At 45.9% G+C, this 115,343-nt stretch carries 93 protein-coding genes, 1 tRNA gene and 1 pseudogene (1 of these 95 only partly in view); 51 read left to right on the forward strand and 44 right to left on the reverse strand.

Going from position 1 to position 115,343, the window contains the following annotated elements; genetic code table 11:
• The 3 genes and pseudogenes from QUA01_RS17980 to QUA01_RS17990 all read right to left on the reverse strand — a co-directional run.
• A pseudogene (locus QUA01_RS17980) lies at window positions 1–196 on the reverse strand (hypothetical protein); the annotation flags it as partial.
• Window positions 197–368: 172 nt separating this feature from the next.
• Window positions 369–962, reverse strand: coding sequence for a signal peptidase I (gene lepB, locus QUA01_RS17985; RefSeq protein ID WP_333091404.1), 594 nt, complete (start codon window positions 960–962; stop codon window positions 369–371).
• A 477-nt stretch (window positions 963–1,439) separates the two neighbouring features.
• The gene (locus tag QUA01_RS17990) at window positions 1,440–3,917 is read right to left on the reverse strand and encodes an ATP-dependent Clp protease ATP-binding subunit (RefSeq protein WP_194069564.1); all 2,478 of its coding nucleotides are present in this window, start codon (window positions 3,915–3,917) and stop codon (window positions 1,440–1,442) included.
• Window positions 3,918–4,624: 707 nt separating this feature from the next.
• Here QUA01_RS17990 and QUA01_RS17995 point away from each other — a divergent pair.
• The 6 genes from QUA01_RS17995 to QUA01_RS18020 all read left to right on the forward strand — a co-directional run bounded on the left by QUA01_RS17995 (window position 4,625) and on the right by QUA01_RS18020 (window position 11,494).
• Window positions 4,625–6,715 (forward strand): histidine phosphatase family protein, encoded by a 2,091-nt coding sequence (locus QUA01_RS17995; protein ID WP_333091407.1) that lies wholly within the window; start codon window positions 4,625–4,627, stop codon window positions 6,713–6,715.
• Window positions 6,716–6,925: 210 nt separating this feature from the next.
• On the forward strand, window positions 6,926–7,210 hold the full coding sequence (locus QUA01_RS18000; RefSeq protein ID WP_333091408.1) for a mechanosensitive ion channel family protein: 285 nt from the start codon (window positions 6,926–6,928) through the stop codon (window positions 7,208–7,210).
• Between the two features lie 628 nt (window positions 7,211–7,838).
• Window positions 7,839–7,970 (forward strand): hypothetical protein, encoded by a 132-nt coding sequence (locus QUA01_RS18005; RefSeq protein WP_333091409.1) that lies wholly within the window; start codon window positions 7,839–7,841, stop codon window positions 7,968–7,970.
• Window positions 7,971–8,153: 183 nt separating this feature from the next.
• Complete coding sequence (locus QUA01_RS18010) at window positions 8,154–8,723, forward strand: hypothetical protein (protein ID WP_333091411.1); 570 nt, start codon at window positions 8,154–8,156, stop codon at window positions 8,721–8,723.
• A gap of 554 nt (window positions 8,724–9,277) precedes the next feature.
• A complete protein-coding gene (locus tag QUA01_RS18015) occupies window positions 9,278–9,439 on the forward strand; it encodes a hypothetical protein (protein ID WP_333091412.1) in 162 nt (53 codons plus the stop codon).
• Window positions 9,440–9,574: 135 nt separating this feature from the next.
• A complete protein-coding gene (locus QUA01_RS18020; protein ID WP_333091414.1) occupies window positions 9,575–11,494 on the forward strand; it encodes a globin domain-containing protein in 1,920 nt (639 codons plus the stop codon).
• A 460-nt stretch (window positions 11,495–11,954) separates the two neighbouring features.
• Here QUA01_RS18020 and QUA01_RS18025 read toward each other — a convergent pair whose 3' ends face one another.
• Window positions 11,955–12,794, reverse strand: a complete 840-nt coding sequence (locus QUA01_RS18025; protein ID WP_333091415.1) for a metal ABC transporter permease — start codon at window positions 12,792–12,794, stop codon at window positions 11,955–11,957.
• 134 nt (window positions 12,795–12,928) lie between these two features.
• Entirely contained in the window at window positions 12,929–13,648 is a 720-nt protein-coding gene (locus QUA01_RS18030) for a metal ABC transporter ATP-binding protein (protein WP_333091418.1), read from the reverse strand.
• 89 nt (window positions 13,649–13,737) lie between these two features.
• Here QUA01_RS18030 and QUA01_RS18035 point away from each other — a divergent pair, with 89 nt between their 5' ends.
• On the forward strand, window positions 13,738–14,760 hold the full coding sequence (locus QUA01_RS18035) for a metal ABC transporter solute-binding protein, Zn/Mn family (RefSeq protein ID WP_333091420.1): 1,023 nt from the start codon (window positions 13,738–13,740) through the stop codon (window positions 14,758–14,760).
• A gap of 326 nt (window positions 14,761–15,086) precedes the next feature.
• On the opposite strand, the gene QUA01_RS18040 is transcribed toward QUA01_RS18035, so the two are convergent.
• Both QUA01_RS18040 and QUA01_RS18045 read right to left on the reverse strand, forming a co-directional pair.
• On the reverse strand, window positions 15,087–15,350 hold the full coding sequence (locus QUA01_RS18040; protein ID WP_333091422.1) for a DUF7219 family protein: 264 nt from the start codon (window positions 15,348–15,350) through the stop codon (window positions 15,087–15,089).
• 272 nt (window positions 15,351–15,622) lie between these two features.
• Complete coding sequence (locus tag QUA01_RS18045) at window positions 15,623–15,790, reverse strand: metallothionein (protein WP_333091423.1); 168 nt, start codon at window positions 15,788–15,790, stop codon at window positions 15,623–15,625.
• 151 nt (window positions 15,791–15,941) lie between these two features.
• Here QUA01_RS18045 and QUA01_RS18050 point away from each other — a divergent pair, with 151 nt between their 5' ends.
• On the forward strand, window positions 15,942–16,352 hold the full coding sequence (locus tag QUA01_RS18050) for an ArsR/SmtB family transcription factor (RefSeq protein WP_333091424.1): 411 nt from the start codon (window positions 15,942–15,944) through the stop codon (window positions 16,350–16,352).
• A gap of 204 nt (window positions 16,353–16,556) precedes the next feature.
• On the opposite strand, the gene QUA01_RS18055 is transcribed toward QUA01_RS18050, so the two are convergent.
• Both QUA01_RS18055 and QUA01_RS18060 read right to left on the reverse strand, forming a co-directional pair.
• The gene (locus QUA01_RS18055; RefSeq protein WP_194011982.1) at window positions 16,557–16,757 is read right to left on the reverse strand and encodes a heavy-metal-associated domain-containing protein; all 201 of its coding nucleotides are present in this window, start codon (window positions 16,755–16,757) and stop codon (window positions 16,557–16,559) included.
• 190 nt (window positions 16,758–16,947) lie between these two features.
• A complete protein-coding gene (locus tag QUA01_RS18060) occupies window positions 16,948–17,712 on the reverse strand; it encodes a sulfotransferase domain-containing protein (protein WP_333091425.1) in 765 nt (254 codons plus the stop codon).
• A gap of 643 nt (window positions 17,713–18,355) precedes the next feature.
• Here QUA01_RS18060 and hpsA point away from each other — a divergent pair.
• The 5 genes from hpsA (at window position 18,356) to QUA01_RS18085 (ending at window position 27,211) form a co-directional block, all read left to right on the forward strand.
• A complete protein-coding gene (gene hpsA / locus QUA01_RS18065; protein WP_333091426.1) occupies window positions 18,356–23,395 on the forward strand; it encodes a hormogonium polysaccharide biosynthesis protein HpsA in 5,040 nt (1,679 codons plus the stop codon).
• Window positions 23,396–23,435: 40 nt separating this feature from the next.
• Window positions 23,436–24,047, forward strand: coding sequence for a prepilin-type N-terminal cleavage/methylation domain-containing protein (locus tag QUA01_RS18070; RefSeq protein WP_333091428.1), 612 nt, complete (start codon window positions 23,436–23,438; stop codon window positions 24,045–24,047).
• Window positions 24,048–24,110: 63 nt separating this feature from the next.
• Entirely contained in the window at window positions 24,111–25,202 is a 1,092-nt protein-coding gene (hpsC, locus tag QUA01_RS18075) for a hormogonium polysaccharide secretion pseudopilin HpsC (protein ID WP_333091430.1), read from the forward strand.
• Window positions 25,203–25,262: 60 nt separating this feature from the next.
• Window positions 25,263–25,898, forward strand: a complete 636-nt coding sequence (locus tag QUA01_RS18080) for a type II secretion system protein (RefSeq protein ID WP_333091431.1) — start codon at window positions 25,263–25,265, stop codon at window positions 25,896–25,898.
• A gap of 683 nt (window positions 25,899–26,581) precedes the next feature.
• Complete coding sequence (locus QUA01_RS18085; RefSeq protein ID WP_333091433.1) at window positions 26,582–27,211, forward strand: pilus assembly FimT family protein; 630 nt, start codon at window positions 26,582–26,584, stop codon at window positions 27,209–27,211.
• A gap of 535 nt (window positions 27,212–27,746) precedes the next feature.
• Here QUA01_RS18085 and QUA01_RS18090 read toward each other — a convergent pair.
• Window positions 27,747–29,627, reverse strand: coding sequence for a peptidoglycan D,D-transpeptidase FtsI family protein (locus QUA01_RS18090; RefSeq protein WP_333091434.1), 1,881 nt, complete (start codon window positions 29,625–29,627; stop codon window positions 27,747–27,749).
• A 336-nt stretch (window positions 29,628–29,963) separates the two neighbouring features.
• Window positions 29,964–30,545, reverse strand: a complete 582-nt coding sequence (locus tag QUA01_RS18095) for a hypothetical protein (protein WP_333091436.1) — start codon at window positions 30,543–30,545, stop codon at window positions 29,964–29,966.
• Window positions 30,546–30,918: 373 nt separating this feature from the next.
• Here QUA01_RS18095 and QUA01_RS18100 point away from each other — a divergent pair, with 373 nt between their 5' ends.
• The 5 genes from QUA01_RS18100 (at window position 30,919) to glgB (ending at window position 36,489) form a co-directional block, all read left to right on the forward strand.
• Window positions 30,919–32,244, forward strand: a complete 1,326-nt coding sequence (locus QUA01_RS18100) for an RNA-guided endonuclease InsQ/TnpB family protein (RefSeq protein ID WP_333091540.1) — start codon at window positions 30,919–30,921, stop codon at window positions 32,242–32,244.
• Window positions 32,245–32,819: 575 nt separating this feature from the next.
• Window positions 32,820–33,026 (forward strand): serine protease, encoded by a 207-nt coding sequence (locus tag QUA01_RS18105; protein ID WP_333091437.1) that lies wholly within the window; start codon window positions 32,820–32,822, stop codon window positions 33,024–33,026.
• A 279-nt stretch (window positions 33,027–33,305) separates the two neighbouring features.
• Window positions 33,306–33,578, forward strand: a complete 273-nt coding sequence (locus tag QUA01_RS18110; protein WP_333091438.1) for a hypothetical protein — start codon at window positions 33,306–33,308, stop codon at window positions 33,576–33,578.
• 102 nt (window positions 33,579–33,680) lie between these two features.
• Window positions 33,681–33,818, forward strand: a complete 138-nt coding sequence (locus QUA01_RS18115) for a hypothetical protein (protein ID WP_333091440.1) — start codon at window positions 33,681–33,683, stop codon at window positions 33,816–33,818.
• Between the two features lie 379 nt (window positions 33,819–34,197).
• Window positions 34,198–36,489 (forward strand): 1,4-alpha-glucan branching enzyme, encoded by a 2,292-nt coding sequence (gene glgB / locus QUA01_RS18120; RefSeq protein WP_194069451.1) that lies wholly within the window; start codon window positions 34,198–34,200, stop codon window positions 36,487–36,489.
• A gap of 550 nt (window positions 36,490–37,039) precedes the next feature.
• On the opposite strand, the gene QUA01_RS18125 is transcribed toward glgB, so the two are convergent.
• From QUA01_RS18125 to QUA01_RS18135, 3 genes are all read right to left on the reverse strand, one after another.
• On the reverse strand, window positions 37,040–37,936 hold the full coding sequence (locus QUA01_RS18125) for a glycosyltransferase family 2 protein (protein WP_194069449.1): 897 nt from the start codon (window positions 37,934–37,936) through the stop codon (window positions 37,040–37,042).
• Between the two features lie 421 nt (window positions 37,937–38,357).
• Window positions 38,358–39,188: a hormogonium polysaccharide biosynthesis protein HpsJ gene (hpsJ-B, locus tag QUA01_RS18130; protein ID WP_194011747.1), complete on the reverse strand. Its 831-nt coding sequence runs from the start codon at window positions 39,186–39,188 to the stop codon at window positions 38,358–38,360.
• 313 nt (window positions 39,189–39,501) lie between these two features.
• On the reverse strand, window positions 39,502–39,654 hold the full coding sequence (locus tag QUA01_RS18135) for a hypothetical protein (RefSeq protein WP_333091444.1): 153 nt from the start codon (window positions 39,652–39,654) through the stop codon (window positions 39,502–39,504).
• Between the two features lie 31 nt (window positions 39,655–39,685).
• Between QUA01_RS18135 and QUA01_RS18140 the strand changes: the two genes are divergently transcribed.
• The 9 genes from QUA01_RS18140 (at window position 39,686) to QUA01_RS18180 (ending at window position 47,745) form a co-directional block, all read left to right on the forward strand.
• Window positions 39,686–39,862, forward strand: a complete 177-nt coding sequence (locus tag QUA01_RS18140; RefSeq protein WP_333091446.1) for a hypothetical protein — start codon at window positions 39,686–39,688, stop codon at window positions 39,860–39,862.
• Window positions 39,863–40,171: 309 nt separating this feature from the next.
• Complete coding sequence (gene rfaE2 / locus QUA01_RS18145; protein WP_194011752.1) at window positions 40,172–40,666, forward strand: D-glycero-beta-D-manno-heptose 1-phosphate adenylyltransferase; 495 nt, start codon at window positions 40,172–40,174, stop codon at window positions 40,664–40,666.
• Between the two features lie 115 nt (window positions 40,667–40,781).
• Window positions 40,782–41,651, forward strand: coding sequence for an STAS domain-containing protein (locus QUA01_RS18150; RefSeq protein WP_194011745.1), 870 nt, complete (start codon window positions 40,782–40,784; stop codon window positions 41,649–41,651).
• Window positions 41,652–41,821: 170 nt separating this feature from the next.
• Window positions 41,822–42,217, forward strand: coding sequence for an STAS domain-containing protein (locus tag QUA01_RS18155; protein WP_333091447.1), 396 nt, complete (start codon window positions 41,822–41,824; stop codon window positions 42,215–42,217).
• 145 nt (window positions 42,218–42,362) lie between these two features.
• Window positions 42,363–42,761 (forward strand): anti-sigma regulatory factor, encoded by a 399-nt coding sequence (locus tag QUA01_RS18160; RefSeq protein ID WP_194011744.1) that lies wholly within the window; start codon window positions 42,363–42,365, stop codon window positions 42,759–42,761.
• Window positions 42,762–42,785: 24 nt separating this feature from the next.
• Window positions 42,786–43,109 (forward strand): hypothetical protein, encoded by a 324-nt coding sequence (locus QUA01_RS18165; protein WP_333091449.1) that lies wholly within the window; start codon window positions 42,786–42,788, stop codon window positions 43,107–43,109.
• 27 nt (window positions 43,110–43,136) lie between these two features.
• A complete protein-coding gene (locus tag QUA01_RS18170) occupies window positions 43,137–44,156 on the forward strand; it encodes an ATP-binding SpoIIE family protein phosphatase (protein WP_333091450.1) in 1,020 nt (339 codons plus the stop codon).
• 48 nt (window positions 44,157–44,204) lie between these two features.
• Window positions 44,205–45,797, forward strand: coding sequence for an ATP-binding protein (locus QUA01_RS18175; protein WP_333091452.1), 1,593 nt, complete (start codon window positions 44,205–44,207; stop codon window positions 45,795–45,797).
• A gap of 475 nt (window positions 45,798–46,272) precedes the next feature.
• Window positions 46,273–47,745, forward strand: a complete 1,473-nt coding sequence (locus QUA01_RS18180; protein ID WP_333091453.1) for an MBOAT family O-acyltransferase — start codon at window positions 46,273–46,275, stop codon at window positions 47,743–47,745.
• A gap of 183 nt (window positions 47,746–47,928) precedes the next feature.
• Here the strand turns inward: QUA01_RS18180 and QUA01_RS18185 are convergent, their stop codons facing one another.
• Together QUA01_RS18185 and QUA01_RS18190 are read right to left on the reverse strand one after the other, a co-directional pair.
• Window positions 47,929–48,753 (reverse strand): sulfurtransferase, encoded by an 825-nt coding sequence (locus tag QUA01_RS18185; protein WP_333091455.1) that lies wholly within the window; start codon window positions 48,751–48,753, stop codon window positions 47,929–47,931.
• Window positions 48,754–48,853: 100 nt separating this feature from the next.
• Window positions 48,854–49,861: a hypothetical protein gene (locus QUA01_RS18190; protein WP_333091457.1), complete on the reverse strand. Its 1,008-nt coding sequence runs from the start codon at window positions 49,859–49,861 to the stop codon at window positions 48,854–48,856.
• Window positions 49,862–50,548: 687 nt separating this feature from the next.
• Between QUA01_RS18190 and glmU the strand changes: the two genes are divergently transcribed.
• From glmU to QUA01_RS18205, 3 genes are all read left to right on the forward strand, one after another.
• Window positions 50,549–51,934 (forward strand): bifunctional UDP-N-acetylglucosamine diphosphorylase/glucosamine-1-phosphate N-acetyltransferase GlmU, encoded by a 1,386-nt coding sequence (gene glmU, locus QUA01_RS18195; RefSeq protein WP_333091458.1) that lies wholly within the window; start codon window positions 50,549–50,551, stop codon window positions 51,932–51,934.
• Window positions 51,935–52,681: 747 nt separating this feature from the next.
• Complete coding sequence (locus QUA01_RS18200; protein WP_333091460.1) at window positions 52,682–54,940, forward strand: ribonucleoside-diphosphate reductase subunit alpha; 2,259 nt, start codon at window positions 52,682–52,684, stop codon at window positions 54,938–54,940.
• Window positions 54,941–55,018: 78 nt separating this feature from the next.
• On the forward strand, window positions 55,019–56,101 hold the full coding sequence (locus QUA01_RS18205; RefSeq protein WP_333117487.1) for a ribonucleotide-diphosphate reductase subunit beta: 1,083 nt from the start codon (window positions 55,019–55,021) through the stop codon (window positions 56,099–56,101).
• An 860-nt stretch (window positions 56,102–56,961) separates the two neighbouring features.
• Here QUA01_RS18205 and QUA01_RS18210 read toward each other — a convergent pair.
• From QUA01_RS18210 to QUA01_RS18220, 3 genes are all read right to left on the reverse strand, one after another.
• Window positions 56,962–57,453, reverse strand: coding sequence for a hypothetical protein (locus QUA01_RS18210; protein ID WP_333091462.1), 492 nt, complete (start codon window positions 57,451–57,453; stop codon window positions 56,962–56,964).
• Between the two features lie 446 nt (window positions 57,454–57,899).
• On the reverse strand, window positions 57,900–58,661 hold the full coding sequence (locus tag QUA01_RS18215) for a tetratricopeptide repeat protein (RefSeq protein ID WP_333091463.1): 762 nt from the start codon (window positions 58,659–58,661) through the stop codon (window positions 57,900–57,902).
• A gap of 17 nt (window positions 58,662–58,678) precedes the next feature.
• The gene (locus QUA01_RS18220) at window positions 58,679–59,293 is read right to left on the reverse strand and encodes a hypothetical protein (protein ID WP_333091465.1); all 615 of its coding nucleotides are present in this window, start codon (window positions 59,291–59,293) and stop codon (window positions 58,679–58,681) included.
• Between the two features lie 195 nt (window positions 59,294–59,488).
• On the opposite strand from QUA01_RS18220, the gene QUA01_RS18225 reads away from it, so the two are divergent.
• The 3 genes from QUA01_RS18225 (at window position 59,489) to QUA01_RS18235 (ending at window position 61,491) form a co-directional block, all read left to right on the forward strand.
• Window positions 59,489–60,736, forward strand: a complete 1,248-nt coding sequence (locus QUA01_RS18225) for a WD40 repeat domain-containing protein (protein ID WP_333091467.1) — start codon at window positions 59,489–59,491, stop codon at window positions 60,734–60,736.
• Window positions 60,737–60,805: 69 nt separating this feature from the next.
• Window positions 60,806–61,129 (forward strand): hypothetical protein, encoded by a 324-nt coding sequence (locus QUA01_RS18230; protein WP_333091468.1) that lies wholly within the window; start codon window positions 60,806–60,808, stop codon window positions 61,127–61,129.
• Complete coding sequence (locus QUA01_RS18235; protein WP_333091469.1) at window positions 61,126–61,491, forward strand: aspartyl protease; 366 nt, start codon at window positions 61,126–61,128, stop codon at window positions 61,489–61,491. Before QUA01_RS18230 ends, QUA01_RS18235 begins: the two co-directional genes overlap by 4 nt.
• A 237-nt stretch (window positions 61,492–61,728) precedes the next feature.
• Here QUA01_RS18235 and QUA01_RS18240 read toward each other — a convergent pair whose 3' ends face one another.
• Window positions 61,729–62,664, reverse strand: a complete 936-nt coding sequence (locus QUA01_RS18240) for an isoaspartyl peptidase/L-asparaginase (protein ID WP_333091543.1) — start codon at window positions 62,662–62,664, stop codon at window positions 61,729–61,731.
• A gap of 64 nt (window positions 62,665–62,728) precedes the next feature.
• Window positions 62,729–62,884, reverse strand: a complete 156-nt coding sequence (locus tag QUA01_RS18245) for a DUF2256 domain-containing protein (protein WP_333091470.1) — start codon at window positions 62,882–62,884, stop codon at window positions 62,729–62,731.
• Window positions 62,885–63,012: 128 nt separating this feature from the next.
• Here QUA01_RS18245 and QUA01_RS18250 point away from each other — a divergent pair, with 128 nt between their 5' ends.
• From QUA01_RS18250 to QUA01_RS18260, 3 genes are all read left to right on the forward strand, one after another.
• Entirely contained in the window at window positions 63,013–63,978 is a 966-nt protein-coding gene (locus QUA01_RS18250; protein ID WP_333091471.1) for an RNA methyltransferase, read from the forward strand.
• A gap of 290 nt (window positions 63,979–64,268) precedes the next feature.
• Window positions 64,269–65,840, forward strand: a complete 1,572-nt coding sequence (locus QUA01_RS18255) for a serine hydrolase (RefSeq protein ID WP_333091473.1) — start codon at window positions 64,269–64,271, stop codon at window positions 65,838–65,840.
• A 173-nt stretch (window positions 65,841–66,013) separates the two neighbouring features.
• The gene (locus QUA01_RS18260; protein ID WP_228050322.1) at window positions 66,014–66,421 is read left to right on the forward strand and encodes a hypothetical protein; all 408 of its coding nucleotides are present in this window, start codon (window positions 66,014–66,016) and stop codon (window positions 66,419–66,421) included.
• 220 nt (window positions 66,422–66,641) lie between these two features.
• Here the strand turns inward: QUA01_RS18260 and obgE are convergent, their stop codons facing one another.
• The 5 genes from obgE to QUA01_RS18285 all read right to left on the reverse strand — a co-directional run bounded on the left by obgE (window position 66,642) and on the right by QUA01_RS18285 (window position 71,626).
• Window positions 66,642–67,682 (reverse strand): GTPase ObgE, encoded by a 1,041-nt coding sequence (obgE, locus tag QUA01_RS18265; protein WP_333091475.1) that lies wholly within the window; start codon window positions 67,680–67,682, stop codon window positions 66,642–66,644.
• Between the two features lie 38 nt (window positions 67,683–67,720).
• The gene (locus QUA01_RS18270; protein WP_333091477.1) at window positions 67,721–67,888 is read right to left on the reverse strand and encodes a hypothetical protein; all 168 of its coding nucleotides are present in this window, start codon (window positions 67,886–67,888) and stop codon (window positions 67,721–67,723) included.
• Between the two features lie 420 nt (window positions 67,889–68,308).
• Window positions 68,309–69,196 carry a Mo-dependent nitrogenase C-terminal domain-containing protein gene (locus tag QUA01_RS18275; protein WP_333091479.1) on the reverse strand — a complete coding sequence of 296 codons (888 nt, stop codon included), beginning with the start codon at window positions 69,194–69,196 and terminating at the stop codon, window positions 68,309–68,311.
• A gap of 613 nt (window positions 69,197–69,809) precedes the next feature.
• On the reverse strand, window positions 69,810–70,883 hold the full coding sequence (locus QUA01_RS18280) for a class I SAM-dependent methyltransferase (RefSeq protein ID WP_333091481.1): 1,074 nt from the start codon (window positions 70,881–70,883) through the stop codon (window positions 69,810–69,812).
• Between the two features lie 431 nt (window positions 70,884–71,314).
• On the reverse strand, window positions 71,315–71,626 hold the full coding sequence (locus QUA01_RS18285; protein WP_228042653.1) for a 30S ribosomal protein PSRP-3: 312 nt from the start codon (window positions 71,624–71,626) through the stop codon (window positions 71,315–71,317).
• 176 nt (window positions 71,627–71,802) lie between these two features.
• On the opposite strand from QUA01_RS18285, the gene QUA01_RS18290 reads away from it, so the two are divergent.
• Complete coding sequence (locus tag QUA01_RS18290; RefSeq protein ID WP_333091484.1) at window positions 71,803–72,591, forward strand: TIGR01548 family HAD-type hydrolase; 789 nt, start codon at window positions 71,803–71,805, stop codon at window positions 72,589–72,591.
• A 335-nt stretch (window positions 72,592–72,926) separates the two neighbouring features.
• Here the strand turns inward: QUA01_RS18290 and QUA01_RS18295 are convergent, their stop codons facing one another.
• Window positions 72,927–73,745, reverse strand: a complete 819-nt coding sequence (locus QUA01_RS18295) for a tetratricopeptide repeat protein (protein ID WP_333091485.1) — start codon at window positions 73,743–73,745, stop codon at window positions 72,927–72,929.
• Window positions 73,746–74,048: 303 nt separating this feature from the next.
• Between QUA01_RS18295 and QUA01_RS18300 the strand changes: the two genes are divergently transcribed.
• Window positions 74,049–74,810, forward strand: coding sequence for a cobalt-precorrin-6A reductase (locus QUA01_RS18300; protein WP_333091486.1), 762 nt, complete (start codon window positions 74,049–74,051; stop codon window positions 74,808–74,810).
• Between the two features lie 272 nt (window positions 74,811–75,082).
• Entirely contained in the window at window positions 75,083–76,618 is a 1,536-nt protein-coding gene (locus tag QUA01_RS18305; RefSeq protein WP_333091488.1) for a flavin-containing monooxygenase, read from the forward strand.
• Window positions 76,619–76,735: 117 nt separating this feature from the next.
• Here the strand turns inward: QUA01_RS18305 and QUA01_RS18310 are convergent, their stop codons facing one another.
• The 3 genes from QUA01_RS18310 to QUA01_RS18320 form a co-directional block, all read right to left on the reverse strand.
• Window positions 76,736–77,953, reverse strand: coding sequence for a CapA family protein (locus QUA01_RS18310; RefSeq protein ID WP_333091489.1), 1,218 nt, complete (start codon window positions 77,951–77,953; stop codon window positions 76,736–76,738).
• Between the two features lie 596 nt (window positions 77,954–78,549).
• Window positions 78,550–78,945, reverse strand: coding sequence for an SH3 domain-containing protein (locus QUA01_RS18315; protein WP_333091490.1), 396 nt, complete (start codon window positions 78,943–78,945; stop codon window positions 78,550–78,552).
• 49 nt (window positions 78,946–78,994) lie between these two features.
• A complete protein-coding gene (locus tag QUA01_RS18320) occupies window positions 78,995–80,821 on the reverse strand; it encodes an N-acetylmuramoyl-L-alanine amidase (RefSeq protein WP_333091492.1) in 1,827 nt (608 codons plus the stop codon).
• Between the two features lie 1,128 nt (window positions 80,822–81,949).
• Between QUA01_RS18320 and QUA01_RS18325 the strand changes: the two genes are divergently transcribed.
• The 3 genes from QUA01_RS18325 to QUA01_RS18335 all read left to right on the forward strand — a co-directional run bounded on the left by QUA01_RS18325 (window position 81,950) and on the right by QUA01_RS18335 (window position 86,391).
• Window positions 81,950–82,873 (forward strand): FkbM family methyltransferase, encoded by a 924-nt coding sequence (locus tag QUA01_RS18325; RefSeq protein ID WP_333091493.1) that lies wholly within the window; start codon window positions 81,950–81,952, stop codon window positions 82,871–82,873.
• 347 nt (window positions 82,874–83,220) lie between these two features.
• Window positions 83,221–85,050 carry a precorrin-3B C(17)-methyltransferase gene (gene cobJ, locus QUA01_RS18330; protein WP_333091495.1) on the forward strand — a complete coding sequence of 610 codons (1,830 nt, stop codon included), beginning with the start codon at window positions 83,221–83,223 and terminating at the stop codon, window positions 85,048–85,050.
• Window positions 85,051–85,698: 648 nt separating this feature from the next.
• Window positions 85,699–86,391: a hypothetical protein gene (locus QUA01_RS18335; protein ID WP_333091497.1), complete on the forward strand. Its 693-nt coding sequence runs from the start codon at window positions 85,699–85,701 to the stop codon at window positions 86,389–86,391.
• Between the two features lie 152 nt (window positions 86,392–86,543).
• Here the strand turns inward: QUA01_RS18335 and QUA01_RS18340 are convergent, their stop codons facing one another.
• The 9 genes from QUA01_RS18340 to QUA01_RS18380 form a co-directional block, all read right to left on the reverse strand.
• Window positions 86,544–87,305, reverse strand: coding sequence for a nucleotidyltransferase domain-containing protein (locus QUA01_RS18340; protein ID WP_333091499.1), 762 nt, complete (start codon window positions 87,303–87,305; stop codon window positions 86,544–86,546).
• A 119-nt stretch (window positions 87,306–87,424) separates the two neighbouring features.
• Entirely contained in the window at window positions 87,425–88,366 is a 942-nt protein-coding gene (locus tag QUA01_RS18345) for a nucleotidyltransferase domain-containing protein (protein WP_333091501.1), read from the reverse strand.
• Between the two features lie 194 nt (window positions 88,367–88,560).
• Window positions 88,561–89,556, reverse strand: coding sequence for a site-specific integrase (locus tag QUA01_RS18350; protein WP_333091504.1), 996 nt, complete (start codon window positions 89,554–89,556; stop codon window positions 88,561–88,563).
• Window positions 89,557–89,675: 119 nt separating this feature from the next.
• Window positions 89,676–89,747: transfer RNA gene (locus QUA01_RS18355), tRNA-Val, on the reverse strand.
• A gap of 125 nt (window positions 89,748–89,872) precedes the next feature.
• Window positions 89,873–90,085, reverse strand: a complete 213-nt coding sequence (locus QUA01_RS18360; protein WP_333091506.1) for a DUF2839 domain-containing protein — start codon at window positions 90,083–90,085, stop codon at window positions 89,873–89,875.
• A 65-nt stretch (window positions 90,086–90,150) separates the two neighbouring features.
• Window positions 90,151–91,659, reverse strand: coding sequence for a helicase C-terminal domain-containing protein (locus tag QUA01_RS18365; protein ID WP_333091507.1), 1,509 nt, complete (start codon window positions 91,657–91,659; stop codon window positions 90,151–90,153).
• A gap of 22 nt (window positions 91,660–91,681) precedes the next feature.
• Window positions 91,682–93,211, reverse strand: coding sequence for a pentapeptide repeat-containing protein (locus QUA01_RS18370; RefSeq protein WP_333091508.1), 1,530 nt, complete (start codon window positions 93,209–93,211; stop codon window positions 91,682–91,684).
• A 255-nt stretch (window positions 93,212–93,466) separates the two neighbouring features.
• Window positions 93,467–95,029, reverse strand: coding sequence for a pentapeptide repeat-containing protein (locus QUA01_RS18375; RefSeq protein ID WP_333091511.1), 1,563 nt, complete (start codon window positions 95,027–95,029; stop codon window positions 93,467–93,469).
• 95 nt (window positions 95,030–95,124) lie between these two features.
• A complete protein-coding gene (locus QUA01_RS18380; RefSeq protein ID WP_333091512.1) occupies window positions 95,125–96,690 on the reverse strand; it encodes a pentapeptide repeat-containing protein in 1,566 nt (521 codons plus the stop codon).
• Between the two features lie 14 nt (window positions 96,691–96,704).
• On the opposite strand from QUA01_RS18380, the gene QUA01_RS18385 reads away from it, so the two are divergent.
• From QUA01_RS18385 to ccmS, 6 genes are all read left to right on the forward strand, one after another.
• Window positions 96,705–97,568, forward strand: coding sequence for a prephenate/arogenate dehydrogenase (locus QUA01_RS18385; protein ID WP_333091546.1), 864 nt, complete (start codon window positions 96,705–96,707; stop codon window positions 97,566–97,568).
• A 67-nt stretch (window positions 97,569–97,635) separates the two neighbouring features.
• A complete protein-coding gene (locus QUA01_RS18390; protein WP_333091514.1) occupies window positions 97,636–99,471 on the forward strand; it encodes an APC family permease in 1,836 nt (611 codons plus the stop codon).
• 653 nt (window positions 99,472–100,124) lie between these two features.
• Window positions 100,125–101,030: a hypothetical protein gene (locus QUA01_RS18395; protein ID WP_333091515.1), complete on the forward strand. Its 906-nt coding sequence runs from the start codon at window positions 100,125–100,127 to the stop codon at window positions 101,028–101,030.
• 300 nt (window positions 101,031–101,330) lie between these two features.
• A complete protein-coding gene (locus QUA01_RS18400) occupies window positions 101,331–102,794 on the forward strand; it encodes an RtcB family protein (protein WP_333091517.1) in 1,464 nt (487 codons plus the stop codon).
• Window positions 102,795–103,002: 208 nt separating this feature from the next.
• The gene (locus QUA01_RS18405) at window positions 103,003–104,802 is read left to right on the forward strand and encodes an ABC transporter ATP-binding protein (protein ID WP_442921560.1); all 1,800 of its coding nucleotides are present in this window, start codon (window positions 103,003–103,005) and stop codon (window positions 104,800–104,802) included.
• Between the two features lie 165 nt (window positions 104,803–104,967).
• Window positions 104,968–105,399 carry a beta-carboxysome assembly chaperone CcmS gene (gene ccmS / locus QUA01_RS18410; RefSeq protein ID WP_193970889.1) on the forward strand — a complete coding sequence of 144 codons (432 nt, stop codon included), beginning with the start codon at window positions 104,968–104,970 and terminating at the stop codon, window positions 105,397–105,399.
• Between the two features lie 308 nt (window positions 105,400–105,707).
• Here the strand turns inward: ccmS and QUA01_RS18415 are convergent, their stop codons facing one another.
• From QUA01_RS18415 to QUA01_RS18425, 3 genes are all read right to left on the reverse strand, one after another.
• Entirely contained in the window at window positions 105,708–106,643 is a 936-nt protein-coding gene (locus tag QUA01_RS18415) for a spermidine synthase (RefSeq protein ID WP_333091521.1), read from the reverse strand.
• 239 nt (window positions 106,644–106,882) lie between these two features.
• A complete protein-coding gene (locus tag QUA01_RS18420; RefSeq protein WP_333091522.1) occupies window positions 106,883–107,485 on the reverse strand; it encodes an adenylate/guanylate cyclase domain-containing protein in 603 nt (200 codons plus the stop codon).
• A gap of 11 nt (window positions 107,486–107,496) precedes the next feature.
• On the reverse strand, window positions 107,497–108,225 hold the full coding sequence (locus tag QUA01_RS18425) for a response regulator (protein ID WP_333091523.1): 729 nt from the start codon (window positions 108,223–108,225) through the stop codon (window positions 107,497–107,499).
• Between the two features lie 294 nt (window positions 108,226–108,519).
• Between QUA01_RS18425 and QUA01_RS18430 the strand changes: the two genes are divergently transcribed.
• Genes QUA01_RS18430 through QUA01_RS18440 form a run of 3 tightly spaced genes read left to right on the forward strand, consistent with a single transcriptional unit; the run spans window position 108,520 to window position 110,902 of the window.
• Complete coding sequence (locus QUA01_RS18430) at window positions 108,520–108,966, forward strand: SufE family protein (protein ID WP_333091524.1); 447 nt, start codon at window positions 108,520–108,522, stop codon at window positions 108,964–108,966.
• Window positions 108,967–108,980: 14 nt separating this feature from the next.
• On the forward strand, window positions 108,981–109,886 hold the full coding sequence (locus tag QUA01_RS18435) for an alpha/beta fold hydrolase (protein ID WP_333091525.1): 906 nt from the start codon (window positions 108,981–108,983) through the stop codon (window positions 109,884–109,886).
• A 59-nt stretch (window positions 109,887–109,945) separates the two neighbouring features.
• On the forward strand, window positions 109,946–110,902 hold the full coding sequence (locus QUA01_RS18440) for a DUF6282 family protein (RefSeq protein ID WP_333091528.1): 957 nt from the start codon (window positions 109,946–109,948) through the stop codon (window positions 110,900–110,902).
• Window positions 110,903–111,029: 127 nt separating this feature from the next.
• Here the strand turns inward: QUA01_RS18440 and QUA01_RS18445 are convergent, their stop codons facing one another.
• Together QUA01_RS18445 and QUA01_RS18450 are read right to left on the reverse strand one after the other, a co-directional pair.
• Window positions 111,030–114,035 carry a right-handed parallel beta-helix repeat-containing protein gene (locus tag QUA01_RS18445; RefSeq protein WP_333091529.1) on the reverse strand — a complete coding sequence of 1,002 codons (3,006 nt, stop codon included), beginning with the start codon at window positions 114,033–114,035 and terminating at the stop codon, window positions 111,030–111,032.
• 418 nt (window positions 114,036–114,453) lie between these two features.
• On the reverse strand, window positions 114,454–115,343 hold the 3' portion of the coding sequence (locus tag QUA01_RS18450) for a D-alanine--D-alanine ligase family protein (protein ID WP_333091531.1). The gene runs 286 nt beyond the window's last position; only the last 890 of its 1,176 coding nucleotides appear in the window; its start codon lies beyond the right edge, outside the window; it ends in the stop codon at window positions 114,454–114,456.

The raw sequence follows: 115,343 nt of genomic DNA on the forward strand, positions 1-115,343 counted from the left end.
GGAGACTGGGAGACTGGGAGACTGGGAGACTGGGAGACTGGGAGACTGGGAGACTGGGAGACTGGGAGACTGGGAGACTGGGAGAGGGGGAGACTGGGAGAGGGGGAGAATTACCAATTACCGATTCCCAATTCCCAATTCCCAATTCCCAATTCCCAATTCCCAATTCCCAATTCCCAATTCCCCCAACATTCATCCGTTAAATCCCGTACCTTGTTCGTTGGCCGAGCTTCCATCTTCCATCTTCCATCTTCCTCATGACCAATGACTAATGACTAATGACTAATGACCAATGACTAATGACCAATGACTAATGACTAATGACTAATGACTAATGACTAATGACTAATGACTAATGACTGATGACTTCAAACTTGTCCGATACGTTCTAGCGGCCAAAACCGCACTACAGCGCGGCCGATGATATTCTGCTGAGGTAAAAATCCCCATCGGCTAGAGTCGTTGCTGTTGTTGCGGTTATCTCCCATCACAAAGTATTGATTTTCAGGGACGCGATAAGGCCCCCACTGGTATTTAGGAGGTTCGGCAATATATTTTTCGACGAGGGGTTTGTCGTTGAGGTAAACTAAACCTTTTTTAACAGCGACGGTTTGACCCGGTAAACCAATTACCCGCTTGATAAATGCTTGGTCTTCGGTAAAGCCTTGTTCTTGCAACTTTTGGGGCGGGGCAAATACTACGATGTCGCCAGTTTTTGGAGGTTCGAGGTAGTAGGAGATTTTTTCGACCACGACGCGATCGCCCACGTGCAGAGTTGGTATCATAGAATCTGACGGTATGAAGCGCGGTTCCGCCACCAGCGCTCGAATCAATATTGCTAAACCCAAAGCAATAATTACGATTTGTAGATTTTCTCGCTGCGACTTCCAGGCTTTTTGCCACCAGGTTTCAGCCTGCACTTCTGCTACTTCTGTAGCTAAATTCTTTTTTTCCGATGTCATTGAGTCCTCGCTATATAATTGCCACAAATTATCTAATAAGTTGTAGAGACCTTCAAATTGTATTTCCAGAAACAATCACCTCGAATATTCAATTTAAATGCTCTACAGCTTACCTTTGAAATATATCGCTGTTAATTATTAGACTGGAATTGCAACAAATGCAAACTATCTTACAATTATCTGCGTTTATTTGCGTTTGTCTGTGGTTTCCTTATTCATCAAATATTGACGTAATATCATGTCCTGTCGATTAGCACAACAACAACGGATCGCGCGTGTGGAATTTAGTCTGCACTACGAACCAATTTTATAGTTGTCAATCGACCGTACCCGATATAATAAGTATCCTCTTGATATTAACTCATAAAAAAGGTAGAGAATTAAAATTCTCTACCTTTTTTTACGTGAAGATTTGGAGTTATTTGCAACTGCGAGATTGGTTATTTCACAACTTTACTCGCCGCACTCCACTCAATCTTACTCAGCGCCTTGGGGTAGCAATTCCCGCTTTTGACCTTGCAGCACCTTGACAATCCCGTCATCGCCCACATCCACAAGGGCGATGTCGCCGTCTTTGATGCGACCGGAAAGAATTTCCTCGGCCAAGCTGTCTTCCAACAACCGCATGATGGCGCGGCGCAGGGGTCGGGCTCCGTAGCTGGGGTTGTAGCCTTCTTCTATCAGCCGTTCTTTGAATTTCTCGGTCACTTCCATCGTGATTCCTTGTTCTGTCAAGCGGCCGAACACTTCTTTAAGCATGATGACGGCGATTTCCTTGACTTCTTCCCTGTTCAACTGACGGAAGACGATAATTTCGTCAAGTCTGTTGAGGAATTCTGGGCGGAAGTAGTTCTTGAGTTCTTCGTTAACCAAGGAGCGAATGCGGTTGTAATTAGCATCGGCTTGGTTGTCGCTGAACTCGAAACCGAGGCCGCCGCCGCCTTTTTCGATGACCTTAGAACCGATGTTAGAAGTCATGATCAGCAGCGTGTTTTTGAAGTCCACGGTGCGACCTTTGGCATCGGTTAAGCGGCCGTCTTCCAATATTTGCAGGAGCATATTGAAGACATCGGGGTGGGCTTTTTCGATTTCGTCGAACAGCACGACGGTGTAAGGACGGCGGCGGACTGCTTCTGTGAGTTGGCCGCCTTCGTTGTAGCCGACGTACCCGGGTGGAGAACCGATGAGTTTGGAGACGGTGTGACGTTCCATGTATTCGGACATATCCAGCCGGATCATGGCTTCTTCGGAACCGAAGAAATAGGAAGCAAGGGCTTTGGTGAGTTCGGTTTTACCGACGCCTGTGGGCCCGGAGAAGATGAAACTGGCGATCGGGCGATTGGGATTTTTCAAGCCAACGCGAGCGCGACGGATGGCGCGGGAAACGGCTTTCACTGCTTCTTCCTGGCCGATCAAGCGCTGGTGCAAGGTATCTTCCATGTGCAGCAGCTTTTCGGATTCGGATTCGGTCAGTTTGTTGACCGGGACGCCCGTCCAGCTTGCGACGATTTGAGCGATATCTTCTTCGGTAACTACTGGCGATGGGTCGGTGTCGCCACGGGCCGCCGAGTCGGTTTTTTTGGCTTGGGAAATAGCGCGAATTTCGGCTTTGATGGTCATTTCTCGATCGCGCAATTCCCCAGCTTTGTCAAAGTCTTGAGAACGCACCGCTTCGTCTTTATCTTTCAGGACTTGGCGGAGTTCCTTGTCAAGTTCTTTAGCTGCGGGGGGAAGTTGAGAATTGATCAGGCGTACTCTCGAACCTGCTTCGTCTACCAAGTCAATTGCTTTGTCTGGGAGGAAGCGGTCGGAGATGTAACGGTGAGAGAGTTTGGCTGCTGCTTCTAAGGCGGTGTCCAAGATTTTCAGCTTGTGGTGCTGTTCGTAGCGTTCCCGCAAACCGAAGAGAATCTCGATCGTCTCGTCAACAGTAGGTTCGCCGACCATCACCGGTTGGAAGCGCCGCTCTAGGGCTGCATCGCGCTCGATGTGCTTGCGGTACTCATCGAGGGTTGTAGCGCCGATACACTGGAGTTCGCCTCTAGCCAAAGCTGGCTTGAGAATGTTCGCTGCGTCGATCGCCCCTTCTGCCGCACCTGCACCGATCAAAGTGTGCACTTCGTCAATCACCAAAATCACGTTACCGGCTGTGCGGATTTCATCCATGATTTTTTTGAGACGTTCCTCGAATTCACCCCGGTATTTGGTACCGGCGACCAGCAGGCCGATGTCGAGAGTTACAACCCGCTTTTCTTCGAGGATGTCTGGGATATCGTTGTTAGCGATGCGCTGGGCCAGACCTTCGGCGATCGCAGTTTTACCGACTCCGGGTTCCCCGATGAGCACCGGGTTATTTTTGGTGCGGCGACCGAGGATTTGAATTACCCGTTCGATTTCTTTTTGCCGACCGACTACCGGGTCAAGCTTACCATCGACGGCCATTTGAGTCAGGTTCGAGCCAAATTCGTCGAGGGTTGGCGTTTTGGTGCGAGCGCCCCCACCAGTGGCTGCGACTTCTGCGGTTTCTCCCAGCATCCTAATCACTTGGGTGCGGACTTTCGACAAGTCTACTCCCAGATTTTCCAGGACTCTGGCCGCGACTCCTTCACCTTCGCGAATCAAGCCTAGCAGCAGGTGTTCGGTGCCGATGTAGTTGTGTCCGAGTTGGCGGGCTTCTTCGAGGGACAGTTCTAGAACCCGCTTGGCGCGAGGGGTGAACGGAATTTCGACTGCTACGAAGCCCGAACCGCGCCCGATGATTTTTTCGACCTCAATCCGAGCATCTTTGAGATTAACTCCCATTGATTTGAGGACTTTTGCCGCCACTCCGGTTCCTTCTCCGATCAGACCCAGAAGGATCTGTTCTGTCCCTACGAAGTTGTGACCCAGGCGGCGAGCTTCTTCCTGGGCCAACATGATTACTTTTATTGCTTTTTCTGTGAAGCGTTCAAACATGGTTTATTCCCACCTGCTATGTGCCCGTTTTGAGGTCACGCTCGCACAACGAGCGTTTTTGTTCGAGTGTTAACTCGTAATGCCAATTCTAGCGCGACACTCGCACCGCTGGGCCGCACTCGGCGGCTGCGGTTGCAGATTCTAGGCTCATGTTGCAGGGTGGCTTTCAACTGGGAAGACCCAAATGGTGGCTGACCTACAACCTCCCCTAGACTGCAAGAAGATTGCTCTCCTCGGCCCGCGCCCAACCTACGACTGACTATGTATTGAGGATTCTAGCACAATCTTTTTTGGTCTCGCGCAGGTGCAAAATTGATATTTCTCAAAGTGTCGGGCCGTTTTTTTTACAAAAGTTATTAGTTAGATGGGCGATCGATCCCCTAAACACATCCTTAAGTAACAGCCTATCTCAAGAATTTGTTGGTTGGGAGGGCGAGGGCGAGCTGGGCTTTCTTTATCTAAAATTTTGCCCCAGATCCGTTGGGAATTAGGCTAGTCTTGATGTTGTGTGTTGTGCGATCGCTCCTGCATCAATTAGTGAGTGTTGCTACACTCCCAAAGGTTTAGCTCAGACTATACTCAGCACGGTCAAAGACCTTGCTTTCGTAGCAGAGTGCTTTTTGTCGTTAGCATATCTGACTTGAAAGTCGGAAACTTCAACTTTACAAAACAATCTAAATCCTGTTTAAGGGGTAGTAAAGTAAATTGTGAATACTAGAAAGTTAGATGACCAGGTACAAAGTACCGAAAATGGATCGATCAAAGTTCCAGGTACATCCCAGAATGTAACCGCCACTACTTCCGCCGCTTCAAAAACAGAATTCAATACAGAATTCAATGCAGAAGAGCTAGGACGTGTCTACTTTATTCGGCACGGTGAAAGTACCAGTAACGAACGCAACATTTTTGCAGGAGTTTTGGATGTTGATCTGACAGGATTTGGTAGATTGCAAGCGCGTCAAGCAGGTGTTGACCTCAAGAAAAAAGGTACAAAGTTTGACGCAGTATATGTCTCTCACATGAGACGGGCGCGGCAAACCTGTGAAATCGCCCTTGCTGAAAGTCAGGCACTAAAGTCGCCCGATATCCCCGTTCAGATAGACCACCGCATTAGCGAAAAATCCTTTGGCATTTTTGCGGGTCGCAACCTAAATTTGCTGCGTCTAGCCCTGGGCTACGAAGGCTTCGAGGAAATGTTGCACTCGCACAACGAAGCACCTCCGGCTGGCGAAAAGATTGCCCAAGTTTACTTTCGCGCTGCCCGTTTCTACGAGGACAAAGTTGTACCGCACTTGGAACGGGGAGAAACAGTTCTAGTAGTGTGCCACCAATATGTACTGGAGCCTCTAGCACTTTATTTAAGCGGCTTACCCCCTACAGCTTACAAACACCTGAAACTCCCCAACGGTAAAGCTCTCAGCGGTGTCGATCTCGTCAAGTTTCGCGATAAGGAATCCGGCAGTGCTGCTTCCCTGCGGAAAGAGATCAACGATCTTTCAATTATGTGGGCGATTTTGATCTATGCCACCGCCTTCTTACTGGGAAGTTTGGTAGGGGCAATCAGTGGCGGAGCTGGAGGGATTCCGTCAGCGCTATTTCGATCGATAATTGTTGCGTGTCTTGCCGCTTCAACATTTTATACCTACCTGGACATTGACTTTGCCGCCAGTAAACGCAAAGTAACTTCAACTGTGAAGTATCTAGTTTACGGGTGGATGGCAGTGAGATGGGCAGTTGGTCTATTTTTAATATTTTCTGGATTTTTATATCAGAGCGAAGCCGATTTGTACAAAGTTTTGTGGGTGCTGTTTTGGATGGTTCCGCCAGCCCTGACTTCCCCAGTTTTATCGGTGCTTTGGGGCGGTAATCTTTATCCGTCGGCTCTCTTGTCAAGAACGCTATCAATCGTTGCTCCACTGGCGCTTCTGGCTACATTGAAGGTTGCCAATTTACCCATTAACGTTGACAGCCTGATCTTTTTCGGCATCATTTTAATTTTAGGTCTGGCAATACCGGGAGCGATCGCCCAGTTTTGGCGCGACAAATCTCCTGTAGAATCAAACCACCACAGTAAAAACTGGAAATTTATCGGTGTGCTGGCTGTTGCATTAATGGCTTTGGCAACCGGGTTTCAGTTTACTCCGGCAACATTCCTCAGCGATATATTTTCCTCAACGGATACAGCGCGATCGCTAGCTTGTCTGCAACAACTGGCAATTGCAACTTTGGTCTTTGTCTCGATGCGGGTAGTAGCTACATTAACCTCAGTGTTTACAAAGGGCAAGCTAAGTAAGGCAGAAGCTCGCGATGCTTATATCTTGCTTGTGAACCCAAACTTTTTCCTTTGGGCAGCTCTTTTTATCGGTGTTAGTGCAACTACTTCGGAGGTGAAGTATGCAGTTTTTTGGGCCTCGCTGGGCTTTTTCTGCATCCCACTCATCGAACAGATATTGTTCATGAATTCATTTGGCAATGACATACTGAGAGAAACACTGCGTTCTTCGAGAGTGGCAACAGAAGATATCAAAAAGCTGTTCCTGCAATTAGATACGGATGGAAGTAAGTCGCTCGATCGATCCGAAATTACGGAGTTGTTAGGGCTAATAGAAGATATGACAACAGGCGAACGTAGCTCTGAAGAAGTCAGAAGCTACGTCACTGATTATCTGTTCAACATTCTTGACAGCGATGGCAATGGCACTGTCGATTTAGCAGAATTAGAAGAGTACGTATCAACCTATGGGTTGGTTGCTAACCTGAACGTCGTCTCTGCTACTGCATCCCCAGTTGGAGCATAAGTGGCGATCGCCCGGAATTGATACTAATGGAGCTGACATAATTTTTGTAAATTCTGTCAGCTCCAAGTTCAATAGAGGAGCAATTTATAGATTCATTTGAGCCACTTTTCGTCAATTTCGATATTGACTTTGAAGAAAACCTCGCGAAGGTGGAGCAATTGCTCGTAGAAATTCTGAAATCGCACCCCAAAGTTTTGGCGTTTTGGCGTTTTGGCAGAGCCGGCCCCCAGCACCCAACTGTGGAGCATTGAAGACTATTACATCAGTTTGAAGGCAGATGGGTGGGTGAAAAAAGAAGATTTTTGGACAGTTCACTCAGACGTTATCCGCATGATTCAGGGACGGTTCGACTCTGAAGGCATCAAACTTGCTGCTATTCCCAAAGGTATTGAAATCGGACGAGAAGATGATAGTAATGGCAAAATTTCCCATCTCGTTTCGGAAACGTCCGTGTATCGGAAAGCAGGAGCGGTTTCGGAAAGCCTTAGAGATTGACATCTGGTAGGTTGGTCTCTCAAATTAAATGCGATAGTTGAAAGATCGGACAGCGATCGCTTGCAGCAAAAGGGACTACTTCCAGTTTATGCCATAACCCCCAAGGCGGTTGCTATATTTGTCAATATCCCTGCTATGATTATCTGCAAGCATACCGAGCTTATTAACTTTGTCTCTTGTCGATAGGAGTCGGGGTGACTAAGAATCATGTAAATTTTCCAGCGTTATTCACAAATCCAGGATTAAATGATGTTACCGACCGATGAGCAACCGTTTAAGTAAGAACTGAATCAGGCTGCATTTATTCAGAATATGTTGTATCGCGATCCTGCATTTTATGAACAAGTGTATAAAGATTGCAACGCTGAGGTATCTAAACGTATGTCCGATCGCTACCTCCAACGCTCGCCGACATCAATTTTAGATATTGGGTGCGGTCCAGGACGAGATTTGTAGGATCTGTCAACAATTTTTTCTGATAAAGATCCGCACACACAAAGCAGAGTTTGTACCGCAATGGGAATATCTGCCTTGGTGGGAAGAGTTCAAGACCATTTTAGCGCAAGCCTTAGACCTGGCTAATCTTGGAGCGCTCAATTTATTTAGTCGTCAAGAAATTTTTGAGTTGATGGGACGGGTAGCTTTAGCCGATCGGCAACTTAAACCCGAAGAAATCAAAGCAATGGAAACAGTTGCAGAAACTTTGCAGCTTGGCTTGACAACTGATGCCCTTCACGAGTGGCTGAAGTCACTCAGTTAAGGCAATGTCACGCCTAGCGATCAACTAAGCTTATGCTTAACTCAAATTACTAATAGGCTGTTTTTCACTACAAGTACGGAATAACCATTATAACCATTTGAGACGCTCTCTAATTTCACTTGAATATTACCTTCGGCAACATCTTAAATCTTTACTTACAAAGGAGCAATCATGGAACCTAATATGCAACCTCAAAAACCCGTTCAAGCCGCCGTTGAAGACTTGCAAAAAAAGCATTCTCGTCGTTCCGGCAGGCGACAGAAGTTTTTCGGCGCCCTCAAGGAAAAATATCCCAATTTTCACATTTTCTACGTTTTTTTCAACATCATTGCTATCTGGACTGGCTCTTTCACTATAGTTGACTCATGGGCTGGTGGAGAAAATTTGTTAGAAACACGCGCCCCTGAATTTTCTCCTGAAGTTATTCTGCACTATCTTAGTTTGTTAGCGCTTGGCCTGATAATGCTTCTCTTAGACGACCTATCCTTGAAGGAGTTGCTATTTGGGAGAAAAACTCCTTCAGAAAAACCTTTCGAGGCTATGAATTTTAGGGAGAAAGTATTTCATAACTTCAAAAATAAGTATCCCAGCTTGTCTACTATTTATACTCTCATTGCCATCATCTTATGTTGGTGCGGTGTCTGGGGTTTCTTTTACAAAATTCCGATGCAACCATTTTTGCGTGCTGTACTATCAGTGTTTGGCGGTTTCTTCTTGCTTTATATTGACGATCTGAAGCTGGACGAACTTTAGGGTTCTAGACCCTTTTTTTCTCACAAAGCTTGAGAAAAGAAGGGTCAAAAACTGCCAAAATGTATATTGCAAATACGAGGTGGATCGCATCGGTTTCATTACTGAAGCCGACTCTCAAAAAATAGGTTGGTTCCCGGCAGAAGTTATGGGCGATCGACCAGGTTCGTTACAGTACAACATCATTCGTTACGTTTGCGATCGCTGCCCTGTCCTATGCTATGGTTTCTATGGCGTTATCTGTAATTTGAGTGGAATTTGGCAAATCTGAAAATTACGCCTTAAACCGCTGCATTTAGGCGGAAAACCCCGTTAATTTATTTGCTCAAAACCGAAACTACGAGAGAACCCAAAAAATACTTACGTGAGTACCTTAAAACTAGAAAAAGGAAAATATCCCAATGAAGTTAGACAAGTTTGTACTAGCACAAAATATGGCATTTCTAATATCCATGCCACCCGAAAGTAATTTGGCGAAGTTACTCTCCTTTTGCTTGGCGACAAAGGTTAGAAAAAATACAACCGGAACAGAAATCTTAAGGATCACCTGTGAGCTAATGGAAAACCCATCTAATTTGCCTTATTGGACGCAAGACGTGATGGGACTCGATTTAGATTACAGTACCGAGGAGTGGAAAGCTTTAGGGGAGATGGGCATCAAGGATGCAGAAGACTTTATGGCTGCCCTGTCGCAAGAGTTGGAAAATTTGAGTTTGTAATATCTGGCCCTGGCGTCCGCAAAGAAACTCTCAGGTTCCAAACACTCTATCAAAAGCATTCATTCAGAGCCGGATAGTTAAAAAACCCTGTCTTTAGACAAGGAAGCGTCAACTTTCAAGAGAAAAACAAGCATTATGTCTTTAAATGTTGAACTGTTAGAGCAAAGTTTCGAGAAAATCAAACCTCACGCTGATGAATTTGCCGCTAGCTTCTACGAAAAATTGTTTACAACTCACCCTGAATTTAAACCGCTGTTTGCCAATATAGATATGGCAAAGCAACAGAAGAAGCTGATTAATGCTCTGGTTTTAGTAGTAGAAAATCTCCGTTCTCCAGAAGCTTTAGGGCCAGTTCTCAACGCCTTGGGAGGCAGACACATCGGTTATGGGGTAATTCCCAAATATTACAGTCCAGTTGGAGAAGCACTACTGAGTGCTTTTGAGCAGTCTCTCCAGCAAAATTGGACTCCCGAAGTAAAGCTGGCGTGGACAGATGCCTACAGAGCAATTACTGATTTGATGTTAAAAGGCGCAGGTGTAGTTTCTTCACCTGAAAAAGTTAAATTAGAAACAGAGGTAATTCCAGAAAAATCGGTGACTGTACCAGCTAATCACCAACTAGAATTAATTCCAGAAAAAGAGCCAAAATTTGCCGTAGATATACTGGAAAGCAGTTTCGAGAAAATCAAACCTCGTGCTGATGAATTTGCCGCTAACTTCTACGAAAACCTCTTCATCGCTCACCCAGAATTTAAACCGCTGTTTGCCAATATCGCTATTGAAAAACAACAGAAGAAGCTCATAAATGCTTTGGTATTGGTAGTAGAAAATCTCCGCTCTCCCGAGGCTTTAGGCCCAGTTCTGAACGCCTTGGGAGGCAGACACATCGGCTATGGGGTAATTCCTAAATATTATGGTCCAGTTGGAGAAGCACTGCTGATGGCTTTTGAGCAGTCTCTCCAGCAAGATTGGACTCCCGAAGTAAAGCTGGCGTGGACAGATGCCTACAGAGCAATTACTGATTTGATGTTAAAAGGCGCAGGTGCAGTTTCTACACCAAAGGTTGTCCCACATGAAAAAGATGTCACCCACAATCAGCCAAAAGAATCAAAGACACAATTACTGAACGAATCTAAGCCGATCGCGCCGCCAACCGAGGAACAGAAAAAGCCTTTAGTACCAATTCAGTTGGATGGTGAAATTATCCAAAAAATACTCTTGAAAATAACTGATAGTTATCAGCAATTTCAGGGTCAATCATTGGTTCAGCGATTGGGTGAAGTTCTTAAAGGAATTTTAGGAAAATTCATTGATAATTTTTGGACACAACCCGCCTGGTTAGTGGCTAGCGTTTCAGCCGTTTTGTTCATCATAATTTATGTAAACGCGGCGGAAAATTCTCTGCTGGCAGAGATTTTGGAGAGTGCTGATGCTCTCAGTCTTGTCGTTGCTTTAGTTTTATTCATTAAGGAAGCTCCCGATCGCCGGAAGCAATTTCACTACCAAGCTTGGAGTACAGTTGATGCAGCACACAGCGTAAAAGTTAGCTATGCAAGAATTCTGGCACTCCAAGATTTGAACTCAGATGGTGTTTCTCTGAGAGGTTTGGATTCTCCTGATGCAGAGTTAATAGCTATTAATCTCTCTCAGGCCAATCTGAGTGCAGCCAATTTGAGTAAGACGGATCTCAGTAATGCAAATTTGAGCCATGCCAACCTCGATAATGCTAACCTCAGTCAAGCTAAACTTGCGGGTGCTAATCTCAGTGATGCCAACCTGAGTTTTGCTCGCTTGAGTCAGGTTAATCTCAGTAATGCCAACCTCAGTGGCGCTAATTTAATTTGTGCGGACTTGAGTAACGCAAATATGAGCGGTGTCAATTTGAGAAATGCGAGTTTGAGTGGTGCTAATCTGAATAGTACCTACCTAAGTGGTGCAAATCTAAAAGGTGCTAAAGTTAGTATTTCTGACCTGAGTGGTGCTTTGCTCATAGGTGCTATTATGCCTGATGGATCGAAGTATAAGTCTCTGGAAGATGGGGTCACAAATGAATAAATTGATGCCAACTTTTTTATGACTTTGAGGTCTGCTTTTCTGGTAAAATGGTGACGACCCCTGGGAGCATCTCATATTTGTAAAAATACTTCTTTTGACTCCTTCTTTCTTCCTCTTTCCTCCTGTCTCCTGTCTCCTACCTCCAATTGTTAGCTGGGCCGCAAAAGTGAGATGCTCCCATTCAGAAGTTTTGTGGATTCTGGTTTCTATAACTTGCATATTTAGCCTTTCATACCGTAAATCAGCAACGCCTAAATTCACTGTTGACTGTTAACATCATGTATGAGTGCAACCGGAATTGGTATTATAGCGGTTATCAAGCGTCGTGAGGTATGCCCTATGCCCTATGCCACATAGTACCTCATCTTTCTGAAAAAGGCTATACATCTACGGTTAACCTATCAATCCAAGATTTATACAAGAGTTTTAGTCATAATTAATTCTAAAATCTAAAATCGGACTATGATCCTTTCTTTCTCGTCAAAATTCCTTGACTGGGACTGAACACCAAAGCAACCAAAAATAATCCAAACACAACTAATACAATTGCCGCACCAGACGGCATATTCAAATAATAGCTAAAATACATCCCAGCCACGCTAGCTACAATTCCAATAAGCGCTCCCAATCCCATCATTAAATGTAACTCTTTTACCAACAAATACGCAGTAATTCCCGGCCCGATTAATAGCGAAATTACTAACAGCGCCCCCACAGTTTGCAAACTCGCCACAATTGTCAGGGTAATTGCCGAAATCATTCCCAGGTAAATCCAGTTTACCGGCAAACCTGACGCTTGCGCTCCCAAAGGGTCAAAGGTATAGAATAGAAGTTCTTTGTAAAAGATTTTAACCGCCGCCAAAATTATCACAGTTATGATAAAAGTCTGCTGCACGTCAGCGGGTGCAACTGATAAGATATTCCCGAACAAAAATCCGTCTAAGTCTAGTTTTGTTGTTCGTAGTATGCTAATTAAGGTGACGCTAATTGCTAGAAATGTAGACAAAATTAATGCCATGATAGCATCAATTTTTATGCGCGATTGCGATTGAATCCACGCCATGATTACGGCGCTGATAATTCCCGATATAAAAGCGCCGATGGAAATATTGAATCCTAAAGAAAAAGCAACGGGCAATCCTGCTAATACTGAATGGGCGATCATGTCTACCATCATTCCCATTTGTTGTACAATTAAGTAGGAGCCGACTACGGCGCAGAGTATTCCTAGCAAAATGCCGACGGCGATCGCGTTTCGCATGAACTCGAATTTTAATGGCTCAATCAGCAAATTTAACATTTATAGAAGAAGGAAGTTCGGCAACGGATTTAACGGATGATGGAAGATGATTGAACCGCGAAGACGCTTTAGGCGAAGCCGCGCGTCAGCGCTAGGACACGAAGGAAGAAGGAAGAAGGGACTTCCCCTTTGTCTCACGCTGCAACTAAGCTGAAATCGTATCCATAGGCTTTTTGAATATTGGTTGCGGTGAGGACTTCCCGGCTGGAACCAGCGGCAATTAATCGTTTGTTGAGTAACAATAAATTATCGTATTGTTTTAAGGTTTCGCCTAAATCGTGACTGATTACTAGCAATGTTTTATTTTCGGCTTTGAGTTCGGCAAAAATATCGAAAATAATTTCTTCTGTTGCTTTGTCGATCGCATTAAATGGTTCGTCGAAGAAGAATAAATCGGCTTGTTGGGCGATCGCCCTTGCTAAGAAAATCCGCTGCTGCTGTCCCCCGGAGAGTTCGCCAATTTGCCGATCGCGCAAATCCCACATTCCCACCCGCAGCAAAGCAGTTTTCACCAATTCCTGCGACTGCTTCGAGAAACTGCGAAACCAACCAGTCTGGACAGTCCGCGCCATCATCACCGCATTTTGCACAGTAATCGGATAATCCCAGTCAATTTGCGATCGCTGCGGCACATAAGCCACCCGCGACAACTGTTCCTTCAACAACCGCCCCTGATATTTTACCAAACCCCGACAGGTAGGGATCAATCCCAGCATCGCTTTCACCATCGTGCTTTTCCCCGCGCCGTTGGGGCCGAACACCCCCGTTAACTGTCCGGGTTCTAACTGAAAATTCACGCTGTTGAGGGCCGAAATTCCTCGATAATTCACAGCCAAATCTTGCACTTCTAACATAATTCCAGATTTTGAGAACGATTCTTGTTCGTAGCTACTAGAATAGGATAACTCTAAAAGTAATAACGATTATCATTCCAGAGGTAAAAATGTTACAAAAATTGACCGGAAAAACCCGCAGATTGTGCAGTGTGGCGGTTTTGGCAATGGGTTTCGGGCTGGTTGGGTGCAGTTTGGGCCCGCAAGCCAGCAATTCCACGCCCCAAAGTAAGGGCGCCAACTTGCCGAAAGTCGTCGCCACCACTGGCGTTATCTGCGATATAACGAAGGAAATAGCCCAAAGTTCGATCGACACCACCTGTCTAATTAAGCCCGGAGAAGACCCCCACGCCTACCAAACCAAGCCAGAAGACCGCAAAGCCATTGAAACGGGCAATTTGATTTTATACGGCGGCTACAACCACGAACCAAGCATCATTAAATTAATTAAATCCAGCAGCAATCTCGCACCCAAAATCGCCGTACACGAGCTCGCCGTTCCCAAACCGCTAATGGGCGAACACGAACACGAACCGGGGGAAGAAAAAGCAGAACAAAAATCCTCAGCCACCGACGAAAAAGTCCCCGACCCTCATGTTTGGCACAATCCTCAAAATGGCATCCGCATGGTAGAAATAATTCGCGACCAATTGAGCAAAGTTTCTCCAAAAAATGCTCAACTTTACACCACAAATGCCGCCAAACTAACAAATGATTTAACAAAAATAGATACTTGGATTAAATCACAAATTGCGACAATTCCGGCCAACCAACGCAAATTAGTCACAACTCACGATGCACTGAGTTACTATGCCAATGCTTACGGCTTAGAAATTGCTGGAGCTTTGCAAGGAGTGACCACAGAAGAACAGCCCGCTGCAGCAAGAATCGCGGAATTATCATCAGAAATTAAGACTGCAGGAGTGCCAACAATTTTTGTAGAAACCACAACTAATCCCAAGTTAATGGAGACTGTAGCGAGGGAAGCCCATGTCAAAATTTCTGACAAAGAACTTTATAGCGACGAGTTAGGAGGCCCCGGCACCGGTGCTGATACCTATGAAGGAATGCTGAAAACTAATACTTGTGCAATTACTTCTGGACTCGGCGGCAATTGTACTTTGCTCCCCTAGGGCGTGCATCGCGCACGACAAACTTGTTGAGCAAGCAATTACATTTACTGTCATTGCGAGGTTGGTGAAACACAGGGAAGCAATCGCAGAATTTATCGAGATATAGCCTTTCAAGCTTTGATATGAGGTACTATGCGGCATAGGGAATAGGGCATACCTCACAATGCTTGATAACCGCTATAGCTTAAAATTGTTGGTGTGCAGTGCAAGCCCTACGGTTAAGCTACGTGCGCCCGAAAGCTCCCTACATTTGCTGAGTGCACAGCAAAACGCAGCTATCGCAATCGCAGGGGTTTTCGATTGCAGTTGCTGCATCTGCGATGAATTTAAGGCAAATTTTCCTCATCATCGCTAGTGGGGGGTTTTTGGCCAATTCCCAATTGCTTCTTAGAGGATTTTAAGTTTTTCCAAAGAGCCTTAATATCTTTATAGGCTTTTTCCGCGCTAATCTTCCCTCCTGTTTCCAGCGAGCAAATATAAGTTATTTTCTGAGCAAATTCCTGCAAGTTGGCATTAAACGCCAAGTTTTCTGGCGTAAAATCACCGTAGTAGCGATTGCGAGGATGTAAAAAATCTTCCCGCTCTTTCATAGGCCCCTCCTAATTCAAATTTTGGTTCTCTCTCTGCTATTAATAGCAGTCTTTGCACTTAGTATCGCGACGCTAACTTACTTTTATTGTATTCCGCTGGCAACAATTTTGCTTTTTCGCTTTGTACTTAGCCTGTCAAGGGAATTTTAACCTTTAATTACCCGTATTTTAACCTTAAGTTAACCTAAAAGCACAAAAATTGGGAAATGCGCTGTTCGCATCTCCCTTGAGATATATTTTACGGTTAGTGAACCTATTCTGAACCGAAATATTTATTTGTGGCACTCGCAGCCGGCGTGGCCGCAGCCTTTGCCGTTGGGATGTCCGTCAGCGCAAGCTGTGGAACAGTATGTTTTGCCGTCTTTTTCAATGGCATCGCTGGGGCTGACAGCGCACACGCACGAAGGACAAGCACATTTTGTTTGGGTGGCTGTAGTCATTTGAGATTCTCCTGGTGGATTTGTTTGCCTATACCAATATATGAACACATATTCAGAGATAAGTCAAGGAAGTAAGTGTAAAAGTTTTGTTACAAAAGATTGACCGATCGCACTAAAATGAAAATGAGAATTAAAACAAGCCGGGATCGAGATGCCACCGAAGTCTGCTGTTAACGGAGCGATAGGTCAGCCCGACCAACAAAACGATACACCAATGTGCGATCGCCCGCATATAGTTGACAACGTGCGGGCTGGGGAAATGCAAACACAGGTGCTCAACACGGCAAAAGCTCAGCGCATGGCAGAGTTTTTCAGTCTTTTGGGAGATGCGAACCGGCTGCGGCTGGTGTCGGTGTTGGCAAATCAAGAATTGTGCGTGTGCGACTTGGCGGCGGCTTTGAGTATGAGCGAATCGGCGGTATCGCACCAGTTGCGGGCGTTGCGGGCGCTGCGGTTGGTAAGTTATCGCAAAGTTGGCAGACAAGTTTTTTATAGTTTACTCGATCGCCACGTTTTAGAACTGTACCGAGCAGTCGCCGAACACTTGGACGAACAATCTTAAATTAGTTAGTAGTTAGTAGTTAGTAGTCATTAGTCAGTAGTCAGTAGTCAGTAGTCATTAGGAATTCTTGTCGGGTCGGATTTTTTAGGGACGAGTTCACAGATAATCTTTGATACACATCGAAAATATTTATAAACTCGCCCTCTCCAACCAAAGATTTATCTTTAAAACTGCCCCGACTAGAAACCAAGGCTGAGCCTGATATTATGCTTCGACAACAGTGTGACCGCAAGCAACTACAGCTTGTTTAATAGACTCTTCCGAGGCTTTGGCATCCACGGTGACAGTCTTGGCTGCTATATCTACATCGACTTTAGCATCGGATTCAACTGTTTTGATGGCTTCGGTAATAGTGGTTCCGCAGCCGGCACAGACGATCGAGGGAACATGAAGTTTGAGTGGCATAATTAAACCAGATATTGTAGATTGCAGAATTTATTCTGCTTTTATTTTAACCTGATTTCGGTTGGCTTTCATAATATTTGTTGAAAGTTTAGCTGCGGGTAGAGAGTCAGGCATGGCTTTTTGCTGTCTCAGCAGTGGGCTTTCTGTGCAATTCCGGCAGGGGTTGAAAACCCCGGTCGGATTGATTATTTTAGTCCCAGCCGAAGTCTCGATCGCACAATTGAGCTAATCTCTGATTGTGCGATCGATAATACGCCTTCAACTGCTCGTATACTTTCTCGTCTACGGGCGAATATTGGGTAGCGTTGTGTTTTTGGTAGGCTTTGAGTTGGTGCGGCGGCAAGCCTAGAAATTCTAACACGCTGTTGTACGTGACTGCCGGATTGGTATATAAATCTTCACTTTTGAGGATTAAAAGTTGTTCTTTAGGAAATAGTTTCATCCAAGCTGGGAGTTGGTCGGCGTAGATGCCGCGGCTTAAATAAGAGTGGTGTTGGTGTTCGTAACTAAAGTAAGTTGGGTCGGCTAGGAGTTTTTCTAGTTCGCCTTTTAGTCTTTCGGGTTCTAGGGCGATCGCCTCTTCAAAAGATAATGATTCGTATTTAATCTTAATATAGTAATAGTAGTGGGAAATCGCGCGGTCTACAGGGTTTCTCAGCAAAACTATTAATTTGACTTCTGGACACAAATCGTAAATTCGCTGCGGAACTTGGGGGTGAAAAATGTAATAGGGGCTGGCTTCTCCGGTAATTTTGTGTCCGCGTTCTGCTGCTGTGGGAAATTGGGAGTAATACCATTCTGGGCCTTTGTCAAATTGGAGGTCAAAATAATGTATTTCTTTGACGGCGGCGGGGGCGATTTGGGGATGTTGGGTGAGACCGGTGTAGAGGGATGTTGTGCCGCCTTTTTGAGCGCCAATGATGATGAAATGTGGGGGATTTGGGGTTGGTTTCACAGTTGTTGAATTTTTGTAGCTCTTAATAATCGATCGCCATTTTAATACCCAGCCTGAAAAATTGTTGCCGCCCTAGGGTCGATCGACCTCCTAGGGATTGGCCGCCGCGCCCGAATCCTGTCAATTTATACCAATTTTACTCGTTACCTGGCTCTGCCTGGTAACGCAGATCCCGAGGCTCTGCCTCGCTATTGAAAATCGAGGCAGAGCCTCTAGATACGGGTTCCCAGGCAGAGCCAGGGAACCAGTTAATAGCCTCGTTGATAGGGGTTTATAGGCAGAGCATAGGAACCCGTTATTTTATCAAATGCGCCCCGGCGATGAATTGGAAACGATCGCGATCGCACTTCAATAGCGATCGAAATCACTTTAGGGCTGAACGCTGACAATAGGATAGAACTAGACTAGAGTGGAGTTACCCAGCCCAAATCCTTGCGGAGCAAATCTTTGGGAAAAAAATATATTGCCTGCGAGTTCGATCGCCCGTTTGTCGGTTTTATTTTTTCGCTAAAGTGCACATTTTGTAAATTTCTGCAAGGGTTGATATGGATGTTGTGGAAATTGGGAACAATAAAGGTGGGATCGTACTGTTGAGCAGTATCTACCTGCAATACCATCTCTGAAATTATTCAGGAAGGCGTCAATGTTTAAAAGCAAATTATCCAAAGTTATCGTATTGCTGTTGCGGCGGATTGCTGGTGTTACCAGATCTGGGGCGAAACGGCTGATGAGAGCAATGCTGCAAGCCCTCATGGCTATGAGCCGCCGGGCACAACTGCCAGTGGCGGGCTTTGTGCTGCCGACGGTGACGATGGTGTTGCTGGTAGTAATCTTGTTGACGGTGGCGATTACTCTGCGATCGTTCGATCGGGCAAATACGGCCCGTAACGTGCGCGTGAACCAGCAGGTGCTGGCGGCCGCCACTCCCGCGCTCGATCGGGCAAAGGCAAAAATTCAGTTTATGCTTTGGGAAGACCCGCAAAGACCGACAGGCACTCCATCCGATCGAGAATTGTACTTGAGAATGGCAAATGCTGACGGAGCTGCGACGGATCTTTATAGGTTTGGGGACGAGGAGCGACTGGTACTTAAAGCAGACCTCGACGGCAACGGCAGTGCCGTGGGTGACGCTAACCAACCTCCTATTCTTGCTGACGACAAAGAAAATGAGTCGATCAATACTGCGTGGAGATATCCCGTAGATACTAACGGTGATGGCACATATGACACTTTTACTATTTACGGCATATTCTTCCGCAGTCCGAAGCGCAGTGACGCAGGCCCAACTTTAGGCAACTTCACAAGGGCCAGAAGGTCGTTGGAGGCAAGAACGCCACCCACATCGGCCAAAAGTCTCAACCCTGAATGCGTGCAAGGTGGAGGTACTGTCGCTACTTTGGTAGGCGACTCGGGCTGGTACAGAATAGACGGGCCACTTAAAAAAAGTTTTTTTGTTGAAACAGTTAATGTACCGATTACACAGAAAGATATAGCTAACGGCTTGGTATTGGACAAGCCTTCTGAAGCTTTCAAAGGATCTGCCAGCACAGCCGCTTTGGAATACCAGCAAGACCAACTCCGCATTCCCCTCGCAAACAATGCCGTTGTATATGAAGACGACTTGGATATATCGCCAGGGCCTCTGTTCAATCTAAACGGGCGGATATTCACCAATAGTAATTTGTTAGTGACCAACTTAAATGGGGGAGATAGGACACGACTGTATCAAGTTAGCAGCCCGGATTCTTGTTTTTACGAACAAGAAAATAGCAAAATTGTTGTGGGAGGTAATGTAGTTAATGGCTGGGCGGGCAATACCGCCGGAATTAATCCAGTCAGCGTGCATCTTTTCCAAAAAGCCTCATCACTACCTACAGGTAATGGCAGAAACGCCGCTATGCTGACGGCGGCAAAAACTATTAGCAACGACGATTCTGAATCCACTATTGCCCAGACCAGCTTGGAGGTACTTTACAACAATAGAGCCTATTCCGATCGCCTCTCTTCGCTAGTGAATGCACAGATGGGGCCAGTCTTACCCCCCACCGGCAAGCCAGAGCAGACTCCCCAACCTGGGGACCCGTTTTCGGTGCAAAATAAACCCAGCACCCAAACCAGGAACCAAGCGCTGGAAGAATATTTTAAACAGATGCTCCGCAAAGTTCCCTTTGCGGAAACAGACTTGACGAAACCAAGCACACTGATTGCAGGAGCGCAAGACCAACTGCGACCTGCTTTGCAGACATGGAGCGAGCCGGATGATGGTAAAACCGGTATCAAAGTCTTGTCCCAACTAGAAAAGGGTAAGTTAGAAACAACAACACCAACAAAAGATGGCTCACCGCTACCTGAAGAACTATTGCTGGGCGATCGGGTGATTGCGGGTAACAACTTACCAGCAAAGAGATGGGACGACACCAAAAATGAATTTACCAGTGCGCCAGAAGAAGTAGTTCCAGGCAAGTGGAATGCTACTGACACCAGTGGCATTCTCCGCACGAGAACGCCCCAGGTGACAAAGCTGGCCGACGTAGGAGCGACAGACCGTGGTGGTTTCTGGGAAGGAGCAGCAGCGGAAACACCTAAAAATCCCCTGGATGGGGTTGGCGGTCTGCGGGTGATCACCAGTGCAGGAGTTTACGAGCGCACCAATTCTTTTCTGCCGCCTCCCACTTGGATAAATTCAAGTGGTAATTTATTGGGAAATCTCGCAACTGATGCTTACGACGACCCAACTACCACCGCTACTACTGAGAAATACCCCGTTGTGTGGCCGGATACAATGCCGATGTCGCCTCTGGGGAAGGGGTCTAAAGTATTTAACAACAATTCTAATAGCGGTGCGTTGGATTGGGTTGATTATCCAGCAGCACCAGCGCTGTCATTAGCAGCGGGTTCGGCGATCGATCCCAGAACTCCCCAGTATGCCAAGGGCGATTTACGGATGCGGGCGACAGCGGTTTATCACTACAAAAAAGACGGCGGCTATGTTCCACCTTTAGCACCAAACAAGCCCGATCTCACTGCCGTTCGGCCATTTGCCTGTGTCAGCAGCTATTACGACCCCAGCAACGCTTCCACAGCCAAAAATTTAGTTGGACTTCCCGATAATAAAAGCGGCGAGCCTGCATTAGGGACGAGGGGAACTCAAATTGGCTCAAATAATGGGATAGTCTACAGTCCACCGACAGATCGAACACAAGATGCCAAATCAACTCCAAGTGCAGTTCCGGCTACATTGGGCTTGTTAGGCGGGGCCGCGCCAAGTGATTTAGAAAGGCAAGCTAATTACGTGTTTCCTGACGGTAGGTTTGCTAACGAGCCTTTGAGAAACGCGCTACTAAAAGAACCAGGCGATCGCACTCTGGCCGACAAAGCAGCGATCGACTCTACTATGTGCGCCCTAGAAATTATAGCCACCGCTCCCAAGACAGTGAGTTCTGATATTCCTCACGGGGCTATCCAAGAAGTAGCATTTTTGAACGGTAGAGAAATCAAGGCGATCGATCGCGATGACCCCAATACCATCGTTAACGAAGCCTTTACGCTCAGCAGTCCACTGGGTACAGGCGCAGCAAAACTAACAGGCAATTACAACCAGCCCCTAGAAGAACGGCAACCTTTAGAAATTCGTGCCACTCAGATAGACCTCGATGTATTGCGAAACAACTCAATTGCCGGAGAGCCTTTACTGCCATACAGCGGAATTATCTATGCCAGCCGAGATGACGCGCTGCCCGATCGGAGCGATCGCACCCCCACCGGAGGAGGCACCGGCATAGATGAAGAACAGAGTAAAACAAAAAGCCCTACTGACTTCCTACTAGACCCCACTCGCAAGCCTAGCGCAATTCTGCTGGTTAACGGTGAAAAACTCGCCAGAGTTCCCAGCCTCCCTCCCACTGTGGCCAATGTAGTTCTGGAAAAAGGGCTGACTTTGGCATCGAATTTGCCAGTTTATGTCAAAGGCAATTTCAACCTTCACACCCAACAAGAATTTAAAGCTCCCTCCCAAACAGAGTTTAAAAGTTCTGCTGATTGGGAGAAGTTTTACAATCGCGTACAAGGCGACCTCAATAAAAACTTTGCGTGTCGCCCAAACGACCCCAGACTGAGTGGTCAATGTACGACCGGCGACGAATGGCGTCCTGCAAACGTACTGGCAGATGCAATCACCCTGCTGTCGGCAAATTACCGTTTTGGCTTCCGCAACGAGGGAGACTTTGACCTCAGAAACAATGCGGGCGCTGCTGCTGTACTGCCCCGCAGACAACAAGGATTTTTCAACAACAACTTTGTTACTAACGGACTTTCCAGCGGAGCCTTTTCAGACAACCTCAATTTACTAGGTACCGCAGGTGCTAGCACTACACGGGTGACAGACGCTACCTACGTGGCTGCATCTCCCCTTCCCCGGCTATGGAGTTCCTACTTCAACAACTTTGTCACGCCGGTGCAGCGCCGCGGGAACTTCCCAGAGTACGTAATGGAAGTTTGTACAAAACTGCCAGTTTCTGCCTGTAAGGATGATGATTGGTACGTCGATCCACAAGCGCCAACGAGGGCTCCCAGTACAGGCACATATGTGTCACCCGTTACTGACCCTAATACTACTTTTAAAGCTGGTTCCACTGTCGATCCCCCTGTGCCAGCATTGCAGCGCTTCCCCCGCCGTGTAGCTTTTAAGAGAAACGGCACTGCACCTTTCGATCTGACAAACCTGACTGCTCCAGAGCCTTTGGGGATTACTACAGGAAATATCGCAGCAGGTGTGGGCGGTTTAAGAACTAACGCTCTGTGGTTTGCAGCCAAGAGTGGGACTAATGTCGCTTACGATTCTACCAATATTCCCTATCCAATCAACACCCGCAATACCGCTCCTGGCACTACAGACGGCAGCAAAGTACCTGTCCCAATCCTCGCAGCAACAAGCGGCGCAAGTCCATTAAATGGGTCACAGCCGCTATTGATGCCAGTCCCGCAGTTCATGAGTGCAACAACAGCCACCCCAGGTACCCCGCGAGGTAATGCTGCAGCAGACACAACAGGATGGATACCCAAGGCTGTAGAGACTACATTCAATATGGTGGTGGGAGCGGGCGACACTCCCTCAAGGAGGCTAGGTACTACGTCCTCGGGTGACTTTAACGGCGGCTTGCAAAACTTGCCCCGATTCTTGGAACTCTGGAACATAGGAACTCCTCCTACTTCTACTAACATCCAAGGGTCTTTCATCCAGCTAAACCGTAGCGCCTTTAATACTGCACCTTATATACCAACTCTGCAGGCGGCGGACTATCCATCAGCAGCAGCCGATCGCCTAACAACTTTGTTCGCCCAATCGTCTAATCCTACTGCACAGGCTACTGCTATTCCTGGTGTTTACGATCCAACAACAATAATTAAATACAACATATCAGGTGGTCAGATTCCATACTTCACTCCGCCCACCCGGAACTGGGGCTATGACGTGGGCCTGCTATCTCAGCCACCGGATTTGTTTACCCAAAAGTTCACAACTCCTCCATCACAACGAACCCCGGACGAGTATTTCCGGGAAGTACCTCGGGATGACGAGTGGATCAAAACTTTGATGTGTTCTAAGGTTGCAGGCGGCACTAACGCCGACAAAAACGCCACCGAAAGCCTCACAACTACCGATCGAGCTAAATGCTCCACTTAACCCTCTAACTTTCCGTCGCGCAACTACTGGAGTCCTACTTATGACTAAGCAAAAACAACACCAAAATTTATCCCAGTCACGAGATGGTGGCTACACGATTATTGAGTCATTGGTAGCCATGATTGTAGTTTCGGTGCTGATGATCGCGATCGCCCCGGTGATGGCCTTCTCGGTAGCAACTCGCGTACAAGCGCGGCGGGTGGAACTGGCTACGCAGGCGGCGAGAACTTACATCGACACTCTCAGATCGGGGGCGATCGCGAGTCCAACTCAGACATATGACCCTTCCAATTCCATAATTCCTCCTGCTCCCGCAGACAAAACTAATTTGTACTGTTTTAAGTCAGAGCAAACGAGCGAGGTCTGTGGTAGCAACAAAGACTTTTACGTTCAGGGTATTCGTTCTCTAGGGGCCAAGCCGACAGACACAGGTTATTCATTAAAAGTCCGGGTTTACAGAGCCGATGCCCCCTTCGGCTCTTTGATAACCCAAGAACAAGGAAAACAACAATCAGTTGCTAATTCAGGACTAGGCAACCCTAAATTGCCTTTGGTGGTAATGCAGACAGAAATTCCACCTACTACAACAGGAAATTCGTCTGCATATCGATCGTTGTGCGATCGACTCCAAAGCACCACCGGCTGTAAGTAATCAACAAAGTCCCCGCGATCGAATTTAAAATCGCTCCCCCATTTGACAAAGGAAACAGTCAAAATGAAAACTTTACTCAGGTTGCTTTTCAAAAGTCAGCACCAACAAAACCGCTCTCGCCCAACTAAAACAGAAAAGGGCATGACTCTTGTCGAGCTATTGGTGGGATCGATTATGGCGTTTTTAATCATCACCCCGATGCTCGCCTTTGTAGTCGATATGCTGAATACCGATAGGAAGGAACAACTCAAAGCCAACACCGAGCAAGACATTCAGGCGGCCGTTGATTTCATCGCCCAAGATTTGAGTCAAGCCATTTATATTTACGACGGGAAAGAAGTCAACGCTATCAAAAGTCAACTTCCTGCTAACGATGTAAATAAAATCCCTATTCTCGTATTCTGGAAGCGACAGCTAATGAAACAATCGATTCCTGTTGATTCTTCTGCTGGTTCTTCTATGGTGAAAAAACCCAAAGATTGCGCCCCAACAAATGACCCGGCTCAGAAAAAATGCAACGACACCTATGTACTATCATTAGTTGCTTACTATCAGATTAAAGAAACCGATCTTCAATCTATTTGGTGTCAGCCTTCAGGAGGCACTTGTCCTACGCGCATTACTCGCTACGAAATTAAGGATGGAATAAGAAAACCTGACCCGATGGGGACAGATACCAATCTTCCTTACTACAACGTTGCTGATACAGAGGCATCTCAACAACCAGATCCAGCTTTTAATAAAGCTTTTGAGTTTAGTAAACCCACAGACAATGTGACACTTACGGCGGAACTGACAAATACTAAATCGGGGGCAACGAAGCCAGAGGTACTGGTTAATTACATCGATCACACTGGTAATGACGATACGAAATTATCACTGACTGAATGCCAAACGGCTCTTGGTACTCCTAAAATCAAAATTGGAAATACACCAGAAGACATCCCAGAAGGCGATCTAAAAATAACCGATCCAGACGGTAAAATAAATAGCTTTTATGCTTGCGTAGATACAGCTAAAAACGTAGCCAGAGTTACGATTAGAGGAAACAGCCTGCGCCGCCTTCAAGCCGATGCTGAATTCAAAACAACTAAATCGGCATTTTTCCCAAGATCGAGCGTGCAAGTAAAAGGTCTAAGTGGGCTAGGAAAGTAACTGATAGCTGAAACAGATTTCCCGATCGCCCGCTGCCGATCGCCCAAACAGGAGAAAACTATGAAAACCCCACCAATATTATTAAAACTTTTGCATAACTCTACCGCCAAATCCCGCCCAAATTTTCACAATACTGCATCCAAAAAGAACGATGCAGGGTTCACTCTGATAGAAGTGCTGATCGTAGTCCTGATTTTAGGCATATTTGCTTCCATCGCCGCTCCGAGTTGGCTGGGATTCATCAACAGACAAAGAGTCCGCACAGTGAACGATCGAGTCCTCCAAACCCTGCGAAGCGCACAAAGCGAAGCCAAGCGAAATAAGCGGGATGTCACAGTTACATTCAATTACGATCCTAATGCTAATCCGCCAGTTAAGCCAACATTTACGATCGATACTAATACTCCACAAAATTTGGATGCAGGAGGCGAAATAAAGCCCGGACAGGTCAAACTTTTTGCTCAAGCTAATGGAGATCCCACAATCAAATCAATTACTTTTAATTACCAAGGCTCGATCACAGCCCCATCAATACAGAGCAAAACGACACCAGACATAACAGACGGTTTTACAGTGACAATTTATCCACCCAATTCTCTACCTAATACCGCTGGTAAGCAGTGTGTAATTGTGCAAACTATCATAGGAGGAATGAGAACTGCTGAAGGAATTAATTGCCCACCACCACCATCCTAGTTTTCAATAAATTTAATTTTAATCTCTAACAGCGATTCCGCGCAAGTTCTGAATTGCTCAAATATATTAATACCAATTTAATAAAAAAGTCTTGCTAAAATCCTCAATCTTATAGTAACTATCAAAATCTCGCCGCCCCAAACTTAGGCAAAGCCTTTTTGAAAGAGTCAACTCAACCTCAAACGTACTTAGGATCGAAAACTTAATCACCTAAACATCTGCCACACTCCACTCTCCTGCAAGTTGCCAGCTAAAAGGAGGCACAGCCTCCGCAACTGCATTACCAGGCAGAGCCTGACAACCAGCAAAACGTCGCTATGCAAGCCTTTCGAGCTTTAGTGCGATCGCAAATTTAGCAGCCCCGCAGACTCTCATCCACAGCAGATGCCATCCCAATAGGGTTTACTAAGACGATCCCCCCTAACCCCCCTTAAAAAAGGGGGGGACAAGAATCGGATCAAAGTCAACCCCTACTCCCCTTCTTAAGGGGGATGCGAGGGGGATCTCCGGGGCATAAATATGTTAAGCGAACCGTATAGAATGCCATCCCGCTGCAACCTCCCAATATGTATGTAAATTTTATTTAAGCGCCCTATACATTAACCAAACTCAAGAACTAAAATAAATAAAAGATAGCGCCTCCTAGCTATTTTTTTGAGCTAAATATCAAGGAGTGCATTTACGTGTCAATACATAAAACGCTCAAAGGCAGAGCCGCTGGATCGGCCGCCGGTTTTACAATGATTGAAATGTTGATAATTATGGCAATAGTGGGGATATTTTGTGCGATCGTCAGCCCTTCTTGGCTAATGTTCATCAACAACCACCGTTTGAATGTATCAGTCGATCGGGCTTATTGGGCAATGGAATTAGCCCTAAGCAACGCCAAACGCGACAAAATAGCATGGCAAACCAGCTTCAAAGAAGTAGTCGGAAAAAACGTACAAGTAGCAATCCACCCAGCCGATATTACCCCAGCCCAATTACTACCCAGTCAATGGAAAGACCTAGAACCGCAAATTCAAATAAATGCAGGTGAAACAACACTGCTCAAAGTTAATGAACACAACAAAGCCACAGGAGAAAAAACAATTCGGCGGGTAATGTTCAACTTCCGAGGTTGCGTCGTTTATAACAGTACCGACGAGTGCGGCCAAACAAGCCTGCAAGCAAAAGGAACGCTGACACTATCTCATCCCGATTTAAAAAATAGCGATCGGTGCGTCATCGTCTCCACTCTCTTAGGACACAAGCGCACCTCCCGCAGACAATCACAAGCCAATCCAAACAACAAAGAAAGATATTGTTACTAACATCAAGTAGCGATCGCACAAAGCCAGTTTCTGCCGATATTTCTGGTGACTCAACACAAATTTTCGCAGCAACGGGCTTTCTCAGCACCCATGCGCGCTCTAATGTGCGATCGATTACCACAAAAAAAAACCGTTCGTAGTACGGACTTTAGTCCGATCCAATTTGCGGACTAAAGTCCTTACTACGAACCAAATACGGTTCACTTAAGACGATCCCCCCTAACCCCCCTTAAAAAGGGGAGTAGGGGGTGGGACAAGAAACCTCTCAAAGTCCCCCTTCTTAAGGGGGATTTAGGGAGAGCTCCGGCGGGCTAAAGTCCGTACTACGAACCAAATACGGTTAACTTAAGACAGATCCCCCCTAACCCCCCTTAAAAAAGGGGGGACAAGAAACCTCTCAAAGTCCCCCTTCTTAAGGGGGATGCGAGGGGGAGCTCCGGGGCATAGATAGTGTTAAGTGAACCCTATTGGGATATCAGCCTTCAAATTGTGCGATCGCTCCTTCATCCCCGAAACCCGGTTCACGCCCGACTTCCTACTTCTTCGTCGGCGCAATCTTCTCAATATTAATCAGCGCCTCCATCACCGACTCCACAATCGGCGCCGCCACCACACCCCCCGAACCGCCCTTCGGCTCATCAATCACCGCCAGCACCACATACTTAGGAGCTTCCACAGGCATTATCCCCACAAAGCTAGTAATAATCGCCTTGTGAGAATAACCCCCCCCAGCATTAGCTTTTTGAGCCGTGCCCGTTTTCCCAGCAATCCGATAGCCGGGAATTTGTGCAGCTTTCCCCGTACCGCCATCCACCACAGTTTCCATCATTTCCAAAACCTGCTTAGTAGTTTCCGGCGAAAACACTTGCTTCGGAACAGCCCTCGGAAGCTTCCAAAAAGCTTGACCCTCGCGATCGAAAAGTCCCCGCACAACATGAGGAGTTACCAACTTACCACCGTTGGCCAAAGCTCCGTTAAGCTGCACCAACTGTATCGGAGTAATCGAAAAACCTTGACCAAAAGCAGTAGTAGCAACTTCCACCGGAGAATTAATAAATTGCTCTCGATTTTTAAGCTGACTCGTTACTTCAAAAGGCAAATCACTTCCTGCAGTTTGTCCCAGTCCGAGTTTTTCTAAAGCTTGATAGTAAAGAGAAGGTTTCATACTTCTCATTACGTGCACCATCCCCACATTACTCGAATGTTTCAAAATATCTGTCACCGTAGAACGCCCGCGAGCGCCTGCTTGTTGGTAATCGGAATTTTGGATAGTCCAGCCATCGATATAAATCCGACCTTCGTCATTAAATACAGTGTTAGGTTTGACCGCACCAGCTTCTAGGGCGATCGCCACATTAATCGCTTTAAAAGTCGAACCAGGCTCGTAAACATCAGTTACAGCCCAATTTTTATAGCGCGACAAATCGAAATTAAAATATTGATTTGGGTCATAGGTAGGTTCCGCTACCATTGACAACAATTCCCCGTTGCGGGCATCCATCACAATCACCGCGCCCCGCTTCGCCCCGTATTCCTTCATTTTGTCCTTGAGAGCAATCCGCGCCGCCCGCTGCAAGCGACTGTCGATCGTCAGTTGCAACTTCAAATCATCTAGCTGCACAAAACCAGCCGTCAGTCGATCGGGCACCCAATGTCCGTCGATCGACTTGCTAAATTGAATCGACGGCATCGATCGTTCCAGCAAATTCTGCTGACTGTACTCTACCCCAGCTTGTCCCTTCCGTTCCCCATCCACATAACCCAAAACATCCGCCGCCAACTCCTGCTGCGGGTAAAAACGCTGCTGCTGTCGCACCAACTCCAGCCCATCCACCGGAGTATGTTTAATTTGCATCCGCCCCACGCGATCGGCCACCTCTTGAGCCAGAGAATCGGCAATAGTAATACCCGTTTCGCCCAGATTAAACCGGCGCAGCAGTTCAGTTTCCGGCGTATTGCCCGGATTTCGTTCGATCGGCAGCATCGGAGCCAAGGTAGCCGCCACTTCAGCCTTTGTATGGTTGAACAGCTTCGGGTGAGCGTAGAGCGTGTACACTTGTCTGTCGATCGCCAAAACATTGCCCGCGCCGTCAACAATCGGGCGTCTCGGCACAAACGGCTTAGACTTGAGAGTTTGCTGCTGCTCGGCCTGTTTCCGCAGCGCCGGAGCCCGCGTCACCTGCAAATAAAACAAATTCACAGCCAACCCCAGCCCCCCCAACATCAACACCGCCCACACAGCCCACAAGCGAAACTTGCTGCGTTTTAAACGCTCTAGGGGTGGCCGAGGCTGCCTGCTAGCAGTAGCAGAAACTCTAGGTTTGCTTTGTTGGCCCCACCAAGTGCCATCCCTCGACGCTTTTGGACGTTTAAAGTTCGGCGATCTGTAGCGGTCAAAACGGGGATCGTAGCTCATATAGCCTTTCTCAAAAAGGTGAGGAGTTGAGATTTTAGATTTTAGATTTTAGATTTTATATTCTTCGACTTCACGAGCGAACAAGTTTGAGTAAAAAGCATTTTTTTATTATAGTGCGAGCTTCCCCGCTCGCGTATTGTACTCGATCGGGGGAAGACGCTCATAGGAGAGTTCGAACTAGAAACCTGTTTTCTAGAAACTTAGCTATTGCGCTGTTTCAGGAGTGCTTCGGCTAACCCCCACTGTTTCTAGATGGGGGAGTGCGCCTGACAATTTGTTCAAGCCTCCAGATTCCTCTGTGTAGCACATCTCAAATCTTCAATGCCAAGATCCACCTTAATAGCCCAGTGGCGTTTCCTCGCCCGATCGATTCTTGATAGCGGGTTCTTCAGAATTTGGTGCCACCACACCGGGCGATCGGCGATCGGGAAGCGGTTGCAAGAAAATCGTATCCGCCGGCTTCTGCGGCATCAAACCAGTTTCTGGGTTTTGGGCTTCCTTAGCAAGTTGGTGTTTCAACACTTCGCTAGCAGCAGTCAACTGCTGTTCGCGGAGTCGCAAAGTTTCCAGCTTTTGATACTCTTGACTCCACTGCTGCTCGCTGTAGACAGTCAAACCGTAGAGACTCAGAGCACCGCCTAAAAGCAGAAGCGCCACCGCTGACGAGGCGCGTTCCACCCGCAAAAGAGACCGAAGCCACATGGGCTGCCGCTGACGGTCGGGCATCACTTTCAGCACCGATGCTTCGGCGCGAGGCCGTGGCTGTGCCTCGGCGACCTCGTAGTTGGGCAATTGCGGCCCTGTCTTTGCCCGTCTAGCTCTAGCAATAGAAGTAACTTTGCTGTTGGGTTTTTCTGGGGCGGGCTTGTTGGTCGATCGAGAGCGGCGAGAATCCACGGATCTAATAGCAGCGGTCATACAGTTCACCAATACGTAAAATAGGTCAGTTTCAGCTTTATTAAGGCTAGGAGTTTTTTTTGTTGTCGATCGTGGGCGAGTGCCAATTGGCACAATCTCGAATCGATCTGTTATCGAAAAATTTGGTTTAAAACCTCCCCCTTATTAGGGGAACTTTTAATTTATAACTTATTCAGTTTACCGCTGTCTCTTGCCGGAGGCAACAGCAAAAGCCTGTGGATCTTCAACTAGACAGCAGGAGTCGGGCCCTCTAACTGTACTCCGTTGAGTGCCGGGAGGAATGCGCGCGAGGCCTGACTGCCGAGCAAATCTTTGATTCCTGTTGCAATATTAGTTTTCACGAGATACAATAATACCAGAGTTTGTGAAAACAATGTCCCAAGTCATCACCGCCAAGCTAAAACTAAACCTGACTGCCGAGCAAAAAGCTTTGGTATCTCAGACTACTTTAGCCTACCGAGATGCCTTGAATTACACTTCACAAGTTGCTTTTGACGCAGGCAAAACCAGCAATGGGTCTAAGTTGCAAAAAGCCGTCTACAACGAATTGCGGGTGAGATTTGGACTTGGAGCCCAAATGGCTTGCAACGTACCCAGACAAGTTTCTGGAACCTACAAAACTCTGTGGACTAAGGTAAAACAATCTAACGATGCTATTGCTTCATGCTACACTAAGAGACGGTATAAAGGGTTAGACAAAGCCCCCAAATATATATCTCGAACTTGTACCCTAAATTATCAGCGCGACTACTCTTTTAAAACCGAAAGGCGAGTTAGTATTATTACTCTCCAGGGCCGAATAGTAGTTTTGTATGATGGCTACAACAAGCATTTAGACTTAATTGCCAATGGCGCAAGGATTGGAGCAGCTAAAATTGTCTATCAGCGTTCCTCCAAAATATATTACCTGATGGTAAGTATTGAAGTAGAAACACCTGAAATTAGCCCACTAAAAATAACGAGAGTCTCTGGTGTTGACGTGGGTATGCGCTACTTAGCGGTGGAAACAGACTTGCAAAATAAGTCTAAATTCTACTCAGGGAAGGAAGTTAGACACAAAGCTAACCGCTACCACAAAGCACGGATGACTCTTCAGCGTAAAGACACTCGTTCAGCGAAGCGAAGATTAATCGCTTTGTCTGGGAGAGAGAGACGGTTTATCGCTGATGTGAACCACCAAGTCAGCAAGGATATTGCCAAACCTAACACCCTGATTGGACTAGAAAACCTCACCGGAATCCGGGAGAGGACCAGGACAAAATCGGGTAATAAGGCAAGCAAGAAGAGACGAGTAGCTAATCGAAACAAAGCTAAATGGTCTTATGCCGAATTGCACGGTTATATCGACTACAAAGCCCATCTAAATGGTTCGTTAGCAACGAAAGTTCCGGCTCATTACACGTCGAAAAGTTGTTCTAAATGCGGACATACTTCGGATGGCAATAGGCCGAAAAAAGGACTATTGTTCCGTTGCGAATGTTGTAGTCATGAGTTACACGCTGATTTGATTGGTGCGCGAAATATTGCAATGAGAGCGTTGCTTGTCCGGCAAGACTGGACGAGTACGGGGAGCTTGTCAGCATCCCCTGATGTATCGAGCGGTGAAACCAAAGCTGAGATTCTCTCTAGATTCTCGGAATTGCGGTGGAGTTCAGATACAAGCCTGCATTATAGCGGTACTCCGCTTGGTGATGGGTAGTTGACCTATCTGGAACTATAACAATCTGTCGATCGATTTAAATAACTGGTTCCCAGGCTTTTTTGGAAAACAGATATCACTCTTGAAGAGCCTCGCTTGGTACAAGGTAAGCTCTTCCTCGCCTGTGGGCCATGCTTGCCCTCGAACTGGTAACGAGTCAATAATTTAGGATTGCCATAGCATTTCGTACCGTGGGGCAGGCGGGAACGTTAAAATCCTCTGGAGACATCTACACTCTCCATTGACTCAGGAAATTCCTCGCCGGCATCGCCGAGTCGCCGAAAGAGCAAACCCAGAGAGCGATCTTGCGAATCTCCGCGCCTTTAGCAGTCGTGATGATGTCAATAAACATACCTGATAAACCAACTAACCCAGCCTGCGATCGGTCACTTTGACTTGAGAATTTCAAAAAAAAAAAATAAATCTTTGCCGGTTCTCCAGAATCTATGTGAAATTAATTAACAAATGCAGTATTGTAATCAACGAGCGAATCGTTGATCTATTCGTGCCAGCATTGTTTCTCAAGTACACTATTCCCTTCCTTGCGATGGGTTTTCAATGTTTAAGGAGTGTTTATGAACAAGGGATTAATTCGTTTGACTTTGGTAGTGGGCTTGGCAGCAGCCCTCGGAGCCTGTGGCGGTGAAAGCACCACTACTCCTACTCCCAGCGGTACTGACACCACTACTACTCCTCCTCCTGTTACTTCTCCAGTACCGAAGGAATCTCCAAAAGCTACTCCAGGCGCTGGTGCAACAGTTGCCCCTAAAAAGTCTCCCTAACTATAGCTCTATCGGAGTCTAGGCCCAACCAGCCTAGCCTGCGGGTGAAAAAGGTTTGCTCCTCGCATTTTTTCATCTCTTCAGTCTAGGCCTCAAGTTGGGTGTTAATTTTTGTGTGATGCTTTGACTACAGTTCAGTACCTGCCCTTACTGTCGGAAAGTCCGCTTAGCGCTCGGTGACAAGGGCATTCCCTTTTAAGTCAAAAATTTGACTCCAGGCCTGCAGGTTTTGAAACTTAAGCCTCTGACGGGGGGTTTGAGGACTGTGCGCCGGTACTGTTGCCTCAACTCGAAGGTCAACCTTCGGCGATCGCCGACTCTACACAAATTTTGCACTCGATCGAGTCTCGCTTTCCATCGCCGCCGCTGTTACCCGCAGACGAGAGTTTGCAACTAGAGGCTTGGACGATCGAAGACTGGCTCGATGAAAGCATCGGCATCGCTACTCGATTTGTTTACTACGAGTTTCGCGCTGGTGCGGGCAAACAAATTGACCCCCTCTGTTTTAAGCCAATTAGTAATTCAATTAGCGCGCCGCCAGTTCGGTATTAACCCAGCCTCAGCAAAACTTGCCCAATTGCGGCTGAGTGCTGCTTTAGATTTTTTGCACCTGCGCTGGCAGGATGGTACTTATTTGGTGGCGATTCCTTGAGCGTGGCAGATATTACTGCTGCCGCCCTGCTGAGTCCCTTAGCTTTGATTCCTAAATACCGCACTGACTATCCTTGGCTGTTCGATCGCATTGCCCAAATCCACGAACTTTGCGGCGAAACCCTGCCTCCGGAATTTTAAAATCTACCTGTCGGGCGATCGCCCGTGCCTAAAAATTTCACTTATTCATCATCAAGTGTCCAGCGTCCTGAAACTAGAAACACGATATATCACATAACGCAGAAAAAGTCAATACTTTTTTGACAAACCTCTAAAATTTTCAATTTGTTTTAAGATTCATATACTTAAGAGACGAGCAGTAAGATGAAAGCTCGATCGCCAGCGAAACAATCCGATTGCCTGCTGTGCGGGCAAAGGGGCGCGCGCGGCAGCCGCAGCACCGGCAAAATTATGCTAATCAGTGGTAGGATGAGCAATCAAAAATGTATCTAAATGTAAAGTGCTGCGGCGCTCTAGGTTTTGAAAGCCATTTAGTTAAAAGATTCAGGTAGGTAGTTTTATGCCCGCGACCGTACCCTTTGAACAAATTGACCGTATTGTTGGGAATCAGCACCACGATCCATTTGAAGTCCTAGGCCCCCACACGATCGAAAATAATGGCAAAAAAGTCTGGGCCGTCCGAGCTTATCTGCCCAATGCGGATGCGGTATCGGTAGTATTGCCGGAGTCGAGGGCTGAATACCCAATGAAATCCGAGCATCACCCTCACTTTTTTGAATGTACGATCGAAACTCCAGAACTAGCAAACTATCAACTGCGGGTCAAAGAAGGAGAACACGAACGTTTTATCTACGACCCCTACGCCTTTCGATCGCCCAAACTCACAGAATTTGACCTTCACCTATTCTCAGAAGGCAACCACCACCGGATTTACGAAAAACTTGGCGCGCACTTCACCGAAGTAGACGGAATCACAGGAGTATATTTTGCCGTTTGGGCTCCGAATGCCCGCAACGTATCAGTTTTAGGCGATTTCAACTCTTGGGACGGCCGCAAACATCAAATGCGGAAATCTCAAAACGGCATCTGGGAATTATTCATTCCGGGACTAACCGTGGGAACTCACTACAAATACGAAGTGAAAAACCAAGACGGACATCCCTATGAAAAGTCCGACCCTTACGGTTTCCAGCAAGAAGTGCGGCCGAAAACAGCATCAATTGTCACCGACTTAGATAACTACACTTGGCACGACAGCGCTTGGATCGAACAGCGGCGGCAGACAGACCAACTGACTCAGCCAGTTTCGGTTTACGAATGCCACATCGGTTCTTGGCTGCACGCCGGTACAGACGAACCCGCGATGCTGCCAAATGGTGAAATAGAGCCAGCAGTTGCGGTTTCAGAACTCAAACCAGGGGCGCGGTTTCTGACTTATCGAGAATTGGCCGATCGGCTGATTCCCTACGTCAAAGATTTGGGATTCACTCACATTGAAATGCTGCCCATCGCCGAACATCCCTTCGACGGTTCCTGGGGCTATCAAGTAACCGGCTATTTCGCCCCAACTTCCCGGTACGGCACACCCGAAGATTTCATGTATTTTGTTGACCAGTGCCACGCCAGCGGCCTTGGCGTACTCGTGGACTGGGTACCGGGGCATTTCCCCAAAGACGGCCACGGTTTAGCATTCTTTGACGGAACTCACTTGTACGAACACGCCGACCCCCGCAAGGGCGAGCACAAAGAGTGGGGAACGCTAGTCTTTAACTACGGCCGCAACGAAGTGCGGAATTTCCTAGTATCAAACGCTCTGTTCTGGTTTGACAAGTACCACATCGACGGAGTTCGGGTAGATGCAGTAGCTTCCATGCTGTATTTGGATTACTGCCGGGAACCAGGAGAATGGCTGACCAACCAGTACGGCGGCCGCGAAAATATCGAAGCGGCAGATTTTCTGCGACAGGTGAATCACGTCATTTTTAGCTATTTCCCAGGCTCGCTGTCGATCGCCGAAGAATCAACCTCTTGGCCGATGGTATCTTGGCCGACCTATGTAGGGGGCTTAGGCTTCAACCTGAAGTGGAACATGGGTTGGATGCACGATATGCTCGACTACTACCATATGGACCCGTGGTTCCGCCAGTTTCACCAGAACAACATAACTTTCAGTATGTGGTACAACCACAGCGAGAATTTTATGCTGGCTTTGTCCCACGACGAAGTAGTCCACGGCAAGGCCCACATCATCGGCAAAATGCCTGGAGACGAATGGCAAAAGTTTGCAAACGTGCGGTGTTTGTTTACTTTTATGTTTGCTCACCCCGGAAAGAAAACTATGTTTATGGGGATGGAGTTCGGCCAGTGGCATGAGTGGAACGTTTGGGGGGATTTGCAGTGGGATTTGCTGCAATTTGAACCGCACCAAAAGTTGAAGCTGTTTTTTAAGGATTTGAACCATTTGTATCGCAGCGAAACTGCACTTTACAGTCAAGATTTTGCTGAGGATGGGTTTGAGTGGATTGATTGCAGCGACAACCGGCACAGCGTGGTAGCCTTTGTGCGCCGCGAGAAGGATGGCGATGAGTTTGTGGTAACGGTGTGCAATTTTACGCCCCAGCCGCACTCTCACTATCGCGTAGGAGTGCCGGAACCGGGTTTCTATACGGAGTTGTTTAACAGCGACGCGCGGGAGTACGGGGGCAGCAATATGGGGAATTTGGGAGGTAAGTGGACTGATGAGTGGTGGTTCCACAACAGCCCTTATTCGATCGACTTGTGTTTGCCGCCTTTAGGGGTGTTGATCTTAAAGATCGATCGAGAAAAAACAGGATTGCGTAGTGCTCAATAGTTTTGAGTAGCGGCGTAGATACTGTTGACCCAAATTTACGCCAAATTTTCTCAATCTACTCATCTCTGTATGAGTAATACCATTTTTCTAAAGATGTGGTATGGATGAAGTTTTAGCCCCCCCCGCGAGTTCGGGGGGGGGTTTGGGGGGTAATATCTAGCGCTACTTTATGAAATTGGTATAATACCATTTTGCAAAAATAATGCAACAGTATTTGTAGGGTGCGTCGCTGTCTTTCAATCCCTCAATTTAATCGACAATTTTGCGACGCACCTTACACATATTGTAGAACAACCCTCTGTAACACTCTTGCCCAACAATTGTTATGTTGCACGATTTGTGAAAAATGGTATTAGTGCGGCTAATCGACCGGAGATGATATCACAAATTATCTACAATTATCTAATATAAAATATATTTATATATTTTTCATTTGCCGTTTATGTATTGAGCAAAGACTTATACAAAAAATCTAAAAATAATTTATATTAGATAGAAAATGGAAGCCATACTTGTTCAAATAGCTATTACTTTCGCGATATTTACTAGCTTAAATATTCGATGAAACTTGAGGGGATTCAACTTTCACAACTTCGGAAATAGGCTGTTCTTCCCCAGCACTTAAATTCGGCAGCGGCATATGCTTCATTTCCCAAACCTTTAGCAAAATTAGATATTCATAAAAAGCTTGCAGCGTGCACCAAGCTAATCCCGCTTGACCGTCAAGAAATCCGCCGAGTAAAATATACATATAAAAAAAGCGCACCACAGGCCGCAAAGGCAAGCGCAAAGAAAAATCTTTCAAAGCGCGCCGCCTTTCTACCTCCGATGCGCCAAACAATAAATCCCACCAATTTACTTGACCTGCTGCTAATTGGCGAAGAGTTTCAGCAGCTTCGTCAGTCGAGTAGCGGTTGTGCTTTTCTATCCAGCGAGAAAGACCTTTGCTGCAAGTATAATGAGGGTAGGTTTCCTTTAAAAAGTGAGTGGGCCCGTTGCAGACTTCCCGTTCGGTGTGACCGTAGTCAGAAAACCACACTCGGTCTTTGCGAAACAGGCGCATTTGATAGCGGGGATATTGAGTGCTGCGGCGAATCCAGCACTCCATAAAGATTACTTTTTCTGCTACGTAATACCCGATATATTCTTGACTTTCCATCGCCTTTAAGCATTCAGCAAACAGTGCAGGTGTCATCCGCTCGTCAGCTTCGAGGATGTAAACCCATTCGTACTTGCATTCTACTTCTTGGAGCATCCAAGTCCGCTGGCGTCCGTGACTTTCAAAGCGGTGCTGCACTGTTTGCACGGGATAGTTCTGAACAATCTCAAGGGTGCGATCGCTGCTGAAAGAATCAACTACAATGATATCGTCACAAAGCATTGCCGATTCTATGCAAGCGGCGATATCAATCTCTTCGTTGTAAGTCAAAATATAAATTGAGAACATTCCCAGCTTTCAGTAAGGGCAAACTATAGAAGAAGTCAGTAGTCATTAGTCAGTAGTCAGTAGTCATTAGTCATTAGTCATGTTTTGCTGTCCCCCCCGAGCTTTCCGTTATTAGTGCTGTCTCCCCCCCACCGAACGTCCAACGTCATCAGTCAGGTAGAAGGTAGAAGATAGAAGGCTCTTCGACACTTCGTCGAAGGGTTCAGTGCAACGCTTCGTGGTTCCTGATTCCTTCGACTGCGCGAGCGGATAAACACAGTCGTTGGGGAGGAACCGAGAAGAAGTCGATGTGAAAATGCAAGAAAATTAATGGCTTCAGTCATTAATAAGGTCGTAGCTGCCAGGAGCGGTTGCTATGTTCAGCAGATTAAGTATTTCTTGCAAGATATCTTGACTTACGGGTTCTAGGGGCTGGCGCAGGTCAACTTTTGCGGCGACCGAAGCCCAAAATTCCCATACTTCTCAATCCTGTCCAACCAACAGTAATGTAGCCGATCGCCAACAACAAACTGCTGATTCCCGTCTGCAAACTCGAATTTCTCGATCGAGTTCTCAACTCTTTCTCTTTTTGTTGCTTGCGGGTGCGAATCTCGTTACGAGCTTGAACGGGCAGTTCTTGGGCTTGCTGTTCCAAAAACTTGTCAAGGGCTTTCGGGTCCTTTTTCGAGTCCTGAAGCACAGCTTTCAATTCCTTGGGAACATCTGGACTCTTGAGTGCCTCTTGCAGCTTCCCCTCATCTTGCAACAGCGCGCCTATCTGGCTGCGGCGCTGGCTTTTGAGTTGTTCTACCTGAGCTTTAAACTGGTCGCTTTTAATTTGCGCCTCTAGTTGATTTTCGGCTTGTCCCGCTTCCTTATCGACTTGAGCCAGAGCATCCTTGAGTTCCAAGCGAGTATTGTTGAGGTGAACTGGAACCAGCAACAAGTAAATTAGCCCTAACAAGCTGGAAATCAATAGCGCCCAGAATCGCAAGTCAACCCAAATATTGCGCCGCTCAATAGAGACTCCGCTGCTGCTGTCCACCCAAAAGCCTGTCATCAGCAGGGCGATACCCATCAAAGGAATAATGCCCCGGTCAACTATCTGAGTTGCTGCGGCCAACTGCCAGCCTCGATTCATAATGTCGGAGGCTTCTCCCGGCAGTGATAGAACAATGCAGTCAAGCAAAGCAGACAGAATCAAGATAATCCCGACTACTTTTAGAGTTCGAGCTGCTACTGAAGAAAATTGACGGTTGTTAGTTGCTTTCATAATTCCTGTTAGATGATTCTACACCGTTAGATTCAACGAAATTTTGTTTAATGGGTTAAGTGGTAAGAGGGATCATACCCCTTTTTGATTGGTGCCTTGGGGATCTTCGATGGGGGAATCAATGATGAGCTAAGGGTTTGGAGCTAGCCAGCAGTTGCGTTGTTTTTGGGGAACAGGTATTAGTTTCTCATACTCGCTTGTTGATTCGCCTGCGGGGTTCACGGGTGGCAGCCCGCGTCACACGATCGATCGCGCGAGGTTCAGTTTCTTGCTCTCTCTGTGGAAACAGAAATCCTGAAGGTGAAAACCGCCTTTAAGACGGGAAACTCCGCAGACGAATCAAACTCTCCCCCATTTTATGAGTTGGGAAGCTCCAATCAGAAGCAAGGCCGATCGGGTACTTCACGTTATTTTCCACCAAAATAGCTCGATCGGGTACTCGCCTCCACTTTACCCCGGTTTTCACAGGCTCTCGCCGGGCCGCCATTAAGCGCGAGTTGCTGCACGCTCTTTTGGCCAGTTGGGCCACCGGAGGCAGTGCGCTGTGTCCGGCGGCTGTGGAACTTGTGGATATTCCCCATGCCGTTGGTGCTGCAAGGATTCTGCAAGAGTCTCAAGTCGGATGTTCCCTCGTGGCGATCGAACTGCCGTTACTGAATTCCACTGAGGATTGATTCTGAGGGCTTGAACACCAGTCGAATAGTTAGGGTACATCGCGATTTAACTGAGTGGCACGGTATTCATCTATTTGGCAAATTGCAGATACACGAATAGAATTTTTTATCCTGTATCTAAATCAGCAAAATAGAAAATAATTTTTATTTATGACTTATTTAAAAGAAATCAATAATTGCTAATCATTCATTTTAAAATAATAAAAATTAGCGAATATAGTGCTTGATTGTTTGAGGAAAAAGGTACAATCGATCGCGTTTTTTGGTAGGATGATTCATCGCTGTTCAAATTTCCTAGTGGTGGATGTAATGATTTCTGGTGTTTACACGTTGAGAGAACTCGCAGCAGCGATCGCATCCGCTCCCGATAACTGGCGTCCGATCGTGTTTACTAACGGGTGCTTCGATATCCTGCACGCTGGCCACGTCCGCTATTTGCAGGCGGCAAAAAATTTGGGACGGACGCTAGTTGTGGGCTTGAATAGCGACAAAAGCGTGCAAGCTATCAAACCGCAACAGCCAGGATTGCCGCCGCGCCCGATAGTACCGGAAAATCAGCGAGCCGAAGTATTGGCAGCCCTCAAACCCGTAGACGCGGTAGTGATTTTTTCCGAAATTACAGCAACTAAACTGATAAATATCCTGAAGCCAGATATATACGTTAAAGGAGGCGACTATCAACTCGAAACTCTGCCGGAAGCACCCGCTGTTATCGCCGGAGGCGGCAAGATTTCCTTGATCGAAATAGAAGTTCCTAGTTCTACGAGTGCGATCGTCCAACGTATTTTGCAGTTAGGTACTTAACCCTCGCTTGCAAACAGCAAATAGTGAGTTAAACTCATAAACTGCCCCATCAAAAACACTCAAGTGTGGCTTCTCGTACAACTTCATCCCAATGGCTAAGCAGGAGATAATTTCAATGGAACTCACCAGCAATAACACGATCGTGGAAATTCTCGAAAGACACAAAGCAGAGTTACTAGCAGACTGGCTCAAAGAACTGCAAAATACCGGGCTGCGGCGAGACGACTTGATGAGAGCCAAAGAATTGCGATCCGAGTGTCAAGAGTTCCTGCAATTGCTCCAAATAGCATTGCAGCAGGGTAACTTTAGCGACATCCAGACACCAGAGTGGGAAAATATGCGGCTGATGCTGGCAGAAGTTTCGCGATCGCGCGTTCAGAGAGGCTTTACCCCGTCAGAGATCGCGAGTTTCATTTTATGCTTCAAAAAGCCATTGTTCGATCGGCTTTGTCACGAATTGACACAAAACCGCGACGCACTTGTCGAAAAACTTTGGCTTTCCACCAGCTTATTAGACCAACTAGGCCTTTGGGTGACAGAAATCTTTCTCAAAGCTCGCGAAGAAGTAATCGAACGCCAGCAGCAAGAAATGCTCGAATTGTCAACACCAGTAGTCAAACTTTGGGAAGGAATTCTTGCTTTACCCATGATCGGGACTCTCGACAGCGCCCGCACTCAAATAGTCATGGAAACTCTGTTGCAGGAAATCATGGAAACTGGCTCAGAATTTGCAATTTTAGACATTACAGGCGTGCCGACTGTTGACACTTTAGTCGCTCAACATTTATTAAAAACCGTCGCGGCGGCTCGTCTCATGGGTACTGAGTGCATCATCAGCGGCATTCGCCCGCAAATAGCTCAAACCATTGTTCATTTGGGAGTTGACTTGCAAGATATTTTGACAAAAGCAACTTTAGCAGATGCTTTTAAAGTCGCCTTGCAGCGCCAAGGTTTAATTATAAGAAATCTGAAAGAGGAAAAATAACAAATATTATAGTCTGGTGTAACGTCGGCGGTGCGCTTGGTTAATTGGTAATGGGGAACGGATAATCGGAAAAAAGCTCGCCCGCCGCCTATTTCACACCAATTGAGAACCGCTATATTGTCTCCAGTCTCAAGTTTTATTCAATTCAAAGCTCAAAGCAAGGTGAATTTATGATGATGGAACGGATTCCGATCCTGCAAATGGGAGAATTTTTGTTAGTCACAATTCAAGTAGATATGCACGATCGCTTGGCAATGATGCTGCAAGACGACTTGACGAACCGGATAGTCAAAACCGGAGCAAAAGGTGTTTTGATAGAAATTTCTTCTCTGGAAATTGTAGATTCTTTTATCGGCAGAATTCTCAACAATATCGCTACTATGTCGCGTATATTGGATGCAGAAACTGTTGTGGTTGGGATGCAGCCCGCGGTGGCAATTACGCTGGTTGAATTGGGGCTTTCTTTGACAGGAATTCGCACAGCTTTAAGTGTTGAAAAAGGGATGAATTTGTTGCATAAGTCCTTGGGTTTTCCTACGGATTCAGGATTGCGATCGGTTGATTGATTGTGCCGAGTTTAGGGGTAATAGGTAAATAACTCTGGTTTGTAGATAGCTTGTTGACTAATTCAAGATTGATTGTGGGAAACTTGGTCGATCGGGGTAGGTCTTATGTTTTGTGGAGAAATTCTATTTTGGTACAGCAGCCGCCATGTCAAAACGTGAGACATTAGAAATTCGATCGTCCTCCGATATAGTCAACGTCCGACAGCAAGTGCGAACTTTGGCTGTAGCAATGGGATTCGGCTTGGTAGACCAAACAAAAATTGTTACTGCAGCTAGCGAACTCGCCCGCAATACTGTAGACTACGGCAAAGGGGGAACGGTAACTTTAGAAATGCTCCAATCAGGTAAGCGCACAGGGCTGCGGCTGATTTTTGAAGACAAAGGCCCGGGAATTCCAGACATTGAATTGGCTATGACTGACGGTTATACTTCCAATCGCGGTTTGGGTTTGGGGCTTAGCGGTTCTAAGCGGTTGATGCACGAGTTTGAGATTGTTTCTAAAGTGGGTAAGGGGACTAAAATTGCGATCGTCCGCTGGCGGTGAAAGGGTAGATGGGGGGTGCGAAGATTGGGCGCAATTGGGCGAGAAACCGGGTTTCTTCGATTTTGGCGTTTGGTGACGAAAAATATTCCAATAAACCCAGTTTCTGAGATGATGAGTAATGCGGAGGGGCGAGAAACCGGGTTTCTTCGATTTTGGCGTTTGGTGACGAAAAATATTCCAATAAACCCGGTTTCTGAGATGATGAGTGATGCGGAGGGGCGAGAAACCGGGTTTCTTCGATTTTGGCGTTTGGTGACGAAAAATATTCCAATAAACCCGGTTTCTGAGATGATGAGTGATGACTACCCTTCTACTTCGCGAGCGGGCAAGATGACTAATGGCTACTGACTAGCTTAAGATTAAAACTACAAAATAATGATAAATGCCTTAGCCCTGCCAGTAACAGAAGAAAGTCAAGTCGGAGAAGCGCGGCGAATTGCAGTCGCCCTCGCGGCCGAAGTCGGATTTGATGAGACCGATCGCGGTAAAGTAGCAATTGTCACCGCCGAAGCTGCAAAAAACGCGGTAAAACACGCCAGCGAAGGAGAGATTTTGCTGCAAACTGTAAAAACAGACGCAGGATATAGCATTGAAATAGTATCGTTAGACCGGGGGCCGGGAATGGCAAATGTCGGCCAGTGTCTGCGAGACGGTTTTTCGACTGCGGGAACTCTGGGAACCGGACTCGGCGCGATTAAACGCCTTTCTAGTTTTTTTGATATTCATTCTGTACCGAAACTGGGGACAGCTTTATTAATGCGCTTGGAACCGACTCAGAATCGCCTGGAAACTTCCCAAAACAGCAATTACTTGGAATTTGGGGTCGTCAGCTTGCCGAAAGCAGGAGAGCAAATTTGCGGGGATTCCTGGGCGACAGAAAACGATCGGGACAAAAATCTAATTTTAGTTGCTGACGGGCTCGGCTACGGGGTTTTGGCGGAGGAAGCTTCGCAAGAAGCTGTCCGGGTATTTGGGGAAAGTGCTAAACTCGGGCCGAAAGCTATTTTAGAGAAGGCGCACGCTGCTTTAAAAAATACCAGAGGAGCGGCTGCTGCGATCGCCCTGATCGATCGTACCCAACAAACAGTCTGTTTTGCCGGAATTGGCAATATCTCTGGTGTAGTCGTGACAGATAACCGCAGCCGCAGCATGGTTTCTTACAACGGTACTGTTGGACATCGGATGCTCAAAGTAGCAGAATTTGTCTATCCTTGGTCGCCGCATTCCTTGCTAGTCATGCACTCCGACGGTTTGGCGACGCAGTGGGATTTCAACCGCTATCCGGGTTTGGCCGCGAGACATCCGGCTTTAATCGCGGCGGTGCTCTACCGGGACTTCAAACGGACTCGCGATGATATGACAGTTGTCGTGGCTAAGGTAAGACAACCAGCTTAATACATACCACTTTCAAAAAAAAATGAAACTGTAGGCGAGAACTCAAACATGATAGTCATCAGTGATTCCACAATCGAAAATCGAAAGTCGAAAATCGAAAATGGCATTAGTTACCCAATCCTGACGACGGAAGTCCGCTTTGAGCAAGATATCGTACAAGTACGCCAAAGAGCGCGCCAAATTGCTAAGGGGCTAGGATTCGATTCCCAAGCACAAACTCGCATCGCTACAGCAGTTTCCGAAATTGCCCGCAATGCTTTTAAATATGCAGGCGGCGGTAAAGTAGAATTTATTGTGGAAGGGGAATCGCGCCAATTTTTTCGGACTCGGATTTCTGACAGCGGGCCGGGAATTGCTGATTTATCGGCGGTTTTGAGCCCCGATTTTCGATCGCAAACCGGTGCGGGACTCGGTTTGGCGGCGGCGAAACGGTTGATGGATGACGTGCAAATCGATTCTTCGCCCGATCGCGGAACTGCTGTACAGTTAATTAAGCAGTTTTCTAAACAAATGCCTGCTCTAAGCGCGATCGAACTAAATCAATTAGTTGACAAACTAGCGCGCCAAATTCCCGAAGATCCCTACGCCGAAATTCAGCAACAAAATCAAGAATTGCTGCGTACTTTAGACGAACTCCGCCAGCGTCAAGAAGAACTCGTACAGTTAAATCAACAACTAAAAGATACCAATCGCGGAGTTGTGGCACTTTACGCCGAATTGAACGAAAAAGCAGAATTTCTCCAGCGCGCCAGCGAACTCAAAACCAGCTTTCTCTCCAATATGAGCCACGAGTTTCGCACTCCCCTAACGGCAATTTTAAGTCTTTCCGAGATTTTGTTAGAGCGCCTCGACGGAGAACTTTCACCAGAACAAGAAAAGCAAGTAAATTCTATTCACAAATCTGCCCTTTCTCTGGCAGAACTTGTTAACGACTCGTTAGATTTAGCCAAAGTAGAAGCTGGAAAAGTCACTGTTCGCGTTGCTGATTTTGAAGTCGAAGATTTGTTCAGCGTGCTACGGGGAATGATGCGCCCCCTGCTACCCCAAAACTCTGCCGTTACTCTGATTTTTGAAGCGCCTCGGGAACTTCCAACCCTCACAACGGACGAGGGAAAACTTTCTCAGATTTTGCGAAATCTGATTTCAAATGCTCTTAAGTTTACTGAAGCTGGCGAAGTGCGAGTTGCAGCAGAAATGGAAGAGGAGGGAACTGTTACTTTTTCCGTGGCAGATACGGGCGTTGGTATTCCGCCAGCAGACCAAACGCGGATTTTTGAAGAATTTGTCCAAATAGAAAATCACTTGCAGAAGGGCGTGAAAGGCACGGGATTGGGATTGTCTTTGTGTAAGAAAATGACTGAATTTCTGGGGGGAAGTATTGAAATTGAAAGTTCGCCCGGAGCGGGATCGACTTTTTTGGTCAATTTGCCGATCGTCTATGATGGAGATTTAGAAAAACCTTTGGAAATGTCTGCTGCTAAGGGGGTGAAAACACCGCTTTTTCTAGCAAATTCTCGATCGCCTGTGCGGGATTCTGCAGCAAAAATTTTGGTGGTGGAGAATGAAGAGTGTCTTTCATTTTCCCAAGGACTTGCTGGCAGAAATTCATTGTATCGCGATCGGGGCTGCCAGCGCTGCTGAATGTTTGGGATCGTCGGTTAGTTTTTAGACTGGTTGCATCAATCTTCGATCGGGAAACCGCAGATTTAAGGTAGATCGACGCAGATATAGCCTTTCTGCGATCTCATAGGAGGTACTATCTGGGATAGGCCAAACCGGGCATAGGGCATACCGGGCATAGGGCATACCTCACTTTTTTGAGAAAGGCTATAGGTTGACAAAAAGAAAGTTTATTTAATTTGTAACAGCATTTAACACTTGTACTGTAAAATGTATCAGTTCTAAGTTGCCGACTGTACAGTAGGGACTTAGGCTGTGTTTTTGTTTGTGTTAGCGCGATCGGCTAAAATGCACGATCGATATCATTTTTAGCAAAGGTTCGATCGCAAAATAATGCAACCTTAGCTAAGATCCAAAGCTAAGATCCAAACCCTTACCAAAATAAGCTCTTCTAAAATCTTCAATCTAAAATCGCCAAGCCAAAATCTAAAATCGCATGACTTTCATTTCCCTTCAATATGTCCTATTTTTGTTAGTTTTGTTAGCTGCTTACTGGTCAGTTCCGCTGCAGTGGTGGCGGCTGTTTATCATGCTGGTAGGTAGTCTGATTTTTTACGCTTCGCTGCAAATTTGGTACATTCCTCTGTTGTTAGTCAGTATTGTGTTTAATTACTGCTTGGCGATGGCGATTGGAGAACCTCTAGATTGGCGGATTGCTAATGCTTCTTGGAACCGCCGCCGTTTGTGGTTGCTGTGGATCGGAATTGCGCTGAATGTGTTGCTGTTGCTGGGTTTTAAGTATGTGCCTTTTGTATTGAGTTCGATCGGCACTTTGTTGAATTGGCCAGTTGCTCTCGACAGCGCTAACTGGGTAAAAACTCACGTCATCGCACCCTTGGGATTGAGTTTCTTTTGCTTTGAGTGCATTTCTTATTTGATTGACGTGTACCGAGGCGCACCGGCGGCTACTTCGCTGCTGCACTTTGCTGCTTACAAGTTGTTTTTTGCGAAACTGATTTCTGGGCCGATTACTCGCTATCACAACTTGATCTATCAACTGAAATCCCAGAGTTTTCCGACGCCCGATCGCATTTCTGAAGCACTTTGGACGATCGCCTTCGGTGCAGTTAAAAAAGGTCTTTTTGCTGACAACTTGGGAATTTATGTCGATTTAAGCTTTACCAACTTACAACGGGCGGGAAGCGAGGATTTGTGGCTGGCAATTTTTGCTTACGGGCTGCAACTTTATCTTGATTTTAGCGGCTATGTTGACATGGCGCGCGGTACTGCTTTGCTGCTTGGTTGGTATTTGCCACCAAATTTTGACTTCCCTTATTTTACTACCAGCATCGGTGATTTTTGGCGGCGCTGGCACATGACTTTGGGCGATTGGCTGCGAAATTATTTATATTTTCCGTTGGGTGGTTCCCGCGTCGGTTTGTGGCGCACTTGTCTCAATTTGTTCACCGTCATGTTAATTGCGGGAGTTTGGCACGGGGCGGCTTGGGGATTTATTGTGTGGGGGGCTTTGCACGGTTTGGCTTTGGCGCTGCACCGATTAACAGATGTGACTTTTAAGCGGTTGCGAATCGAGTTTTTGTGGGAAAATCCGATCGGGATGGCGATCGCTTGGCTGCTGACTCAGGCGATGGTTTTTAGTAGTTGGATATTCTTCCGCCTTCCCGATTTAAAAGATTCGGGATGGGCAATTTCCCATTTGTGGGGACACCCTGCTGACGTACAGTTTGCTAATAAAGTTTATGTGGAAGCTTTGGGTTTGGACAGAGTGCAGTTGGCTTGGATATTGGCGGCTGTGGCGGCAGCAATGCTGCTTAATTATGGCTTCAATCGCATTTTGAAAGTCGAGTTAAATTGGCCGATGAAATTGGTATTAGTGCCACTTTGTTTCTACGCAGTTTGGCTGTTAGCTCCCGAAGGCGGTTTGCCTTATATTTACTTCGATTTTTAGGGCATTATCTTAATATAGGTTGGTAATAAGGACTTTAGTCCGCTTTGTAACTGGTTCCCAGGCTCTGCCTGGGAACCGATGTCCAGAGGCTCTGCCTCGCTTGGCTTTCATCGAGGCAGAGCCTCTGGATCTGCATTACCAGGCAGAGCCTGGTAACGAATAATTAATGCTTTGGTAAGTACCCTACAATTGATAGGAACACCAATCACTCCAGCTACCGACATAAAGTTTTGCATCGGGAATTCCAGCGATTTCTAAAGACAGTAAATTAACGCAAGCTGTCACCCCAGAACCGCAATAAACAATGATTTCTTCCGCTTTTCCTAATTCCGTCCACCGCTGTTTTTGTTCCGAGGTCGATCGCACTTTTCCCGTTTCATCCGTCACCCCTTGCCAAGGGTAGTTGACAGCACCCGGAATGTGACCTGCAATCGGGTCGATTGGCTCCCGCAAGCCCGCATATCTCTCGCTCTCTCGTGAATCAACCAAAACCCTGTCCGGCAAGTCTTTTCGCTCTTTTACCGCCTGAATGTCAACGATCGCATCCCGCTGCAATTCCGGTACAAATTTACCCTCCCGAGATTTGGGCAAAATATTTGTTACCGGATATCCCGCCGCCTTCCAAGCGCCAAAACCGCCATCTAACAAAGCAACTTTGCTGTGTCCCATGTATCGCAGCAGCCACCACAAACGAGCCGCAAAAGCCAGCCGCGAATCGTCATAAGCCACAACTAAAGTTTCTCCTAAATTAATGCCAGCCGCACTCAATTTTGCCGCTAATTCTTCAATATTTGGCAGCGGATGTCTGCCGCCATGTTTACCAACTGCACTCGCGAGATCTCGATTTAAATCTAAATAAAAAGCTCCGGGAATGTGACTTTCTTGATATTGTTTTTGTCCCAATTCGACATCGGCGAGGGAAAACCTACAGTCAATAATTACAACTTGCGGATTTTCGGTATTGGCGGCCAACCATTCAGAAGAAACAATTAAATCGTTGTCATTCATAAGTGTTTAAATCGGTGTTTTATATCTACATTTGGGGACAAAAAATCTTCCTAATTAGGGCGGAATGCGGCGCACTTACCGCTTCTCGGATTCGGCTTTTTTAATTAGATTTCTTAGGAGTTTCTGGCTCCGGTTCTGGCTGTTCTGAATTAGATTTTTTGGGAGTTTCTTTTTCCGAAGTTGCTTTTTTGGAATTAGATTTTTTAGGAGTTTCTTTCTCGGAAGTTGCTTTTGGGGAATTAGATTTCTTAGGAGTTTTTTTATCCGGTTCGGCTTTTTTGGCTGGTGCGGGAGTTGGCTCTGGCTGGGGTGGATTTACTGCGGCTTCTTGAGCGTAAAGCAGGTATTTCTGATACTCGATTACTTTTGTCTGAGCTAGTTGATGGTTGGAGCTAGACACCGGTACTCTTCTCATCAACGATACTGCTTCTTGCCAGCGATCGCCAACTATCGTCCAATCTTCCTTGGTTTTTGCGACTCGCCCTAATTCTGCTGCTTTAACTGCGCTGTTAACTGCGTCTCGAAAAGTATCCGGTACAGTTGGTAAATTCGCTATTTCATCGGGTTTATTCCCCGCAGTTGCTGGCTGCTCGTTCAAAATTTTACCGACAAATGCTACTACCGCGATCGCCAACATACCAGTAACCAGCGCGACGACAATAAAAGTCGATCGCAACCGCTTCTCAAATACCGCTAATTCCGCCGATTGCTCCTCCTCAATATCACTCTGTGTCTCTTCTGTGCGATCTTCCACCTTCGCAACAGCAGCATCTGGCACAGATTCTTCTACAAAGCTCTGTTGTTCCAAAGTGCTGTTTTCTAAACTAAACTCCTGAATCCAAGCAGGCACAATCTGACCGATTTCTCGCCCCTCAACCTTCACTTTGCTAATCGAATCCGGCTGCAAATCTGTCAGTTGGCTGCGGACAAAATCAACTAATATATGTTCGAGCGGTACTTGCTCGGCTTCAAGAATTATATCCAAACAGTCGTCGTCGAGGTGCGCGGAGGCTGCGATCCCTTCAGATTGTAACTGGCTGTTTAGCCAAGATGCGATCGCCTGCGGATCTCCCTCCTTGGCAAGTTCCTGAAAATTAAGCTCTGTCATAGCTGGACACCTGATAATGCAGAAAGTTCGGCAACGGATTATGTAACGGATGGAAGTCCGAAGAAGGAAGAAGGAAGAAGGAAGGAGGAAGAAGGAGCAACTAATAGTTTTTTTGAGTTTAAAACACCATAACACCAATTTTTTATGAGGCTGCTCCCGAATCCGATCCCCCCTTAGCTTGCCCCCTACTCCCCCTTAATAAGGGGGGGGACAAGATTCCGATCAAAGTCAACCCCTACTCCCCTTCTTAAGGGGGATTTAGGGGGATCGAGATATTTGCAACTTGACATTAAATTGACATAAGTGAAATCCAACAAATAGTATAATCTATCGCGGCAAATCGCAGATCGCAGATATAAACGATCGCTCTCGATCGCCCCCGCGGCATCCCTTCGGGAAAAACTGCACTCCTCACGAAAAACCTGAGTCCGTTTTGTAGTAAGGACTTCAGTCGTCGGAAATTTGATACCGTGCCCGGAGCTCTATCTACCCCAGGGCGATCGAGTCAAACCGCAAGCCTCGCGCCTCAAACCGACATCCGGCGGGAAAAAGACAGGGCACGCCCGGATTGGAGATTGGAGATTTAAGATTAAAAAATTGTGCGATCGCAGTGGCATCGACGGACTGTGAGTGATATCATCAGTTAGTCAATATTCAAGTTTTTATAGCAAAAAACTCGATCGCACAATGATAGCAATAGCAATTTTAGCGGCTGGACGCGGCACGCGCATGAAATCTGACTTGCCCAAAGTTCTCCACGAATTGGGCGGGCGAACCCTCGTTGAGCGAGTCCTTCAAAGTTGTCAAGAAATTGAAATTTCCCGGCGACTTGTCATAGTCGGTTATCGCAGCGAACTCGTTAAAGAATCTCTGATTGAAGGTAAAGAAATAGCGGACAATCCTCAATCTCCTCCCCTAGAATTTGTCGAACAAACCGAACAATTGGGAACCGGTCACGCCATCCAACAATTGCTGCCTCACTTAGAGGGATTTCAAGGAGATTTGCTGGTCTTAAATGGCGATGTACCTTTGCTGAGGGCAGAAACAATCAAACAATTGATGGCCGTTCACAAACAGCACCAAAACTCGGCTACTATATTGACAGCTAATTTGCCCGATCCTCAAGGATATGGGCGAGTATTTACCGACAGTCAAAACTTAGTTCAGCAAATTATAGAAGACCGAGATTGCACCCAAGCTCAAAAGCAAAACCACCGAATTAATGCAGGTGTTTACTGCTTTCACTGGCCGGATTTAGAGAAAATTTTGCCAGATTTGAAGGCAGATAACGACCAAAAAGAATATTACCTAACTGATACGGTAAGCAGCCTTTCTCCGGTGATGGCGGTGGATGTCGAAGATTATCAAGAAATATTGGGCATTAACGATCGCAAACATTTAGCCACAACTTCCGATATTTTGCAAACGCGGATCAAGGATAAGTGGCTGAGGGCGGGAGTGACACTTATCGATCCCCACAGCATTACGATCGATGATACCGTAGAGTTGCAAGCGGATGTGGTAATTGAACCGCAAACTCATTTGCGGGGAAAAACTTCGATCGCCTCCAGGAGTCGCATCGGGCCCGGATCTTTGATTGAAAACAGTCAAATTGGCGAAAATGTGACTGTGCTTTATTCGGTAATTTCTGACAGCATTGTCGCCGAAAATTCGCGAATCGGCCCCTACGCGCACTTGCGGGGACACGCCCAAATAGGTGCAAACTGTCGCGTCGGCAATTTTGTAGAATTGAAAAATGCTCAAATTGGCGATCGAACTAATATCGCTCACTTGTCTTATTTAGGCGACGCGAGTTTGGGAGAAAAAGTCAACATCGGTGCTGGGACAATTACCGCCAATTACGACGGAAAGAATAAGCACAAAACTCAAATAGGATCGGGAACTAAAATCGGTTCCAACAGCGTGCTGGTTGCACCGATAACTTTGGGAGAAAATGTTACAGTAGCAGCAGGTTCTGTCGTAACTGAAGAAGTGCCGAATGACTGTTTAGTAATTGCCCGATCGCGGCAAGTTGTCAAACCAGGTTGGAAACTCAAAGAACCGGAAAAATAACATTATTATGTACGCACATTCTGCTGTTGGGTGCGCCGATCGCACCGGCTAGTTTTGTAGTTAATCTCTGTCGGTGGGGCGCAAAAGTCAACTAATCAAGCCACGAAAACTGAAACCAGCGTAATCGTGTTGTATGTAGCCTTTCTGTGTTCTCATAGGAGGTACTATCCGACATAGGGCATAGGACATAGGACATAGGGCATATCTCACCACGCTTGAGAACCGCTATAGCACTTCTCCTGACAGTTGCGGGACAGCGGCAGATTTGCATTGCTTTTTCCTCTTTCCGTCTGATGGCTGCTTTTCACCAAAACCGAATAGTCGCGGATTATAGCACAATTGAACGCGATCGAACTGCTTTGTTTAATCGCTGCCAGATTGATTGTAGAGCGAGGAAATGCTGCCTCTAATCCTACAAACCTAGTCATATAGCAATATGTAGCGTCTAGTCCCGATCTCAACGCTAGCAATAGCGTAAATTAATGTGCGAAGTGACAATAATTGATCTATACTGAGCGCAAATCACCGATCGAACTAGGCATCATCCTGGGGCGGATTTTCCCCGATCGGGTTTTTGAAAATATTTGCTTTGAAAGTCGATCGGTTCTGGTTGAAGCATTGCTTTTAACCTAGTCATTACGACTTTTCAATTGCCCATTTTTTATGTCTCAAGGGGTGGCACTTTATAATCCATTCCTGGATTCGTTTGCCTTCCTATCCACTGCGCCTTAATCGTTATTAATTGCCATGCAAGTTACATCTGTTGCCGAGTTTTCTACAAGCAATATTCAGGTGATTCGCCGAGATGGTTCTACGACGGAACTCGATATTACAAAAATTCGCGCAGTCGTCAACTGGGCTTGTCGAGAACTATCGGCAAACCCGATCGCCCTAGAAGCCAGCCTGACCACTAAGCTGCGTCCCGGCATTACAACCAGAGAAATTCAAGACAATCTGATCCGCTGTGCGTTGGAGTTGTGCAGTCCTGAAGAACCCGATTGGCGCTATGCCGCAGGGAGGCTGCACATTTGGAGTTTGTGGAAAGACATTCAGGTGAGTCGGGGCTATCAATATGGTGACTATGCCCGGACTGTGCAAGCTAAAGTCCTCGAAGGGCAGTACGATCGTCGCATCTTGACCTACACTCCCGCAGAGTTAGAAATTGCCAATGAGTGGATCGAGCCGGATTGGGATGCTGACTACGATTACGCTGGAGCCGTGTTGCTGACAAAACGGTATCTATTGCCGAATGAATTGCCCCAAGAATCCCTATTGACCTGTGCGCTGTTGTTGGCCTGGGCGGAAGCACCAGAACAGCGGCTCCAGTGGGCCAAGCAGTTCTATGAAATGTTGGCACGCCGGCAGATTTCTTTGGCAACGCCGATTCTGGCAAACCTGCGAATTCCTGACGGTTCTCTCGCCAGTTGCTTTATCACCGCATTAGATGACAATCTCGAAAGCATTTTTTCTGGGATTCATGATGCCGCTAGGATCTCTAAAAACGGTGGCGGTGTCGGGGTTAATTTGTCTCGGATTCGGGCAACGGGCAGTTGGGTGATGGGGAAAGCCAATGCTTCGGGCGGGGTGATTCCCTGGGTGAAGCTGCTCAACGATACCGCAATCGCCGTCAATCAGGGCGGACGGAGAGCCGGGGCGATCACCGTCAGTTTAGATACCTGGCATTTGGATTTGCCCGAATTTTTGGAGATGCAAACCGAGAATGGGGATCAGCGGCGGAAAGCCTATGATGTGTTTCCGCAGTTGGTGGTTAGTGATGAGTTCATGCGACGAGTGGAAGCCGATGCGGAGTGGACGCTGATTGACCCCTATGAGGTGCGAACAAAGCTGGGCATCGAACTGGCTGAACTGTGGGGAGAATCTTTTGAAGCTGCCTACGCTCAAATCGAAGCCAGCTTGGATCGAGAAATTACGCTATACAAAAAGGTGAATGCTCGTCTGTTGTTCAAAGACGTGATGCGAACTCAGTTAGAAACTGGAATGCCCTATCTTTGGTTTAAGGATACGGTCAATCTGGCAAATCCTAATCAGCATCAAGGCTATATTCCAGGTGGAAATCTCTGTCAGGAATCTTGGTCGAATGTGAAGCCAGGGGAAGAAGCCCATACCTGTAACTTGGTCAGCCTTAATCTGGCAAATTTAGAAGATGATGCGCGATCGATCGAACAGATTTGTCAGACAGCCGTGCGGATTTTGGATAACACGATCGATCTAACCACACCGCCCTTTGCCGCCAGCACCACACATAACAACAAATATCGCACGATTGGGGTGGGCTGCATGGGGTTAGCCGATTGGTTGGCCAAGCGCCATCTAACTTACAATCACCTGCAAGAGATTAGCAATGTGTTTGAAGACATCGGTTACTATTGCACCGCCGCATCAATGAATCTGGCAAAAGAGCGAGGAGCCTATCCTGCTTTTCCCGGCAGTGAATGGAGTAAAGGTCATTTGGTAGGAGCAAAGCCCGTGAAGTGGTTTTTGGAAAACGCCCGTCAGCCGGAACGTTGGCAAACCTTGAGTCAGGCGATTCAACAGCATGGCATTCGCAATTCCCATATCACGGCGATCGCACCCAATACCTCTTCATCCTTAGTCCAAGGTTGTACTGCCAGTGTGTTGCCCGTTTATAGCAGGTTCTTCTATGAAAAATGGGCCAAAGGGACGGTTCCGGTTGCGCCACCTTACATTCGGGATCATTTCTGGTTTTACAGTGAAAACAAGACGCTGAATCAACGGGTGGTAATCCACGCGATCGCCACGATGCAGCAGTGGATTGATACAGGAATTTCAATGGAATTATTGTTCAATCTAAATGCAGGTGTGTATTTTCCTGATGAACCAGATCGCTCTCTCAAGGCAAAAGATATCTTTGACATCTTGGTGTTAGCTTGGCACTCTGGCTGCAAAGCAATCTACTACATTCGCACCGTACAGAAAGATAGTTTCAAAGAATCTAACGATGGCTGTGTTGCTTGCGCGAATTAACTGATTATTTCACGGTTGATAAACTGTGTTCATGAACTGCCCTCAATTGTTGTATTAACTATATCGGATGAACTCACAATGGTTTTAAGTCTAGCTACACCCATTCCAGCGACTGCATCAAATCGAATGCCAATTAACCCCGTGTTCAATCCCCTGGGGAATGATGCAACAGGAAATCGCAAAATTTGGTTTGGCGAAACAACCAACTTAATGCAGTTGAACGATGTTCGCTACGGCTGGGCAGTTGGGCTGTACCGACAAATGCGGGAAAACTTTTGGATTCCTGAAAAAATTGATGTGACTCAGGATGTGACTGATTATGCTAATCTCACGACTGGGGAACGGCGAGCTTTTGATGGCATCCTCAGCTATCTGACATTTCTCGATTCGGTACAAACCTGCAATGTGCCGCACATCAAAAATAGTGTTACCGCACCCGAAATCTCCTTGTGCATGGCGGAACAAATTTCTCAGGAGGCAATGCACAATCAGTCCTATCAGTACATCATTGAAACCATTGTTCCTAGCGATCGCCGTTCCCAAGTTTATGAGTTTTGGCGCAGCGATCGAGTGTTGAAACAGCGCTGTCAATTCATCGCCGGACTGTATCAAAAGTATGTTGACGATCCAACCCCAGAAAACTATTTTGTCTCGCTGATGGCAGATTATCTGCTAGAAGGGTTGTACTTCTACAATGGATTCAACTTTTTCTACAATCTGTCCTCACGGATGCTGATGGCTGGAAGTGCCGATATCTTTAGAATGATCAACCGAGATGAACTTTCCCATGTGCGGCTGTATCAGAAATTACTTCCAGAAGCGATGGAAATCTTTCCGCACAGTCAGGAGCAAATCTACGAAATGTTTGCGACTGCGGTGGAACACGAGTCTCAGTGGGCCGAGCACATTGTTGGAGATAGCATTCTAGGTATCACAACCAGCAGCACAGAGCAATATACAAAGTACCTTGCGAATCAGCGACTCAAGGCGATCGGCTTAGAACCGCTTTTTCCTGATATGAAATACAAGAAAAGCCCCTACGCTCATTTGGAGCGATTTTCGGATACAAAGAAAGAGGCAAACACAAAAGCCAACTTCTTTGAGTCCAGTGTCACCAGTTACGTGATGTCTTCTAGCCTTGAAGGTTGGGATGATTTCTAGCTTTTGGCCATCGAACTGACACTCTTGATTGATTTGTCGCGGGAAATGTCATTCGGCTAAAGTCTAAGATGTTCTTGATTGAATGTTAACGAAATATTTATTAGCTTTTGTTTTCCCCGATCGCACAAAAGCTAATAATATATATAACCTTTCGAGCGAAGGACACACCCACAAACTAACAACAGCTTAAAGGAACGAAAATTTAATAAATTAAACATCTGCCACACTTCTATCTCTCCAGAAGCTCAGGGTTAAAGAGAGGCATATCCTCCCCAATCTGCATTACCAGGCAGAGCGAAAGTAACGCGCCAATCGCTTAATTTATATCGTTTCCGGTTACATCGGAATGATGTTAACTGTCAACAGTCAATAGTGAATTTACTATTGCGATGAAGAGAGGATTTGATATTATTAAATTTTAATTCCTTAGTGCGATCGCCCTCTCCCTTTCTCCCCTTCTCCCCTTCTCCCCCTCAATCGCCCTACAAAATCTATATGAGCAACAGCTTACTCGCAGACTCGCCCAAAAATTGATGCGTAACGGCGATTCAACCCAATCCGCGCCAACAACTCCTCTCTTAGCGGGCGGTTGAAACGCATCCCAAACTTTCCTTTCCTTCTAGGCCAGAAGCACTAAAGAATCAAGGGGGTATTTAAGTCGGATTTTGTATTATTCATAGATTAGCTTAAAAATTTCTCCCCTACAACTAATGTCACGAGTTTACTTGCGCCTTGGTTTGAGATAAGCTGTGGGGTGGCGAATAATCTTAAATAAACGCATAAAAACGTTGATAAATCTCAGCAATTAGAGCTTTAGCTACCATCAACAGCTTTAGCAAAGAAATATGAGACTGTGCGCCTCAAAATAACACAATTTTCTCATTTTTAATCCCGATCGCTGACTTGTGCGGTGCTAAATTCAGATACTCGCAAATCAAGTCAACAGTTTTTTGCTGTTCTTTGGCGATCGCATTACTTCCCAAACAAACGCGATCGCCCCCCAACATCAACAAATCAACATAGTAGCTGAAATTCCCCTCGCTATCTGCTATTGCGTTTAATTCCACCGCACAAATATTGCGAGTTGAGCCTTGTGTAACGCGATTCAGCCACAAACCCCGTCGTTTAACGGTCATTTTGTCACAACTTTTATCAAAAATATAAATTTCATCTATTGCGCCGTCCAACAAACACAGCGAAAACAACAAAAATATACCTCCACCTATCCAATTTGACACGAAAACAATCTGCCCTAAGCCAATTACGATAAAAGGAGAAATTAATAACAAACCATCCCAGAATCTACAAGTTTGAATTGTTAGTTGAGTTGGTGTTTGCTTGATAACTTTCATGAGTCGATATTGGGATTTTTTAAACAAGGTTATTTAGAAACTAAGATTTAATAAATTAAACATCTGCCATACTCCTCTATTTCCCGAAGCGTCCAAATACGAATTTTCTAGAATTTTGACTGAGAACTTTAGTTTTCCTATTATTTCTACAGAAAAGGTCTTAACTACAATTATCAAACAGTTTTCTTTTCAGGTCAATTCATATAATTCATTAATTAAATTCATAAAAGTCATAATTATTGTATGTTGAGGGCGGGCAAGATGCCAAACCCTTACTTCCCACAAGAGTTTATTCAAACTTGACTGTAAAGTTTAGATGTTGGATAATTAGGACTTAGATAAAACCGAGAAACCGGACTTTTTACCGAATCGGCAGATTACAACGCATCTTTTTGCAAAAAACCCGGTTTCTTCAGTCGGAGTGTATCCAAGACTGCATCTGAACCTCACTTTCCCAGCATTCCCCAATAAGCCGCGCCGTAAAGTTGAGCAGCCTGCATAGCTTCTTCGTCACAGCCTTGAGCTTTGAATAAAGTCTCGGCCTGTTTTAGATAGCCCATTGCTTGTTCTTTATTTTTTGTTTTGTCTTGAAGCATCAAAGCTAATCCCAATCTCAGGTGAGCATCAGCATCATTAGAATCACTTTTGATTGCAGTTTCCCAGTGGGTAATTTCCTCTGCTATAGTCTCCCATTTAAGTTCGTTAGAGTTGTCTGTGGGAAAGCCATCAAGACCGTAATTTCGGATATCCAAAAATGTCGCAATGACTTCGGCTTTTTTGTGCTTGCTTCCTAAACCAGTGCTGAAGGAAGAAGTTAGAGGAACACGTTGCTTACCTGAGTGCAACACAAGACAGATACGATAGGTATTGCTCTCGCTACTTGACATTTCCTGTATTTCCACACCTGAAATATCTTGAAGTAGGTGTTTGATAAGTTTCGTCTTGGCAATGAGTGGTTTATGCCGCTTGATAGTCAGATGACCGAGATTTTTGTCAAATGTAATTGTCTCAATCTCTACGAATATCATCAACAGCAAACCAACTACAGCAAATAAATAAACGAAAAAACTGCCAGAAGACAAACCCCCAAACAAACCGACCAATAAAAAACTCCCCCCAACAAATAGCTGTATCCAAAATGCGAACATTTCTACGAATTTTAGTTTATCTGATGTCTGTTTCATGATTTTATGTTTAATCAATTTCAAGTGAATGTGTATGTGGGTTATTTAGCCTTTGCTTGGACGATCCTCTTCGAGGGCTTCGCTAACGCGCTTTTGGTATTTTCAACAGCCTTGAGAGCATAACCATCGCCCGATCGCGCCTCCAAAGCTTTGTTAAAATGGATTAAAGCCGTTGGATAGTCTCGCTGCGCGTAGTAGACATAGCCGAGTTTCATCGATTGTTTGAACTCATCTTTGCTATCGGGTGCTAGAGAACTTTGAGGAGATAGCCCAGAACTCGGAGGTGATTTTTGACTTGGTGATGGAGAAGTGTTAAGATCCCCAGGAAAAGAAGAGGGCGATGGATTGTTATTTTTTAGTTCTTGATTCAGCTCAGAATCCGGGCTGTTTGTAAAATTTGCGCCATAAAATACTGAAGTAGTAAGACCTCCCAAAATAAACATTAGCAAGCCAGCACATTGAATCAAGAAAGTTTTTCTAATTTGTTGATTGCTCCAATTTTTGATATAAAAAACTAAGGCAGCACAGGGTACAATTAAGTAAAGCACTCCCCAAAAAGTTTCCTGTCCGAAAGCTTGAACTAATCCCCAAATATAGCCAACAAGACTTAAAATCAAACCGAGGCCAAAAAATAAGGCGATCGCAATACCAGGCATTTTGTTTCTCCGGTTAATGTAGAATTATTTAGCAAACTGTAGAAGTCAGGATTTCCGCAGATTTTTTACCCGAAACTCTTTTGGTTGTTTGCTGTGTTAAAAATAGATTAGCGGTGAAAGCAGTCCGATCGCGCACAGCGAATGTTAGGATTTTGGTTAGGAATTTGACTAGGAACTCGATCGCGACTGCCACAAATGACACCCTCAAACCTCGATAGACCAGAAGAACCTTTTACACGGGCTAGCCGCGACTGGGACATCGAAAAGCTTTACAGCGACTTAGCAAACGCCAAACAAGAATTTGCCCCCCACACCAGAAGAGGGCTGACACCAGTGGAAAAAAGGCATTTGTGCGGCTTGCTGTGCGGGTGCAGCCCGGCCGAAATAGCGGCACTTCTCAACAAACAAATCAAAGGTGTAGAGGTTGACTTATCTAAAACTTTGTATCGATATATAGAAACGCTGACAAATCGGCCCCGAAATGCTCTCAAAAATTGGAGAGACGCGATCGACTGGCTGGATATAGCCCGGTATAAAAAACAACTAAAAACCTCATCCGGCGCAACCTTAAAAGCCACTCTCCAACATTCAGACAGCATTCTATCCGCCGCCATCAGTCCCGACGGACAATTACTCGCAACAGGTTCCCACGACAGTACAGTGAAGGTTTGGAGTTTGCACAGCGGGGAACTGTTGCGGACTATTTGCGGACATTCAACAGCCGTGTTGTTAGTTGCTTTCAGCCCCGCTAGCAAAACGCTGCTGACACGATCGCGCGCGGGCACAGTCAAACTCTGGAACCTGCAAAACGGCGAACTGCTGAAGCGTTTAGCAGACGTACACCGCCACGAATCCGTCGCTGTGAGCCCCGACTGGCAAATTTTGGCGATCGGCACCACCAGAGGCACTGTCAAGCTTCAGCACCTCAACAGCGGCCAACTGCTGCAAGTTTTGGAAGGCTATCAAGGAGATGATATAAGTGCGATCGCCCTGAGTCCAAACGGCAAAATGTTAGTAGCCAGCGGCCTCAATGCAGCCAGCGGTTTCTGTCGCGCCACAGTCACTTTGTGGGAACTTCCCAGCGGCGAAGTGCGGCGAACGTTTGGCAGCGAAAATTATGTAGCAATTACTCCTGATAGCAAAATTCTTGTCAGTTACGGCTACAAAAATCTCGCCCTGTGGAATTTGCAAACAGGCGAATTATTGCATTCTATGGAAACAGGAATTCGCATCACTTCCGCCGCCATTAGCCCCGACGGGAAATACTTTGCTGTGGGTTGTTTTGACGGCACTGTCAGACTTTGGAATCTTGGCGGCGAGTTGCTGCAGTCTTTGGAGGGAAATTCGGGCCCTGTGTCTGCGTTGGCGATCGGGCATTTGGGCGAAAATCTGGTTAGCGGCAGCGAGAATGGTACAGTTAAACTTTGGCAGTTGCGAAGTTAAGATTGTTAAGGTCACAGGCGATATTTGCTAAAATAGATAAAATAGATTCAGAGCCAATACAAAAAAACTATGATAACAGCACCTGCCGGCTGGAAACCCCGCCGGATCTCTGACAAATACAAAAAAACTCCAATTTCTCCCGAAGAGAAAGCAAAACAAAAAGCTGAAAGCCAAATGCGGTGGCAGCGCTGTCGCCCGATTTTTGAACGAGTCCGTGACGAACTCATGGCGACTCACTATAATTGGTACGTTGTTATCGATCCTGATAGTGGCGAATATTTTGTTGAGAAAGATCAACTCGTCGCTTTTGGACAACTGCTAACAAATTATCCCCAGAAACTAATGGTTGTTCGGCGCTTGAATGAAACCGGAGTTTGCGGCAGTATTTTATGATTCAAGGAAGGTTTGATGAAGAGAGAAATCAAGTATTTTTTGAAATAAGTTTGGTAGGGAATGATGGCGAACTCATATTTGTGGATGCCCTTCTAGATACTGGATTCACCGGTTGGTTGGCGATGAACAGCCAAGATTTAGATTTTAATTGGCCACTTGTAGATGATCAATACCCCATGAATACGGCACGAGGAGAAGGTGATTTTAGTATTTATATCGGTACTGTACAAATTGACGGTCAAGAATTTAATGTTCCTGTGGTAGTAGGAGATGAGATCCCAGAAATTATCATCGGGATGGAATGGCTAAAAACTAAACGGTTAGTGGTAGATTTGGTGGCGGGAATCCTGAGTTTGGGGTAAAGTTGTCGGATCTTTATATAATATCCGGGCGATCGCTTATGATATAGGTAGGTTTGGTTGAAGAATGAAACCCAACACAATCTTCAATTTGACGTTGGGTGTCACTTCGCTCAACCAAACCTACGAATGATAATTTTATGATAATTATTCATCGGGACTTGATATTAAATAACACCGATCGAGCACCCCGACTCTTTGGAGAAGTCGGGGATCTGAACTAACGATCCAGAAAGCTTTTTAAGCAACAAAAATCAGCGTTCCCTGGTTGGCTTCCAAAGTATCGCCCATTTGCTTACCGTCGTGAAAAGCACCCAGAATTACCTCGCTAGTTTTGCCGATCGCGATCGCACCGCTAGCATCAATCCCGATCGCCCCAAAATCCCGCTGGCGCGAGTCAGCTTCCGCAAAAGAACGCTCAAAAGCAGCCTTCAAACTCAAACCATCCGTTACCCGAATCACAATCCGCGCCGCCAAACACTCATCCATAATGTGCTCGCCGATACCCGTACAGCTAACCGCCGCATTACCAGTCGCGTAATTTCCCGCCGGCATCGCCGAGTCGCTAACCCGCCCGATCCGTTCAAAACCCTTGCCGCCAGTCGAAGTTCCAGCAGCCAAACGCCCCCCGGAATCCAAAGCTACAACTCCGATCGTACCAACACCAGCAGGTTCCGCCACCACATCAGCCATTGCCTTGCTAAAATTGCCTTGGCGTTCCTGCATCCACTCGTGCAAACGCAAATCCGTCATCGGATCGTAAATCGGCAAATGAAGTTCTCGCAGCAATTCCGCCGCCCCAAAATCAGACAATACCCGATCGTCCGAAGCCTGCAAAAACTTAGCAAGTTCGATCGGATTTTGAACCCGAGAAACATTAATCGCCCCGCTGAAACGCTGCAGCAAACCGTCCATCAGCGAAGCACTCATCCGAATTTGCCCGTCCGACTGCACCACAGAACCGGTACCGGCATTAAATCGCGGGTCATCTTCCAACAACCGACAGCCTTGTATCACCGCATCTACCGCACTCGCACCGTCTTTGAGCAGCGGATAAACGGCCTCCAAAACATCATAAAGCGATTTGCGAACCGCCTCAATTCCGCCCTTGCTGTGTAGAGAACTACCGGCACCGCCGTGAATAACTAACTTTGGTTGCACTTGTTGCGATGCCATATTTTTAACCATAAAATTTTTCTTTTGCAATCTTAGCTTTTGTTTGGCAAAGAGCAAAACATTTTTAATTTTCTGAACTGTTGCGACGGCGGCGACAGCGTTCCGAACAGTATTTCACCTCATCCCAGCAGTCGGCCCATTTTTTGCGCCAAGTAAAAGGTCGATCGCACACAGGACACATCTTAGTCGGTAAGTCAGATTTCGATCGCTGCTTAGCCATGCTAATTTTGACAAGACACTATCTTAAATTATCCGCGTTAATCCGCGTTAACCTACATTAAATCGGCAGTTTTCCGATAAATTCAAGGATTTATGCAATAACTATAATTCAGCTATCTCCCAGTAACAATGGTCGCAACGGCATTAACCAACATCCGAATCGTCTTAGTCGAACCCGCAGGGCCATTAAACGTGGGTTCAGTAGCCCGCGTCATGAAAAATATGGGTTTGCGCCAATTAATTTTGGTCAATCCCCAATGCGATCATTTAGGGCAAGAAGCCCGACTGATGGCCGTGCGCGCCGCCGATGTCTTGGAAACGGTTAAAGTAGTAGCAACTTTACCAGAAGCTTTGGTAGGATGTGTCAGGGCGATCGCCACTACAGGAGACGACAGTCGATCGCACCCAATGCAGCTAGAAGCACCAGCCGATGCTTTACCTTGGCTCCTAGAAGCCCCCAGCGCCCTAATTTTTGGTCGAGAAGACTGCGGCTTGACTAACAGCGAATTAAACCGCGCCCAGCGCCTGATCCGCATTCCCAGCAGCGATGCTTACACCTCCCTAAATCTCGCTCAAGCAGTCGCTATTTGCTGCTACGAATTATATCGGGAAGAAGGTTCGGCAACGGATTTTGTAGCGGATGTAGCGGATGTCACGGATGTCAAGGATGTCACGGATGCTACCCGGAGAAGGGAAAAGTCCGAGGGTATATTTTCCCACTCTCCCAATCGCCCCCTCTCCCCCTCTCCCAATCCCCCCCTCTCCCAATCTCCCCCTCTCCCAATCCCCCCCTCTCCCCCTCTCCCCCTCTCCCCCTCTCCCAATCCCCCCAACAGTGCTCCGCTGGAAAATTTAGAGGGATATTACCAGCAACTAGAAACACTGCTGCTGAAAATTGGATATTTGCAGCCGCACACAGCAGCGAGTAGGATGGAAAAGTTTCGGCGTTTGTACAATCGCGCCTATCCGACAGTGGATGAAGTCGCCATGCTGCGGGGCACTCTCCGCCAAACAGATTGGGCAATAAAAAATTACGCGCGATCGCCAGTTTCTGATACTCTGGATGCGTTGCCGGAAAATCCAGCGGATAGCTAGGAGAAATGCAGATAATTTGGGAGGTAAGATTGAGGCTTGTTGGCGAACAGGATTTACCCGCTTGTCACCAAAGAAACTGGGTTTCTTGACTAAAAACCTCAACTTTAAGGTAATTTCCCGGCAAGAAACCCGGTTTCTACCACGGGTGCGTTTCGGATAAATCTAAAATTCCCAATCTAAAATCTCAAATTGATTGGCTGACAACCTAAAAAATCTTAAACTTGAAATTTACAGTGCAGAAGGAGTAAGACGTGGCAGAGCGGTTTCCCAAACGATCGATATTATCAGTGATGTCCTCGATAGCCTCTACCAACTCCGGGCCACAACCGCCTAAATCGGGCAAAACAAGTCAGTCTGGCAAATCCGGCCGCCGTCGCCCGCCCCAACCGCCAAACGGCCCAGAAATTCCAGCATCCGAACCTGCCACTTTATCACCGCAACCAAGCCGCGTCACGAAAATTAGAGCCAATTCTCCCGCGCCTTCCCCCGAAGAATTGAATGCACAGGACTTTTTGTCCGATCCAAAATCGGCAATTAACCCTAGAAAACCCAAAACTACCAAAATTTCGCAGTCGAAAAGTCGCCAATCGCGCAAAAAAAATCTCGCGGCTGTCGATTTGTTCGATTTTCCACAGCCAAGTCTGGAAAATGTAAGTTCGATCGCCAGCAATCCCATCAACGAGCCCGAAACTACAAAACCCCGCGCCCCCCGCAAAAGTCGCTCCAGTGCGCCCCCAACGGCTATTCTAGAGCTGGAAACAGCCCCAAATTTCAAAAAAACCCCTGTGCCGAAACCGCGCCCGCAAGGGAGCAATAGACCGGGCAAAAAATCTGCTATTCCCAGGGTGCCGCCGTTGGTGTACGCCACTCGGTTGCTGATTTTGGGAGTTGGGATTGCGGTGATTTGCGGTACTCTGCTGTCGGTGGCGAATGCTGTGAATCGATCGGCTGTAGCGACACAAGAAACGCCCGCACAGCCAAAAAACCCATCCGACAGCACAGTTGCAGCCCCGCTGGCTTCAGAAGCCCTACAACTGAATCAAGAATTAGGAGCTTTGAAAACACAAGTTCAGGTGATGGCAACAGAAAATCCTACCTTGAATGCGGGGATATTTTTAGTTGATTTAGATACTGGAAGCTACCTAAATTTTAACGGCGACGTGCCTTTTTCTTCAGCTAGCACGATTAAATTGCCGATTTTAGCAGCTTTTTTCCAAGCAGTAGATGAAGGCAAAGTGCGGTTAGATCAGGTGGTGACGCTGAAGCCGGAACATATTGTGGGCGGTTCTGGGCAAATGCAGGACGATCCGGCAGGTACGAAATATTCGGCTTTGGAAGTTGTCACAAAGATGATTGTAATCAGTGACAATACGGCGACAAATATGATGATTGAATTGTTGGGAGGTGCTGAGGTTTTGAATCAGCATTTTGCCGCTTGGGGTTTGAGGGCGACGGTACTGCGAAATAAGTTGCCGGATTTGGAGGGAACTAATACTACTAGCCCGAAGGATTTGATTAATGTTATGGCGCAGATCGATCGCGGAAATTTGGTTTCGGTTAAGTCGCGCGATCGCATTTTGCAAATTATGCGGCAAACAAAAAACGATACTTTGCTACCGAGAGGTTTGGGGGAAGGTTCAGTTATTGCTCACAAAACGGGTAATATTAATACAATGCTGGCCGATGCGGGGATGGTGGATTTGCCGAACGGGAAGCGTTATTTGGTGGCGGTGATGGTGAAGCATCCGGTGGAAAATGAGAAGCCTGCTCAAAGTTTGATTCGGGATATTTCTAAGATGAGTTACCGCTATTTGAACGACGGGGAAACGCCTGCCGATTCAAAGGTAAAAATTAAAAATTAATTAATTAATTCGCCTTAAAATAGTTTCGCATTCAGGACTTGAGTCCGCATAAAATCGCAGGACTAAAATCCTAACTGCGAACCTATAACTTAGAGGCTGTTCGGACAATTTTTAACTCTTCCGGGATCCTGAGTGCGAGTGCTGTAGACTTCAGAAAGTATAAATGATTTTGTATGATGAAATTACACGCCCCAATTGCTTGTTTGCTAGCGCTTTCAACTTTAGCTGCGGGAGTTTCTCCCGCATTCAGCAATCCCCTTCGTTCTGCTGAAAGCGAAGTTACGGATATTACGGTTATTTCCAACAATATCGAATTGAATCGCGCGAAAAATTTAGCCCGTCAAGCTGCAGAAAATGCTAATGGTGGTTTAGGAAAATATCGAGCGGAAGCGGCGATGCACGGTGCTTCGGAAGAGTCGCCTTTTGTTGATAATGGGGATGGTTCTTGGACGTTTACTTTTCAAGGTCACAAACCGGGTGCGTCTGTGTATACGGTGGAGACGGTGGTGACGGTTTTTCAAGATGGGAGGGTGAGGGTGGATTACAACGGGCGGATTCGCAGTTCGTTGAATTTCAGGTAATCGATCGTAAAAGTATCATTTCAGCCACCGGCGATGGCTTGAGGCAAAAAAATCAACAGCCCTCAAAACTAATCACAGCAAGCATTACAGCGTTTGCGGTCATAGTTTTTTTTCGGCACTGCACCTCAAACCCTTGCTGTGCAAGCAATACAGCCGAAAAAATTGACCCCTCAAAAAAACACCTACCGATGACCGCAAAAACTCATGAATCAGAACCGGGCTATAAAACTCCCACTGCTGAGAGTTCCTCAGCCTCTTTCTCATTCATCTCGTCGAGTTTCTGCCAAACTTCCTGCATCAATCGATCCAACCCAACTCGACTCACAGCGGAAATCAACAAAACCGGAGCACCGCTAATTTCTTGCAATCGCCCGATCGCACTTGCAATTTCCTCATCCTCAAGATCGATCGCATCCACCTTATTAAAAGCCAAAATCTGCGGCCGATTTGCCAAACCCCGCCCGTAGGCCTTCAACTCATCCTGAATTGTGATGTAATCGGCGATCGGATCTTCATCAGTAAGATCAATTAAATGCAGCAACAACCGAGTCCGTTCAATGTGTCGCAAAAACTCATAACCCAAACCCGCACCTTCGTGAGCCCCGGCAATTAATCCCGGAATATCAGCAAAAACAGTACCGTCACCAGTCGGCTTTCTAACTACCCCCAAATTCGGAATTAAGGTTGTAAACGGATAATCTGCAATCTTAGGACGAGCCGACGACAAAGCAGAAATCAGCGTTGACTTACCAGCATTAGGCAAACCAATAATTCCCACTTCAGCTAATAGCTTTAATTCCAGCCGCAAAAACTTGTGATCGCCTTCCTTGCCCGGTAACGCATAATCAGGAGCCCGGTTAGAATTAGTCAAAAAACACTTATTACCCAAACCGCCCTTGCCACCTTGAGCAATACAAATAGTCTGTCCGGGAACCACCAAATCTGCTAAAACCGCCTGAGTTTCGGCATCGTAAACTACCGTACCGCAGGGAACCTCGATCGTGCGATCGTCCCCAGAAGCCCCAGTCATATTCTTCGGCGCGCCCCGCTTCCCGTCTTGAGCTTTAAAAATCCGGTTGTACTGAAAATCTAGCAGCGTTTGCAAACTTTCCACCGCCACTATAAACACAGAACCGCCGCGCCCGCCCGTACCGCCGCTAGGCCCGCCCGCCGGCACATACTTTTCTCTACGAAAAGCGATCATACCGTCGCCGCCCTTACCCGCCACGACTTGAATATCAGCTCGATCGATAAATTGCATAATTTAATCAATAGTAATCAGTCAGCAGTCATTAGTCATCAGTCAGCAGTCATCAGTGTCAACTTAAGACTAAAACCTTTGGTATCTCTCGTTTTCATCCGAGTCTCGCTCCCCCTCGCATCCCCCTTAATCAGGGGAACTTTGAACACTTCCGGTTCTCCCCTCGTTAAGGGGGAGTAGCGAGTGCTTCCTGCTGGGCGATCCATAACTTAATCGTCAAACAGCAGGCTCATACTAGCTTTAACGTTAATTTGACACTAATGGTTAGTATAATACCAGATTTCAGTAGAATATTGCTCTTTTTCTTGAGAATGCTGAGGCTGCCTAAAAAGAAGTCTAATAGCGAGTTACAGTCGCTGGAAAAATATAATTTTAACAACAAATTTGCTATTAGCAGGACTTACCCACAAAAATTGAATAAACCGAGTTTTTCTACTGGGGCGGCTGGCTATAACGATTCTTTTTTCCAGAAAAACTCGGCTTTTTGCGTCCCGGACTAATTAGCAGTCATTGGTTAATCGTTACATTCATTAATCCTAGATTTCGCAATGTCTAAATGACTAATGACCAATGACTAATGACCAATAACCAATGACCAATAACCAATGACTAATGACTAATGACTGCTAACAATATGACGATACATCTTCCTGACAATCATCTGCTAAATAGCAGAGAGCTCGAAAGCGCATCCCCACCAACTGTTCGTAAAGCGGGTTAATCTTGCACATCGCCGGAATGTGGACGATTTTGCGCCCGAACAATACAACATCTCGCTCAAACGGACATTGTGGCGGAATCATTTTGCAGACAAAATGTGCCACTTTGGGATCGTGAATTTCCCAGCAGTCCAGCCAATCTTTAACCGGTTGCAGGACGTTTTTGTGGTGTGGTTTGCGTAGGGGAGATGAAAGGGGTGTGCCGGCGGGGACGGAGTTTGAATCAAAGGCTATTTGGCTGTTTGGCCCTTGGGGGTCGCAGTTGCTGTCTGCGATGGTGTGTCGCAGAGATTCGATCGCCTCGATGTTGTGACCCAAAGCTGTGCAAAACTTGTACAGTACCTCATCTTCGCTCAGCGAGTACGTACCGTCTGCTAAGGCTACCATGACTGCTGTTCTCAAAAAATTCTCCCCGTTGGCGGTGCCTTTCCCTAACACAGCAGCTAGTTCCTCTGCGGCAATCGGTTCAAAATCTGTCTCAGTAGATACTGGATGTAATTCATCCTGAGTTAGGTTCGCAATCATTTTTTGCTCGTTTTCGTCAAAGTTGCCGTCGGCCCAAGCAATTGTCAGCAATCCGCGCAGCCAAGCGGTAATTTCTTCATCGGTGCAGTTGGTTTTTGCGTTACTCATCAGCATTTCTAGTGGGATGTAGCAGTCTTTTTCTTGGTTTGGAGCGGGAGAAATATTCCCGTCTAAATAATTTTTACTGCTTTTTTGGTCGATCGAGCTTTTTGTTGAAGGTTTGTGCCTGAAGATTGCTCGAAATGCTTGTAGTGGACGTGTTAAAAGCATATTTTTTCTCGGGAGTTTCGCCGGTTAGCGAGTTATTTTATTTGCCACCTCTACTCCCCTAAAATGTCATCTATCGGGAGGAGTAGGTTTTTCCGGTCTTGACTGTAGTTGCACGGATTCCAGATGGCGATCGAATTTTTCGCAAGAAATCACAGGTTTGCTAACACTAGGATCTGCTAGGAAACCGAGTTTTTCTCGCACGGGGCGATCGAACTTCGCTATGTTTACATCTTAATATATATTTTTGTAAATTTTTGTATATCGGCTGCAACATTTGACCGCGAGCCGGCTTGATGATTTGGGAATAAAAAAATTGATGCGACTGTTAGCTTCAAAGAAGGAGGCAGGAGTTGAAAGGCAGGAGGCAGGAGGTCGGAAATTGGAAAAGGATTCAGACCCCTCCCCATTTCTGATCCCCTTTAAAGGACAGGCTTGTAACGACTTAGGGGGAAGGGATGAAGGAAAAATCCTCCTGCCTCCAGTCCCCTGCCTCCTGACTTCCGAGGCAGAAGCTGCGGTCAAAGGTTTCGATTGCTGTTGCCGCATCGAAACGATGGGATTGATTAAAAAAATTACTCCTAATGACAACTGACAACTGACAACTGACAAATAACTAACTGCGGCGGCACAAAATCCAGCGCAATTCCATTGGCGGACGGGCGTTTGCCATCGGGAAAACATCTCTACCTGTTGCCCAACTGGGAAACCAGGGCGTGGGCGGCCAGGCTGTTTCTGGTAGGTGGTGGCGTTCGTACTCCCACACCAACTCGTTCGATATTGGGACTAAGGGCAACCCTTCCATTGCCGCGGTGAGCTCACCGGGCGTGAATAAAGTAGACCAGGAAAGTTGGGCAACTTGTCGCACGAGGGCATCGGGCTGGTAGTCGCCGACGGTTAAAAATGTGCTGAACAGCAACAGGCCTCCGGGAGAGAGGAAATCGCACATTTTGGCTAGGAAAAGCCGTACTTGATCGCTGTCTCTAAAATGCGAGATGACTTCGGCGGCAACTGCGAGTTGGTAGCCCGCTGGTTTCATCCGCATTAAGGGGTCGAGCACGTCGCCTTCGGTTACTGTGACGGGAAGGTTTTCGGCTGTTGCTGCTGCTTTGAGTTGTTCTGCAAAACTTGGGGTGAGTTCGATCGCATCTACAGCATAGCCCAATCTGGCTAGGGGTAAGGTGTTGCGTCCGGTACCTGCCCCCACGTCTAATATGCGGATGCGATCGGGATTTCCCAATTTAGCAGCCGTTGCCATCAATTTTGCATCTGGATGAGAACCGAACAGGGGAGGTTCTCTGGTGTCTACCCAGGTTTTATACTGTTCTCCAACTGTTGAGGTAGTAACAATCACTTTGCAGGCCAAGCCTGTTTGCGGCGGCTGCACTGATTCGTATTGCAGGATCAGCATCGATGCTGTTGAGGTGCGGTAGCCTTGTTCTAATTTAGTGGCTAAAAGCTTTTTGAGTTCCTCCCTGCGGTCTTCTGGCAGGGGTCTGTCGAGGGTGGTAAATAGTTTTTCGATTGATTGGAGATAGTGGTTTAGCATTCCCGGCAGGCAGGGAAAAACTAATTCTCCGCGTGCGGTGGCGCGAGTGTTAATTTTGTAGAGGATGGCTTGCTGGAGAATGTCGGGATTTGTTACCAGCGGTAGTTGTTCGGTTTGGTCGATCGTGCTTTGGGCGCCCATAGGTTCCGGGAAGAAGTTATTAGTTATTTGTTATTAGTTATTAGTTATTTGTTATTAGTTATTTGTTATTAGTTATTGGTTTTTAACAATTTTTTTGAGAGCTAATCATACAACAATTTGAGACTATAAAAAAGCAGATTTTTGATTTATTTTGTTTGGTAGCTGAGGATTTTTAGATTGTAGAAAATCCGATTTGAGAGCTTTATTTTGGATAAGTCTCAAATTTCAAATCTCAAATCGACTAAGCCCTAAACCCGAGTGTCTCTAAAAATGGGAGTTAGGATCTCGATCGACTGTGGCGCATTTAAATTGTATGTTGGCCGGCGAGGTGGAAAAAGCAAAGATTCAAGTCTTTTGGCCTTCTCCGCCTCTGTACTCTATCCCATCAGCCATAACAGCCAATGTATATGGGTAGGAACTAAAAGCTGGGCTTAGTTGCTGCCGGTAAAAGTTACTTCGGGGAACTTCGATTGAGCTTCTGTCATCGGGCGCCGTCTGCCTTCTTCTTGCCAGTAGTTGATTACTTCTGTGGCTTGGTTGAGGATTTCGACGCGATCGTTGTCAGCAATCCAGTGTTTGGCTTCGAGTTCGTTTTTGAGGTCTTCCCACGCATCTTTGCGCGGCCAAAAAAAGTAGGATGTCAGCGGGCTAGTTCCTTTGCCGACAACTTGGTCAACGGCGAGGGCAACATTCTCTTCTAGCCAGAGAACTTTTAAGATGAACTTGGACAAGCAAACCTCCAGGGTTTTGATAGAATTTGTTAAAAATTTCTACAATCGCTAAGCGTAGCACATTCTGTTCGATAATGAGTGATCGGTGATTAAAATTTTTGTCGCGCGGCTGGGTTTCGCGCCCCTTCTGGGCCCTAAATCAATCAAATTTGTGCAAAACTCGCCCCAGTTACCAGGATAATTAAGTTGTGAACAGAGTTATTTTAGTTTTGGATATTGACGGTGTGGTGCGGGATGTGTCCGGTTCCTACAGGCGGGCGATCGCGGATGCGGTGGAACACTTCACGGCTGGTGCTTTTCGCCCAAATTCTCTGGATATCGACTCTCTGAAGTCTGAGGGAGTGTGGAATAATGACTGGGAAGCGTCTTTTGAGTTAGTTTGCCGTTATTTTGAGGCGATCGGGCGATCGAGAAATCAACTCACTCTCAACTATGACGAATTAGTGGCTTTTTTCCAAAGTCGCTATCGCGGGCCCGATGAGCAAAATTGGACTGGTTACATTTGCGACGAACCGCTGCTGTTAAGTCCGGCTTACCTGGAAAATTTAACGCTTGGCGGTGTTGCTTGGGGTTTTTTTAGCGGCGCGATGCGAGCTGAAGCTGCTTATGTTTTGACAGGGAAACTGAGTTTAAATTCCCCTGTGTTGGTGGCGATGGAAGATGCACCGGGAAAACCAGATCCGGCTGGACTTTTCGCAGCAATTGAACAGTTGGAAAACCTGCACGGTTTAGCAAAGAATTTGCCGGTGGTTTATGCGGGAGATACTGTTGCCGATATTTACACGGTGGTGAAGGCGCGGGAATTGCAACCAAATCGGGTTTGGCTTGGTATGGGAATTTTGCCACCTCATGTTTTGGATGATTCTGTGCGCTGTGAGGCTTATAGTGCAGCGCTGAAAAAAGCAGGTGCTGCAGCGGTTTTGCGGAATGTGGAGGAGTTGACGGCGGCCCGGATTCGAGAATTAGTCAGTTGTTAGTTGTTAGTTGTTAGTTGTTAGTTATTGGTTGTTAGTTGTTAGTTGTTAGTTATTGGTTGTTAGTTATTGGTTGTTAGTTGTTAGTTATTGGTTATTGGTTATTGGTTATTGGTTGGTTGTTAGTTATTAGCTGTTAGTTGTTAGGAAAGTAACATACCCCTTGATGATGCGGCGGTTGAAACCGCGTCTACACAAACGATGTCGGCCTGCGCCGGCTGTTTCATAAAGGCGATCGCCAACCCGGATTTGGCATGACAACTGCCAACAGCCAACTGCCAACTAACAACTGCCTACTGCCCACTGCCAACTAACAACTGATAACTTTCCCTTTAAGATTATTTTAAGTTCAAGAATTTGTCTAGGGCGCTGACTACAACTGGCGGCCAGCGGCGGGTTTTTGCAACCCAATCGAGGTCTTTGTAGCGGGAATCGAGGCCGATTGCGGCTACCCAATTGCTCTCAGCTTCGCCGCGATTTCCTGCTTCCCAAAGACAGGCGCTGAGGGCGGCTCTCATGTCTGCAAATTGAGGGTATCTGCGGACGATGTTTTTCATGTTGCGAATTGCTTCTTTGGTTTGCCCGTTTTGATACAGTGCTAGGGCGTGGTTGGCGCGAGCAAAGGCGTATTCGGGGGCTAGTTCAAAGGCTTTGTTGTAGTCTGAAATTGCTGGTTCCCATTCTCCTAAACCTGCTTCGGCGTTACCTCGGTTGTTGTAGGCGGCTGGATCTTTGGGGTCTAATTCTAGTACGTGATTGTAGTCGGCGATCGCTTCTTCCCAACGTCCTAAACCTTCTAGGGCGATGCCGCGGTTGAGGTAGGGATCGGGGGCTTCGGGAGCTAGTTCGATCGCCTTTTCGTAGTCAGCAATTGCTGGTTGCAGTTTGTTTTGGCTGACTCTAGAATTGCCTCGGTTGCTCCAAGCGGCTGCTTGTGAGGGGAATTTTTCGATGATTTGAGTCCAGAAAGTTTCTGCGGCGGGAAATTTGCCTTCGTTGGTAGCTTCAAAAGCTTTTTGAATGAGTTCTGCTAATTCCTGCTGGGAAGCTGCAATGTCTGTGGGTTGTTCTTGTGCGGCGGCGGGCGCGATGTTTCCCAACCAAACTAACCCGGTTACAATTAATACTGTAAAGAATGTGAAAAGTGAGCGAATCATTTTTGTTAGTTGAAACTTTACTAAACATATTATTAACCGAAATTGCGGGCGTTGGTTAGGGGATGTTGGAAAAGTCTCGGCGACTTAAGTCGCAGCTACACACACAAAACCTGCCTCTGCAGGTTCTGAAACCCTGCATTTTCTTGAGAAAAGTCTCGGCGACTTAAGTCGCAGCTACACAAACAAAACCTGCCTCCGCAGGTTCTAAAAGCCTGGATTTTCTTGAGTTGGCGCAGGCGGACTTTGGTTGTGTAGTTGCGGTTTTAACCGCCAGTTTGTGTAGTCGCAACTAAGGATAATTTAATGAAAAAACGATTGCTAATTTTGGGCGGAACGGGGGATGCGACTAAACTGGCTGCCAGAGCCTCTCAAATCGCCGATCTTGAGGTGGTTTCTTCGCTAGCAGGACGCACTCAACAGCCTTTTACTCCAAAAACGGGTACGGTGCGAATTGGGGGTTTTGGTGGGGCGGCTGGGCTGGCGGCGTTTTTGGATTGTAGCCCGATCGACTTGTTGATTGATGCGACTCATCCGTTTGCGGCTCAGATTTCTGCTAATGCTGCGATCGCTGCTGCTGAGTGTAATGTGCCTCATTTGATGCTGGTGCGTCCAGCTTGGGAGATGGTGGAGGGCGATCGCTGGATTGAAGTTGGCAGCCACTCGGAGGCTGCAAGGGCTTTATCAGGGCAGTCTCAGCGGGTATTTCTCACCATTGGTAGGCAGGAATTGGCGCAGTTTGCTGGTTTGGATGCTATTTGGTTTTTGATGCGGGCGATCGATCCTCCTGCACTAAATACTCCTGTTCCTAACGGTAAATTGTTATTAGCAAGGGGGCCTTTTACATTGGAAGACGAACGGCAGTTGCTGTTAGAATATCAGATTGATACAATTGTTAGTAAAAACAGCGGGGGCGGTGCTACTTATGCTAAAATTGCTGCCGCTAGGGAACTGGGACTTCCGGTGGTGATGGTGCAGCGGCCGCAGATTCCCGATGTTGAGCAGGCGGCTGATGTTGAAGGGGCGATCGCTTGGTTAATTAAGCAGTTATTAGTTATTAGTTATTAGTTACATCCTTAGGGCGATCGGAATGTGCCAGGTCGCCTCAACTCAGGTTGTAGCAGCCAGACTGCAAGGATTCCTCTCCCCCAAGCGTCTATAACCAACTAAGCTACTATCAGCAGTTGGGGTTAAGGTCGCGGATATGACGGGGTGAAAACGCCTCTGTCTTTTTGAGAGCGATCGATTTAAACTATTCTGAGTGCAAGGCTGTCCGGTTTTTTGTCACTCCGTCAGGATAATTACTCTCATAACCCTACCGAATCAGGAGACTCAAATATATGCAATACAAAAACGGTATGCCAATTGCCATTATTGGCGCGGGAATATCAGGCATTACGACAGCCAATATTCTCAAAAAAAATGGCTTCCAAGTAGTTGTTTTCGAGAAATCCGAAAAGATGGGCGGAGTATGGGCACTTGCATACCCAAACGTACACCTGCAAAATATCAGGGAACAGTATCATTTATCTGATTTTCCCTGGCCATTCACCCCTGATTTACATCCCACCGGAGAACAAATCCTGAATTATTTGGAACAAGCGGTCAACCATCTAAAGCTTGATGTGCGGTTAAATCACGAAGTTATCGAACTAAAAGAAACAGAAGATGGCTGGCTATTAAGATATAAAAATCAGGAGGGCGTTCACGAAGAATTATTTGGATACGTCGTTATCTCAGTTGGGCAATATACAGAAGGAAAGTATCAACCTGAATTTTCAGGTATGGAAGATTTCGCTGGGAAAATCATCACTGAACGGGATGTCCACACGCTTGATGTATTCGATAATCAACGAGTTGTAATCGTTGGCTTCGGAAAAAGCGCCTTGGATATGGCGACTTTCGCGGCAAAACAAGGCGCGCAAGTAAATCATGTATTTCGTACACCGCGCTGGCTTATCCCCGAATGGATTTTGGGCGTACATTTTACCTACGCATTATTCAGCCGCTTTGGAACAGTGATGATGACAAGTTGGGCACATCCAACCGCCATTGAACGTTTCCTGCACAATCGCCTTGGCTTCATTGTTTCAGCTTTTTGGGATTTGATTGCATCCATCTTCCGCTTTCAAGTTCAGCGAAATGTTTCTGGAAAAAGCCAAGCCGCCCAGGGTCGAATCAAAGTTGTACAACCAGACCACAAACTATTGCCTGATTTACGTTCAGCCACAGCAGTTGCGCCTGAAAATTACTATCCGTTTATTGCAGAAGGAAAAATCTCGCCTCACCGTGCAGAATTATCTGGTTTTTCGCCAGAAGCAGTAAAATTGAAAAATGGTTGCGAGATTCCATGCGATTTAGTCGTTCTATCTTTGGGTTCGCAAACGCCGATTTTTCCATTTTTGCCTGATAAATATCGAAAAATGTTGGAAATCGAACCAGATGGCGTGCAGTTATATCGCCACTTGCTTCATCCTCGCATTACTGGCATTGCCTTTGCCGGGTTCAATCATGGATATATGCACGTGCCAGCAGTCGAGATCGCCACACAATGGCTGTGTGCTTACTTGCGGGGTGAACTTGAGTTACCTTCCAGCGAGAATATGGAAAAAAGTATTGAATATATCCGCCAGTGGAAACGCGCAAATATTCAATTTGAACCTTCGCTATCCTGTGGAACCAACACTCGCTTCCAACAATATATTGACATCTTGCTTAAAGATCTGGGTGTTTCTCCTTATCGAAAATTGCCTAACATTTTCGCTGAGATATTCGGCAGATATCAACCATCTGATTATCTTGGCGTATCGGAAGAATATAATCACAAAAAGAAAAGTCGCTCTACTCCACTACACCCTCTTCCGTTGGATACATGATTGCTTTCCTAGCTTAAGCTGTTACCTTAGCAATGAGCACTGCCTGGGAATACAAATCTCTAGGCTAGGCCTCCAATTCCAATAACTAAGGCCCAATTCCCAATTCTCAATGCCAAATTATTTGGATTTTTTCGGACTATTCAAAGAGTTAAGATGATTGTTCATATCCTGCAAATATTTTGATAAAACAGGATACTGTGAAGTTGCTAGCAGTGCATCTTTTTTCTGGCTGACAGTTGTTTCTAAGGGCAAAACTCGATAGTTAGTTTTATTGTTCAAAGTATAGCGGTGTACCCAAGTCGGAAAGGTTTTGATGCTGGTAATTTCTGTGGTCTTTTCGGGAAAGGTTTTGCGAATATTTACTTGCAAAATTACGCCTAAGTCTGTATATTTTTTATTCTGACCGGAAATGAAGTTTCCCATTGAATAAATTGCTACAGCTTTGCGAGTTTTGCCATTTTTTCCGGGAAAGTTAAAAATTTTGTAAGGTTGGACAACGTGGGGATGACTGCCGAGAATGATGTCTGCACCGGCTTTTAATAGGTTTTCAACTAATTGTTTTTGTTGGGTGTTTGGCTGTCGCTGATATTCGTCGCCAAAATGTAGGGAAATTGCGATTATATCTGCTCCTTGTTTGCGGGCTTTGGCTATGTCTTTGATTATCTTTTTTTCGTCGATTAGGGAAACTAAGTAGTCTTTGCCTTTGGGTATGGGGATGCCGTTTGTGCCGTAGCTGTAGGCTAGCATGGCTAGTGAAATGTTGTTTTTGGTGCTGATTAAAGTGCGATCGCCCGTAGCTTTCGATTTGGCTGTTCCTGTGGAAGCAATTTTGCGATCGCTCAGATTGGCGATCGTCCTAATTACTCCTTTTTCTCCACGATCTAAAGCATGATTGTTGGCGGTTGTCAAGATATTAAATCCGGCTTTTTTAGTCGCATCCGCTAATTGAGCCGGTGCGTTAAATAGCGGATATCCCGTATATCCGCCCGCATCTTCACCCGCTAAAGGTGTTTCGAGATTTCCGATCACCCAATCGCCTGTTGACAGGATGCTTTTAACTGGTGCGAAGAAACTGTCAAAATTGTATGTTTTATTTTTTGCGTCGTAGCCCGATCGCGTTTGGGTACTGTGCATCATAATGTCGCCGACAGCAATTAGTGTTGCTTCTTTGATTTCAGACTTTGGTTTGGCGGGAACAGGGGCTGCAATTGGCGATGGCGTCCCGCCCCGCAAGCTACGACTTTCTGTAGGCTGTGTGTTGGTTTGTGGCGTTTGGATATTGCAGCCTGCGATCGAAAGCATGGCAATTACCGAGAGCGATCGACTAAAATTCATGATTTATGATAGTGATACCAGTTCAAAAAAACAATGCAAGTGCAGGCAATATCCCAACTATTATAGGGGTTCTCAAGCTTGGTGAAGTATGCCCTATGCCCTATGCCCTATGCCCACTCCTAGCACCTCATGTTACGATCGAAAGGCTATATTATGTCATCAATTATTCAATAATATAACCCAACACTTGGGGGTTAAAAATACGGGGAAGTTTAAACCAGGTTTTATAGAACCCATTTGATATCTATTCTGCGTAAATCTCAGAAACCGGGTTGATCTCTATATTTCTCGTCACCCAAAAACTCGTATAAACTCGGTTTCTCGCCCCTTGCGTAAATCTCAGAAACCAGTTTCTCTCTATATTTCTCGTCACCCAACCCAAAAACTCAAAGATGTCAAATGGGTTCTATACAAGCTTGCACCCGCACCAGGAGGCTAGGCGAAGCCGAAAGTCCTGGTGCGGGTTGAATACCGGGCCGTTAAAATTACCTTATTGTCAGTTGGGGTTGCTAATCTATCCAGACGATCGATAATACCTGCCAATAATTGACAATCTCAAAAACCCGTCTCTACCTAATCATAAATCGCTAAATTCCCTATTGCCGCCACCTCTCAAATTGGTCTTCGGAACAGCCATTAATAAATTTATTGTTCACCCAACCGTTAAGGATTGTCAAAGTTTCATTAGGAGGATTGCCCGAAAATCTTGCAGCAATTTTTACCCAATTACCTTGTCTGGTGACGGCCCGAACTCCATCTCCTTTTTTTAGTTTAGCTACAATCGGGTACTTATCGCCGGGGCCTTTGCGAATGTTGACAGCGCCGCCTTCACCTGTAATAAAAGAGCATTGAGTTTGCTTTTTTAAAGCTTCTACTTTTTGGGAAGAAAGATTTTGCTGTCTGCCAAAAACTGGAAAGCTGTAAAGTGAGAAACTTAAACTTGCAACTGCGGCTGCAATAAAAAAGGCTTTTGATTGAGTAAAACTTAGCATTTATTTGAGCTCCTTGGGTTGGCAGGACTTCAGTCCTTGCTACTAAGTGTTATTTTACCGAAGCAAACCATTCGGTGATGCCTTGGGCGATCGCCTCGGCTAACTTCTGCTGTTCTGTCGGATTCACAATCCATTCAAATTCTTCGGGATTAATCATAAATCCCAATTCCATTAAAACAGATGGAGTAACTGCAGGACGAGTCATGGCTAGGTTGTTCCAGAATACACCATAGCTCGGACGGTTCAAATTGGCAACTAAATAATTGTGAAGAAACATTCCCAAACTGTGGGCTTGGGGATGAAACCAGAAAGCGCCGACACCTTTAGTATTAATTGCATCGCCGTTATCCGGCAAGGCATTGTAATGAATCGAAATTGCGATAGCCGGTTCTTCTTTTTGAATCATTTCTACCCTCGGCGGCAAATCCAAATCGACATCTTCCACCCGCGTCATTACCACATTTGCGCCCCGATTTACCAATTCCTCTCGCACTAATTTCGACACAATTAAAGCTACTGTTTTTTCGCGATAGCCCGTGGGCCCCACACCCCCGGAATCTTGCGGCCCGCCGTGTCCCGGATCGAGGAGAATTTTGATTCCCGACAGCGGTTTTGCTGACGAATTCGGCATCATGCTGGTATTCGCAGGAGGATGTTTTAAAGACAACACTAAAGTTGTGCCGTCGTATCTCAATTTGTAGCCCCACTGCTGGGCAGATTTGAGATTGAAAGTATATTGTACTTGCAGTGGCGATGTTTGTTGCCATACCAAACTCGAAATTACTGGGTCATCGTCGAGGCGAATAATATCAGTTTGAGCGGTGGTATTGTACAGTGTTAAAGTGAAGGTGCGTTCTCCTTCTTGCACGGTGACTGGGGCTGGTATTTCTAAGGGAAATAAAACCTCTGTCCAGCCTGGAACTTGACGCGATCGCGCGCTGCGAATAATCGATCGCGCGGGAACTGCATCCTTGACAATTTGCACTTCTGATGCTTTGATCCAAGCACCGTAATCGAGTCGAATCCATTCTCCCTCGCGCCCGATAATTGTTGCTCGCGTTCCCTTTGGCAGCGGTGTCATCCGAGAAAAATCTGTACTCGCCCCGGTTCTAGCGACACCAGGATCTGCTGTTACTTCGGCTATTTCTAACTCAGCCGGGGAGAGAAGAGAAATCTTGCCGGTACCTTGCTGGCTGATAGTTCGATCGTTCATTGTTAGCTCAAATACTGGCACTCCTAAATCAATTTTTTCTGCTTTTGGTAGCGAGGAGTTAGACTCATTTTCGCCCTTGAGCAAGGGTGGATTTGGGGGAGTTATAGCGCAGCCTTGATACTGTTCGATGCTGCTTTTGGCGATCGGGGAATTTTCACCTAGCAGTACAGATTTGTTGTCGGGGAGTTCGACTTGCGATCGCGCTTTTAAAGGAATAGTAACGCCAGCCAATTTTACCGCAACTAAAGCATTCGCCGGGGCGATCGCCCCAAAGCAAATATATTCCCCCGGCAAACTCGCCACATCGACTTTCGGTGTCAGGGAATTTTTCGCAAAAGCCAATCCAGCGGGGACTTCCGGCTGATTCGACTCGCGCGTCACCTTAATTTGAACTTGCTGATTTTCGTAACGCAAGGTAAAGACATTTTCGCCTAATTGCAGGGGAACTGTCGGGGCGAAATGGCCCGCCCCGCTGCGCGGAATTTGTTGGCCATTTACCGATACTTGTCCGGTTGGGGGGGCGGTACCGATTAAAAAAATGCGATCGGCTATTGTTTTGTGGTTGGCGGGAGGATAGGCGACGGACAAAGGTTGAGCGGCCACAGCTACAGAGGCGATCGCCATTATCATCCCAAAGACAACTAATCCTAAAAATTTTCTCATGCTCAATTGAAATTAATTGACAGTCTGTTGGTTATTTATACTCGAACTTGCGCCAAGAAACCCGGTTTCTGCGAAAATATTGGGTTGAGTAACGAGAAATACGGAAAGAAACCGGGTTTTTGAGGATTAGGGGTAAGTCCTATTGACTATATAAGACCCAGTTTATCAGGTTGGTAGTTGCAATTGAGTTATCGGCGACATAAATTTTCTCATAAAACTATTAAGTTTTAAGCGATCTCTAAGTCATTCTCCACAGTTTATCCAAGGGATTGCTCGGTATTGTAAAATACAAAAAATCCCACAATCAGACAAACTCTCATAGTATATTGGGCAAAAATAGTTAATTTATGGTGATAAATATGGTAACTTATTTAGGCAAAAGTCAGAGCTTTTAGCACGAAAGTTAAAATATTTTAGCAGTTCAAATGGGAGAAATATTCAAATTTACTTCAAATAAAATAAGCTTATTTAAAAATTAGAATAAGAACTCGAAAGACTCAAAAAGACACAGCCAAGTAATAGCTTTTACATCATCAAAATCCCATCAAATAATCTGATACAGAAATCAGAGACAGCGGCTTTTGATAACTCAAAATAGTCAGAACTCTAGCCAAAGCGTAAACCAGAGAGACAGCCAGGACATATCGGCAAAACCCGAAAAAGATTTGCGCGAGATAGATATGAAATCAGCACTCCTGACTAAGAGTGAGCATTGTGGTAGCAGAGAATTAAGTAACATTATTGGTTATAGTAAATCTAGGGTAGCGTGCTTAGTAGATAGACCAATTGAAGTAGTGCAATATCAACGAGCCCAATGTCAGTATAATGAATGTGGAGCCATAGTGATTGGGTCTGCCTCACCGGGTATAGTGCCAGGATAAGATTTGAGTATTGACCTACAAGCATTATTGGTATGGTTAGGTAAGCCTTCTTTAATTCCCCAATCTCAGACCTGAATCCTTACATCTCGAAGTTTTGACACTGCTTAGCGATTCGAGGTATAATTGCGTTCACGGGGTGACAACCTCTGGATCAAACTTGTCTATCAAAGATTTTGAAGTTTCTGACTGCCAAAAATATCAAGTCTTAGTGACCAAATTGTTGACACTGACCTGGAGAAATATCAAGATGAAAAGCACCAAACTAATTTATATGATTTTGCCCTACACGCGCCGGGAACTGCCGGGATGGGGAAAATTATTTGAAAACTTAGGTGGATATAAAAGTGAATTGTGGAAAGATGCCCCTACCCGTACTATACGCGGCAAGTTTCATCAATATTTGATGACTCTCGATCTTTCCTCTTGGCACGAACGAATGACATATTTTCTAGGTCGCTACTACGAGTTAGATATCCAAAAATTCATGATCGAAGCCGTAAAACCGGGCGATAGTTTTATCGATGTCGGAGCTAATTTAGGAATGATTACTCTGATGGCAGCACGGTGTGTTACTCCGACAGGGACTGTACATTCCTTTGAACCAAATCCTTTTGTTTTTAAGCGATTGCAGGCGAATGTGAGTAACAATGAATTGCAGCAAGTTACCCTGCACAATTGCGGTCTTGCCGAACGACAAAGCGAACTAACACTAACTGTAGTCAATGAAGAGTTGGGGATGGGAACTTTTACAAAAATCCCTCAACAATATGAGTCGCTAATTTCCAACCAGTATCAACTAACCGTGTATCGCGGAGATGACATTTTGCCTGAAGAATTACCAGGCATCACTTTTATTAAAATTGACGTAGAAGGGTTTGAACCCCTGGTAATTCGAGGGTTCGATCGCACAATTCAACGCCTGCATCCAGTAATCCTGACAGAGGTAGTACCGGAACATCTAGAAAGGGGCGGTTTCAGTGTCAAAGAACTTTGCGAAATTATGCAAAATTACGGCTATCAACCTTTTAATATCTCTACCAAACGTTCTGGGTTGCGACATCACCTCCAATTAACTAAGCTTACAGATAATCAGATGACAGAAAATGTGTTGTGGCTGCATCCAGAAAATAATCTTTCTTCACGCCTTGAAAAGTATTTTAAAGAATCCTGAAATGGTTTAAAACCAGTTGATTTGCGCTTTAATTTAGGGGAGGAAACGACTTTTTAACTATTTATGGAACATAAGGTTTGACATCAATAGTCTCTCAACCCATAATTAAAAAAATAAATCAAAACGCTATTCTTCTGTATCTCTGCAGCTTTATCGCTTCTGAGATTCAGTTTTTTGACAACAATTTATAGCATAGAATCACTCAAAATTCTAGCCCCAAAAAACTGCTTTCTTTTCTTCCTTAGCACGCTTCAGTAACGCGACTTTCATCGGTTCCGTAAAATAGGTATTCGTGAAGCAAGCAGAGATTAAATTCTACCAGTCCAAACACAGCCCTATATAAAACCGTGAATCGAGTTTCTCCCGCAATAGTTATCTTAGGTCAAAACAGCCTGCCGATCGCCCAAACCATCTCCGCAGTCTTCCCAGGTTCCCAGATTTACGGTTTAGTCGATCGCACATCCGACACAGACATCAACTTTAGCAACTTCGGCGAAACACTGCGGGAATTGTTCGCAACCCAAACCCCAATCATCGCCATCTGCGCCGCCGGAATCATCATCCGCACCCTCGCCCCGCTGCTGTCAGACAAACGCGCCGAACCGCCAGTTTTAGCCGTCGCCGAAGACGGAAGCGCCGTAGTACCGCTGCTGGGCGGTTTGCACGGCGTAAATGACTTGGCGAGAGAGATTGCAGCCGCCCTCGGCGTGCAGCCTGCAATTACAACAACGGGAGATATTCGGTTTCGCACCGCCTTGCTAAGTCCTCCCCAAGGCTATTATTTGGCGAATCCAGACGATGCGAAAACTTTTATTTCAAATTTGCTCGCCGGGGCGAAAGTACGCCTAGAAGGCGCTGCAAGCTGGCTTTCCGAGAGCAATTTGCCGTTAGCGCAGCCCGCCCCTACGGGGGCTACGCCAACGGAGAGGAGCGCCCCCGACGCAAAATTGACTATCCGCGTCACCGAAAAAGCAGTTTTGCCAACACCAGATTGTTTGGTTTACCATCCGCAAATTGCGGCAGTTGCACTCACACAGCTATCGAATATGCAGCCAGAAATAGCCCTGTCTTGCGTGCGGGAATTACTGGCAAAAACAAATTTAGCGGCCGCTGCAATTGCTGGATTTTTTGCCTTAAAAGATGAGATGGGAAATCCGGCATTAGAAGCAGTTTCAGCATATTTTCAAGTTCCCGTCCGTTTTTTCAATCGATCGGAACTTGTCAAATTAAACTCAATAGAATTCAGCGAAAATCAGGCGGCACAAATTGCGCTGACAGCAGCCGGTGCAAACAGTCAGTTAATCGAATGCGATCGCACTTTAGCCCTGAATTGCGCGATCGCCCTGGCTGCAGAACCGATTGATGCAAGCGCGATCGGCATTAGTCGCGGCAAACTGGCGATCGTCGGTACCGGGCCCGGAGGCGCGCCCTGGATGTCGCCGGAAGTTAAGCAAATTTTGCGCGAAGCCACCGATTGGGTGGGTTACAAGTTCTATCTCGACTTAGCCGGAACCCTGCGAGAAGGACAAAAGCGGCACGATTCTGACAATCGCGAAGAGATCGATCGCGCCCGTTTTGCCCTAGATTTAGCAGCATCGGGCAAATCTGTCGCCGTGGTTTCGTCGGGAGATCCGGGGATTTTTGCGATGGCTGCGGCGGTGTTTGAGGCGATCGACTTTGATACCAAACCCGAATGGGAAGGCATCGACATCCGGGTAGCACCGGGAATTTCTGCGATGCAGGCGGCCGCTGCTGCGATCGGAGCACCCCTCGGACACGATTTTTGTGCGATTTCGCTTTCGGATATTCTCAAGCCTTGGGAGGTCATAGAACAGCGAATCTCTGCCACCGCCAAAGCGGATTTAGTTGTGGCATTTTACAATCCGATCTCAACAAAGCGGATTTGGCAATTGGGAAGGGCGATCGAGATTTTGTTGCAAACTCGCGATCCTAAAACCCCGGTTGTATTGGGGCGAAACCTCGGCAGGCCAGGCCAATCCGTGCGCGTTTGCACCCTCGGCGAATTCCAGCCGGAAGATGCGGATATGAGAACTTTAGTCATTGTTGGTTCGAGTCAAACTCGGATTATTCCCCGCAAATATGGAGGAGATGTTTGGGTGTACACGCCGCGCAGGTACGATTTAAGTTCGCACTCAGGACTTCAGCCCGATCTTTAAGGACTGGCTTTTGTGACTGCGAACTTAATTAATTAGTATTGGAGACATGGGCGATCGGAAATCGGGTTTGATGGACGAAAATTATCTGTTTTGACACAAATATCAGGTAAAAAACCCGGTTTCTTCGGTCTTAATGCGTCTAGGAGTGTTAATCTCCGGTTAATTCTGCCTCTTGTTCGATCTCAGGGTGTTTACTGAGATTGGCGATCGCCTTTGATGTCAGAAATTCTCCGTACTTAGGGCGATCGGCTGTCTGAAGCCGAGTTTCTCTGTCAGAGATCGATCGAATTTAGAGCTCTACTCAACCGCAGTCAAGATTTCAGCTTCATTTTTCGATATCTCTAATTTACGTTTCAATCAATAATGTTTTAATTTACACAAATAAAATTAAGGGCGATCGATATCTGCTACATTTCTTAATCCTGCGACAATTTTACCGTAAAAAAAAATAAATTGTTCACCATGATAGCTCATCTATTCCCGTAGATATACCGAGAAAAGATTTTTTTGGATAACATATGCTTAATCAAAAATTAAACAAACGGTTAAGAAAACATGAAATTCCAAATTTCTCTAACCCCTGGGACTATCACCCAATTTTTGCTTCGAGTTGTGACCTGTCTGGTTGTAATATCTTTCTTAAGTGAGATGGCCGCGTACTTCTTGCCTGGTGTCCGGTCTGAAAACTACTTCGTCAAGGTATTCAGCGTTAATTCCGAGCGAAACATTCCAACCGCATACTCAACTTTGGCATTGCTGTTTTGTTCTTTCTTGCTGGGTACGATCGCCTATATAAAAAATTTGGATAGTTGTCGCTACAAGAATCACTGGAAAGCTTTATCATTCATATTTTTATATATATCTATAGACGAAGCCGGTCAATTGCACGAAAAATTGGTACAACCGATGCGAACCATGCTAAATGCCACAGGAATTCTTTACTTTACTTGGGTTGTGCCGGTGGGCATTCTAGTAGTGATATTTCTCTTATCCTACATTAAGTTTCTGTTCCACCTTCCTGTTCATACACGAAAATTGTTTGTTGCAGCAACTGTTATTTATATTGGAGGAGCGCTAGGGATGGAATTGGTAGGAGCATACCAAGCTTCTGTAGCGGGAGAAGATAATATACCTTACAAGATAATAGTGACGGTTGAAGAGTCATTAGAAATGCTGGGCATCGTAGTATTTATCCACGCATTGACTTCGTATATCAAGACATATTTAGGCGGGTTAAGTTGGAATATTTACATACCAGGAAAACAAACACAGGTTACAGAACATGAAAATATCGGCATACCCGCCCTCAGCGAACCAGCCAACACAAATATCTCAAGATAAATCACTTACAACCGGGTTTGATGAAGGACAAAAATACTGCATTCTGGTCTTGAATCACAATAAAAAACCCGGTTTTTTTAGTATTAGTTTGTCTGGGAATGGAGGTTCTGCAATCTTCGGCGCACCAAACGAGTAATTAGAAGTGGAACAGCTTAGTTCACAGATGCCATCCTCACCTTTACCAAGAATTCACTAAGAGCAACCTTTGCATCAGGATTTGACGGCAAATGACTTGTCAAACTTGCCTCTTCTAATACATTGATTAGCCGATCGCGCTCCTGGTGATAAAATGCAATATCTGTATCTTCCAGCACCGACTTTTCCGCCCCAGCCAGCTTGCGAGCAATCAAATCGGGAATATACGACAACTGGAACTTGTCGTTAAGTTTAACCAAATTCGCCTCAACTTCCCCCGTTTGCATCAAATGAATCCCAGCCAGCAACACGCGGTAAACGTACAGCAGCGGCTTAACTCGACGCGGGCTTTGTTTCTCAAACAATCTCCATTGAGTCTGAGCAAAACCGAGATAGTGGTGGCTGTGGTGCTTGGTAATGCAGTTCGAGGCGAGTTCTTTTAACTCCTGATGTTCCTCGCTACTATAAACTATGAGCGGCGAATACAGTTGTTCCAATACGTAGCCGTTGCGCTTCAACAGCAACTCAAGAAACTTTTTAATATCGTGAGTGACTAAATCGAGTTCCATTTTCTCCCGAACTTCCGAAACTTCGATTGTTTCTTCTCCCGAAATCAGTCCAATTACTTTCGGTAGCGGCAAGATATGTACTCCCCGCAAGTCGAAATCAGAATCTGCCGAAGGAAAACCGTATAAGTGCGATCCGCTGACAGTCGCAAACAGCAATGGGTAAGGTCGAACTGAGATAATTTTGGCTAGATTAGAGATATATTCGATCATTTTTCCAACATTTTATTAATGCTAATTTCAATTCCGGTTAAACAATCGCAAATAGCTGTAGTGGCGGGTTTTACCAACCATATATGTCTCAAATTAACGATCGCGTAAACCCGCCCCTTTTAGCCGATCGCACTTCTACGAGATTTAATCAAAAACTGATTGGCTTTCTCGTAATTAGGACGTTCTGGTAAGGAAGTTTCTGCAAAAGCGCGATCGAACTCTGCGTGCAAGCTCAACCGCCAGCGATTCACCTCATCCCAGGATATTTCTTGATTGCGGATTGATAGCAATTGCGATCGAAAATCCTGCACCCGCACCGGCACAAACCCTTCCTTCAGCACCGTAATTCCCGACAGCAACAACCGAATCAAGTGCATCGCGTGCTTCGATCGCACTTCTCCTGTATTCCGCAAGTCTTGCTCCATTTTTTTAAATTGAGACAAAACGTAGCTATTGTAAGTTTGATAAATTAATTGAGACAGAAAGATTTCCCGAATTTCTAGCAATTCTTGTGCTACAGGAGAAACGGTTTCTACTAAAGGCGTGTACAAACATTCTAGCACATTGGGATTAGCTTTTAGTGCCAAAACTAGAAACTTTTGCAGTTCCCAATAGCATTCCTGATTTTCCTTGTTTTCCAATTGTTCTGGAATGCCGTAAAGCGACCAATGAAGAATTGCCGGCGGCTGGTAAATCCCGCGCCTGTCTGTATCGGATTGCTCGTTATCCAAACCGTAGGCTCTGGAACCAACAATGCAGCGGTAAATTACAGAATCATAGAGGTTATATTCTGCGAGAAAATCTCCTCCAGACTCTAATCCTTCACTTTGAAACTGTTTGCGGATGCTGAATTCGTGTCGCCGCAGACTAACTTGTGTTGCGTCTGGGAGTTTGACTAAATAGGCGTGGGAATTGTCTGTAGGCGATTTGACAATGACACCTACTGCGCCTTGTTTCCAAGATTTGTCTCCACCGGGGTTTTTGACCTCAATTTTGGTGACAATTTGGGTTCCGGCGGGCACGATTAGGTTGAAATTTTGGGAAAGATTGGGATTTGTCACGAGGAAACCTCCTGCGGAGACACGAGCTACATTCTTATTGTAGTATATTTGTAGTGGAAAATGGGTGTTTTGGGCGATCGATCGTTTTGGCGTAGGTTAAATGCTGTTTCAGTAAGTCTTGCATCTACTTCTAACAGCAAAAAAAGTAGTAAATAAATATTACTTACTTAATTTAAACTTTTGTGCTGATATTTCTACAACAAAGGTACTTCGATGGTAGCAGTAATTCCCGCATAGTGCCTCATAATTATCTCAGGAGTATTACCCACCCATTTTGCTATTTGTACAACATTGATGCCAGCTTCTAGACATTGTGTAACGAATGTGTGCCTAGTATGGTACTGGCTCCTATATTCACTAACTAGACCTTCTTTGACCAACTTTGTTACAACCCCATCCACTTTATTTCCATGCCTGTTTTTATATCCCTTCCAAGCTCTGCTTAGGAAATTGTGATCGTCAATTTCTTTACCTTCGGGACTGGGGAATACTAAAGATTCTGGATCGCCACTTTCTGGCTTAATTAATTTTAGAAAGTTTTGTAATTGAGCATTACAAGGGAAAATCCTTGGTTTGCCAGTCTTAGTACCTTTTCTATTTCCTCTAACATAAGATTCACAAAAACAGATGTGGTGGCAGTCAGCATCTATATGTTTCCATTTTAGCCCTATAGCTTCCGAAGTCCTGCATCCTGTAAAAAAAAGAAATTTAACAAAAGAGGCATAATGGCTATAGTAGCGATCTGTCTCAAAAGCTTTTATGATGGCATCTTTTTCAGCCTTAGAAAAAGGTTTTATGTCCTCTAATTGTTTAGGTTGTGTTTTGATATTCTTGGCCATACCTAAAAAAGGGTTGTTAGAAATATGACCATACTCAACACCCCAATCACAACAAGCTGTGATATTATTTAAATATTTTTTAGCCGTATCGGGATTAAAATTATCAATCAAATAATCTCTTATTTCTACAGCATCTTCAAGAGATTGTTTTGGTAGCTTTTTAACATGAGAACTTATGGCACTGTAAGCATTTTTAAGAGTGCTAACTGCAACTGTCGGAGTTTTATAAACTACATACATTTCCCACAACTTTGATAGAGTTATTGCTGGCTTTGGCTTAATTGCTTCTACAACAGTCAGATATGTCTGATTTCTGTATTTACCATTGGTAGCTTTCTGTGTAGTGTTCATAGCTTAATCCTGACTATGGCTTTGGAGCAATCATAGTCATTTCGTAGTTAATAGTCAATGTAAAGCCAAAAATCTTGGCTAAATCCCCCTAACTTTTGATATATATAGATTTAATAAGATGGGCGATACAGGATTTGAACCTGTGACATCTACCGTGTGAAGGTAGCGCGCTACCACTGTGCCAATCGCCCGTAGATAATTACGATACCATACCAAGTCCAAATGTGCAACTAAATTTTTCCAAAAAATTCAGCCGCTTGTTTCCCAGTTAAACTCGACACAATGCCCAGAACACAGGCATTTGTCGAGTCTGGCATCAATCAACCTGCCACCAACCCGCCGCAGGGCCGACGAACCGCACCACAATCCACCAACCCACCAACAGACTAATCCCGATCCAGCTTCCGCGAGATGTCCACCTCACAAAATCTTCGCTTTGGGTTTTCGTGATTGGCAGCCACGAAACGATGCGCTCTTCTTTACCGAATTCGTCGCCGATCGAATCTTTACGACGCTTAGCTTCACCCATAATTTTTGTCTGCTAAATCAGATTTCAATTGTATAACCAACCAAATTATACGCCAACAGGTCATCTCAGGCCTGCGTCAGCCAAGTCGTATCCAAATAATTAATCCTCGCAAACGGACTCAGCGCCGCTAAAACCTGCTGCCCGTAACTGCGGTGAATCACCCTGCTGTCAAAAATCGCCACAACCCCCTGACGTTCTCGCACCGGCGCGATCGCCCGTTGCAACTCATTCAGCGCCGCCGGCAGCAAATACAACCGAAACCAATCTAGACGCCGCTCCTTATAATAAGCCACACGCGCCGCCACCAAAGGATTCTCCAAGGTAGGTAGTGGCAAAGTGGCGATCGCCAGCAAGTGAGGCGCGCTCAACTCCCCCTGATGTTCCCGCCAAAACTCCCACCCACTCACCAAAATCCCATTCTCCCCCACATCAGTTTTTTCTACCTGCACCCGAGAACCGAACTCAGAAGCCAAAATCGCCGCCAGCCGAGCCCTCAGCGGTACATCACCAACAATCAGCACAGTTAAACCCGCCACCGACACACTCATCAACAGCAAAGTCCGAATTTCTTGAATTAAAACACCCTGAAATTCCGGCGTATTCGGCAGCGGCAGCCAGTTGGGAATGTACAGTTGAATTAATTCGTTTTGTCGATCGGGCGAAAACTTCACACTCGTCAACTCTGGCAATCCCATCATTTGCCGGAAGATCGGAGCCTTCGGTTCCACATCCACCGCACAGCCAATCAACACCACAGGCACTGCAGACCAGATTTGGCCCAAAACCTCCGCCACCTGCACCGGCGCGCAGTAGAGAGAAAATGACCCGCTCGATCGATGAATTTGCGCCCACCGCAGTTGGCCGTTAGTTTGCCAGCAATGCCAAAAATTGCTCCAAGCAGCCGGAATCAGCCCGTTAAGCTCGATCCTTCCTAGCAGCCCCTCCAAAATATTTTGCTCTGCAGTTTCCAGCAAATAGCACTCGTCAGGCTTAGCTGGATGCAGAAACACAGCCCGCGTTAGCAGTACCCGCACTTGGAGGATTTCATCCGCCAGCATTGGCTCAGATTGCATTAAATCATTCCAGTCAGGAGGTTGCAAACCCGCAGTCAACTGCTGGCGCGTCCAAACTTCCAAATCATCCACACCGTCGATAATTGTCGGAATATTGCCGCGAAGTTCCGAATTTTCCGCCAAGCTATCCGCCAGCCAAGACTGCGGATCTATGAGCGTCAGCCCTTGGAAATCGGCATTATGGGAATAAATCTCGATCGGCTTCTCTGTTTGCAGCCACTCTTGCAAGCGAGGAATTTCCACCCGCTGCAAATGTTCCAGCAGCGGTGTCGGCGCAACTAAAATCACCGGATCGGGCCACATCAAAACCGGCATCAAATAACTGACTCGATACCGCTGTCGGTAAGCTCCTGCGGGCAGCCCCGTTTGAATTAGAGCGCTGCGCCCCAAGCGCAAAGCCCGCGCCACGAGACGCGCCATCGTTAAATGGTGGGGCCAGTGCGGCTCGGAGTGCGATCGCAAGAAGTGGAGCAGCGAGTTGTGGACTTCTACCTCAATCAATCGATGTCACAGTTGATATTGCTCAATCAACATAATCAAAACTTGCCAGAAAATCAACTACTTTTTGACGATCGGGCACACTGAATTTATTCTCCTGATTTTTTCCACCTCGCCCACCAAAATTCGGGTGAGACTGCACGGTCAAACTTTCCTGCCCAGAACTAATTAAAATAGTTTGGGTAGGCGATTGAAAAAACTTAGTCTCCCGAGCTAAATTTAGTGTTATTTGCAGCATTTCCTTCGCTTCACTTAAATTATCTATCGCTGCATTCAATCCTTTATACAACTGCACAATTCGGTTTTTATTTAAATTTTGACTTGCGATATTTTTGCTAACAGCCACAATATTTTTCTGAGTTTCTAAAGCATCATTAAAAGGTAAAATTGCTAAAAAAGCGACTGGCAATAAATGTTCGTCGCTCTCAAATCTAAAAGTTATATTTGTCCGGCGGTAGCCTACTTCAATATTCGGAGGAAAGCTCATTGCCCGGTAATGCCGAGCTATTTCACTATACGCTGTTGCTAAAGTGATGTTTGCTGAGTAATCTAAAACTGCATCAACCACAATTCGCACTAATCCCGGCGTATGATTTAAAAATTTTCTCGCTTCAGACGGCGAATTAAATTGTTGAATCGCAGATCGATCGCCAGCAGAGCTGATATCAACCCACTCGCAACTAATATTATCGGCGATGATGCCAAATCTGGGAACCGAATAGAGTTTAGCCCCAGTTAAAATTGCCCCCGTCAAATCTGCCCCCACCCAATCTGCGTTAATCAAATTAGTTTCTGTCAAATCTGCGTGAACCAAATGAGCATTGGCTAAATTAGTATTTCTTAAATCCGCTCCGTTGAGGTTAGCTCCGTTGAATTTAGTATCGATCAGATCTGCGCCGTTAAGGTTGGCTCCGCTCAAATCGGCCCATTTGAGGTTAGCTCCGCTCAAATTGGCACCGCTGAGATTCACCCCCTGCAAACAAGCTTGTCTCAGATCCGCATCGATTAAATTCACGCCATTAAGTTCTGCTTTTGTCAAATCCGCACCGTGCAAGTTAGCTCCTTGAAAGTTAGCCGATGAAGCCGAAGCACCTCTGAGATTTGCACCGGAAAGATTAGCACCGCACAGGTTAGCTTCTATCAGTTTTACCTCTCTTAAATCGGCTTCCGTCAGATTAGCACGACTGAAGTTAGTTTGGCTGAGTTGGCAGCGGACTAATTCGCCTCTAATCAGCGATGCTCCGATTAATTGAGCCGCAGTTAAATCGGCTCTCACTAAGTTGGCTACGTTGAGATTAGCCCCGTTTAAGATTGCCCGCGAGAGATTGGTGCTGCTGAGTCTAGCCACATTTAGGTTAGCTTCGGTCAAGTCAGCATCGCTCAAGTTAGCGCCGCTGATGTTGGTGATAAATAAGCTAGCCCGCCTTAAAATTGATTGGCTGAGGTTGATGCGGCTGAGATTAGCTTCATTCAGATTGATTCCTGTGAAATCTCTGTCGCCTTCTGTGTATCTTTTGACGAGTTCAAATCGTTTGAGAAGTTCTTCAGCTCCCATTTTTTAACCTGAATGAAATGCCGATCGGCTAACTTATTTGGGGCGTAAATCTAAATTATTTCCACTTAATTTATATAGCAAACCCAAGGTTATTACATTTTTAATTGCTGAAATTATTGACGACAATTGCATTTACATTTTTCTTGAGTCCTTCTTCCTTCTTCCGACGAACTTACATCCGTTACATCCCGTACATTGCTCGTTGCCGAACTTCCTTTTTCCTTCTTCCTTCCTTCTTCCTTCCTTCGGCTATATTTACTCGCCGAGCTGATAAAAGCTTTTGACAAACTCAATCACCGTATTTAGGGGAGGGGTTGTGAATCTTTGAGCTTTAATTGCAGGACTGATCGAGGTTTTGGTGACTCCAGGCAAATTTGCCAAGTTTCTGCCAAAGTCTGGGTGATAGTGAACCATCAAACTTTCGGCGATGGAGTTAGCGAGTATGGTTTGGGTAGGCGATTGGAAAAAACTCGACATCAATTCGCGTTCGAGGCGAATCGGCTGAATTTTTAATTCCCCTATTTTTCTGATTGTTTTGGTCAGCATTACGTTCAATTGGACTACTAGATTTGCGACTCTGACTCCCTGGTTATTGCCATTTTGGGGTTGAATCATTTTGATCAAAGTAATGAGATTTTTTTGAGTAAATGCCGCGTCGCTAAAGGGAATAATGGCAACGAAAGCTGTGGAAAACAATTGCTCGTCCCGCTCTATTCTAAACGAAATGATTGTCCGCCTCGAGTTAACTTCTATGCTGGGAGGATGGCTCAAACCCGAGTATTGACGAGCAATTTGGCGGTAGGCAGCCGCGAGGGCAAAGTTAGCATCGGGGTCTAGGGGTCGATCGACAATAATTTGAACTGTCGGCGGTGTAGCATTAAAAAACCGTTGAGATTCTTGTGAGGTAAACCGCTGGATGTGGCTGCGATCGCCGTTGGGACTGAGGTCAACCCAATCGCAGGTAATATCATCTGCTTTCAGATCAAACCTCGACACCCCATAAATTTTTGCCCCCGTCAGCGCCGCCCCGGTCAAATCTGCGCCCACCCAATCAGCGTGAATCAAATTCGCTTGAGTCAAATCCGCGTGTACCAGAGTAGAGTTCAACAGATTGACATTGCTCAAATTTGCCCCGTACAAGTTAGCCCCGCTCAATCTCGCTTCATCGAGGTCAGCGCCGGTCAAGTTAGCCCCGCTGAGGTCGGCCCACCGCAGATTAGCGCCTCGCAAGTCAGCGCCGCTGAGGTTGGCTTGAGACAGATTAGCTTGTCTGAGTTCTGAATTACAGAGGTTTACTCCTCGTAAGTCCGCCCTGCTGAGGTCGGCTCTGTGCAAGTTAGCCCGTTCCAAGTTGGCCGCTGTCAAACAAGCACCTCTGAGGTGAGCCCCGCTGAGGTCAGTTTGCTCTAGATTGGCTTCTCTGAGGGTTGCTTCTCTCAAATCTGCTTCGCTGAGGTTCGCACCGCTCAAGTTTGCACCGCTGAGGTCGGCTCTGATCAATTCGGCTCTGATCAGTGTAGCTTCGACGAGTTGGGCTTCGCTGAGGTCGGCTCGAATCAGGTTAGCTACGTTGAGAATAGCGCCACTGAGGTTGGCTTTGTTGAGATTAGCACCGCTGAGTCTAGCAACATTGAGTTTGGCTTTTCTCATGTTGGCGTTTGACAGATTGGTGCCGCTCATGTTGGTTAGGCTCAAGATTGCCTCGCTGAAATTAGCCCCAGCTAGATCGATTCTGCTGAGATTTGCCTCGCACAGGAGGATGGCAGTAAAGTCTCTTTCTCCTGCTGCATATTTGGCTATGAGTTCTTCGGCGTCCATGCTGTTCACTTTCCCTGATGTGTTAGCTAGAACAAAGCTTTGTTGTGCCAACCTTTAAATAGAATAAGCATTTTTTGTAACTTGATGCAATATGCTTAGACATCTATATTGTGGAAGCCTTTTATAAAATCCAAAATGCTGCTGATATTAGCTTGACCCAATTTTGTATTTTCGGTTAATTTGGCGGTGGTTGCATTGTTCGGAGCGTATTTTTTTTTGAGCTGGCGCTTGCCGAAGGCTGGGTGATGATATACGCTAATTTTTTGATCGCTGGAATTAATTAAAATCATCTGTGTAGGAATTTGAAAAAAATTGATGCTTTCGCCAATTTTTGGAAAAGAACTTGAAATTTTAATTTGGTCTACTTTGCTGATAGCTTGGTTGAGATCTTTGCTGGATAATTGGACGTGTTTGGATTCTTTAACGTTAAGTTTGCCTGCGTCGTGGGATTGAATCATTTTCATCAAAGCTATCAGGTTTTTTTGAGTTGTGGCGGCGTCGTTAAAAGGAATGATGGCAACGTAAGCGGTGGCAAATAATTTATCATCGCTGTCCATTTTAAAGGCGAGTACGGTGCGCCTGGAGCTGACTTCGATGGTGGGTGGCTGACTTAAACTCGGGTATTGTTGGGCAATTTGGTAATAAGTTGCAGCTAGGGCAAAATGAGCGCCTTGGTCTAGGGGCGAGTCAATTACAATCCGAACTGTGGGTAAGGTTTCGTGAAAAAATTCGTTGGTTCCTCCCGAATTTAACCAATAAATTTGGCTGTGGTCGCCGTTGGGGCTTAGATCTACCCATTTGCAGGTCATGCCTTCGGTTTTGATACCCAGCCGCGAAGCTGCGTGGAGTTTGGCTCCGGTTAAGGTGGCTCCGGTTAAGTCGGCTCCAATCCAGTCGGCGCGGATCAGATAGGCGTTTGACAGGTCGGCGTGAACTAAACTTGCATTGAGTAAGTTGGCGTGGCAGAGGTCGGCTCTGCTGAGGTCGGCTCCGCTCAATTTGGCTTCGCTCAAATCTGCCCAGCGCAGGTTGCAGCCACTGAGGATGGCCCAGCGCAAATTGACTCCGCTGAGGTCGGCTCCGCTGAGTATGGCTTGAGTGAGATTGGCTTGTCGGAGTTCCGTCCCTCGCAAGTCGGCGCTGCTGAGGTCGGCTCGACTGAGGTCGGCACCTTGCAGGTTGGCTTGTTCGAGGTTGGCTTCTGTCAAGTACGCGCCGCTTAGGTGAGCGCCTCGGAGGTTGGCTCCGCTGAGGTTGGCTCCTCGCAGGGTGGCTTCGGTGAGGGTGGCTCCGCTGAGGTTGGCTCCGCTGAGGTTGGCTCCGCTGAGTTCGGCTCGAATTAGCTCGGCTCTGATCAGTTTGGCTCCTGTGAGGTTGGCTCTTTTGAGGTCAACTCGCACTAGGTAAGCGACGTTGAGGTCGGCGTCGGTGAGGTTTGCACCGCCGAGATGGGCGCCGCTGAGTCTGGCGATGTTGAGTTTGGCACCGGTCAGGTCGGTTTTGCTGAGGTTGGCTCCGCTGAGGTTTGCTACACTCAGATTCGCACCCTTGAGGTTGGCTCCGCTCAAGTTGACGCCGCTGAGGTTGGCCTCAGTTAGGTTGATTCCGGCAAAGTTTCTTTCTCCGGCGGCATATTTTTTTAGGAGTTCCTCGACTGTCATGGGGGCGGCACCGTATCATTTATCCCCATTTTATTGCTATGAATATCGGTATTGTAGGACTTGGTTTAATTGGTGGCTCGATCGCTCTGGATTTGCGATCGCGCGGGTTTGATGTTTTTGGGGTTTCGAGTCGCCAGCAGACTTGCGATCACGCGCAAGAAAGCGGTGTTGTCTCTGAAGCCAGCATACACCTGTCTCTGATGGCAAGAGCCGATTTGGTTTTTATTTGCACGCCGTTAGGAGCGATCGAATCGATCGTCCGAGAGTTGGTGCCCTATCTTTCCCGTGATACTATTCTAACCGATGTCGGTTCCGTAAAAACACCCATAGTACAAGCTGTGTCCTCTATGTGGCCGAATTTTGTGGGGGGACATCCGATGGCGGGGACTGCACAAAACGGCATTGAGGCGGCGGTAAGGGATTTGTTTGTGGGGCGGCCTTATGTGGTGACTCCGACTGCGGTGACTCCGGCGCTGGCGGTGGATAAGGTTGAGGAAATTGCGCGGTTGTTGGGTGCTAAAGTTTACCGATGTGAGCCGGAAGAACACGATCGAGCTGTGGCTTGGATTTCTCATTTGCCGCTGATGGCTAGCGCGACTCTGGTTGCTGCCTGCGCTGTTGAGGGCGATCGGGATATTGTTAATTTAGCCCAACATTTGGCGAGTTCGGGTTTTCGGGACACGAGTCGCGTAGGGGGCGGCAACCCGGAGTTGGGAGTGATGGTGGCGAAATACAATCGAGAGGAATTGCTGCGATCGCTCTCTATTTACCGCGACAGTCTTGACGAGTTTATCAACGATATCGCATCCGAAAATTGGCAAGCTCTCGAACATAAGCTAAAGCATACTCAAAAAGCCAGAAATAATTATAACTTGTGAGCCAAAAATTGCTTAAAACTGCTCCCATCTCGATTATGATTTGTGGACGCCTCTATATTGAGTTTTAATGTACACCTATTCTCGACTCAAGCGGGTTTTACTGGGTGAATCTTTGCCCACTAGCGCATCTGTTCACGAACGTCTGAGCAACGCTACAGGACTTGCTGTTCTTGCTTCCGATGCACTGTCGTCTGTTGCCTACGCTACTCAAGAAACTTTGCTGGTACTCTTACTAGCGGGGAGCAGTAGTTTGAGTTGGTCGTTACCTATTTCGGGCATTATTGTTTTACTACTGGCGATCGTGGCGCTGTCTTACCGACAGACGATTAAAGCTTATCCAAAGGGCGGCGGCGCTTACATTGTAGCGCGAGAAAATTTGGGTACTTATCCGGGTTTGATCGCAGCAGCTTCCCTAATGATTGACTACATACTCACAGTTACGGTGAGTATTTCTGCTGGTGTGGCAGCCTTGACTTCAGCGGTTCCCTCGCTGCTGCCCTATACGGTGGAAATATGCTTAGTTTGTATTGTCTTAATCATGTTTGCCAATCTCAGGGGCTTGCGGGAATCTGGCAAAATATTTATGGTTCCCACCTATGCGTTTATCGCGGGTATTTTTGTCTTGATTGGCTGCGGTTTATTCCAACAGGCAACAGGTCATGTTTTGCCGGCATTAGAAAATATTCCAGCTAAAGAACCTTTGGGATTGTTTCTGATCGCGCGCGCCTTTGCTGCTGGCTGTACGGCGCTGACTGGAGTTGAAGCGATATCGGACGGTGTGTTGGCTTTTAAACCTCCTGAATGGAAGAATGCGCGCCTAACTTTAACTTATTTGGGCGTAATTCTGGGGGTAATGTTTTTAGGAATTAGTTACTTGGCTCATATTTATCAAGTGATTCCTCAAGAAAATGAAACGCTGCTTTCTTTGTTGGGAAAAGATATTTTTGGAGTAGGCATATTTTATTACTATTTGCAGATTGCAACTCTGTTAATTTTGCTGTTGGCGGCGAATACGAGTTATGCGGATTTTCCGCGACTGTGTTATTTTTTGGCGCGGGACGGGTTTTTGCCTAGGCAGTTGTCGCTGTTGGGCGATCGGCTGGTTTATTCTAATGGCATTAATCTGCTCAGCTTCTGCGCGGCTTTGTTAATTATCATCTTCCAAGGCGATACCACTGCAATAATTCCGCTGTATGCGGTTGGAGTTTTTACTTCTTTTACTCTGTCTCAATCGGGAATGGTAATTCACTGGTTTAAGGAGCGAGGTAAAGGTTGGCAAGCTAGTGCTGTGATGAACGGTATTGGTGCAGTGGCAACCACGGGAGTTTTGGCTGTAATTGTCGCTACCAAATTCCTTTTGGGAGCTTGGGTTGTGGTAGTAACTATTCCGATCGTAGTCAGCCTATTTTTAGCTATTAACCGACACTATCGCTATGTAGCCGCTCGCTTAAGCATTCAGGGAATCGCACCTAAATCCTATCTTCGGAGACCTAAAGTTAAGGAGGTGAAACATCCGGCAGTGGTGCTAGTCGGACAGTTGCACCGGGGAACTTTGGATGCGCTGGATTACGCTCGTTTAATTGCTGATGAGGTTGTGGCGGTTCACGTAGATATTGGTTTGACAGACATAGCAAAATTGCAAGCGGCTTGGCAAGATTTGCAGTCTGACATTCCTTTGGAAATTCTGGAATCGCCTTACCGTTCTGTTGGTGAGCCTTTAACTCACTTTTTGGCTTTGTTTGAAGAGCGGCGGCCGGGAGTGTTTTTAACGCTGATTATTCCGGCGTTTGTGACGCGAAATTGGTGGGAGGGACTGCTGCACAATCAAACTGCTTTCTTTTTGAAGGCGGCTTTGCGGGCTAAAAAAAGTCTGGTGGTGACGACGGTGAGGTATTTTCTTTAAGCGATAGTTAGTTAAAGATTTGCCATTTTACGCTCGTTAAACAAATGTATGGCTGCTGGGTAAGATTTGGAGAGAAGGTTTATTTAAGCTATCGCGAATTTCAATGGTATCTTTCAATCTTTGTGGCAAAAGCATCAAATCCTTTCCCCTTCTCCCCATCTGCCATAACAGGCCATTTAAGTGCTATAAATATGGGAATATTTTCCGCATCTCAAAAGGTAGAGCCAAATTTCATGCTCGTTCCATTTGATATAGACAAATTAGAGTTTAATTAAAATCCGGTTCTCAGACACCTTGATTAATTTTAATAACCGAAATAAATCGCTTTGTGACAAGTTACAGCATATTCCAAGTTCGTGAAGTACACTTTTCAGCTATATTGTGTGGTACATATTATGTAGGGTGGGTCCCTGCCGGCGCAGGTTCAATGAAACTTGCAGATTGTTGATGATGGCGACGCACCTTACTTACTACAAGATGGTGTGTACCACATATACATGGAATATGGTGTATGTGTCCAGCTTTACTGAAAATAGAGTCTCGAAGCCCCCCGATTTTAAAAAAAATAAATTTTCTGATAAATTACACTTGTCTAAATATCAGTAAGTTATAATGAACCTGTGCAAATAATATGAGCAGGAAAAAAATAAATCATGAGCGAACTCGTTAGTAAGCTAAGCCAAGTTTCAATGGTGTCAGCAAATTTTGGCAATCGGTTAGCCTATAAAAAAATTCTGCTGGATTGGTTTGATTTTTTAGGTGGCAAGCCCGGCGAAGTTGTTGTTGTTGACGGCGGCAGCGATAGCGACACTCAAAAACTTTATTGGGAACTGTATCAAGATGGTTTGATTGATAAGCTGCAAATCATTCCCCCGCACCATAAAGATAATGACAAGGAGAGGTGTTTTATTCAGGAGTATACAGCCGGAGTAATTGCTAGCAATCCTTATATATTGTGGTTCAAAATTGATACGTTACCTTACAGAGAAGGTCACGAACGTTGGTTGGAGGAAGCGATCGACGATCTCGATCGAGATAACGTTTTTGCAGTGGGCGGTGCTTTTAATAGAAGCTATCCACATTTCGAGGCTAAGTCTGGATGGTACTTCAGTCAAGCCTGTACTATCAATTTTTCTTTGATGAAGCGCAGTACGTTCGTCGCAGTTATGCAAGAATTTGCGGGAGAGTATATTGCTTCGGGGTTTCAGGGAGAACATGAATTTAGCAGGTTTTTGCTTGAAATAGCATTTAGCGCATATATGGATCGCCACAAGGTTTATACTTTATGTAAAATAGAAGACCCAACTTGGACGATATTTCATACAAATGCTCAAGACGAATATTTGCAGGAAGTGCGTAAGAAATATTTGGAGCGCCAAGATATTGAAAGTTTTATGAACCCATGCCTTTCTAAGGACATAAGTCAATTCCTTTATTATGGAAAGCCACCGATCAAAAGTGGAAGTTTGAAGAAAATGCAAATGATTTTAGGAGAAACAAAAGCTGGGAGTTATTGGCGGGAGTTTAAAAAACATTTTTATCCGTCAACAAACGATTAAAAATGCTAGCCAGCTCACTTGAATTTAAAGTTTAATTGGACAGGAATTACGCTGCATGAGTCAATAAAAAAACCGAACACTCAGAACCCCGCAACACGTAAAAGTTGTCGGGGATCTAACAGAAAAGCGTTTTAGGTTAGCTTGACATATCAAAAATGATGTGTCAGGATTGTAGTAATTAGAAAAGTTGCCTTTCAACCTTTCTCCAAAAAGATTGCGGCTGCTGAACCAAAGTCTTTTACTAACTACAACATCTCTTCAATTTGTGGGGGTTGCATAGCAACCCGCAACAGACTATTTATGCAGCAGCCAAAAAACTTGAACCGGCTTTTGCGAGCTTTGTCTCGGCAAGGTCTGGATGTTAGTTACAGCAACAAAGTCTACTCTATTTCTCTCAAGAGTTCCCTGGAAAAATACTGGCAGGATGCTAGTGCTACAACAGCAGAAGTTTTGCTCCCAGAAGATTTTCCTGTGGAAGCAAAGGCGCTCAAACAGTTGGCAAATTTGGCGAATGTTCGACACCCTCAAGGTGGTTGCGTTTGTCGCGCCTGCGCTACTCCAGATTTCCATCCGGGGGATGCGGGAGTGGCAATTGGCTCGATCGTCCAAACAGCAGGAATGGTGATTCCGGCGGCTGTCGGTTCCGATATCAACTGTGGGATGCGGTTGCACGTTGCGGATTTGTCGATCAAACAATTCCTCAGTCAGCGCGATCGATTTGTAGAATTGCTCAAAGGCGATTATTTCTTCGGTACTCGCGATGTCAGCATGACTGCAAAAACTGCTCGCGCGATGTTCCAACACGGGATTCCCGGATGGCTGGATGCTTTGCGGGACAAGCTAACCGGCAGCGCGGCCAATTCGGATTTCGAGCAGTTGGCGACAGAGTGCGATCGCACTTTCCTCGGCGGTTCCATGAATGGCGATGTCAAATGGGCTCCCGCAGAATTAGTCCCAAATGACGGCTTAGTCAGGGATGGCGGGTTAGCTACCATCGGTGGCGGCAATCACTTTGTCGAAATTCAAGTGGTTGAGGAAGTTGTGGACAAGGCTACGGCTTATACTTGGGGACTTCGATCGGGACAAATCGCTTTCATGATTCACTCCGGTTCGCGGAATGTCGGCAAATACATCGGCGGAATGTGGCGCGATCGAGCTTGCGAAGCCTGGCCAAAAACCCTAAAATATCCTGAATCCGGGCTTTTTCCGCTGTCTGTCGCAGCAAATCCCGAACTTGTGAGTAGCTACCTGCAAGCGGAAGCAACAGCCGCTAACTACGGTTTTATCAACCGTTTGCTGCTAGCAGAATTTCTGCGGTTGCGTTTGCGGCAAGTTTTCGGCGATGTCGAAGCTCCCTTAGTATACGATGTGCCTCACAATATTACCTTAGCTGAAGGTGCCGGCTGGGTAACGCGCAAAGGCGCTTGTCCCGCACATTCCGGCCAGCCTGTAATTGTACCGGGTTCGATGGGTGCGCCGTCTTATTTGCTAATTGGTTTGGGAAACGATCGATTTTTGCGATCGGCATCTCACGGTGCAGGAAGGGCGCGATCGCGCTTCGATATGAGTCGCAAAGGTGCTGACAAAACTGACTCCGCTTTGGGATTAACCGGCGTAGATTGCATTACCGGGCGCGAAGAACGCAGAATCGAAGAAGCACCGGCCGCTTACAAGCCAATTCAACCAGTAATTGACGCTCAAGTTGAGGCGCAAATAGTTGGTGTAGTCGCTAAAATGAAGCCCGTGTTAACATTTAAAGCGTAGCCTGGGGCTATTTTTCCATTCTCAATAACTGTGTCTAAAGCAGGCTAAAAGCCCGTTCTCAAAGACAATTTTTTAGTTGTGGAACGGGCATCTTGCCGAGTCGGAACAGGCTAAAAGCCCGTTCTCAAAGACAATTTCTTAGTTGTGGAACGGGCATCTTGCCCGTTTCTCAAACTGTGAGAATAAGTGAAAATCTAAAAATTACCCAATTACCCCCAATCCTCAATTGTCACCAGATCAATCAAAACCTGTCCATCCTCTGAAGCGGCTGCTGAAGTACGGCCGCCGCTACCGCCTGAAAACTTGGCTGGCAAGTATTTGCTCGCTGCTGAATAAATTCTTTGATTTAGCGCCGCCAGCATTAATCGGTATTGCCGTTGATGTAGTGGTGAAACAACAAGATTCTATTCTGGCCAAGTGGGGCATCAAAGATGTTTTTTGGCAACTGGCAATTATTACTATTTTGAGTTTAATTGTTTGGACGCTGGAATCTATTTTTGAATATGCTTACGATTATTTGTGGCGCAATTTAGCTCAGGATATCGAACACGATTTGCGTCTGGAAGCTTACAGCCATTTGCAAGAATTAGAATTAGCTTATTTTGAAGAACGCAGTACGGGCGGTTTGATTTCTATTCTCAACGATGATATCAATCAACTCGAACGTTTTTTGGACGACGGCGCTAATGAGGTGATTCAGGTAATTACAACCGTTGTCGTAATCGGCGCGGCTTTTTTTGCTGCGTCTCCTGGTGTTGCTGGGCTGTCAATGCTGCCGATACCTTTTATTATTTGGGGTTCGATAGCCTTTCAAAATCGCCTCGCTCCTCTCTATGCTGACGTGCGGGAAAAGGTGAGTTTTCTAAACGGGCAACTGTCGAATAATTTGATGGGAATTACTACTATTAAAAGTTTTACTTCCGAAGATTACGAAACTCAGCGCATCGAAACACAAAGCCAAGCTTACCGCCAAAGCAATCAACGGGCGATCGCACTTTCGGCTGCTTTTATTCCGCTGATTCGGGTGGTGATTTTCTTGGGGTTTATTGCAACGCTGTTTCTGGGTGGTTTGCAGGTTGTGGCGGGCCAGTTGTCTGTGGGAACTTACAGCGTTTTAGTGTTTTTAACCCAGCGTTTGCTGTGGCCGCTGACTCGCCTGGGAGATACTCTGGATCAATACCAGCGGGCAATGGCTTCTACTAATCGGGTGATGAATTTGTTGGATACGCCCATCGCCATTCGCACGGGCGATATTCGGTTGCCGGTTAGTTCGATTAAGGGCGACATAGAATTTAAAAATGTCACCTTTTCTTACAATCAAAGAAAGCCGATTTTGCAGTATTTTTCCCTGACTCTGCCGGCGGGTAAAACTACTGCGATTGTTGGCGCGACTGGTTCGGGAAAAAGTACGCTGGTGAAATTGATTTTGAGGCTGTACGAGGTACAGTACGGTCAGATTTATCTCGACGGTATAGAATTAAATAACCTGAATTTAAAAGATTTGCGGAGAGCGATCGGATTGGTGAGTCAAGATGTGTTTTTGTTTCACGGTACGGTGGCAGAAAATATTGCTTATGGGACTTTTGAAACCAGCGAGCGAGAGATAGTAAATGCTGCTAAAATTGCGGAAGCTCACGAGTTTATCGCGCAATTGCCGGAGGGTTACAAAACTATTGTAGGGGAACGCGGTCAAAAATTGTCGGGGGGACAGCGGCAGCGCATTGCTATTGCGAGGGCTGTTTTGAAAAATCCGCCGATTTTGATTCTTGATGAAGCTACTTCAGCGGTGGATAACGAGACTGAGGCGGCAATTCAGCGATCGCTCGAACGAATTACCAAGAATCGCACTACAATTGCGATCGCCCACCGTCTTTCTACTGTCCGCAATGCCGATTGCATTTGTGTCATGGAAGAGGGGCTAGTGGTAGAATCGGGGCAGCACGAACAACTTATCGAACACGATGGAGTTTATGCGTCGCTCTGGCGCGTGCAATCTGGTATAAGATAGAAACGCAGCGGTTTTGGGCATTGGGCATTTGTCATTGGGCATTGGTCATTGGTAATTAGTTATTCACACTCTTCTAATAACAAATAACCAATAGCAAATAACCAATAACAAATAACCAATAACAAATAACCGTAAGATATTAGTTTCTACAAGCAAAAAGAGAAAATGTTTTTATTTGATAGCCCTGAGTCCAAACCCAATCCCAATAGCTGGCGCAGCAAGTTGGATACATTTGTCAAAGATAACAAACAAGAATTGGCGGCTTTGGCCTGGGGGCTATTTTTGGAGAGGGGCGAGGAAAGTGAGGATGTTTTAGGAATTGATGTTGTAGAAAAGCCGCGTTTCGTATATTTTAAAAAAGATGCGATCGAGGAATTGAACCGCCAAGTCAAAAATCACATTCAGGAAATTTTAGGAATTTTAAAAGCTCACAAACCTGAAAAAGAAGTGACAATTGTGGCGATCGGCGAAGGTGAAATAAAGCTAATTTTATTTGAACCTAAGCCTGAACCTCCTGTTTGTTTTGAGGAAGCTGCGACGGATGTCGATACATTGTTGGCTAAGCTGGAACAGCAGATGCTTGAATATATGAAATAGGAGTTATATCAAATCCGGTGGCATCGGAATTGATATTACCTACAGTCAAGAGACGAAGTCCTGCGGTTTCCCGAAAATTAATCGGGCGATGGTTACATCTCTCACCGAGGAAGATTGATGATTGTGGGCTAGGGAAACGGCATTGCCGTGTCCTCTGTTGCCGTATTGTCGATTGTTATATCCGATCGCACTCTGAGGGCAATTTTATCCCGCAGTCTCTTTCAATCCCTGGGTGATCTCAACTTAGTATCAGCAACAGGGTTTCTAGCCTGTTCGACAAAAAGCAAACCCAGACTTATTATCAAGAATCAAAATAACCAAGAATCAAAATAACCAACAGGCGGCGAATCGTCATGCAAAATTTCAGCTTTATCTAAATTAGGTATAATTTCAGCTAATTCTGAACCTACTCTAATATCAAGCCCCCTATCGATTAAGGAAAATGAAAAATCATACCCATCTTGCAAATATTTTGCTCTGGAAACAATCTCGTCTTTCTCTAAACTAGGGCTGTTACTCCCAATTAAAACGCTATTAATATCCTTCCAAGGAGACACGCACACCTGAGAAAACACGCTTTGAAAAGTCTTCACCTTTTCGGCATAAAACTCATCTCTTTGCAGCAGATTTACCAGCACAACTCCCTCCCCAGACAAGCGTTTTTCGCAGAGTTTATAAAATTCTTTGGTAGCCAGCCTGTGCGGAGAGTAGCCGTTGCCACAAAACACGTCGGTCATGATGATATCGTACTGAATATCTGAACTTTGTTGCTCTAGATACTCTCTCCCGTCTTGAATTGCGACTGTCAGCCGATCGCCCAATTGTACCCCAAAGCACTGGGTAGCGGCTTCGATCGCGATCGGATCGACATCGGCACATTCAATGACAGTTGCCGGTAAATAGTGGTGCAAAACTAAGGGAATTCTGCCGCCGCCAAATCCAGCAATGTAGATTCTTTGAGGTTGGTTTTTCCAGATTAAACCTAACAGCATCGCCTGAGTATATTCTGAAACTAAATGCAGGGGATTGTTGAGATCGAGAACCGATTGCAGTAAATCTGTATGCAAATTTACTTTTTCAACTAAAGAGAGTTTGACTAGAGATTTATCTTTTCTAACTGCGACATAGTGAGGACCAGAATCTTTGCAAAAAATAACGCCGTCAGGCTGTTCTTGCAGCCCTGCAAATCGCTCGTATATGGCAGATAAATTCATAATCTGCCATTTTTTGTGTGTCTCAATCATTTATTTTATACTCGATATCTAAACTTTTTATTCCCCCCAGATAACCTTAAAAAGCAGGGAGCAAGAGTGTCAAAATCACCATTTTTAAGGAGGAATAAATCTTAAAATTCCCCTTTTTTCATGGGGATGTGAGAGGGATATAGACTTGGGTAACAGCGAGATTTTTCAAAGGTTGCAGGCGATTGTTGAGACTTAAGGTAACACCCGCAGTCTGACTCTTCTTTCAATCCCTAGCGGTATTATTCTGCCTGCTTGTACGCCACCAACTCCAAACCCGAAATCGAAAAATCCACTCTTTCCCAATCTTGCTTGTCTCCTTCCAAATTTTCAAAGGCTGCGGAGGTGAGCAAAATCTCTCCCCGTTGGGCTAAATCCTCTCCCAGCTTCGATGCCAGATTAAATTCGGAACCGTACATATCCTCTCCTTCCAGCATCAAAACATCGCCGTGGCCAATCCCAATGCAGAGGTAAATATCCATTTCCGCTGGCAGAGTCGTGTTGAGGGCAGTCGTTTGTTTCAGAGAGTCGATCGCAGCTTCCACAGCAGATTTTACATTCGGAAACACAGCAAAAATATTGTCTGCTTCCTCCTTAACGATAGTGCCTCCGCATTCGGCAATTATCGGTTTGACAATTGCCTGCATCCGGTGAATCATTGCCAGAAAATGAATAATTCCGTAGCGGACTGTCGTTCGCGAAAATCCCGACATATCGATTACTAAAATTGTGTGAGTTTGGCAAAAAGTGGCATTAATTTCCGCATCAATTTCTGAGGCTTTTTCGGGACGTTCGTTTCTTTGTTGCAGCAACTTTTGCAAGTTAGTACGGTTATTTGTTTTCATTTTAGTTTAGTTTAATTAAATTTCCAATCGTGACACTGTTCTTGAGGGCGACCAGCGGGATGCACCGCACAATTGATACCGTCCTTACCGTAATAATAATTGCAGACTTTGCAAGGTTGAATATGCTCTAATTTTTTAATCAAAATTGCCCGGATTGTCTGAACTCGATTTCGATATTTGTTGGCATTCGAGTGACTCGGTTCAATTGCCAAAGCTTGCTCAAAAGCTGCCAAGCTGGAATCGTACAATTTAATAATTTGGGGGCTGTATTTTGTCCAAGCATCGGCGTGGCTTTGATAAAGTTCGATCGTACTTAGGTTTAAAATTCCGTATTCCGTCCAAGCGTCTGCTGAAGCTCGATCGAACTTAATATGGGCATTGAGCAAAACTTTTTTAATTGTTGCCACAAGTTCCCTAGGCTGCCAAGGTTTGCTAACATAGGCCTCCGCGCGATCGATCGCCCTGGAAAATAAAGCTAACTGCTGTCCTTTCCCCGTTAAAAATATTACTGGTATATTCCGAGTTTCGGGATTAGCTTTAATTAAACGGCAAACGCCGTAGCCGTCCATGCGAGGCATCACGATATCTAATAATACTAAATCCGGGTAATTTCGCTCAACTCGATCCAGTGCTTCCACACCGTCAGATGCTTGAATTACATTCAATCCGCTGCATCTCAACTGATGCGAAATGCACTCCCGCTGGCTGCGGGAATCTTCCACCACTAAAACTGTACTCATCACTCCACACCTGGTTTCTGAGGTAAACTTGTTCGCTGCTTCGAGTTGTCCTTGCTGAAATTATTTTACCCGCATTGGATAAATTTGTTATCACTGGCGATCTAAATTTACTCAAATTGCAACAAATCTTAAACTGGGAAGCAGAGGTGATACTTATCAGAAAATGCTGGTTTAGGATTACTATATCTACCAACTACAACGAATAATTTTAGTAAAAAACCAGGCATCGCAGTTGCGGCTAGGCTGGTACAATAGAATGTACAAGATCAGCAAATTCAACCGCTACTCGAAATCATGTCCGCAAATACCGCGCTACCCGCAGCCCTAGCTAAAATCGTCCAGCGCTTTCAGCGACACTCCGATCCGAAACAGCGCTACGAACAACTGCTGTGGTATGCAAAGCGACTCCCAGCATTTAACGAAAGCGATAAACTCCCAGAAAACAAAGTTTCGGGTTGCGTATCGCAAGTTTATATTACCGCAAATTTGACCGACGGAAAAGTTTTGTATCAAGGCGATTCTGACGCTCAGTTAGTCAAAGGATTAGTTGGCTTGCTTGTGGAAGGTTTGAGCGGATTAACGCCTGCTGAAATAGTTAGCATCACCCCAGATTTTATTCAAGATACGGGATTGAATGTGAGCCTGACACCTTCCCGCGCTAACGGATTTTATAACATCTTTCAAATGATGAAAAATAAAGCAGTGGCTTGCGAATTGAGCGCGCAAGCAGAAGCAAACTAACCGGAAAAACAGCCATGATTCAGACTGCAGATTTAACCAAATCTAATTCTAGCAACTATCCCGCGACTGTTCAGAAATATCTCTGGAACTGGAAAGAAACACAGATTGATGTTATTTACGAAACCAGAGGAGAAGGAAAACCCGTATTGTTGCTGCCGGCTTTCAGTACGGTTTCAACGCGGGAAGAAATGCGTCCTTTAGCAGAGTTGTTAGCTCCCAATTTTCAAGTTGTGAGTGTAGATTGGCCTGGTTTCGGCGAATCTTCGCGGCCGCGCACCGACTACGAACCGCAATTATACCATCAGTTTTTGAAGGATTTTGTAGAGTCAGTTTTTAAAACTCCTGTGGCTGTAGTTGCGGCCGGTCACGCTGCGGGTTATGCGATGCAATTAGCGCAATCAAAGCCGAATGTTTGGTCAAAGATTGTGTTAGCTGCACCGACTTGGCGCGGGCCTTTGCCGACAATGAGCAAACAGCAAAGGGGTTGGCACGGAATGGTGAGAGAATTAGTACGATCGCCCTTAATCGGTCAATTCCTGTACAAATTGAACACTGCGCCGTCATTCCTGAGTTTGATGTACCGCCGCCACGTCTACGCCGATGACGCCAAAGTCACAGCGGATTTCATTCAAAATAAGCGGAAAGTCACTCAACAAGCAGGCGCGAGATTTGGTTCGGCGGCTTTTGTGACTGGTGGTTTAGATCCGGCAAAAACGCGGGAAGAATTTGTCGCCAACTTCCAAGGATTGACAGTACCGGTGATGGTTGTAGTTGCGGAAAAAGCGCCGCCCAAATCTAAGGCGGAAATGGAAGTATTAGCTCAATTACCGGGAGTGGAATCGCGAGTTATTCCGGGAACTTTGGGTTTGCATGAAGAGTTTGCAGAAGATTTGGCAAATGCGGTTAAGTCTTTTATTTAAGAGGTAATGAACCGCAGAGGACGCTGAGGGCGCAGAGGAGAGAAGCAAAGAGGGGATGAATGCAGGCTGTTTTTTTTACGTTAGTTTTAATTTTTTGCTATTGGTTTTGTCTGCCAGTTTATGCTGTCGGACAGTTGCAGCCGATGGACTCACAAAAAAGTATCATTGAAGGTGCGATCGACTTTCACATCCATTCGTCTCCTGATGTGATTCCCCGCAGGTTGGATGATTTTGAGGTAGCTAAATTTGCCGCCAGCGCGCACATGAAAGCAGTTGTCTTAAAAAATCACTATGGCAGCACCGCAGCACGGGCAGTTCTAGTCAATAAAATTGTACCGCAAATCGAAGTTTTCGGGGGAATTGTTCTCAATCATTCCGTAGGCGGGATTAATCCCCAAGCTGTAGAAGCAATGCACCGCATCGGCGGCAAATACGGTAAAGTAGTGTGGCTGCCAACCGTTGATTCCAATCATCATTTAAAGGTTTTTCACAAATCGGGAATCGGGATTAAAGTAGCAGAAAACGGCAAACTTTTACCAGAAACAGCAGCGGTACTCAAGATAGTAGCTAGAGATAATTTAGTATTGGAAACCGGACACATTTCCTCAGCCGAAGTTATGGCAGTTGTCCGGCAAGCCAGACTTCTCAACATTAAAAACATCCTGATTACCCACGCAATGGCAGATGTACCCGGTTTGTCCCTAGAAAATATGCAAACAGCAGCCCAGATGGGAGCGTTTCTAGAATTAGCATTTGTCAACGATTTGATGGGAGAAAATGCCGCCGATGACGGACACAAAAACTGGCATCACGTTTCCATTAATCAGATGGTAGCAGCCATTAAACTCATCGGAGCCGAGCATTTTATTCTGAGCACAGATTTGGGAAGAAAACCCGATCCTTTACCTGCAGAAGGTTACAAATTATTTGTAGAAAAGTTGATGGATGAAGGCATTTCTCAACCTGAAATTGATTTAATGATGAAAAAAAATCCCGCTCGCTTGTTAGGGATTTAGAATTGTTAGCTGTTAGCTGTTGACTGTTAGCTGTTAGCTGTTGACTAAGGACTAAGGACTAAGGACTAAGGACTACCGCCAACTGCCAACTGCCAACTACCAACTGCCAACTGACTACTGCCTTCTTCTATTCTTGATTATTTTTACCGCGCACATATCCGTTATCTGCAATCCGCCAAGCACCGCCAGTATTACCCGTTAAATCGCAATCATCTACTGTAGCAATGCCATCTCTGTAAACTACAATCGCCTCACCTTCATTACTATTAATCCGACAGCGGCGCACGATCAATTTTCCTCCCAATCCGACACCGATTCCCAGACTGCCGTTATTATAAATATTGCAATCTTCCACCGTTGCTTTCCCATTATCCGAGATAAAAATCCCGTTCCATATTGCATCGTGAATTTGACAGCGGCGGATTACCGAACTCGCCTCGGAGCCACAAATTACCACCACAGAATAGTTGGCAGAAGTGATGTCGCTGTCTTCTAAAATTAACTCGCCTCTACGAATATCTACAGCATAATATTTCCCCGTGGCGATCAGTGTCAAACTTCGGACTAAAGCGCTGTCGGTTTGCATTTGAATGCAGTTTGAGTCGGTGCTTTCCACAGTGACGCTACCCGCTTCTGTGCTGCCGATAATTTCCACAGATTTGTCGATGATTAAACTTTCTCGATACAAACCGGGCTGTACGTAAATGCGCGTACCCGAAGCCGCATTTTTTACCGCTTCGCTAATAGTAGTATAATCGCCTTGACCTTTTTGGCAAACGACAAGGCCTTGACTTTTATCAACTATTGGTTGTGAGGCGGATTCTTCAATTTTGTCTGCTAATTCAGCCTTGGGAATTTCTCGATCGCCCTTTTCGACAATTGGCGATTGTAACTCCAAGCTTTCTTGATTGACTGTTCCTAACTGATGTTCTAACTCAGATTCTTGACGTTGCAATTGAGCTTGATTCTCGTTGGCTGTCTCGATTTGACTTTGAAGTTCTGAGACTTGAGCATCAAGTTGCGATCGTTCTCTGTTAGCAGTTTCTAACTGAGATTCCAATCGTGAGCGAATTTGAGTCACACTTTCTAACTGACTTTCTAACTCGGATATTTGAGATTGTAGTTGATTTTGATTTTGGTTGGCCGTGTCAATTTGAGTTTGAAATTCCAACTGTTGAGCTGCAATCTGAGATGCCAATTCTGAGCGAATTTGACTCGGGCTTTCTAACTGACTTTCTAACTGGGATATTTGAGACTGTAGTTGATTTTGGTTTTGCTTGGCTGTGTCAATTTCAGTTTGGAATTTCGACTGTTGAGCTGCAAGCTGTGATTCCAATGCTGAGCGAATTTGACTTACACTTTCTAACTGAGTTTCTAGCTTGGATATCTGAGATTGCTGTTGATTTTCGTTTTGGTTAGCTTGCTCGACTTGAGTTTGGAATTCCGACTGTTGAGCTGCAAGCTGTGATTCCAATTCTGAGCGAATTTGACTTGCGCTTTCTAACTGACTTTCTAACTCGGATATTTGAGATTGTAGTTGATTTTGATTTTGGTTTGCTTGCTCGACTTGAGTTTGAAATTCCGAGAGTTGAGCCGCAAGCTGCGATTCTAATTCTGAGCGAATTTGACTTGCGCTTTCTAACTGGGTTTCTAACTCGGATATTTGAGATTGTAGCTGATTTTGATTGTGGTTGGCTTGCTCGACTTGAGTTTGGAATTCCGACTGTTGAGCCGCAAGCTGCGATTCCAATTCTGAGCGAATTTGATTCGGGCTTTCTAACTGACTTTCTAACTGAGATATTTGAGATTGCAGTTGATTTTGGTTTTGGTTGGCTTGCGCGACTTGAGTTTGAAATTCCGAGAGTTGAGCCGCAAGCTGCGATTCTAATTCTAAGCGAATTTGATGGGCGCTTTCTAACTGGGTTTCTAACTCGGATATTTGAGATTGCAGTTGATTTTGGTTTTGGTTGGCTTGCTCGACTTGACTTTGGAACTCCGAGAGTTGAGCCGCAAGCTGTGATTCCAATCCTGAGCGAATTTGATGCGCGTTTTCTAACTGACTTTCTAACTCAGATATTTGAGATTGCAGTTGATTTTGATTTTGGTTTGCTGTGTCAATTTGACTTTGCAATTCCGAGAGTTGAGCCGCAAGCTGCGATCGCTCAGTGTTAGCAGTTTCTAATTGAGCTTGCAGTTCCGATAATTGAGACAGAAGTTGGGAGTTATCTCCCTCGCTGGGATTTACTTGAGCCTGCAATTCTGACAACTGCAAAAGCAGTTTTTCTCGCTCTCCAATAACTGTCTGTGATTGATTTTGTAGCTCAGATAATTGAGAGTTTAACTGCATTTTATCTCGATTGGCAGCTTCTAACTGTGTTTCCAACTCTAATAATTCAGCTTGAGGTTGTTCTGCTTGTTGGCGGGCGGTTTCCAATTGAGAATTGAGTATTTTCTGTTGTTGTTCTGCACTTTCCAATTGAGCTTGCAAATTCGACAGTTGAGAATGCAGTTGCTCCCGTTCTTGAATTGAGCGCTCGAACTTAATTTGAATTTCCGACAACTGGTACTGTAGCTGCAATTTACCTTGACTGGCTGTTTCTAACTGACTGCCAAATTCCGACAGCCGATCGCGAAATAGAGCACTCTCTGCATCCAGCGCCTCTCGCTCTGCTTGCATTTCCAGGATTTGAGCTACAAGTTGCGATCGCTCCAGAGTCGCAACTTCTAGCCGATTTTGAAGTTCCGCCAATTCCGGTAACTGCGACTGAGCTTGCCCTGCGCTTTCTAACTGAAACTGCAAATCAGCAATCAAAGCATCAACTTGCGATCGCTCCTGAGCAATTCCTGCCATAAACCCTTCCAGTTCCGACACCTGATTATTTAATAAATCCTGCTCGCTAGTGACACTTTCCAAGCGATTTTGCAACTGAGACAATTCAGAATTAAGCTGATTTTCCATCTCAGTCTTTTGGCGCAATTCCGAAGTTCTGGCATCCAACTGCGACGCTAACTTCGATATAGCCTCCTGCGAGCCGTGCATCCGCACCAAATTTCGTGAATTTCGCTTATTCAAAATTAGCCAGCAGACTAATGCCCCGCCTCCAAATCCTATTAATAAAAGTAATGCTTCCATTTGGTTTATCTAATCTATATAAATTGAATTGCCCTGATGCTTGCCCAAAAAATGGACATCCACAAATCGTGTTCTTGCTCAAAGCTATCACAACTTGCGCGCATTTTTTTTACTTGGCTCGGCAATTTATATTTATTTACATAAATGCAACAGGTAAGGTGTCTGTTGCATTGCTGTCAAGTCAACCCTAAAAACCTTTGTATTTCTCGTTGATACGCGCGTCTCGCTCCCCCTCCCATACCCCCATACTCCCCCGGATAGTCTGGGAGTAGGGGTTGACTTTGATATTTTCCGCTCCCCTTTTCGATGCGGGGGCACCGGGGGAGCGAATGCATAATCCTCCAACAGTAGATTGGCAATAAATTTGAATGCAACGGCGTACAATGCACGCCCTACAAGATGTTTTGTCAAAGTTCAATTAGCGAAGTAAATCCACAATATGAGGAATAATCGCGATATGTTGAGTCAACAAATAATCCAACCGATCCGCCAGCAAACTAAAAATTAAATCGTTATAACTCATCCCGTATTCCGCCAAGCCCAAAGTAACCAAACTTGTCACATTTTCGTCTGGATGTTTTAGATCCGGCTTCGGATTTGCTTCCAAAACATAAAGTGAACCCTCAGCATCACTCCTGACATCAATCCGCACCAAACTGTTCAAACTAAACTCCCAATATATTTGGCAAGCTAACTCAATTAACCTTTGTTTGAGTTCTGGTTCTTCCTCCCCCATCAACCGCCCGCGATCGGCCGTAATCGCCTTTTGATCCATAGAAGTAAAGATGCGTTCCTCCGGTTCAAAAACTCGTTCTACCGTGGAAAAGGCAAAGGGTTTTGGATTTTTGGTAAAACAGCCTTTAGCATGAGTTACATAACCACAAACCGCTACACAAAATTCTCTTCCTGGCAAATATTTTTCAATTAAAGCCGTATTATGAGTTTCTCGATGAACTTCTGAAACCGCCTGAGATAAACCCTCAATTTTGTCAATAAAATGAACCTGCAGCGAAGCCCGGCCGGATACTGGTTTAACAATAAAAGGCCCTCGATAATCACCGAAAACTATGGCAAAACGCTCGTGCAAATTAGGCTGAAAAATTCCTTGGGAAGGGTGCCAAGTCATAAACGGAGCAGTTTTTATTCCGACTGATTGCAGTTCCCGTTTAAAAGCGTGTTTGTTGTCTAAAGTAGAACTGTTTAAAGGATTGTGACCGACATAGGGCATTCCCAACATTTCTAACAAGGCGGGAGTGTGACAAACAGGATTGTAGCCCTGCACTCCGCCCGTATTTAGCCAGACTAAAT

Source organism: Microcoleus sp. S36a_B3 (assembly GCF_036700745.1).
Taxonomy (GTDB): Bacteria; Cyanobacteriota; Cyanobacteriia; order Cyanobacteriales; family Microcoleaceae; genus Microcoleus.

Coding starts and splice junctions, on each gene's coding strand:
- lepB (WP_333091404.1), bottom strand. CDS start 962: ATGACATCGGAAAAAAAGAATTTAGCTACAGAAGTAGCAGAAGTGCAG.
- QUA01_RS17990 (WP_194069564.1), bottom strand. CDS start 3,917: ATGTTTGAACGCTTCACAGAAAAAGCAATAAAAGTAATCATGTTGGCC.
- QUA01_RS18005 (WP_333091409.1), top strand. CDS start 7,839: ATGGGACGGGTAGCTTTAGCCGATCGGCAACTTAAACCCGAAGAAATC.
- QUA01_RS18010 (WP_333091411.1), top strand. CDS start 8,154: ATGCAACCTCAAAAACCCGTTCAAGCCGCCGTTGAAGACTTGCAAAAA.
- QUA01_RS18015 (WP_333091412.1), top strand. CDS start 9,278: ATGGAAAACCCATCTAATTTGCCTTATTGGACGCAAGACGTGATGGGA.
- QUA01_RS18020 (WP_333091414.1), top strand. CDS start 9,575: ATGTCTTTAAATGTTGAACTGTTAGAGCAAAGTTTCGAGAAAATCAAA.
- QUA01_RS18025 (WP_333091415.1), bottom strand. CDS start 12,794: ATGTTAAATTTGCTGATTGAGCCATTAAAATTCGAGTTCATGCGAAAC.
- QUA01_RS18030 (WP_333091418.1), bottom strand. CDS start 13,648: ATGTTAGAAGTGCAAGATTTGGCTGTGAATTATCGAGGAATTTCGGCC.
- QUA01_RS18035 (WP_333091420.1), top strand. CDS start 13,738: ATGTTACAAAAATTGACCGGAAAAACCCGCAGATTGTGCAGTGTGGCG.
- QUA01_RS18040 (WP_333091422.1), bottom strand. CDS start 15,350: ATGAAAGAGCGGGAAGATTTTTTACATCCTCGCAATCGCTACTACGGT.
- QUA01_RS18045 (WP_333091423.1), bottom strand. CDS start 15,790: ATGACTACAGCCACCCAAACAAAATGTGCTTGTCCTTCGTGCGTGTGC.
- QUA01_RS18050 (WP_333091424.1), top strand. CDS start 15,942: ATGCCACCGAAGTCTGCTGTTAACGGAGCGATAGGTCAGCCCGACCAA.
- QUA01_RS18055 (WP_194011982.1), bottom strand. CDS start 16,757: ATGCCACTCAAACTTCATGTTCCCTCGATCGTCTGTGCCGGCTGCGGA.
- hpsA (WP_333091426.1), top strand. CDS start 18,356: ATGTTTAAAAGCAAATTATCCAAAGTTATCGTATTGCTGTTGCGGCGG.
- QUA01_RS18070 (WP_333091428.1), top strand. CDS start 23,436: ATGACTAAGCAAAAACAACACCAAAATTTATCCCAGTCACGAGATGGT.
- hpsC (WP_333091430.1), top strand. CDS start 24,111: ATGAAAACTTTACTCAGGTTGCTTTTCAAAAGTCAGCACCAACAAAAC.
- QUA01_RS18080 (WP_333091431.1), top strand. CDS start 25,263: ATGAAAACCCCACCAATATTATTAAAACTTTTGCATAACTCTACCGCC.
- QUA01_RS18090 (WP_333091434.1), bottom strand. CDS start 29,627: ATGAGCTACGATCCCCGTTTTGACCGCTACAGATCGCCGAACTTTAAA.
- QUA01_RS18095 (WP_333091436.1), bottom strand. CDS start 30,545: ATGACCGCTGCTATTAGATCCGTGGATTCTCGCCGCTCTCGATCGACC.
- QUA01_RS18100 (WP_333091540.1), top strand. CDS start 30,919: ATGTCCCAAGTCATCACCGCCAAGCTAAAACTAAACCTGACTGCCGAG.
- QUA01_RS18105 (WP_333091437.1), top strand. CDS start 32,820: ATGAACAAGGGATTAATTCGTTTGACTTTGGTAGTGGGCTTGGCAGCA.
- glgB (WP_194069451.1), top strand. CDS start 34,198: ATGCCCGCGACCGTACCCTTTGAACAAATTGACCGTATTGTTGGGAAT.
- QUA01_RS18125 (WP_194069449.1), bottom strand. CDS start 37,936: ATGTTCTCAATTTATATTTTGACTTACAACGAAGAGATTGATATCGCC.
- hpsJ-B (WP_194011747.1), bottom strand. CDS start 39,188: ATGAAAGCAACTAACAACCGTCAATTTTCTTCAGTAGCAGCTCGAACT.
- rfaE2 (WP_194011752.1), top strand. CDS start 40,172: ATGATTTCTGGTGTTTACACGTTGAGAGAACTCGCAGCAGCGATCGCA.
- QUA01_RS18150 (WP_194011745.1), top strand. CDS start 40,782: ATGGAACTCACCAGCAATAACACGATCGTGGAAATTCTCGAAAGACAC.
- QUA01_RS18155 (WP_333091447.1), top strand. CDS start 41,822: ATGATGATGGAACGGATTCCGATCCTGCAAATGGGAGAATTTTTGTTA.
- QUA01_RS18160 (WP_194011744.1), top strand. CDS start 42,363: ATGTCAAAACGTGAGACATTAGAAATTCGATCGTCCTCCGATATAGTC.
- QUA01_RS18170 (WP_333091450.1), top strand. CDS start 43,137: ATGATAAATGCCTTAGCCCTGCCAGTAACAGAAGAAAGTCAAGTCGGA.
- QUA01_RS18175 (WP_333091452.1), top strand. CDS start 44,205: ATGATAGTCATCAGTGATTCCACAATCGAAAATCGAAAGTCGAAAATC.
- QUA01_RS18180 (WP_333091453.1), top strand. CDS start 46,273: ATGACTTTCATTTCCCTTCAATATGTCCTATTTTTGTTAGTTTTGTTA.
- QUA01_RS18185 (WP_333091455.1), bottom strand. CDS start 48,753: ATGAATGACAACGATTTAATTGTTTCTTCTGAATGGTTGGCCGCCAAT.
- QUA01_RS18190 (WP_333091457.1), bottom strand. CDS start 49,861: ATGACAGAGCTTAATTTTCAGGAACTTGCCAAGGAGGGAGATCCGCAG.
- glmU (WP_333091458.1), top strand. CDS start 50,549: ATGATAGCAATAGCAATTTTAGCGGCTGGACGCGGCACGCGCATGAAA.
- QUA01_RS18200 (WP_333091460.1), top strand. CDS start 52,682: ATGCAAGTTACATCTGTTGCCGAGTTTTCTACAAGCAATATTCAGGTG.
- QUA01_RS18205 (WP_333117487.1), top strand. CDS start 55,019: ATGGTTTTAAGTCTAGCTACACCCATTCCAGCGACTGCATCAAATCGA.
- QUA01_RS18210 (WP_333091462.1), bottom strand. CDS start 57,453: ATGAAAGTTATCAAGCAAACACCAACTCAACTAACAATTCAAACTTGT.
- QUA01_RS18220 (WP_333091465.1), bottom strand. CDS start 59,293: ATGCCTGGTATTGCGATCGCCTTATTTTTTGGCCTCGGTTTGATTTTA.
- QUA01_RS18225 (WP_333091467.1), top strand. CDS start 59,489: ATGACACCCTCAAACCTCGATAGACCAGAAGAACCTTTTACACGGGCT.
- QUA01_RS18230 (WP_333091468.1), top strand. CDS start 60,806: ATGATAACAGCACCTGCCGGCTGGAAACCCCGCCGGATCTCTGACAAA.
- QUA01_RS18235 (WP_333091469.1), top strand. CDS start 61,126: ATGATTCAAGGAAGGTTTGATGAAGAGAGAAATCAAGTATTTTTTGAA.
- QUA01_RS18240 (WP_333091543.1), bottom strand. CDS start 62,664: ATGGCATCGCAACAAGTGCAACCAAAGTTAGTTATTCACGGCGGTGCC.
- QUA01_RS18245 (WP_333091470.1), bottom strand. CDS start 62,884: ATGGCTAAGCAGCGATCGAAATCTGACTTACCGACTAAGATGTGTCCT.
- QUA01_RS18250 (WP_333091471.1), top strand. CDS start 63,013: ATGGTCGCAACGGCATTAACCAACATCCGAATCGTCTTAGTCGAACCC.
- QUA01_RS18255 (WP_333091473.1), top strand. CDS start 64,269: ATGTCCTCGATAGCCTCTACCAACTCCGGGCCACAACCGCCTAAATCG.
- QUA01_RS18260 (WP_228050322.1), top strand. CDS start 66,014: ATGATGAAATTACACGCCCCAATTGCTTGTTTGCTAGCGCTTTCAACT.
- obgE (WP_333091475.1), bottom strand. CDS start 67,682: ATGCAATTTATCGATCGAGCTGATATTCAAGTCGTGGCGGGTAAGGGC.
- QUA01_RS18270 (WP_333091477.1), bottom strand. CDS start 67,888: ATGGATCGCCCAGCAGGAAGCACTCGCTACTCCCCCTTAACGAGGGGA.
- QUA01_RS18275 (WP_333091479.1), bottom strand. CDS start 69,196: ATGCTTTTAACACGTCCACTACAAGCATTTCGAGCAATCTTCAGGCAC.
- QUA01_RS18280 (WP_333091481.1), bottom strand. CDS start 70,883: ATGGGCGCCCAAAGCACGATCGACCAAACCGAACAACTACCGCTGGTA.
- QUA01_RS18295 (WP_333091485.1), bottom strand. CDS start 73,745: ATGATTCGCTCACTTTTCACATTCTTTACAGTATTAATTGTAACCGGG.
- QUA01_RS18300 (WP_333091486.1), top strand. CDS start 74,049: ATGAAAAAACGATTGCTAATTTTGGGCGGAACGGGGGATGCGACTAAA.
- QUA01_RS18305 (WP_333091488.1), top strand. CDS start 75,083: ATGCAATACAAAAACGGTATGCCAATTGCCATTATTGGCGCGGGAATA.
- QUA01_RS18310 (WP_333091489.1), bottom strand. CDS start 77,953: ATGAATTTTAGTCGATCGCTCTCGGTAATTGCCATGCTTTCGATCGCA.
- QUA01_RS18315 (WP_333091490.1), bottom strand. CDS start 78,945: ATGCTAAGTTTTACTCAATCAAAAGCCTTTTTTATTGCAGCCGCAGTT.
- QUA01_RS18320 (WP_333091492.1), bottom strand. CDS start 80,821: ATGAGAAAATTTTTAGGATTAGTTGTCTTTGGGATGATAATGGCGATC.
- QUA01_RS18325 (WP_333091493.1), top strand. CDS start 81,950: ATGAAAAGCACCAAACTAATTTATATGATTTTGCCCTACACGCGCCGG.
- QUA01_RS18335 (WP_333091497.1), top strand. CDS start 85,699: ATGGCCGCGTACTTCTTGCCTGGTGTCCGGTCTGAAAACTACTTCGTC.
- QUA01_RS18340 (WP_333091499.1), bottom strand. CDS start 87,305: ATGATCGAATATATCTCTAATCTAGCCAAAATTATCTCAGTTCGACCT.
- QUA01_RS18350 (WP_333091504.1), bottom strand. CDS start 89,556: ATGAACACTACACAGAAAGCTACCAATGGTAAATACAGAAATCAGACA.
- QUA01_RS18360 (WP_333091506.1), bottom strand. CDS start 90,085: ATGGGTGAAGCTAAGCGTCGTAAAGATTCGATCGGCGACGAATTCGGT.
- QUA01_RS18370 (WP_333091508.1), bottom strand. CDS start 93,211: ATGGGAGCTGAAGAACTTCTCAAACGATTTGAACTCGTCAAAAGATAC.
- QUA01_RS18375 (WP_333091511.1), bottom strand. CDS start 95,029: ATGGACGCCGAAGAACTCATAGCCAAATATGCAGCAGGAGAAAGAGAC.
- QUA01_RS18380 (WP_333091512.1), bottom strand. CDS start 96,690: ATGACAGTCGAGGAACTCCTAAAAAAATATGCCGCCGGAGAAAGAAAC.
- QUA01_RS18390 (WP_333091514.1), top strand. CDS start 97,636: ATGTACACCTATTCTCGACTCAAGCGGGTTTTACTGGGTGAATCTTTG.
- QUA01_RS18395 (WP_333091515.1), top strand. CDS start 100,125: ATGAGCGAACTCGTTAGTAAGCTAAGCCAAGTTTCAATGGTGTCAGCA.
- QUA01_RS18400 (WP_333091517.1), top strand. CDS start 101,331: ATGCAGCAGCCAAAAAACTTGAACCGGCTTTTGCGAGCTTTGTCTCGG.
- ccmS (WP_193970889.1), top strand. CDS start 104,968: ATGTTTTTATTTGATAGCCCTGAGTCCAAACCCAATCCCAATAGCTGG.
- QUA01_RS18415 (WP_333091521.1), bottom strand. CDS start 106,643: ATGATTGAGACACACAAAAAATGGCAGATTATGAATTTATCTGCCATA.
- QUA01_RS18420 (WP_333091522.1), bottom strand. CDS start 107,485: ATGAAAACAAATAACCGTACTAACTTGCAAAAGTTGCTGCAACAAAGA.
- QUA01_RS18425 (WP_333091523.1), bottom strand. CDS start 108,225: ATGAGTACAGTTTTAGTGGTGGAAGATTCCCGCAGCCAGCGGGAGTGC.
- QUA01_RS18430 (WP_333091524.1), top strand. CDS start 108,520: ATGTCCGCAAATACCGCGCTACCCGCAGCCCTAGCTAAAATCGTCCAG.
- QUA01_RS18435 (WP_333091525.1), top strand. CDS start 108,981: ATGATTCAGACTGCAGATTTAACCAAATCTAATTCTAGCAACTATCCC.
- QUA01_RS18440 (WP_333091528.1), top strand. CDS start 109,946: ATGCAGGCTGTTTTTTTTACGTTAGTTTTAATTTTTTGCTATTGGTTT.
- QUA01_RS18445 (WP_333091529.1), bottom strand. CDS start 114,035: ATGGAAGCATTACTTTTATTAATAGGATTTGGAGGCGGGGCATTAGTC.